Raw genomic sequence first — 112,264 nt, forward strand, 5'->3', positions numbered from 1 at the left:
CCGATGTTTAAAGGCAGGATTGTCGCCTTCGGTGAAGGTCCCCCTCACCCGGATTGCCAGCCGAATTGCGAAGGGCAATTCGGGGCGATCCGACCTCTCCCCTAGGGGAGAGGAGGCTGCCGGCGCCGAAGCTCGTCTCTTCTCCCCAACGGGGAGCAGATGGCCGCGTAGCGGCCGGATGAGGGGGCCTTTTTCATATCCGATTCCCCTGTTGGCTGCATGCGCTGCGATAATTGCCGCTACGCTGTTTCCGGCACAAGCTTTCGCGGCGGAGGAACACGGCCTGCCCGGCGCTTCGATGTCGCTGTGGTGGACGCTGCCCTTTGCCGGGCTGCTGTTGTCGATCGCCACCGGTCCGCTGCTGTTTCCTCATGTCTGGGAGCATCACTACGGCAAGATCGCGGCCCTTTGGGGCGCTCTGGTGGTCCTGCCGCTGGCGGTTGCCGTCGGTGTCCCCACAGCGACCGAAGCGGTGCTGCATGCGTTGCTCACCGAATACATGTCGTTCATCATCCTGCTGTTTGCGCTGTTCACCATTTCGGGCGGCATTCTCATTGCCGGCAACATTCACGGCACGCCGCTGGTGAATGCCGGCCTGCTGCTGGTCGGCGCGCTGCTGGCCTCGGTGATCGGCACGACCGGTGCCTCGATGATCCTGATCCGGCCGATCATCCGCGCCAATGATAACAGGCCGTTCAACGCCCATGTTGTCATCTTCTTCATCTTCCTCGTCTCCAACATCGGCGGCTCGCTGACACCTTTGGGTGACCCGCCTTTGTTCGTCGGTTTCCTCAGAGGCGTCGATTTCTTCTGGACGACCGCCAACCTCTGGCGCGAAACGCTGTTCGTCGGCGGCGTCGTGCTGGCCGTCTTCCTGGGCATCGACATCATCCTGCACCGGCGCGAGGCTGGCGCGCCGAAGATCAAGGATCCGACACCGGATACCAAGGTGCGTCTGCGCGGCCTGGCCAACCTTCCGCTGCTGGCGGGCGTGATCGGCGCCATCCTGCTGTCGGCGGCCTGGAAGCCGGGCGTCAGCTTCTCCGTGTTCGGGGTCAGCCTGGAACTGCAGAATCTGGTGCGCGACGCTCTCATCCTGGCGCTTGCCCTCGTTTCACTTGCCATTTCGCGCAAGGAATACCGCGAAGCCAACGGCTTCAACTGGGGTCCGATATCAGAGGTGGCCAAATTGTTTGCCGGCATCTTCATCTGCATCGTGCCGGTCGTCGCTATCCTGAGGGCCGGCCATGAGGGCGCGCTGGCGCCGTTGGTCGCCCTCGTCACTTCGCCCTCGGGAGGGCCCAATGACCTCGCCTATTTCTGGCTGACAGGGGCGCTGTCATCCTTCCTCGACAATGCGCCGACCTATCTGGTGTTCTTCGAGCTTGCCGGCGGCGACCCCCGGCACCTGATGACGGAATTCGCCTCGACTTTGGCGGCGATCTCCGCAGGCGCGGTGTTCATGGGTGCCAACACCTATATCGGCAATGCGCCGAACTTCATGGTCTACGCCATCGCCAGGCATCGCGGCGTCAAGATGCCGGGCTTTTTCGGCTATATGGCATGGTCGGGCCTGGTGCTGATCCCGACATTTTTGGTAACGGGTTTTCTGTTCTTCGGCTGATCAGCCCACGCCGACATAACGGCGCACCGCCGACGGGTCGGCACGCAATTCCTCGACATCGACCGTCTCGCGATTGCGGCCGTTCTCGATGAAGGCAACGCGGTCGGCGACCGAAAGCACCGCATCGACGCGCTGTTCGACCAGGATCGTCGAGACCCCCATGTCGCGCAGCTTCGACACCGTCTCGCGGATCTTGGCGATCATCGACGGCATCAGGCCCTCCGTCGGCTCGTCGAGCAGCAGCACTTGCGGTTCGAGGCAGAGTGCGCGTGCCATCGCCAGCATCTGCTGTTCGCCGCCGGACAGTGTGCCTGAACGTTGCCGCAGCCGCTGGCGCAGCAGCGGAAAGAGGTCGAGCACATTTTCACGCGTCGCCTTGCCCTTGCCGCGCGCCATCAGGCCGATCTCGATGTTTTCCGCCACCGTCATCTCGGCGAACAGCCGCCTTCCCTGCGGCACATAGGCGACGCCGGCCTTGGGCACTTCATGTGCCGGTAGCCGAGTCAATTCCTGACCGTCGAGCCTGATCGAGCCGGCGCTCGAGGGAACCAGCCCCATGATGGCTTTGAGCGTCGTCGTCTTGCCGGCGCCGTTGCGGCCGAACAGGCACAGCACCTCGCCCTTGTTCAGCACCAGGTCGAGGCCATAGAGCACCTGGACCTCGCCATAGAAGCAGTCGAGCCCCGAGATGGTGAGTGCTTGAGACGTCGCCTCGGCCTTGTTTGTCTCGGTCATGGGGCGGTCCCTAGATAGGCTTCCTGCACCGCCACGTTCCCGCGGATTGCTTCGGGCGTGCCTTCGGCGAGGATCTTGCCGGCGTTGAAGACGGTGATGCGGTCGGCCAGTTGCATGACCACGGGCATGTTGTGCTCGATCAGAAGCACGGTGGCATTTTTGGCGATCTCGCGCACCAACGTGATGAAATTGTCGATCTCAGAGTCGGCCAGGCCTTGCGTCGGTTCGTCGAGGATCAGCAGGCGCGGCTTCAGCGCCAGGCCCATCGCCACTTCCAGCAGGCGCTGATGGCCGTAGGACAATTGGCCGGCCGGCATGTGGGCACGATCGGCCAGGCCGGTGCGTTCGAGCGCGGTCATGACAGCGGCCTGTATCGCGCTCTTGGAATGGCCATGCCGCAGCGTCAGCTGCACGGGCAACGCGACGTTGGCGTAAACGGACAGGTTGGCATAGACGCTGGTGAGCTGGAAGGTGTAGGCGATACCCCTGCGGACCCTGACATAGGCAGGCAGATTGGTGATGTCGGCGCCGTCGAAGACGATCATGCCGGCAGACGGCTGGATGCGGCCGCTGACCAGGCTGACGAAGGTGGTTTTCCCCGCCCCGTTGGGGCCGATCACGGCGCGGATTTCGCCGGGCATCAGCGCGAAATCGACATTGTCGACGGCGCGCAGGCCGCCGAAGTTGCGCGACAGGCCCTTGGTGGTCAAAAGCGGCATCATGGCAGCCACCCGAGCCAGCGCTGGCGGATGCTGCCCAGAATGCCCTTTGGGAAAAAAAGCACCAAAAGGATGAGCGCGATGCCGACTATCAGCAGATAGGCGGAGGTGTAGCCGCTGGTGATATCGATGACATAATACATGAACAGCGTGCCGATCAGCGGCCCGAGCGTTGTGGCAGCACCCCCCAGCAGCACCCACAGCAGCGGCAGGATCGAATACTGCACCGAAGCGAAACTCGATCCGACATAGCCGAACAGCAGCGCGTAGGCGGCGCCCGAGGCAGCGCAGATGGTGCCGGAGATGACGACGGCGGTGAGCTTGTTGGAGAAAGTGTCGTATCCCAGCATCTTCGTCCGCTCCTCGTTCTCGCGGATGGCGACCAGCACGCGGCCATAGCGGGAGCGGACCATGGCCAACTTGACGAGAAGCACGATCGAAAACAGCCCGAGCGCTGTCAAGTAGCGCACCGTTGGATTGGTGAGTTCGAGCGATGTCGTGCCGAAGCTAAGCACCCGCGCCGGCTGCGGGACGACCATGCCCTGGTCGCCGCCAGTCCACGTCGCGAAATAAAGAATGAGGAGATAAAAAACCTGGGCGAACATCATGGTGACGATCATGAAGGCGACGCCCGAGGCGCGGAGCGCCAGCAGGCCGATCACCAGCGCCAGCACAGCGCCGCAGGCAATTCCGCTGAGGAAAGCCGCTGGTACGCCCCAGCCAAGCTGGATGACAGCAAGGCCGGCGCCATAGAGACCGGCGGCAAAGAACATGGCGTGGCCGAGGCTGAGCAGGCCGACATAGCCGAACAGCATGTTGTAGCCCATGGCAAAGACCGCCAGCACCATGATGCGGGCAAGCAGTCCGTGATAGTACTCCGGCAGCAGGAAGCTCAGCACGAAGAGCAGCGCGATGACGCCGAGATGCAGGGCATAGGCTTTTGCCGGCGAAGCTTCGCTCATCGCGATGCCGTCCCGAACAGGCCTTGCGGGCGGAACACCAGCACCATGGCGACCAGCAGCGTTGCGATGATCTTGGCCAAAGTCGGCGAGAAAAACATCGAGATGATGCCGTCGGAGAGGCCGATCAGCACGGCGGCGACGACCGTGCCGCGCAGCGAGCCGAGGCCGCCGATGATGACGACGATAAAGGAGAGCAGCAGCGGATCCTGTCCCATCAGATAATGCGCCTGGCTGATCGGCACGATCAGCACCGCGGCAATGGCCGCCAGCATGGCCCCAAGCGCGAAGACGCCGCCATAGACACGGCCGACAGGGATGCCGAAGGCTTGCGCCGTTTCGCTGTCATACTGCGTGGCGCGCATGACGAGGCCGATCCTGGTGCGCGTCAGCACCAGCCATGTCGCGGTGAGCAGCAGCGCGGAAGCGGCGATAACAGACAGTTTGTAGCCGGAGTAACCGAACCAAGGCAAAAGGATGCGGTAGCTGAACGGCGGCTCCACCGGCCGCGCCTCCGGGCCGTAAAAAGTCAGCGCCAATTGCTGGATGATGTAGAGCATGCCGATGGTGGCGACGATGGTGGCTTCCGGATTGTAATTGAGCCGGCGCAGCACCAGCCGTTCGGCGACCAACGCAATGGCGCCGACGATCAGCGGCGCAATCACCAGCGCCGCCAGGAAGCCGAGCACAGGGTGACCGCCGATGGCCGTGGTGATCGCCCAGGCGAGCACCGCGCCCAGCATGAAGAACTCGCCATGCGCGACATTGACCACCCGCATGACGCCGAACACCAGGGACAGCCCGAGCGCGGTCAGCGCCAGCACCGCGGATGTGACGAGGCCTTCGAGGGCGGCGAGGAGAAGGTGGGGACCGAAGTGCATCGGCTACGCACCGGCGGATGCGCGAGGCACCCCCCTCTGTCCTGCCGGACATCTCCCCCGCAAGGGGGGAGATTGGATGTCCTCACTGGTTTCGCCAACCATCAACGCTCGCAGATGGGCGCCGCCGCACGAACTGCCGATCTCCCCCCATGCGGGGGAGATGTCCGGCAGGACAGAGGGGGGTGCCTTGGCGCTCACGCTGCTGAAGCTAAGCCTCACAGCGCCTGCGTCGTGTAATCCCCCTCGGCCTCGTAAAGCCCGTCTTCGATCTTGGTCTTGTGCACGACCTTGAGCTTGCCGCCTTCGACCTTGGAGATGTTCTGGATGCCGAAGCACTGGTGGATCTTGCCGTTGAAGGTTTTCGGCCCCTGCGGATGCTCGGCACCTTCGGCGAATTCGGTCAGGGCTTCGGTCGCCTCGACCAGCTTGGCGCGGTCTTCCGGTCCCTTGTAGCCGGCATCTTCCATCGCCTTCTTGACGACGTAGAGCGTCTCCCAGCAGCCGAACATGTGGGCTGCGGTGGAGACGTCCTTGGGGTCGCCGACGGCCGCACCATCGTCGTCGATGCCGACGGCGGTGCGATAGGCCTTTTGCGCCTCGGAATCATCGGCCTGCGCATAGCGCGGCGAGCCTTCCCAGAAATGGCTGCCGTCGAGGAATTCGAGGCCGGGGCTGTTGATGTCGGTGGCCTCGAGCGAATCGATGAAGCCGAACAGTTGCGGCCGGTTGGAGCCGTAGAACTCCCCGAGCTCCTTGACGAAGGTGAGCACGGCCGGGCCGACCATGACGTGGTAGATCACCTCGGTCTCGGCCGGGATCTGCGGGAAGTATTTGGTGAAGGACGATTCCGTCGGCGGAATGGCGATCTGCGCGATGACCTCGGCGCCTTGCGCCTTCAGTGCCGGCGGCAGGTAGTCGCGATGGTCGTAGCCGAAGGCGAAATCGGGGAAGATCTGCGTCACCTTCTTGCCGACATTGGCCGCGATCCACGGCGCCATCGACTGGATCTGGCTCTTCACGTCGGTGATGCCGGGCTGGAAGACATAGCGGTTCAGCTTTGTCGAGGCGACGTGATGGCCTTCGCTGACGACGAAATAGGGCATCTTGTTTTCGCCGGCGGCGGGCGCCGAGCCGATGACGACATGCGAGAACAGCGTGCCGAAGACGATGTCGGTCTTGTGCTGGGTGGCGAACTTGCCGACCACCTCGGCGCCACGGCCGGGGTCGGTGCCGTCATCCTCGATGATCACCTCGACCTGGCGGCCATTGATGCCGCCGGCGGCGTTGATCGCCTTCACCGCGGCAGCCGTCGTCTTCTCATACCAGCGGCCGTAGGCGGCGCCGATGCCGGTGCGGTGCGACTGGAAGCCGATCTTGACCGGCGCGGAACTCTGCGCCTGGGAATAGCGGACGAAGCCCGGCGCGACGGCGAGGCCGGCGCCCGCGGCCAGGCCCTTCAGCGCCGTGCGGCGGGTGAGGCCAGTCTTGGAGAGGTCGAAAAATCCGTTCTTGTCAGCCATGTTCGTTCCCCTGTTTTCAGTTTTGACCAACGATAAGGCGGCTTCGGCATCCTCGCTTAGAGGACGCAAAAAATTGCATGTGTACAAACTAAATCATCAAAGCCTCGATGTGGCAAGCGAGCTTCCCCAACGATATCGAGGCCGCTCTTTTCTCATCCAACCGTCGGCGTGGCAAGCAACCAGAGGCCGAACACCGTATAGGCGATCATCAGCAAGGTAAGCGGGAACTGGCTGAGTGCCGCGCGGGAGGGCTGCGGATGCAGGCGCCAGGCGAAGCCGTGGGCGACGAGGACGGCGAGCACATGGCCAAGGATGATGGCGCAGGCCTGGACATTCCACAGCCACCACGCCGAGTCCGCCCCGGCAACGATGCCGGCCTCGATCTGCATGTCGGCGGTGCCGAACAAGTTCCAGCCCATCGCGAACGGGTCGGAAAGTGCCGCAAGCGTATATTGGCCGTCGACAAGCAGCGCCGTCAGATAATGCGCGACATGATAGGCGAGCGCGATCGGCACGATCGACCACACCAGCAGGCCAGCCGCCTTGCCGAGAGTGTGGACGCTGCCGGCGAGACGCTGGCCAAGCCAGACGGCGAGCAGGAACACCGCCGCCAGCAGCACGAATGTCAGGACGAGCCCGAAAGTGCCGCTGCCGATGACCGCGGTGCGGCCGGGAAATTCGAGCGGATTGATAACGAACAGGCCGAGCCAGAAGAAGGTCTTCGACAGGCCGTCGAAGGACACCGACGACAGGGCCAGCAGCAGGAAGGCGATGCCGCTGATCGGCAAGGGCTCCGCGGCCAGCAGCTTGGCGCCGGGCCAGCACAGGCCAAGCCGGCCATCTTGGCTGCGTTCGACCATAGCAAAGCGCGCCACCATCGAGAAGAAGACCGTCAGGAATTCACCGCTGCGGCTCCAGCCGCGATAGCCGAACGCCAGCATGGCGAGGAAAGAGAACAGCCAATATAGGCCGGCGGCAAAAGCCAGCCGTGCCGGATCGTCGGGCGCGGGATCGATGAGTTCGAACCAGGCGAAGGCGAAGAACAGGATGGCAGCCGGCCAGCAGCCGACCCATCGGGGCAGGCGCCATGCTCCGTGATCCCCGGTCCCGACCAGGCGCGAGGCGAGACGCCATGGTCCATACCAGGGGTTCAGCCATGACCAGAGGTCGCCGAAGAGGCCTTGCAACAGCGTGAGGCCGGCCCACAACAGGGTCCAGATCACCAGTGGCAGAGGATTGGAAAGTGGGTCGCGGCTGCCGAAAAGGCCGGCGGCGATGAGAATTGCAAAGCCGGCGAAGGATAGCAGGCTGATGGCGGCGCGGGTGGCGTCTCTGAGGGCAAACAACGGCAGGCGCCGGCGCCAGAAACGGTCAAGTGAATCCGCAGGTAGCAGCGCCAGGACGGGGAAGCTGACGGCCACGGCGAAAGCCCCGCCGACCAGATAGTAGCCGGTCGGCAGGAGCAGGACGTGGCCACGGTCGGAGGCGTGGGCGAAGGCGGGGGTGGGGAGGGATGCAAATAAGCAGATGAAGCTTGTCTTTAAGAGGCGACAACCTTCGCCGCCGCGATCCTTCACACCCCCCTCTGCCCTGCCGGGCATCTCCCCCGCAAGGGGGGAGATCGGATGTCGCCCAGGCTTTCGCCAATTTTCAACATCGGAGAAAAAGGCGGACCGGTTGAAGCGGCCAATCTCCCCCCTTGCGGGGGAGATGTCCGGCAGGACAGAGGGGGGTGGGCGGGAACTCAAGCTATCCGAGATTCCATCTTTGCCGGCGATGCAAGGTCGTCCATCACCGCTCACACCTTGACCAGTTGCTCCACGCGGTCCTTCTCGCCAAAGATCCTGAGATACCGCTCGATCTCTTTCACATCACCCGTCGCCTTGGCCGGATTGTCGGAAAGCTTGACCGCCGGCTTGCCATTGGCCTCTGTGACCTTGCAGACCAACGATATCGCGTCCAGCCTGTTGGTTTCCGTTGGCGCGCAGCCTTCGAAATCATTGGTCAGATTGGTGCCCCAGCCGAAGGACATGCGCACCTTGCCCTTGAAATGGCGGTAGGTCTCCTCGATGGTTTCGACCTCGAGCCCGTCGGAGAAGATCAGCAGTTTCTGGCGGGGATCCTTGCCCTTGTCGCGCCACCAGGACAGGATTTTTTCGCCGCCTTCGATCGGTGGCGCGCTGTCGGGGCGAAAGCCCGTCCAGTCGGCCACCCAGTCCGGCGCGTCGCGCAGGAACGACGCGGTGCCGAAAGCGTCGGGCAGCACGATCAGCAGATTGCCGCCATAGTAACGCTGCCAGTCCTGCAGCACCTTGTAGGGCGACTGCCTCAGCTCTTTTTCCGAGTCGGCAAGCGCGGCGAACACCATCGGCAGCTCATGTGCGTTGGTGCCGAGCGCTTCGAGGTCGTTGTCCATGGCCAGAAGCACGTTGGAGGTGCCGGTGAACGCTTCGCCGATGCCTTCCTTCAGCGCCTCGACGCACCAGCGCTGCCACAGGAAGGAATGGCGCCGGCGCGTGCCGAAGTCCGAGATGCGGATGCCGGGCAGCGCCTTCAGCCGCTCGGTCTTGGCCCACATCTTGGACTTGGCGCGGGCATAGAGCACGTCGAGCGCGAAAGGCCCGAACGCCCGCATCGCCGCGCGCGATCGAAGTTCATTGATGATGGCGAGCGCCGGGATTTCCCACAGCGTGGTGTACATCCACGGCCCGCTGAAGGTCAGCTCATACTGCCCGTCGCGCTTCGACAGCTCATATTCGGGCAGCCGGAAGCCTTCCAGCCAGGCGAGGAATTCCGGCTCGAAGATCTGCTTGCGGCCGTAGAAATTGTTACCGCCGAGCCAGATCATCTCCTTCTTGGAGAAGCGCAAGGTGCGGGCATGGTCGAGCTGTTCGCGCAGTTCGCCCTCGTCGATCTCATCGGCAAGGCGCACCGAGGTCGAGCGGTTGATCAGCGAGAAGGTGGTGTCGACCTTGGGGTACATGCCCCAGATCATCTGCAGCATCAGAAGCTTGTAGAAATCCGTGTCGAGCAGGCTGCGCACGATCGGATCGAGCTTCCAGGTGTGGTTGTAGACCCGCCGCGCAATATCGGTCTTAGCCATGTCTCAACACCGCCTTCGCTGCCTGCCATCCACAATCGCGACAGGCCTCATAGCATCGAATCGGCCAGAACGCTGCCCGCTTTCAGGCTGGCCCGACAAAAAGAGCTGCCTGCACGCGGCGGCGCGCAGCCTGGCATCAGCTTGCGGATTTGCCGCCCATCACCCTGAGCGCCGGACGCTTGCGGCGGCTGACGATGCGGCCGGCCACCGGGGCGTCGGCGCGCCCGTCATCCCCGGCCTTCTCGGCGAACAGCCAGTCGATGAACACCTGCACGATCGGCGTCGTCCGCATCTCGTTGCGGCAGACGACATAGAAATCGTCGACCGCCGGCACCGACAGGCTGAACGGCGCGACCAGCATGCCCCTGGCCAGCAGCGCGCTTGCCGTCACGGAGTCGCCCAACGCCACGCCATGGCCGTGCACCGCCGCCTCGGTCGCCATACGCGCATCGCCGAGGTGATGGCGGCGACCCCGCTCCAGGTCCAGCGCATCGGCCGCCGCCAGCCAGGTGTACCATTCGCGACCGTCGTCGCCATGCAGGAAGACATGGTCGGCAAGGTCCCTGACGCTGCGGATCGGGCGGTTGTTGATCAAGGTCGGGCTGACCACGGGAAACAGTTCGAGGCCCGACCATTTGCGCATCCAGCAATCGGTCCAGCTGCCGTCGCCATAATGCACGCAGACATCGATGGTGGGCGCCCGCAAATCCTTGGGATCGTTGGAAGGAATAAGCGTCAGCCTTATGTCGGGATATTGCGCCATGAAACTGCCGAGCCGCGGTGTCATCCACAACAACAGAAGCGCCGGCACGCAGGAGACCGAAAGTGTGCCGCTGCTCGCCGGCCTTGTCATGCGCTGGGTGGCGGCTGCGATGCCGTCGAAGGCGGTCGACACTGCCGGCAGAAGCTCCGCGCCATGCGGTGTCAGTTTGACCCGCTGGCCGGCCCGCTCGAACAGCTTGACACTGAGCGACTGCTCAAGCGCCTTGATCTGATGGCTGACGGCGCCATGCGTGACATTCAGCTCATTGGCCGCCTTGGTCAGCGAGCCATGCCGGGCCGTTGCCTCGAAGGCGCGCAGCGGATTAAGCGGTGGCAGGCGTTTGGTCATGGGTATCAACTTTATTGTGAGATTTTCTCACAGAAAGCACCCTAACAATATCAATTGATTTTTCAATGCCGCTGCCAGACACTGGCCTGGAACAGCATCAAGACGTGAAATCTGCAGGCAGCCAGCGGGACAGCGGCCCGGCCGGATGACGGTCGGTTCGCAGGCGTCACCCGCGTCGGCACTGTATCAGCCCAGGAGGAGCGGACATGGGATACGATCGCGGCAAGCTCGACGCGTTGCGTCGCAAATATGGTGAAAGCCATGGCGGCGAGATGTTCGACCCGAAATTCCGCAAGGTCGCCGACAAGATCTTTTCCAAGAGCGGCACGCGGCTGGCGCCCTATTCCGGCATCCCGACCTTCCTCGCCGCGCCCTACCGCGAAATATCGGCCGACAATCCGGATTTCGGCGATTTGCAGGTGGCCATGATCGGCGTGCCGATGGATCTCGGCGTCACCAACCGGCCAGGCTCCCGCTTCGGGCCAAGGGCGCTGCGCGCCATCGAGCGCATCGGTCCCTACAATCACGTGCTGGAATGCGCGCCGACGCATGAACTTCGGGTGGCCGATATCGGCGACACGCCGTTCCGCAGCCGCTACCGGCTGGAGATCAGCCATGAGGATATCGAGCGCCGCACCAACCAGATCGTCGATGCCGGCGTCATCCCGCTTTCGATCGGCGGCGACCATTCGATCAGCCATCCGATCCTGAAGGCCGTCGGCAAGAAAGCTCCGGTCGGGTTGATCCATATCGACGCCCACTGCGACACCAGTGGCCTGTTCGACATGACCAAGTTCCACCATGGCGGCCCGTTCCGCAACGCGGTGCTTGACGGCGTGCTCGACCCGACGCGCACGATCCAGATCGGCATCCGCGGCTCGGCCGAATATCTGTGGGAGTTCACCTACGAGTCCGGCATGACCGTGGTGCATGCCGAGGAGGTGACCGGGCTCGGCATTCCGGCCATCATCGAGAAGGCGCGCAGAATAGTCGGCGACGGGCCGACCTATGTCTCCTTCGACATCGACAGCGTCGATCCGGCCTTCGCGCCCGGCACCGGCACGCCGGAAGTCGGCGGCCTGACGACGCGCGAAGTGCTCGAACTGCTGCGCGGCCTGAAGGGGCTCAACATCGTCGGCGGCGACGTTGTCGAAGTGGCGCCGCAATACGACGCCACCACCAACACGGCGCATGCCGCCGCACAGGTGCTGTTCGAGATATTGAGCCTTATGGTGTTCAGCCCGGCAATCACGGGCAAGGGAGCCTGACGTTCAGAAAGCAAAGGCGGCCGCCGCGCTGGAGCCGGCGGTCGACTCCCAACAAACAAAGCTTCCAGACAGGGGAATGACAATGACAATCCGAAAGACATTTGCCTCCATCGCCGCCGTGCTGATGCTCGGCACGGCCGGCTTCGGCCTCGCCACACAAGCCGCAAGCGCCGATGCGCTGGCGGACATCACCAAGGCCGGCACCATCAATGTAGGCGTCTTCGCCGACTTTCCGCCCTTCTCCTCGGCCAGCGCCGATATGAGCCTCAAGGGCTATGACATGGATGTCGCGCAATACATTGCCGATACGCTCAAGGTGAAGCTCAACCCCATCGCCGTCACCGGCCAGAACCGCATCCCGTATCTGAACGACAAGCGCGTAGACATCCTGATGAGCGTCGGCTACTCGAAGGAACGCGAACAGGTCATCGATTTCGCCGCTGCCTATGCGCCCTACTACATCGCCGTGATCGGTCCGGCGGCACTTGCGGTCAAGGGCAAGGAAGACCTCGCCGACAAGTCGATCGCCGTCAATCGTGGCACGCTCGAGGACACCTCGCTCACCGAGGCAGCACCGGCGTCGGCCGACATCAAGCGCTTCGACAACTACAATTCCGTGATCCAGGCCTTCATCTCCGGCCAGACGCAGTTGATGGTCGTCGGCAACGATGTCGGCGCGCAGGTGCTGGCCAAGCAGGACGCGCTGAAGCCCGAGCAGAAGTTCCAGCTTCTGACCTCGCCTTCGCATATCGGCCTCAACAAGAATGAGGACGGCCTGAAGAAGGCCGTCAACGATGCCATCGCCAAGATGCTGGCCGACGGCAAGCTGGACGAAAGCTCGAAAACCTGGCTGAAGACGCCGCTCAATCCCGAAAACCTCAAGGATTGAGTTTCCGTGGCCTTTGCCTGGCTTCCAGGTGCTGTCGGCGACATCGCGCACGGTGCGCTCACGACGATTCTGTTGATCGCCGTGACCACGCTGGTGGGAACGGCCCTCAGCATCCTGGGTGCCGCGGGGCGACGAAACGGCCCGGTTCTGCTCAAGCGGGCAATCGCCTGTTATGTCGAGGTGATGCGCAACACGCCGTTCCTGGTGCAGCTGTTCTTCATCTTCTTCGGCCTGCCCAGCCTGGGCATCCGGCTCGATCCGATCCTGGCCGCCATGCTGGCGATGACGCTCAACATGGCGGCCTACACGATCGAGATCGTCGGCGCCGGGCTTGACGCCGTGCCCGGCGGACAGACGGAAGCAGCGCTCGCACTTGGGCTGCGGCCACGCCAGGTGTTCGTCAAGATCGTGCTGCCGCAGGCACTCAAGATCATCTATCCCGCGCTCACCAGCCAGATCGTCATCATGATGCTGGAGTCGGCCGTGGTGTCGCAGATCGCCGTGCGTGAACTGACCTACGAGGCCGATATGCTGCAGGCGCGCACCTTCCGCTCTTTCGAGACCTATTTCGTCGTGACGCTGGTCTATCTCGCTCTGTCGATGGCCTTGCGCCGGCTGCTGGTGTCAGGCGGACGCCGTGCGCTCGGAGCCGGCGTGTCATGATCGAGTTCACCTTCTGGGACATCGTACGCAACCTGCTGCTCGCCGCCCGCTGGACGGTGCTGCTATCGCTGGCCGCCTTCATCGGCGGCGGCATCGTCGGCCTGGTCGTGCTGTTCTTCAGGATCGCCAAGAACAAGTGGAGCAGGCGTGTTGCTTCCGGCTACATCGCCCTGTTCCAGGGAACGCCGCTCTTGATGCAGCTGTTCCTGATGTTCTTCGGCCTGCCGATGCTCGGCCTGCGCATCGAACCGTGGACGGCGGCGGCGCTCGGCCTCACCTTCTTCGCCAGCGCCTATCTCGCCGAGATCTGGCGCTCGGGCGTCGCGGCGCTACCCCTCGGCCAATGGGACGCCGGCGCCAGCCTTGGCCTGCACTATCTGCAGGAGCTGAGGCTGATCATCCTGCCGCAGGCCTTTTCGATCACCCGCGCACCCACCGTCGGCTTCCTGGTTCAGCTGATCAAATCGACCGCGCTGACCTCGATCATCGGCTTCGAGGAACTGGTGCGGACCTCCAATGCCATCAACAATGCGACCTTCGAACCGTTCAAGGTCTACGGGCTGGTGGCTCTGATCTTCTTCGTCATGTGCTTTCCGCTGACGCAATACGCCCGCAGGCTCGAGAAACAGGCGGCTGCCCGCTGACGCGCCAAGGCAGATGTCCTTGCGGTTAGCGCTCGATTTCAGGCCGGCAGCCCAAGCTGCTTGCGCAGGCTCTTGTCGAATGCGGACGCGGGGACGAAACGGCGCAGGAAACTGACCTGGCGCGCCATTTTTCCCGCCGCATAGCGCTTCTTCGGCGCGGGATCTGTCGCCGCGGCCAAAACGGTGTTGGCGACCACTTCGGGCGCATCGCCTTTCTCCATCGATTTCCGCACGGATACAGTCATCCCGGCGCGCGCGGAGTCGTAGATTTCGAGCGACCGGTCGGGGGCGGCAAGATTGTCCTCGAATGCCGTTCGGGTATAGGCGGGCTCCACCAGCGAAACGCGGATGCCGAACGGGCGCAATTCGTGATCGAGCGACTCGGAATACCCCTCGATGGCATGTTTGGTCGCTGAGTAAAGCGCGAAATAGGGAGCGGGGATGAACCCCTGCACCGAACTCAAATTCACGATTCTGCCCTTCCCTTGGCTTCGCATTGCCGGCAGCACCGCGTTGGTCACGCGCAAGACGCCGAAGACGTTCACGTCGAACAGCGCCTTGGCCTGGGCGGTCGAGGACTCCTCCGCGCCGCCAAACAGGCCCATACCGGCATTGTTGACAAGCAGGTCGATGCGTCCGGCCTTGGCCAGAACGTCATCGACCATTGTCGCAACGGACGCGTCGTCGGTCACGTCGCAGGTCAGCATGGTCACGCCGGCGGATTGCGAGGCCGTGCGACGGCTGGTTCCGAAGACGCGAAAGCCGGCGCCCAGCAAGGCGTCGGCGGTAGCGCGCCCGATGCCGGAAGATGCCCCTGTCACCAGGGCGACGCCAGGATTGGTCTTGTTCATGGAAATCATATCCTTCTTTGCGTTGGATTGGATTGGGAAAAGCATGAGGGGCCGGGGCAAAGGGCGTTGGTCATGACTGCGTCTGGCGCTCGCGTCTGGCCACAGGTTAGTTCCAGCGTCTGAACAGGGCGCTGGCATTCACGCCGCCAAAGCCGAAGCCATTGGAGATCGCGTACTCCATCTCCATCGGCCGGGGCGCGTTTGCGACGAAGTCGATTCCGTCGCCGGCCGGATCGGCCTCGCCCAGGTTGAGGGTTGGCGGAGCGACCTGATCCCTGAGCGCCAGGATTGCGAAGATCGCACCAAGCCCGCCGGCCGCTCCGAGCAAATGTCCGGTCGCCGATTTCGTCGCACTGACAGCTATCGCGAAATCGCGCCCGAACACGCTCTTGATCGCTTCGATCTCACCCAGGTCGCCGACTGACGTGGAGGTCGCATGCGCATTGAGATGACGAACCTCGCGTGGCGAAATCCCTGCCTGGGCAATCGCGATCTGCATGGCCCGGCGCGCGCCGTCGCCGTCCTCCGGCCCGGAGGTGACGTGGTGGGCATCCGCGGTCGTGCCGTAGCCGACGAACTCAGCCAGCGGCTTTGCGCCGCGCGCCAACGCGTGGTCCAACGCCTCGATGACCAGCACGCCGGCCCCTTCGCCCATGACGAAGCCGTCCCGCGATGTGTCGAAAGGGCGCGAGGCTTGAGCCGGCGCCCAATTAAAGCCGGTTGAAAGAGAGCGAGCCGCGGCGAACCCGCCGAGACTGACGGTGTTGATGCACGCTTCCGTTCCGCCGCACACGGCGATGTCGGCTTCGTTGGCGCGGATCAGGCGGGCGGCGTCGCCGATCGCCTGGATGCCCGCCGCGCATGCCGTCACCGGTGCGCCGAGTGGACCTTTGAAACCATGACGGATCGAGATGTGGCCCGCCGCGAGGTTCACCAGGAAGGACGGCACCGTAAAGGGAGACAGGCGGCGGGCGCCACGCAGGTCCACCGTGCGCACCGCCTCGGTGATGGCGGGGAACCCGCCGACTCCTGAAGCGATGATCGTGGCCGTGCGCAGGCGCTCCGTTTCCAGGGCAGGCTTCCATTGCGCCTGCGCAAGCGCCTCTTCCGCCGCCGCCAACGCAAACAGAATGAACCGGTCCACCTTGCGCTGATCCTTCGCGGACAGGACGGCATCGGCATCGAAACCAGCCTCCGGATCTTCGCCCAGGGAGGGAACCACGCCGCCAATCTTAACCGGCAGCTCTCCCACCACATCGTCCGGAAGCCTGCGAACGCCGGACCGGCCGGCAAGCAGGCGTGACCAGGACGCTTCGACATTGGCGGCCAGGGGCGTGACCGCTCCCATGCCCGTGACGACAATCCGTTGCATCTGCTCTCCTGTCCTTGGTGTGCCGGCGGCGCTGCTCGCGCCGTTCAAGTGGCGACTGCTTCGCGAACCTGATCGGCCGCCGCATCCAGAAAAGCCCGCGCAAGGTCGGGATCGTTGACGACCCGCGAGAGCACGACCGCGCCGACCATCGTCGAGAGAACGGCCATTGCCTTTTTTCCGCTCTTTTCGCTGTCGCCCTCGCCAACCCAACCGCCGAGCATCTCAAGGTACGCCTTGATGCCGTCTTCGAATGACGCCTTCACCTCGGCACCCTGCCTGGCTGCATCCGAACCGAGCGCAACGACCGGGCAGCCGTCCATCTTTTCCCTGCGATGGTCCATGCTGAGGTAGAATGAGATCACCCCGTCGAGCGGGTTCCCAGGATGTGCTGCGGTCGCGGCCGACCATTTGTGGGTGGCGCTTTCCATCGCCCGCCTGGACGCCAGCGCCGCCAGATCGTCCTTCGACTCGAATTGCTTGTAAAAGGCACCCTGGGTCAGCCCGGCACCCTTCATCAGATCCTTGAGGCCGATGCCGTCAAAGCCGCGCTCCCGAAAAAGCCGGCTTGCCACATTGATCACGGTCTCGCGGTTTTCCGCGGCCTGAGTGCGACTCACACGCATCGTCATCTCCTTTTTTAGATTGCATTCGTAATCTATACCCTATATAGAGGGTGAACGCAATCTAAAAAAGGACAAATGAGATGATCCGCAAAACCCTGAGCGCCTCGCTCCTGGCGGCGCTGTTTCTTGCAACCCCGGCTCTCGCCGAGGAAGCCACCATCGGACGCCCGATCGAAGGTGGCAGCCTGCACCAGGGACACCTGGACATGGTGGCCTACTACGTTCCGCGCGGCGACCTGCTTGAGGTCACCGCCACTTTCGCACCGAAGACCGGGGGTGATCCGCTGCGGTTCGTCATGGGCCTCGCCAACAGTGACGCCGTGGCGTTTTCCATACCGGGCCACCCGGGCTCGCTCTACGCGTTCTCAAGGTCCGGTAAGGAAGTGACGGTCTCGACCGGGACCGGCACATCCCTGCGAGCCGATGCGACAACGCCCTGACCTGGCGCGCAGGCCGCGGCCGCGCGATGCTGGCCGGGGCTCTCGCGTCCGATCACGCCATCCCAATGAGCCTGGAGAGGTCACATGCTTTACAGCTATTTTGTCGAGAAATCGATCCGGCAGAGCTTCGACGACGTCAACAACCATCGCTGGGACGCGGCGGTGAAGGCCATCGCGCCGCATGTCCATCACCGGGTTGGTGGCGCCCACGCGCTTGGTGGGGAGCGCCACGACAAGCAAGCCCTGCGCCGGTGGTTCGAGCGCCTCGGCCGTGTTCTGCCCACTCTCCATCTCACGGTCAACCACGTCTGGGTGAAGGGCTGGCCGTGGCATACCACCGTGTTTGCCCAGTGGGATGGCACCGCAACCCTGCTCAACGGCGATACGTCCTACGTCAACCATGGTCTCCACGTGTTCACGCTACGGTGGGGCAGGGTTCATGCGCTCGAGGAGTTTTACGATTCACAGGCGGCGGCGCGCGGTCTCGCCGCCCAGGCCGCAGCCGGCCTCGAAGAAGCTGTCGCCGAACAGATAACAAGCTAGCTGAAGCGCGGTCCGAGGACGGCCAAGGTTTAAGGGCCGGTCGCGCTGATCTTTTTCGTCGCGTGCCTTCCGCCTGCGCAGTATGCGCGGAGGGTCGGGAAGCGAGCGCCGGCGCTGGACTGCAAGCCAGGAAACCCAGTGCGGGAGCGCAGCGCTGCATCGATGCCGGTGCTGTCGCGGCAACGGTCGAGCCGAGGCAGGCATATAGCTTTCCTGCTAGGAATAGGCCTTGACATCTTGCCGTTCGAATTGTCCATTTGATGCTTGACCGGGCCGAACGGGGCGGCGAGGGCGGACAGGGGCAAACCGGCGCGTGGATAGACAGTCGAGTCGAGTGCTGTTGAAGACGGTTGGGCTGACAAAAGCCTTTCGAGGGCTGGTTGCCCTGCGGGATCATTCCATCGAGCTGCACGAAGGTGAAATCGTTGGGGTAATCGGGCCGAATGGCTCGGGCAAGAGCACGCTTTTCAACCTGATCACCGGCTTCTCCCAGCCGAATTCCGGTAGCATCGAGATGGAGGGCCGTTCGATCGTCGGCCTGCGCACATCGCAGATCGTCGCGATGGGCATCGCCCGCACCTTCCAGGGTTCTCGCCTATTCGGCAGCCTCAGTGTCGCACAGAACGTGCTGACGGCGGCGCAGCTGCGCCATCCTGTCGGGCCCGCCGATACCGTGCTGCGCGGTCGGCGCTATCGCGAGCGGGTGGCCGCGACGCGGCAGCAGGCCGACGAACTCCTCGACCTCATGGGCCTGACAGATCAGGCCGGCAGGGTCGCCGCGGATCTTCCCTACGGCGATCAGCGGCGGCTGGAGATTGCGCGTGCGTTGGCGACCAGCCCGCAGCTGCTGCTGCTCGATGAGCCCGCAGCCGGGCTTGATTCCAACGAGACCAAGGTGCTGGCGGCGCTGATTCGGACGATCCGTGACCGCTACGGCGTAACGGTGGTCGTTGTCGAGCACGACATGGACCTGATCATGGCGCTGTGCGAACGCATCCAGGTGCTGGCGACCGGCGAGGTGATCTGCGTCGGAACACCGGAGCAGGTACGCGAACACCCGAAAGTGCGGGAGGCGTATCTTGGCCACGCCTAGCCCCGTTCTGCTCAGCGTCGAGAACCTCGAGGTTAATTTCGGCGCGGTGCGTGCGTTGAAGGGCATTTCGCTCGACGTCCATACCGGCGAGGTGGTGGCGTTGGTGGGGGCCAACGGCGCCGGCAAGAGCACGACCTTGCGCACCATTTCCGGCCTGTCGCGGCCGCGCGGCGGCAAGATCATCTTCGATGGCAAGCCGATCGGAGGTATCGCTCCGTCGCGTATCGTAACTCTGGGCATCGCGCAGAGCCCGGAGGGCAGGCGCCTGTTCGGCGGCCTGACGGTGGCCGACAATCTGCGGCTCGGCGCCTGCACCCGCACCGACAAGGAGGCCGTCGTCAGAGATAGCGAGCGCATGTTCATGCTGTTCCCGATTCTCAAGCAGCGGCTGAAGCAACTGGCCGGCACGCTGTCGGGCGGCGAACAGCAGCAGCTTGCTCTGGCGCGCGCGCTGATGGCGGCGCCGCGCCTGCTGCTGCTCGACGAGCCTTCGCTCGGCGTTGCGCCGCTGCTGGTGCGCCACATCTTCAGCGCGCTTGCCGAACTGAAGCGCCAGGGCATGACGATGCTGCTGGTGGAACAGAACATCACGCTCGCGCTGGACCTCGCCGACCGCGCCTATGTGCTGCGCACGGGTCAGGTGGCGCTGTCGGGCCGGTCCGCGGAACTGCGCGACAGCGAACGCGTGGCCCAGGCATATCTCGGGGCGGCAATATGACCCAGCTGGACTATATCCTGCAGCAGATCGTCAACGCGGTGAGCCTCGGCAGCCTCTACGCGCTGGTGGCGGTCGGCCTGTCGATCGTCTTCGGCGTCCTCAAGCTCACCAATTTCGCGCATGGCGACGTCATGATGGTAGGCGCATTCGGGGTAGCTCTGCTGGCGGGGATCGGCGTTCCGTTCCCTGTCGCCGTGATCTGCGGCATCGCCGCGGCGGCCGTCGCGGGCCTCCTCATCGAACGCATCGCCTATCGTCCGATCCGCGACGCGCCCGACGTTGCGCGACTGCTCACCAGCCTCGCCGTCACCTACATCATCGAGAACGTCGGCATCCTGGTGTTCACCTCCTCGCCGCGCAATTTTCCACTCCCCGATATTCTCAACACCTCCTGGGAAATGTCGAACGGCGCCATCACCTTCACCAGCATCAATCTCCTGACCATCGCGCTGACCTTCGTGTCGCTGCTGCTCCTCGGCTGGTTCATCACGCGCACCACGACCGGGCTCGGCATGCGCGCCGCAGCCGAGGACATGTCGGCGGCACACCTTGTCGGTCTGAACGTCAACCGGCTGATCATCGTCGCCTTCATCGTCGCATCCGCCTATGCCGGCCTTGCCGGCATTTTGTGGGCGGCACAGGCCGGCGTGGTGCAGCCGCAGATGGGCTTCACGCCGCTCCTGAAGGCTTTCGTGGCGGCGATCATCGGCGGCTTCGGGTCGATCGCGGGCGCCCTGGTGGGCGGCTACATATTGGGCGCGCTGGAGATATTCATCGTCGCATTCCTGCCGAGCAGCGTCTCGTCCTATCGCGACGCAATCGTCTTCGCCGTGCTGATCGCCTTTCTCCTGGTGCGCCCGGGCGGGCTGCTCCAGCCAAACCGGGAGATAAAGCTGTGAGCCGGGAAGCGCGGATCACACTCCTCGTCCTCGTCGCCCTGGTGGCGGGAGCAGCTGTCGCTTTCGGTGCACCGCACGTGCTGAGCGACTATTTCGTCCGGATTATCCTGCTGATCGCGCTGAATGCAATCCTGGTGCTGGCGCTGTCGCTGAGCAACGGTTTTACGGGCGTGTTTTCGCTCGGTCATGTCGGCTTCATCGGCGCCGGCGCGTATATATCGGGGATACTGTCGATTCCCGTACAGCAGAAGATGGCACTGCTGCCGCATCTGCCGGCGTTTCTGCATGCTTTCAGCCTCCCCTTCCTGCCGGCGACGCTGGTGGCAGGTCTTCTGACGGCGCTGCTTGCCGTGGTCGTCGGTTATCCCTTGATGCGCCTGTCGGGCTATTTCGTTTCGGTGGCGACGATGGGATTCTTGATTATCGTCAACGTGGTGCTGATCAATGCGTCGGATTTCACCCGAGGCGCCCGCACTTTCACCGGTGTGCCGCTGGAGACGACGTTGCCCTGGGTGATGGGTTGGCTCGCCATCACGGTGTTCGTTCTGGCGCGCCTGGTCTATTCGCCTTTCGGGCGCGCCATGAAGGCGGTGCGCGACGACACAATCGCGGCCAGCGCTGTCGGCATCGGCGTGTTGCGGACCAGACTGATCGCCTTCGTCATCGGCGCGTTCTTCTCAGGCGTCGGCGGGTCGCTCTACGCACATTATCTCGGCTCGTTTTCGCCGAACACCTTCTACTTCGCGCTGACCATGAGCCTGATCACAATGCTGGTGCTAGGCGGCATGGGCTCCCTGACCGGCGCGGTGGTTGGCGTCATCTGCGTTTCGCTGTTGTCGGAGGTCCTGCGCTCGGTCGAACGCGGCTTCACGATCGGCGATTTCGCGGTGCCGGCCCTGTTTGGCGCCAGCCAGATCGTGCTTGGCTTCATCTTCATTCTAGTCATGATCTTCCGGCCGAAGGGGATCATGGGGGACCGGGAACTTACGTTCGGATTAACCCAAAGATCGGCAACGGTGAACCAGACAGAGGAACGAAAACGATGATCAAACTCACTCGACGCGACACCATCGGCCTAGGACTGGGCGCATTCTTCGCGCTTGCCTCGGCCAGCACGGCACTTGCTGCCGACACGATCAAGATCGGCTATCCGGCAAACCTGACCGGCATTCAGGCCTCGCTCGACGGTCCGATGCTGAATGGCGCCAAGCTGGCGGCAAGCGAAATCAACGCCGCCGGCGGCGTGCTCGGCCAACAGATAGAACTGGTGATCTACGACTCCAAGAGCGATTCGACGACGATCTCGACCGTCGCCAGCCAGTTGATCGACAGCGACAAGGTCGTCGGCATCATCGGCTTCGCCGATTCCGATTCGGTGCTGGCCATCGGACCGCAGGTCCAGAAGGCGCAGATCCCGTTCATCACGCCCGGCGCGACCTCGCCGAAATTGCCGAGCCAGCTCGGCAACGAGATCTTCCTCGCCGCCTTCGGCGACAACGTTCAGGCTGCGGTTGGCGCGGAATTTGCGCTGAACAAGCTGAACGGCAAGACCGCCTACCTGCTGACCGACATCGGCACCGAATACACAACGCTGCTGTCGGACTACTTCGTCACCGCCTACGAGCATGGCGGGGGCAAGATCTTGGAGCGCGACACCTACAAGATCGGCGACAAGACCTTTACCGCGCAGATCGCCAAACTGAAGGCGCTGTCACCGCAGCCCGACTTCGTCTATGCCTCGTCGAATGCCGAGGAAATCGGCCTGATCTTGAAGCAGATGCGCCAGGCCGGCATCAACCTGCCGGTGGTCGGCGGCGACGGTTACGACACGCCCTTGCTGATCCAGGTCGGCGGCGACGCGGCCAAGGACACCTACTTCACCACCCATGCCTATATCGGTGAGGGCGCCACCCCGAAGGTGCAGGCCTTCATCGACGCCTACACCAAGTCGGCCGGCAATGCCCCGGAGAACGCGTTCGCTGCGCTCGGCTACGATTCGGTCAAGCTGATGACCGACGCGATCAAGCGTGCCGGTGCGCCGGATCCGGCCAAGATCCGTGACGCGCTGGCCGCTACGTCCGGGCTCGACGGCGTGACCGGAACGATCACCTACCGCCCGGGCATTTCGGTGCCGGACAAATCGGTCTCGGTCATCGGTGTCAAGGACGGCAAGCTTGTCCTTGCAAGTGAAGCGGCACCGACCTTCGTCGCGGAGCCGTGATCTTGTCCACTCCGGGTTCCCTTTGGGACATCTACAGGTCGCGGCTCTCCGCCGCGACCTTCACCGACCTGACGCATGCGTTTCATCCGGGCCAGCCGCACTTCCCGGCCTTCCCGGACGAGGAGCGCCGTGCGTTGCTCGATTTTTCGAAGGGCGACGCCTTCCAGGTCCACCACTACGCCTTCGTCGGACAGTGGGGCACCCATGTCGATCCGCCGGTGCACTTCATCGACGGCGGCCGCTCGATCGACCAACTGTCGGTGGCGGAGATGCTTCTGCCGTTGGTCATCCTCGACATCAGCGACAGGGTCGCCGCCGATCCCGACGCGACGCCGACGCTCGACGACATTTCCGCCTGGGAGACACGGAACGGCCGTATCCCGGAAAAGTGTTTTGTCGCGCTTCGCACCGGGTGGTGGCCGCGCTGGCCAGACCCCGTGGCGTTTCAGAACAAGTCGGCCGACGGTATCTCGCATGCGCCGGGCTGGTCGAAGCCGGTGCTGGAGGAACTTTTGGAACGCCGCGGTGTCGCTGCCATCGGGCACGAGGGCATGGACACCGATCCCGGCCGCGCCACTTCCGCGGGTGACGCAAGCCTGGAATACTATGTGCTGTCCCGCGACTGCTGGCAGATCGAGCTCCTGGCCAATCTCGACAAGGTGCCTGACGCCGGCGCGTTGATAATGGCAAGCTGGCCAAAGCCAAAGGCCGGATCCGGCTTCCCGGCTCGCGCTGTCGCCATCCATGAAGCGGCCGGCTGAACGCGTGAAACCGCAGCTGGCGGCGTCTAGGGGCCGCCACACAACGATCACCAGACACACGGAATTCAGACATGGATATAGACACAGTCCGCGATGCTTTTCCGGCGATGGCGAGAGGTGCCGAGCCGAAGAAGCGGATTTTCTTCGACAATCCCGCGGGAACCCAGATGGCGAGCCGTTCGATCGAGCGCATGACGCGTGCCATGATCGAGACCAACGCCAATCTTGGTGGCTATTTCGAAACCTCACTCGCGGCCCAGGCGATGGTCGACGACGCGCATCAGGCGATGGCCGATTTCTTCAATGCCGCGGACCGGCGTGAGGTGGTGTTCGGCCAGAACATGACGACGCTGACTTTCGCCGTCTCGCGCGCCATCGGCCGCGATCTGAACGCCGGCGACGCCATCGTGTTGACGCGCATGGATCATGACGCCAACGTCGCACCCTGGCTGATGCTGGCGGAGGATCGCGGGCTTGAGGTACGCTGGATCGACCTCGATCCAAAAACGTTCGAACTCGACCTGTCGACGCTGGAGGCCACTATCGACGAGGAGGTCAAGCTGGTCGCCGTCGGCTATGCCAGCAACGTTACCGGCACGATCAACGACGTGAAGCGGATCGCGCAGCGCGCACGCGCGGTCGGGGCGCTGAGCTATATCGACGCGGTGCAGTTCGCGCCGCATGGAGTGATCGACGTCCAGGAGATTGGCTGTGATTTCCTGGTTTGCTCGGCCTACAAATTTTTCGGACCGCATCACGGGGTGTTGTGGGGCCGGTTCGATCTGCTGCAGGCGCTGACCGCCTACAAGGTGCGCGCGGCTTCGAACACGCCACCTGGAAAATTCGAGACGGGGACGACAAGCCGCGAGTCGCTTGCCGGGGTGCTTGGCGCCGTCGAGCACTATGCCTGGCTCGGACAGTCCTTCGGCAACGTCCACCCGCAGGCGACGCGGCGCGAGCGCATCGTCGCCGGCATTGAAGTCGCCGACCGTTATGAGCGTGTCCTGACAGCACGGCTGATTGCCGGATTGTCCAGAATTGATGGCGTCTTGGTCCAGGGTATAACCGATGTGGCGGCGCTGGCGCGCCGGGTGCCTACCGTGTCGATCACCGTTGACGGAACCGATCCCGCCGATATCGCCAAGGCGATGGCAAAGGAAGGCATCTATCTCTGGCATGGCCACAATTACGGTTTGGAGCCAATCAAGCGGCTGGGGCTTGCGGACCGCAACGGCGTCGTCCGCATCGGGCTGGCCCATTATAACACCGAGGCGGAAGTCGATTTTCTGTTGGCGAAGCTGGCGGACTGGATGAAGACGCGGACCTGACATGGGCGACAGAAACGGAACCCCGAGGATCGGCGTCAAGCTGCGCCATGCCAGACAGGTGCTTGGCCTCAGCCTGGAAGAGCTCGGCGCCCGCATCGGGCTGACAGAGGGTTATCTCTCGAAGATCGAAAACGACCGCGCGACGCCCTCGATGGCGGCTCTGCACCGGCTGGTGCAGGCGCTGGGCATCAACATGAACGCTATGTTCGGCACGCTGCAGCACAATGCCTCGGAAGTGTTCGTGTTGCGGCAAAACGAGCGTCCGCACATGGAGACGGGACATCGGCGCTCGGGCAACCATGTCGTGCTCGAGCAATTGGTGCCATCCGGTCCGGAATATCTGCTGCAGATCAATGTCCACGTGATCGAGGCCGGCGGCGGCAGCCTCGAGTTGATCAGCCACAAGGGACAGGAATTCGGCTACGTGCTCGAAGGTTCCGTCGAGTTGCTGGTCGAGACGAACGTGGTGGCGCTCGAGGCAGGCGACGCGTTTTATTTCAACTCCGAACTCGGCCACGGCTACCGCAATATCGGTTCGACCACGGTCCGTATCCTCTGGGTCAACACGCCGCCGACATTCTGACCGCCTCTATCGCGGAGTTGTGAAGGCGTTGTTCAATGAGCCAACGCCCACAGGACAACAGCCGCCGGGCCATCGGCCGTTCTGTTTCAATGCCCGAACGCGAGCGGCGGCGCCAACCGGTCGCGCCGCAGCCAGCGCGCCAGCAGCAGCGCGGCCACCACGGCCAGCCCCGTCGACAGGCCGATCCAGATGCCGACGCCATGCAGGCCGAAATGGAAGGCGAGCAGCACGCCGAGCGGCAGGCCGACGCCCCAATAGCCGATCGCGGCATAGATCATCGGCACCTTGGTGTCATGCAGGCCGCGCAGCATGCCGGCGGCCACCGCCTGGGCGCCGTCGAAGACCTGGAACAGCGCCGCGAAGACCAGGAACGACACGGCAAGTTCGATCACCCTGGCATTGGCCGGATTGCCCAGATCGATGAAGGCGCTGATCAGCGGATGCGGCCACAGGATCATCACCAGCCCCATCAGCGCCATGAACGAGACGCCGATGACAAAGGCGGTCCAGCCGGCGCGCGAGACGCCTTCCGGATTGCCGGCGCCGTGCGCAAGGCCGACGCGCACCGTCACCGCCTGGTTGAGGCCGAGCGGCACCATGAAGGAGATCGAGGCGATCTGGATGGCGATCGCGTGCGCGGCCAGGGAATCCGCGTCGATCAGGCCCATCAGCAGGGCCGCCGCATTGAAGATCGTCACCTCGAAGGCGAGGATGCCGGCAATCGGCAGGCCGAGCCGCAACAGGCCCTTGAAGCGCGGCCAGTCGGCGCGCCAGAAACGGCCGAACAGACGGTAGCGGCGGAACTTCTTCTCCAGCATCACCACGGCAGCCATGCCGATGAACATCAGCGCTGAGGACAGCGAGGTGGCAAGGCCCGACCCGGCAATGCCCATTGCCGGCACGCCGAGATTGCCGAACATGAACACCCAGTTGAAGAAGACGTTGCAGGCGACGGCGACGAAGACGATGACCAGCGCCCAGCCCGGCCGTTCCAGCGCCGAGATGAACGAGCGCAGCACGATATAGAAGTAGAAGGGCAGCACCGCCCATTCGAGCCAGCGCAGATAGATGCCGGCCTGATGGGCCAGAACCGGGTCCTGGCCCATGGCCAATAGAATGCCCTCGCCGTGCCAAAGCACGAGCCAGATCGGGATCGAGATCAGGATCGCCAGCCACAGGCCCTGGCGCACGGTGCGGCGCAGGTCGCGCACCGAATAGCGGCGGCGGCCGAGCTCGGTAGCGATCATCGGCGAGGTCGCCAGCATCAGGCCGAGGCCGAAGATCAGCGGCATGAAATAAAGGTTGGCGCCAAGCGCGCCGCTGGCCAGCGTATCCGGGCCCAGACGACCCATCATCATGACGTCGGTGGCCGTCATCGCGGTCTGGCCGAGATTGGTCAGCACCATCGGCCAGGCGAGCGCCAGCGTCGCCCTGATTTCCTGACGCCAAAGATTTTCCGGCGCGCGAGCGCCGGCTTCGATCGCAGACATTGTTCCGCTCTTTCCACCTACGGCACGTCGGCCAGAGCCGGAAGCCGCATGTCAAACGGCAAAACCTTCGGTTTCGCCGCGTTTGCGTCAGCTTCTGGACGAAACGCGACATGAAGGCAAGAGAGGAGGGACGGGAACGGATTGAGCCAGCGACCGGCCCGATGCTCTAGCGGATCGCGTCCAGCATCCGGCGCTGGCGGTGCATCTCGAGGAAAACCTTGTAGTCGCGCTCGAAACGCCCTGATGATTTCGGGTTCGACGGGCGCGTCCTGCCGCCTTGCTGCATGGCAAGACAGGCGGCGTTGAGGTCGGGAAACAGCCCGGCAGCGGTGGCGGCGATCATGCCGGTACCGAGCAGCACCGCCTCGTCGGCCAGCGGCTCGATCACCGTGCAGCCGGTGGCGTCGGCGTAGAGTTCCATCAGCAGCGGGTTCTTGGTGTGGCCGCCGGTGACGTGCAGCGTGTCGATCAGATAGCCGTTCTCGTTCAGTGCCTCCAGCACGTGGCGCACGCCGAGCGCGATGCCGACGGCGGTGCGCCAATAGAGCTTGCACAGGCTGTCGAAGGAGGAATCCAGCGTCAGCCCGCTGACGACGCCGACGGCATGCGGATCGGCGAGCGGTGAGCGGTTGCCATGAAAGTCGGGCAGCACATGCAGCCTTGCGGCGAGGCTGTCGCCCTCGATGGCGCGCAGCTCGGCGACACGCCTGGCGATCTTCGCATGCATGGCGGCATCCGGCTCGCCGCCGGCGCCGTGCCAGCGGATGATGTGGTCGAGCAGGGCGCCGGTCGCCGACTGGCCGCCTTCCGACAGCCACAGCCTGGGCAGCGCCGCGCCGTAATACGGCCCCCAGACGCCGGCGAAAGGCTGCGGATCCGGTGACATCGCCATGACGCAGCTCGACGTGCCGGCGATCAGCGCCAAATGCCGGCCGATGTCCTGTTCGTCGCCGGCAAAGCCGCCGAGCACGCCAAGCGCGCCGGCATAGGCATCGATGACGCCGGAGCCCACCCGGCATTTCTCGCTCAGCCCAAGCTCGGCCGCCGCTTGCGCCGTCAATCGACCGATATCGGCGCCGACGGGACTGGCCTTTTCCGGCAGGCTGCCGTGCTCGAAAAGATCGCCGAGGCCGACGAGCTCGAAGAAGTCGCGCCGCCAGCCTGTCTCCTCATGCGCCAGATAGGTCCATTTGGCGGTCAGCGTGCATTGCGAGCGGGCCAGCGAACCCGTCGCTTGCCAGGTCAGGAAATCGGTCAGGTCGAATAAATAGCCGGCTTCATTCCACGTGTCCGGCAAATTGCGCTTCAGCCACATCAGTTTCGGCGTCGCCATTTCCGGCGACATGACGCCGCCGATGTAATTCAGCACGGCGTGGCCGCTTGCCGTGCATTCGTCGGCCTCGGCGATGGCGCGGTGGTCGAGCCAGACGACGGTGTCCCAGCGCTTGTCGCCCGTGACCGAGACACTGAGCTGGCTGCCTTGCCGGTCGCGCACCACCAGCGAACAGGTGGCATCGAAGGAGATGCCGACAATGTCCTCAGGCTCGACACCGGCTTTTTCGCGGGCAGCGCGCACGGCGGTGCAGACGGCCGACCAGATATCGCGCGAATCATGCTCGGCGTGATCGGGCTTCGGCTGGTTCATGGCGATCGGCCGCTCGGCGCGGCCGAGCAAGGTGCCACTGGTGTCGAGAATGCCCGCGCGAGCGCTCCCGGTGCCGACATCGACCGCGCAAACGAACTGTTTCGTCAAGATGCTCTGTCTCTCGCTCCCAAGCCTGCAATCAGATCGGGCAATTGCAGCATGTCAGCGAATATAAAGTCCGGTTCACTCGACGCAAGCCGCGCTTTCAAGGCGGGATTGCCGGCATGCGATCCGCCGGTGAAGGCGAGCACGCGCATCCCTGCCGCCCGCGCAGCAGCGATGCCGGCCGGGCTGTCCTCGATGACGAGGCATTTGCGCGGATGGGCCCGCATGCTGGCGGCGGCATGCAGGAACAGATCCGGCGCCGGCTTTCCCTTGGCCACCATGGTGGCACTGAACAGATGCGGCTCCATCAGCCCAAGCAATCCGGTGACGTCGAGCGCGTAGCGGATGCGGTCGAGCGTGCCTGAGGACGCGACACAGTACGGCAGCCCAAGCTTGGGCAGCATCTTCCTGACGCCGGCGATCGGCTTCAGCTCCTCGCGGAATTTGCGCATCAATTCGACGCGCATCTCGGTCAGGTGCAGGTCGGTGATATCGAGCCCGAAGTCGCGGCCGAGGATCTCGCGCACGCTTTTCATGCTCTTGCCGAGGAAATGCTCGTAGGCGGCGTCCTCACTGACGCTGCCGCCGGCAAGTTTGACCATGCCAAGCAGCGCCGAGACGGAGAGCGCCTCGCTGTCGACCAGCACGCCATCACAGTCGAAGATGACCAGCTCAGGCGTCATGATGGAGAATGGCTCTCAGAGCTTGCCGGCGAGGTAGCGCGTCAGCGTCGCGCGCGCGCCATTCGCCCACAGCACGTTGAGCGCATGGGCAAAGGCCTCGACAAACGCCGTCGCGCGGCCGACATCGCCATAGATGTCCTCCATGGCGAGCCAGGCGGCGGGAGCATCCTTTGCCGCCTTTGCCGTCGCTTGCAGCCGGTCCCAGCTCGGATCGTTGGGCTCGATGACGGCACCGCTGTCGGTCGTACCGAAGCAATAGCGGCACCAGAGCGCTGATTCCAGCGCCAGGCCGACGACGCTTTTCCCGGCCTTCAGCCGGTCGGCGATGGTCGGGATGATGAATTTCGGCTGGCGGTTGGAGCCGTCGAGGCAGAGCCGGCGCACCGTGTCGCCGATCTTGGGATTGGAGAAGCGGCTCTCGATGAGCTGGTAATAGTCTTCCAGGACCGTGTCCGGCACCGGCGGCACGGTCGGGATGATTTCGTCCCGTTCGAGCTTGGCCAGAAACCCGCTCACCAGCGGCTCCTGCATCGCCTCATGGACGAAATGGATGTCCATCAGCCCGGCCGGATAAGCGATGGTGGCGTGGCCGCCATTGAGGATGCGGATCTTCATCAATTCGTAGGGCGCAACGTCTTTGACGAACTGCACGCCGACCTTTTCCAGTGGCGGCCGGCCGCCGGTGAAATGGTCCTCCAGCACCCACTGCCGGAACGGCTCGCAGAACACCGGCCAGTTGTCCTCAAGGCCAAAATCCTTGGCGAGAATGCCGCGTTCGCGATCGGTGGTCGCCGGCGTGATGCGATCGACCATGCCGTTCGGAAAGGCGACATGCTCGCTGGCCCAGTTCGCCAGATCCTCGTCGATCAAACGGGCCAGGCCGATGACCCCGTCCGAGGTGACATGGCCGTTGTGGGGGATGTTGTCGCACGACATCACCGTGAACGGCACGGTACCCTCGTCGCGGCGGCGCACCAGCCCGGCAAGGATGATGCCGAACACCGTCTTCGGCGTCGCGCCGGGCTGCGCATCGGCGACGATGTCGGGATGGGTCGGGTTGAACACGCCGGAGGCCGGGTCGATGAAATAGCCGCCTTCGGTGATGGTCAGCGAAACGATCTTGATGGCCGGGTCGGCCAGCTGTTCGATGATGCCGGCCGCATCGCCGGGCATCAGGAAGTCGATCATGGCGCCGGTGACGCGTGCGCTCATATGGCCGCTGTCCTGCTCGACCACGGTGGTCAGCCAATCCTGCTCTTCCAGTTTGCCGCGACCGATCTTTTCACCGTCGAACACGCCGGCGCCGATCAGCGCCCAGTCATGGCCGATGCCCGCATTGAACAAATCGTCGAGATAGACGGCCTGATGCGAGCGGTGAAAATTGCCAACGCCGAAATGCACGATGCCGGCCTTCAATGTTGCGCGGTCATACTTCGGACCGGCGACCTCAGTGGGCAGCTTGGAGAGGTTTGAGGACGAGAGTTTCACGGTCATCTGTTTTACCCTTTGGCCGGATTTCGGCCTTCGTTACGCTCCTCTCCCGGTCGGGGAGAGGATAAGGGGTGGCACTTGCTACGCGCCCGCTGATGTCGGCCTCTGCTCCTCGCGGAGGTACGAGGAGCAGAGGCCGTCCCCCGCCCTCAACTCATCCACTGGCCGCCGTCGACATTGTAGGTCTGGGCGACGACGTATTCGGCGTCGGCGCTGGCGAGAAAAACCGCCATGCCGGTAAGGTCCTGCGCCGTGCCCATGCGGCCATAGGGCACCGCCTCGCCGACCAGTTTCTTCTTCTCGCCCCTCGGCCGGTTTTCATATTTGGCGAACAGCGAATCGACGTGATCCCAGTGCTCGCCGTCGACCACGCCAGGGGCAATCGCGTTGACGTTGATGCGGTGCTTGATGAGGTCGAGCCCCGCCGACTGGGTCAGGGAGATGACGGCGGCCTTGGTGGCGCAGTAGACGCCGACCAGCGCCTCGCCGCGGCGTCCGGCCTGGCTCGCCATGTTGATGATCCTGCCGCCCCGGCCAGCGGCGATCATCGAGCGGGCGGCAGCCTGCAGCATGAACAGCGTGCCGGCGACATTGACGGAAAACAATTTGTCGTAGCTTGCCTTGGTGATCTCGACGATCGGCGCCAGGTCGAACAGGGCGGCGTTGTTGATCAGGATATCCAGGCCACCGGTCTTCGTCTCGACGGCTTTCACCGCCGCTTCGATCGAGGCGAGGTCGGTGACGTCGAGCTTGACCGCATAGGCCTTGCCGCCGATCTCGGCGGCTGTCTTCTGCGCCGCCTCGAGATTGATGTCGGCGATGGCGACGGTTGCGCCTTCGCCGGCATAGGCTTCGGCGAAGGCTCTGCCGATGCCGCGGGCCGAACCCGTGATCAGCGCGGATTTGCCGGCCAGTCTCATGCTCACATCGCCTTTCCGTCGGCGCCGAAGCGGTGCAGCTTGGCCTTGTCCGCTGTCAGATAGATGGTGTCGCCGTGACGGACGGCGAGTTCGCCGTCGGCGCGCACTGTCAGCGGACCGACGCCATCGGACTGGACGTGCAGGAAGGTGTCGGAGCCGAGATGTTCGGCGACGCCGACAGTGGCTTTCCATTCGCCCGCCGTGGTCGAGATCTCCAGATGCTCGGGACGGATGCCGATGGTCTTGGCGCCGTTTTTGGCAGCCGGCGCGCCTTCTATCAGGTTCATCTTCGGCGAGCCGATGAAGCCGGCGACGAACAGGTTCTTCGGCGTCTTGTAGAGCTCCATCGGCGAGCCGACCTGCTCGATGTTGCCGGCGTTCAGCACGACGATCTTGTCGGCCATGGTCATGGCTTCGACCTGATCGTGGGTGACGTAGATCATGGTGGTCTTGAGCTGATGGTGCAACTCGCTGATCTCCAGCCGCATGGTGCCGCGCAGTGCCGCATCGAGGTTGGACAGCGGTTCGTCGAACAGGAAGGCGGTCGGCTGACGCACGATGGCGCGGCCGATGGCGACGCGTTGGCGCTGGCCGCCGGAAAGCTGGCCGGGCCGGCGTTCGAGATAGTTGGTCAAGTTGAGCACGCGCGCCGCGTCTCCCACCTTCTTGTCGATGGTCGCCTTGTCCTCACCGGCCATCTTCAGCGGAAAGCCGATGTTCTTGGCCACCGTCATGTGCGGATAGAGCGCGTAGGACTGGAACACCATGGCCAGCTTGCGCTTGGCCGGTGCCTCGCCGGTGACGTCGCGGCCGTCGATGTTGATGGAGCCGCCGCTGGTGTCCTCGAGCCCGGCGATCAGGCGCAGCAGCGTTGACTTGCCGCAACCCGACGGGCCGACGAAGACGACGAACTCGCCATTCTCGATCACCAGGTCGAGACCGGGGATGATGGACGTCGCTCCGAAGGATTTGGAGACGTTCTTGAGCGTGATGTTTCCCATGATTTCCTCCCCGAGGGGTTATTTCTGCCGATTGCTTCGAACAATTCCGTTATTTCACCGCACCACCAATTATTTGACCGCACCAAATGTCAGGCCGCGCACCAACTGCTTCTGGCTGAACCAGCCCATGATCAGGATCGGCGCGATGGCCAGCGTCGAGGCGGCCGAAAGCTTGGCCCAGAACAGGCCTTGCGGGCTGGAGAACGAGCTGATGAAGGCGGTCAGCGGTGCGGCTTCCGTCGTCGTCAGCCGGATTGTCCAGAACGCCTCGTTCCAGGCCAGGATGATGTTGAGCAGCATCGTCGAGGCGATGCCCGGCACCGCCATCGGCGTCAGCACATAGACGATCTCGTTCCACAGCGAGGCGCCGTCCATGCGTGCCGCTTCCAGGATCTCTCCCGGTATTTCGCGGAAATAAGTGTAGAGCATCCACACCACGATCGGCAGGTTGATCAGCATCAGCATGATCATCAGGCCGATGCGGCTGTCGAGCAGTCCTGTGTCGCGGAAGATCAGGTAGATCGGGAACAGCACCGCGACCGCGGGCATCATCTTGGTGGACAGCATCCACATCAGGATGTCCTTGGTCCGCTTGGTCGGCGAGAAGGCCATCGACCATGCCGCCGGTATGGCGACCAGCAGGGCCAAGATGGTCGAGCCGACCGAGAGCAGCACCGAGTTGAAGAAGAACTTGAAGTAGCCGCTTTGCGCCTGAACCTCGGCATAGCTCTCGAACGTTCCCGACGGGATGATGCTGAAACCCTGGATGGCTTCCTGCTCCGACTTGAACGAGGTGATGATCGTGTAGAGGATCGGGAAGAAGATCAGCAGGGCGACAATCCAGGCGGCAACTGTCGCAATCGTCTTGTGCTGGGTGGTGACTGAGCGTGCCATCGTAGCCTCCCTTACTTGTCCAGGTTCTTGCCGACCGCGCGCATGGCGAAGAAGGCAACGATGTTGGCGAGAATGACGGCGATCACACCGCCGGCGGATGCCTGGCCGATTTTGAACTCCAGCAACGCCTTCTGGTAGACGAGGAAGGGCAGGTTGGTGGAGGCGTATCCCGGGCCGCCATTGGTGGTGACGAGGATCTCGGCATAGACGGAGAGGAGGAAGATCGTCTGGATCAGGATGACGACCGTGATGGCGCGCGACATGTGCGGCAGCGTCAGATAGATGAAACGGCTGATGAAGCCGGCGCCGTCCATCTCGGCAGCTTCCTTCTGCTCACCGTCGAGCGACTGCAACGCGGTCAAGAGAATGAGCGTCGCGAAAGGCAGCCATTGCCAGGCGACGATGATGATGATCGCCAGCATCGGATGCTGCCCGAACCAGTCGATCGGCTGGGCCCCGAAGAAGCGGGCTATATCGGCGAACACCCCGTATTGCGGGTGCATGATCATGTTCTTCCAGACCAGTGCGGCCACCGGCGGCATGACGAAGAACGGTGAGATGACGAGAATGCGCACGATGCCCTGGCCCCACATCGGCTGGTCGATCAGCAGCGCCAGAAGGATGCCGCCGATCACCGTGATCAGGAGCACGCTGACCACCAAGGTGAGCGTGTTGAGGATCGATTGCAGGAAGGCCGGGTTGGAATAGAACAGCGCGTAGTTCGAGAAGCCGACGAAGCCGTCGCGGATCGGATTGAGCGGGTTGTACTGCTGGAAGGAGAACCAGATGGTGATGACCAGCGGCACAATCATCCAGACGAACAGCAGCACCACGGATGGCGCCATCATGAAACGGGCAAGCGAACGGGTCTGCTGAGTAGCCATGACGGTCACCCTTCACTGGTCAGACGGAATTTTCAAAAGGCGTTAAAGGCGGCCGCCCGAACTGGGAATTCGGGCGGCCGTTGCCGGTCAGGAGGCGACCGGCATTCGGCGCCGGGAGGAGCCTTACTTGATGTATCCGCCTTCGGTCATTGCCGCGGTGGCAGCGTCCTGGGCCTGCTTCAGGGCATCGTCGACGCTCGACTGGCCGGCAAGAGCCGCCGAGAAGAGCTGGCCGACAGTGGTGCCAAGACCCTGGAACTCAGGGATGGCGACGAACTGCACGCCGACATAGGGCACCGGCTTGACGGTCGGATGCGTCGGATCGGCGGCGTTGATGGAGTCCAGCGTCATCTTGGCGAACGGAGCCGCCTTCTGGTATTCGGCATTGGCGTAGAGCGAGGAGCGCGTGCCCGGAGGAACGTTGGCCCAGCCTTCCTTCGAAGCGACGAGTTCCGCATAATGCTTGCTGGTCGCCCAGGAGACGAATTTCTGGGCGGCATCGGCCTTCTGCGTGCCGGCGGGGATCGCCAGCGACCATGCCCACAGCCAATTGCCGCGCTTGCCCAGGCCATTGTCGGGTGCCAGCGCATATCCAACCTTGTCAGCGACCTGCGATGCCTTGGGATCGGAGACGAAGGACGCAGCGACGGTGGCGTCGATCCACATGCCGCATTTGCCCTGCTGGAACAGCGCCAGGTTTTCGTTGAAGCCGTTGGAGGACGCACCCTCAGGGCCGTCGGCCTTCATCAGGTCGACATAGAACTGCAGCGTGTTCTTCCATTCCGGCTGATCGAACTGCGGCTTCCAGTTCTCGTCGAACCAGCGCGCCCCGAAGGAGTTCGACATGGCGGTCAGGAAAGCCATGTTCTCGCCCCAGCCGGCCTTGCCGCGCAGGCACACGCCGTTCACGCCATTGGCGCGATCGGTCATCTTGTCGGCGGCCTGCCTGATGAAGTCCCAGGTGGGCGCGTCGGGCATCTTCAGTCCGGCCTTCTCGATCAGGTCCTTGCGGTACATGACGAAGGAGCTTTCGCCGTAGAAGGGCGCGGCATAGAGCTTGCCGTCGACCGAAAGGCCGCCGGCGATGGCCGGGATGATATCCTTGGCGTCGTAGTCGTCGCCGAGCTTGTCGAGCGGCAGCAGCCAGCTCTGCTTGGCCCAGATCGGAACCTCATAGGTGCCGATGGTCATCACGTCGTACTGGCCGCCCTTGGTGGCGATGTCGGTGGTGACGCGCTCGCGCAGCACGTTTTCTTCGAGCGTAACCCAGTTGAGCTGGATGTCGGGGTTCGCCTTGGTGAAGTCCTCGGTCAGCTTTTGCATGCGGACCATATCGCCATTGTTGACGGTGGCGATGGTGATGGATTCGGCATGTGCGGCGAACGCAAGCGTGCTGGCCGACAACAAGCCCAGGGTGAGCGTGCGAAGTTTCATCAAATTCCTCCCTTGAACCAAGATGAGCATTTGCCTTGGCTTTGGGCAATTACTCATTTGGCGTGAATTATGTCAAGCCGGATTCGATGCTGCAGCGCAGCACCCGGGCAAACCGCAGGCCGGGACGAGCGGAAATTGCCAGGGCGAGGATCGTCCCGGCCGCAACAGTGAGGCAACAGCGGATAGATCTGCGAGAACCAGGTGCAGCCCGGAAGCTTGCCGGTCAGCAGGCGATCTCGGCCAGCAGCCAGTCGCGGAAGGCACGGATCTTCGGCACGTTGCGGCGCGCCTCGGGATAGACCAGCCAATAGGCATGGCCGTCGTCGCCAACCAGATCGAAAGGTTGGATCAGGCGCCCGTCCGCGAGTTCCGCCTTGAACAGCGCCCTGGTCAGGATCGCGACGCCATGACCGGCGATCGCCGCATTGGCCTCATAGGCCTGCGCGCCCATGCTGCTGCCGGGCCGCTTGGCAAGATCGTGCGAGTGCACGCCAGCAGCCGAGAACCATTCCGTCCACCAGATGTCGCCGGGATCGAGGATAGGCAGCCGCAAGAGGTCGGCCGGTTCCCTGACGCCGCCGATGGTCGCCGCGAGTTTCGGGCTCAGCATCGGCGTGAAGTCGGCATCGAGCAGCTTGTGCGCTTCCAGGCCCGGCCATTTGCCGCCGCCCGAGCGGATGGCGATATCGGTATCCTCGCGGGCAAAGTCGGTCAGGCGGCTCGACGTTTCGAGCCGCACCGCCAGCGACGGATGGGCGATCTGGAACGACCCCAGCCGGTGCGCGAGCCAGTTCGAGGCGAATGTCAGCACCGTCGTGACGCACAGCAAGCCGTCGGCCCCGCCACGCACCGCGGCATAGGCCTGGCCAAGGATGGCGAAGGCCTCGCTGACCGCAGGTGCCAGGCGCTGCCCGGCCTCGGTTAACACGATCTGCCGCGGCCGGCGTAGGAACAGCGGCGCGCCGACACGCTCCTCCAGCACCTTGATCTGATAGCTGACCGCCGCTTGCGTCATGGCGAGTTCGCCGGCGGCCTTGGTGAAGGAAAGATGCCGCGCCACCGCGTCGAACACCGGATCGCCTGCAGCGGCGGGAGTGGCGAAACCTGTCGCGAGCCGAGGTCCGGCATAAGGCCTCCTTATGGATCATGATCGATGTTCGATTGGCAAAGACCGCCGGCAAGACCGACATTCCCAGTCAACCCGTCATTCGGGTCCAGGATAGCGAAGGTTGACGATCATGACCATGGCGCAGCAAAAATGCACTCCCGCACCGGATCACCGCTGGTTTTCGTGGCTGACGGATGGATTCGGCTGGTTCGCGACCAAAAAACGGGCACATCTCGATATCAGGGACCTGTCGCCGCATCTGCAGCGCGATCTCGGGTTTCTCGATGGCAACGACCCTTTCGGGCGGCACGGCTAGTGCGGTTGGCCTTATCGCAAACCGGTTGTGGGTCCGGTCAGATGCCAGCCAGCAGGGCGGCGGCGGTCCGTTCATCGGTGATGAGGCCGTTGATCAGCCGCCGGTTCGCGGCCGCTAGGATGCCTGGCAGCTTTCGTTCGCCCATGGCCAGTGCGATGACCAGCGATTTCTCGCGTGACGGTAGCGAAGCCGACGACACCCGGTCGTTGGTGATGCCCTCGATCATGCGGCCCTCCCTATCGAACACCCAGCCGACGATCTCCGCGATGCCGCCGGCCTTCTGCAGCGCCTTCAATTCGCTCTCCGAAATGAAGCCGTCTTCGTAGAGCGGCGCCTTGGGGCCGAGATCGCCGATGCCGATGAAGGTGACGTCGGCTTCCGCCGCCAGCGCCAGCGTCGGCTGGATCATCGGCTGGTTGAGCAGCATCTCGCGCTCCTCCGGCGACGAGGCGATGACCGGCAGCGGCATCGGGAAGGAGCGCGCCTTGACCCTGTCGGCCATGGTGAAGATGACGTTGTAGAAGGCGGCCGAGCCGTCCGGCGAGATGTTGCCGGTCAACGACACCACCTTGTGCTGCGGGCATTCCATTGGCGGCAGCTGCTCGATCGCCGCCTTTAGCGTGCGACCGGTGCCGATCGCCATGACGATCGGGGTCGGCGACCGCAGCCGCCGCTCGATCTCGGCGGCAGCCGCCTCGGCGATGCCGATCGTGGTCGAGGACGAATTGGGGTCGCTCGGCACCACCTCGACCAGATCGAGCGCAAAGCGCGATCTCAGCCGTGCCGCCAGATCGAGACAGTTGGCGATCGGATGGTCGACGCGAACCTTGATCAAGCCCTCCGACACCGCCAGCGATACCAGCCGCTGCGCCGTCTGCCGCGAAATGCCGAGCGTCGAAGCGATCTGGTCCTGTGTGTTGCCGGCAACATAATAAAGCCAGCCGGCGCGCGCCGCATCGTCCAGCCTGTTGCTGCCACCATCCTGCCGGCTATTCAAAGTCCTGCCTCCCGAGACCGCCGGTTGTGAGAGCGGCCCATGCCCCACTTTCGCAGGGAACGGCCAACTGCGCAATTGTCAATCTCGGGAGCAATTGCTTGCTGTTCATCGACGTAAGCACGGCCCAGTTTTTCTTCTCCCACGAAGTCTCTGTCGCCAAAGAGACTTGGCCGCGGTCTCGGCAGGCGGCAGGTTCTTGCGCTCCGAAGGTTTATCTCCCGGCTCAAACCCTTTAAGGGATGGCAAAAAGGAGCCTCACATGATGCCGAAAGCGGTTTTCTGGGACATGGACGGCACGCTTGTCGACAGCGAACCGCTGCATGAAGCAGCCCTGATGGCGGCGATGCGCAATGTCGGCCTTGTCCCGCCGGACGATCTGCATGAGCGCGTGCTCGGCGTTGCCGCCTGGCCGGTCTACGAGATGATGCGCGACGAGTTCGGCCTGGACCTGCCTTTCGACGACTGGATCGTGCGCAAATACGAACACTACCTGCCGCTGGTGGAGAGCCTGAAGCCGCGCCCCGGCGCGATCGAGATCTTCAACGAGCTGCGTGCAAGAGGCATCCAGCAGGCCGTGGTCTCGAATTCGGACCGGATGATCGTCGACGCCAATCTGAGCATGGTCGGCCTGATCTACCCCGGCATGAAGACGATCAGCCGCAACGATGTGCGCGAAGGCAAGCCGCATGCCGAGCCGTTCCTGCGCGCCGCGTATCTGGCCGGCGTCGACCCCGCGCACGCCGTGGCGATCGACGACAGCTGGCCGGGCGCCATGGCAGGGCTGGCGGCGGGCATGAAGACGATCTTCTGGCCGGAAACGCCGATGGGCGGACCGCCCGGCGCCGTCGTCATCAACAGCGCCGAGGAATTGCGGGCTGAACTGGGCCTGTAAGGCAATCAGTTCCGGTAGGCCGGTTCCTGCTCGTCGAGGATCGCCTTCAATTCGCTGAGATGGCGTTCGGCCTGGCCGGGATAGTCGTCCATCTCGCTCGCGGCCTTTTCGGCGATCGCATCTGACAGCGTGCGCAGCGGGCGGCCGGTCCAAAGCGCCTTGATGTAGGTCTCGGCGGCGCGTTCGAAATAGAACATGCGGTTGAAGGCATCGGCGACCGTATCGCCGATGACCAGCACGCCGTGATTGCCCATCACCATCACCTTGACCTTGGGATCGACGAGAAGCTGCGAGCAGCGCTCGCCCTCCTCCTCGAAGGCCAGCCCGCCATAATGCGCGTCCACGACATGGCGATTGAAGAACATCGCCGAATTCTGGTCGATCGGCGGCAATGTCGAGTCAGCGAGCGATGCCAGCACCGTGGCGTGGATCGAGTGCACATGCATGACACAGCGCGCGTGACGCACATTGCGATGGATGGCGCCATGCAGCCCCCACGCCGTCGGGTCGGGCGCATTGGGGCCGGAGAGCGTTTCTGGATCGTTGGCATCGATCATCAGAAGGTCGCTCGCCTTGATGCGCGAGAAATGCACCTGGTTGGGGTTCATCAGGAATTGTGTGCCGCCATCATTGACGGCCAGCGAGAAATGATTGGCCACAGCCTCGTGCATGTTGAGCCGCGCCGTCCAGCGGAAGGCGCAGGCGAGATCGACGCGCTCCTCATAGTAGGGCAGGTTGGTCAGCGTTTCCTTTTGCAGACGGGCAAGGCTCATCGAAAAATCCTCCGGTTTCGGCAAGAATGCCGTGGCCAGTCGATCCCCGCAACCGGTTTTGGTTGGTGCAGGGATAGCTGTCTCACGCCGCCGTGCTGGCAGCGGCAGCGCCGGCTCGCAGGCCGCCATGCTCGATGATGAAATCGATCACCTCCTGCAGCCCCTTGCCGCGCGACAGGTCGGTGAAGCCGAACGGCCGCTTGCCGCGCATGCGGCCGGCGTCGCTCTCCATGACATCGAGGTTGACGTTCACGTAAGGAGCAAGGTCGCTCTTGTTGATCACCAGGAAATCGGAGCGGGTGATTGCCGGCCCGCCCTTGCGCGGGATCTCCTCGCCCTGGCAAACCGAGATGACATAGAGCGTCAGGTCGGCGAGATCGGGCGAGAAGGTGGCGGCGAGGTTGTCGCCGCCGGATTCGATGAAGACGATGTCGAGATCCGGGAATTTCCTGTTCATCTGCGCGATCGCCTGCAGATTGATCGACGCGTCCTCGCGGATGGCGGTGTGCGGGCAGCCGCCGGTCTCGACACCCATGATGCGGTCCTCGGGCAGCGCCTGCAGCCGCGCCAGCATCATGGCGTCTTCCTTGGTGTAGATGTCGTTGGTGACGACGGCGATGGAAAACTCGTCGCGCAGCGCCTTGCACAGTTTTTCGGTCAGCGTCGTCTTGCCCGAACCGACCGGGCCGCCAATGCCGACGCGCAGCGGACCATTTGTCTGTGTCATGTCGGAAACTCCGTGATGGCGAGGATGGCAAAGCCGAGCCCGATCAACAGGCACAGCGGCGAATAATAGCGGACATCGAGCCGCGCGAAAGGCTGTTCCGGCGTCAGCCGCCGCCACCACGGCGTGAAGCCGGCTATGCCGCGTCCCAGGAACACCAGACCGATGAGCAGCGAGGTGGCGGCGAGCCCCTCCTGGGGGAAGGGCGAGGCAAAGACGCCTATGAGCGCAAGCGGCCACAGCCTCGCCAGGCACAGGCACGCGGCGACGGCGAAACTGGCGAACGGCGTCGGCATCTCATCGACGCCGCGAAAGCCGACGACGGCGTGAGCGCAGGAGGCCGCATCCTGGCCCGGCCAGATGCCGCCAAGGCCCCAATAGGCGTGCAGCGCGGTAATCAGGAGTAGAACGGTCGAAAGCGAGAAGGCGAGAAGGATCATGAACGGAACAATCGCGAATACTGGGTTTCGTGCTTCATCGCCATGACATCGGAAACGAAGGCGCAGCCACCGAGATCGTCGAGTGTCGAGCGCGCGGCGCGGGTCGCGGTCGCCAGGGCCAGTGGCTCGAAGCCGGCCAACAGAGCTGTGGCTTTGCTCTGGCCGACGATGCCAAGCCGGATCGCTGCCTGCACGAGGTTGGAGAAGAAGGTTTGCAGGAAGGCCGACAGCGCGTCCTGAAGCCCGATGCCGTTGCCGCCGGCAATGGCGCCGACGGCGACGCAATAGGCGCATTCAGCCGGCAAGCGCTCCAGCACTGGATTTGGCCAGGCCGCCGCCGCTTTGAGGAAGGCCGCACCCTGCAGCATGGTTTCGGTGTGGCGTTCGCGCGAGCCGGCCAGCGCCTCCGCGAGTGCCGCTACTTCATCGAGATCGCCTGCGTTGCGCGCGCGGCGCCAACTCTCGGCGAACAGCACGGCATCGTTCCAGCCGGAGCCCATCTCGACCAGCGTTTCCAGCCAGCAGGCGAGGCTGTCGGCATCGGCAATCAGCCCGTCATGCACCGCGCGCTCGAGACCATGGCTGTAGGAAAAGCCGCCGACCGGAAAGGCAGGCGACAGCCACGCCATCAGCCGCAGCAGGGCGATGTTCGAAGGCTGGTCAGTCATGATCGTGGCGATGGCCGGCATGACTGTGCGAATGGGAATGCGCTTCGCCATGAGAATGGCTGTGCGCTTCCGCGTGGCTGTGCGCATGCGCATGGCCGTGATCATGGCTTTGCCCATCATGGCCGGAATAGGCACCGCGCACCGGTTTGAACGGTTCGGACACGTCGGTCACGGTGGCGCCCAGCCCCTCCAGCATCGCCTTGATGACATGGTCGCGCAGGATGAGGATGCGCCCGGCCTCGATGCTCGCCGCGAGATGGCGATTGCCGATGTGCCAGGCGAGCTCGGCCAGATGCACGCCGTCGCGGGCGCGGATGTCGTAGACCTCTTCCGGCGCCGCGATGATCTCGATATGGCCGCCATCCTCCAGCACCAGACGGTCGCCATCGTTCAAGGCGACGGGCTCGGGCAGGTCGACCAGCACCTTGCTGCCGTCGGCAAGCTCGATGGCGCGGCGGCGCAGATGGCGTTCGTCATGGGCGAGAATGGCCCGGCCGGACGGTAGGGTGGTTCCGGCATTGCCGGCGGACAGCACGGAGACGGCGCGCGGGAATTTGGTGAAGTCGGTGTTGAGGTTGAGCTTCATTTCATGGATCCTCCATTTGCTTGTGCCCGCACACGCGCAGGCCGCGCCAGCACGCGGTCGAAATAGGCGTTGACGCGTTCGGACTCGATCTCAAACCGGCCGGCACGCGCCCAGCCGCCCATGTCGCCGAGCAGCACGTCGACGGCGGAAAACCGAGCGCCCAGCGCAAACGGTTTGTCGCCCAGCCGCCGCTCCAGCGCCTTCAGCTCCGAGGCAAAATCGTAAGCCGCCGCAGGACCGACATCGACGCGTACGTCCTTCGGCAGCAGGAAGCGATGGCGCAATTTGTTCCACAGCGGCGCTTCAAGCTCGCTCTGCGCAAAATGCATCCAGGAATCCATTTCGGCGCGACCGGCTAGGCCTGGGTTGGCGCTCATGCCCATGTCCGCGTGCTTGTCGGCGAGATAGACGCAAATCGCCGCCGAATCCGTCACCGTCAGTTCGCCATCGATGAGGATCGGCACCTTGCCCGATGGGTTGAGCGCATAGGCTTCCGGTGAGCGCAGCCTGACCTCGACGAATTCATAAGGCTGCCCGAGCTCCTCGAGCATCCAGAGAACGCGGCTGACCCGGGATCCGCGCGATCCAACGGCCTTGTACATGTCGAACCCTGCCTTTCCCCAACAAGCTAGACCATCGCGTTCGTTCAGACGATGGTGTCGAAGAGCCGCAGGATGAACGATATCTGATAGATGAGCGCCGCCGTCACGAAGGCGATATGGAAGCGGCGGTCGCGCACCAGGATCGCAATGATGCAAAGCGCGACGAAGACCGGCGTGCGGAACAGGTACTCGCTGCCGAAGCGGGCGAAATGCTCCGGCCCCTTCAGCAGCGTGTCGACCACGTCGAGCATATAGGTCGCCGCCAGCAGGCCGAAGAACCACGCCCGGCGCGAATAGAAGAAATCCTCGTAGCTGGTGTATTCCAGCATCGAATCGGGAAACAAAAGCGCGCACAGCAGGAACAGCGTGATCGCGTAGAAGATGATGAACAGATACTTGCCGAAGGTCCAGGTTTCGATGGCGTAGAGGCCGAACTCCCACCACCAGAAATGCACCAGCATCAGGAGCACCGAGACGACCCAGGCCAGATGCACGGGATAGAGCTTGTATTGGCCGGGATGCTGGACGATCCGCGCCACCCCCGACAGCAGGCGGGCGACGCCAAGCCCGATCACCATGCCCATGACGATGCGGATATGCGGGAAGATGTCGTGGGCGGAAGCGATTTCGGTGGCCATGCTCGATCACAATGCAACTGGTGGTCGGCCGCATATTGCTGCCTCCCACCAAGGGCTGCAACGGATAAGGCTCGCCCGGTCGAATCGCCGCTTCAAAACAGAAAATACCTCTGCGCCATCGGCAGCACCGTCGCCGGTTCGCAGGTGAGCAATTCACCGTCGGCACGGACCTCGTAGGTTTCCGGGTCGACTTCGACATGCGGCGTGGCGTCGTTGAGCACCATCGAATGCTTGCCGATGCCGCCGCGGGTGTTTTCAACGGCGACGAACTGCTTGTCGACGCCAAGCCTGCCGTGCAGGCCTGATTCGAGCGCGGCTTTCGAAACAAAGGTCACCGACGAGTTGGTCCTTGCCTTGCCATAGGCGCCGAACATGGGCCGGTAGTGCATCGGCTGCGGCGTCGGGATCGAGGCGTTGGGGTCGCCCATCGGGGCGGCGGCGATCATGCCGCCGATCAGCACCATGTCCGGCTTGACGCCGAAGAAGGCCGGGTTCCACAGCACCAGGTCGGCGCGTTTGCCCGCCGCGATCGAGCCGATGTCTTTCGACAGTCCATGCGCGATGGCCGGGTTGATCGTGTATTTGGCGATGTAGCGGCGGACGCGGAAATTGTCGTTGTTGCCGGTCTCCTGCGGCAGCGAGCCGCGCTGGCGCTTCATCTTGTCGGCGGTCTGCCAGGTACGGATCGCCACTTCGCCGACGCGGCCCATGGCTTGGCTGTCCGATGAGATGATCGAGAAGGCACCGATGTCGTGCAAAATGTCTTCCGCCGCGATGGTTTCCTTGCGGATGCGGCTTTCGGCAAAGGCGATGTCTTCGGGGATCGACGGCGACAAATGATGGCAGACCATCAGCATGTCGAGATGCTCGGCCAGCGTGTTGACCGTGTAGGGCCGCGTCGGGTTGGTCGAGGACGGGATGACGTTGGGCAGGCCGCAGACCTTGATGATGTCGGGCGCGTGGCCGCCGCCGGCGCCCTCGGTGTGGAAGGCGTGGATGGTGCGGCCCTTGATAGCCGCGACGGTGTTCTCGACAAAGCCGGATTCGTTCAGCGTGTCGGTGTGGATCATCACCTGCACGTCATAGTCGTCGGCGACCGACAGGCAGCAGTCTATCGCCGCCGGCGTCGTGCCCCAGTCCTCGTGCAGCTTCAGCGAGCAGGCGCCGCCCAGCACCATTTCCTCGAGGGCTGCGGGCAGCGAGGCATTGCCCTTGCCCGACAGGCCGATGTTCATCGGGAAGGCATCGAAGGACTGGATCATGCGGGCCATGTGCCATGGCCCCGGCGTACAGGTGGTGGCCAGCGTGCCGTGCGCCGGACCGGTGCCGCCGCCGAGCATAGTGGTGATGCCTGACATCAGCGCCTCTTCGATCTGCTGCGGGCAGATGAAGTGGATATGCGCATCGAAGCCGCCCGCGGTCAGGATCTTGCCCTCGCCGGCGATGATCTCGGTGCCGGGACCAATGATGATGGTGACGCCATCCTGCGTGTCCGGATTGCCGGCCTTGCCGATGGCCGTGATGCGCCCGTCCCTGAGGCCGACGTCGGCCTTGAAGATGCCTGCGCTAGCATCGATCACCAGCGCGTTGGTGATGACGGTATCGACGGCGCCTTGCGCCCTGGAAACCTGGCTCTGGCCCATGCCGTCGCGGATCACCTTGCCGCCGCCGAATTTCACCTCTTCGCCATGGATGGTGAGATCCTTCTCGACCTCGATGAACAGTTCGGTGTCGGCAAGGCGCACTCTGTCGCCGACCGTCGGGCCATACATCTGCGCATAGGCGGCGCGGGTAATTCTGGCCATCAGCGATTGCTCCTGAAATGCGGTTTGCCGAAATGCGGTGGGATTGAAGCGCCGCTGCACACTGCTGCCATCCTATGGTCACGCAATGACCCGCTGGGCGACACCTTCTGATCCCATTTGGCGGTTGAGGTTAGGGGGTCACCCCAGACCGGCCGTTTGCCAATCGATGGAAAGGAAAATCCATGCGCAAAACAATAATTCTTGCCGCCGCTGCCAGCCTGATGCTGGCGGGCGCCGCCAGTGCCCAGCAGCAACCCGCGCCACAGCCCGCTCCGGCGCCGGCAACGCCTGCTCCAGCCACGCCCCAGGCTCAGCCGGCGGTGCCGACGATCCAGAGCGTCAACATCGTCGACATCACCGAGTTGCCGAAGGACACCCAGACGCAGGTCAACCAGGTGATCGCCCAGCGTGGCGATGACGGCCTGAAGAAACTGCGCAGCTCGATCGACGCCACGCCCAAGGTGAAGTCGGCGCTGGAAGCCAAGGGGCTCAGTTCGGCGCAAGTCGTCGCCGCCAGCATGGAACCCAATGGCGCACTGACCCTGATCACCAAGAAGGCGAGCTGACGAGACGGCACGGCGGGCCGGCATCCGGCCTGCCGGCCGCATCGGGAAAGGAACCTTCGCCGGGCGGGATTCGTTTTGTTCTTTTCGCGCTAACCCGCGCCCCGAAACGACTTCTCTCAGGAGCGAGCGATGGCGATCACTTCTTTCTTGACCAGAATGCAGGCAGTCGCCGCCACGGCGTTCTTGGCGGCGGCAGGGTCTGTTGCCGGATTGAAAGCGCAAGGGCTGGAAAGCACGGAGACCGTCAACCGCATCGTCGGCTCGCAGGTCAAGCAGGAAGAGGCCAAGGCCACCGCCGAAGCCCGCAGCGTCAACACGGCGATCGACCGCACGCGTGAAAACATCGGTACGGTGCGCAAGACGTCCAAGCTCGACAAGGTCGACATCGTGTTCCTCACCGACGCCGCGCGCAGCGAAGGCGGCCCGCCGCCGGAGATCGAAAGCAAGGTCAAGCAGCATCAAGACGACATCACGGAGCTGCGCAAGGAGATCGAGGCCAACGCGCTGCTGTTCAACGCCATCGAATCGCGGCGCGTGCAGGCGCAGGATGTCCTCGCCGTCGAATTCGACAATCCCGGAAAGATCGTCATCTACGCCGCGGCCAAGCCATCGAACTGAGCTGAGCGCGCCGGGAGATCTCACAGCTTGCCCATCACCTTCTGCTGAAATCCGTAGACCTCGCGCTTGCCGCCGAGCGGCACCAGCGTGACGTCGCGCTCCTGGCCCGGCTCGAAACGCATGGCCGTGCCCGCGGCAATGTCGAGACGCATGCCCCTGGCACGCTCGCGGTCGAATTTCAGCCCCTCATTGGTCTCGAAGAAATGGTAGTGGCTGCCGACCTGGATCGGCCGGTCGCCGCTGTTGGCGACTTTCAGGGTGACGGTCGGCAGGCCCTTGTTGAGCTCGATGTCGCCGTCCACCGTGATGATCTCACCGGGGATCATGGTCACCCTCACACGATGCCGAAGGCGAGGCCGATGCCGATCGCCGCGCAGGCGGCACCGGCAGTACGGGCCAAGCCGCGGAACCGGATGCCGAGACCGAGACCGGCGGCGATGCCGGTGGCATGCAGCAACAGCGTGGCGATGGCAAAGCCGGCCATGTATTCAAGCCCGCCGGCATTCTCCGGCACCTCGGTGCCATGCGCGTGGCCGTGGAACAGCGCGAACAGGCCGATGATGGCGACGCCGGCCGAGACCGGCAGATCGACCGCCAGCGCCACCAGCAGCCCGAGCGCCACGATTGAGGCCAGTATGCCGGGTTCGACGAAGGGCAGCGGCATATGCAAAATGCCCAGCGCGCCGCCGACCAGCATGACACCGACAAAGGCCGCCGGCCAGGCAAGAACCGCCTTGCCGCCCTTGATCGCTGCCCACAGTCCGACCGCGATCATCACCGTCATGTGATCGAGCCCGGAAAGCGGGTGCATGAAGCCGGCCGTGAAGGAGGAGGCCGTGCCGATGCCGACATGGGCATAGGCCGGCATGGCAGCGGCCAGCAGCAGGATCGCCGACAGGGAGAGGCGTTTGGCAGGGATCATTCTATTGCCTTTCGTTTTGCTCGGTCTGGTGTTTACGCCGCCTTGCGGGGGCCGCAGCCTTCGGCCTTGAGAACGCGTTTACTCGACGCCGGGTATTTCTTCAGCATCGCTGCCGGGCGGATCGGCCGCGCCGAAAAACCACCGCCGCAATTGGGGCAGATGCCGCCCAACACCTGTTCCACGCATCCGGCGCAAAAGGTGCACTCGAAGGTGCAGATCAGCGCATCCGTCGCCTCGGGCGGCAGGTCCTTGTCGCAGCATTCGCAGTTGGGACGCAGCTCCAGCATCCTGTCCTCCTCAACGGATCGGTTCGTGCACGGTCACCAGCTTGGTGCCGTCGGGAAAAGTCGCCTCGACCTGCACGTCATGGATCATCTCGGCGATGCCTTCCATGACTTGCGCGCGGCTGACGACATGAGCGCCGGCTTCCATCAGTTCGGCGACCGGACGGCCGTCGCGGGCGCCTTCGACGACGAAGTCGGTGATCAGCGCGATCGCTTCCGGCTGGTTGAGCTTGACGCCGCGTTCGAGCCGCTTGCGCGCCACGATCGCCGCCATGGCGATCAGCAGCTTGTCCTTTTCCCTCGGCGTCAGGTTCATGCGTTTCCCTGGATTGGTAGAGACAGGCCTATAGTGACCATAATTTGGGCAGCCCCGCCCTTCCGTTGAGCAATTCGACGAGTGGAACCAGCCGCTGGCGCAGCCGGTAGCCGTCCCCGGCGTAGAGCCTCGCAAGAAGCTTGCCAGATTTCTTCACGCACCAGGCGCTGGCGCTGCCTTGGTCGCCGACGATCTCCAGAACCTGGTCGAGCAGGGCCTCGGCGCGCGGCGACACCAGAAGCAGCGTCGCCACCGCGATCGCGCCGCCGGCAACGGCCGGGCGGTCGAGCCTGGCGGCGATATCGGGTCCGATGCGGAAATCCTCGGCATGAATGAGGGCGCCATCCTGGCGCACGCGCCAGCGGTCATGGAAGTTGCCCTGCGTGGCGCGCTCGCCCATAGCCAGGCGACCGAAGACGGCGGCTTCCAGCACCAGCGCCTCGGCGCCGACGGCAAGCTCGACGTCGAGCGTGCGGGCAAAGGCCGCCCGGTCGAAGACGATGGTTTCCTGCGGCAGCCAGGCGATGCGGCCGTTTTCCCCGACCGACAAATTGACCCGCACTTCGGCACGGTCGGATGCCGCCCGGTAGATCTTCTCGCAGGCCTGCGTGGTGATCGATGCCGAAGCGGCCGCGCCGACATCCACGTCCCAGGCGATACGGTCGCCGCCGGTCATCCCGCCGGCGGTGTTGATCAGCACCGCTTCGAGCGGATCGGCCGAGACGGCCGGCATTCTTATCTTGGCGGCGCCGTCCTGATAGAGGCGCCGCAGGCGCGTGCGGCCCTCACGGAGCGCGCAGGAAAGCCGCGCGACGCCCGCAACGCGCTGCGTCGAAATCCCGCCATGTTCGCCCATATCCATGCCTGCACGTTAAGCACTCCGGCGGCTTTGTCGATATGGAGTTCGATATAGCTTGTTGCTTGACAACGTTTCGGTTTCTATAGAGGGAACCACCTTGGTACGGTCATGCTGCGCTTGGCGGGGGTATTAAACGACGACGGCGGCTTGATACCAGGAGAAAAAGGGGCGCTGCTCAGTTGGCGTCGGGAAACGTCGAGATAGTGGGGAAGGAACCGAATGGCCGACCAGCTGGCAACGGATATCATCGCGAAGATCAAGGCTCATGCCGAGCCGGGCGGCGAAGAAATCACCACCACCACCGAATTGACCTCGCTTGGCATCCATTCGCTCGAGCTGACGGAGATTATCTTCGATCTTGAGGAAGAGTATGGCATCGAGATCGAGATGAACACGGTCGACGCCTGGAGCAATCTGAAGAATGTCGGCGACATGGTCGAAGCTGTGCGCGCGCTGATCGCGAAAAAAGCCTGAACTGAATGCGGCAGCGCGTTGTCATCACCGGCATGGGCGGCATTTGCGGGCTCGGCACCAGCGCGCCCGCGATCTGGAACGAGATGCGCGCCGGCCGCTCGGCCATCGGCCAGATCACAAGTCCCCAACTGCATGATTTGAAGGTCAAGGTCGGCTGCGAAATCAAGGCGCTTCCCGATCACGGCATCGACCGCAAGCAGACCGTGTCGATGGACCGCTTCAGCCTGCTGGCGACGATCGCAGCCAGGGAAGCCATGCAGCAGGCCGGCCTGACTTCGAATGAAGCCACCACCTATCGGATGGGCACCGTCGTCGGCGTCGGCGTCTGCGGCTGGGAGGCGATCGAAGAGAGCTATCGTGCCATCCTGGTCGAGGGCAAGAACCGCGCCGGTATCTTCACCGTGCCAAAGGTTATGCCAAGCGCGGCCTCCGGCCACGTCAGCATGAGTCTGGGCCTGCGCGGCCCGGTCTTCGGTGTCACCTCGGCCTGCTCCTCATCCAACCACGCCATCGCCTCGGCCGTCGACCAGATCAGGCTTGGCCGCGCCGACGTGATGGTCGCCGGCGGCACCGATGCGCCGCTGGTCTGGGGCATCCTGAAGGGCTGGGAAGCATTGCGCGTGCTGGCGCCCGACACCTGCCGGCCATTCTCGGCCGACCGCCAGGGACTGTCGCTCGGCGAGGGCGCCGGCATGGCGGTCCTGGAGACGTATGAGCATGCCATGGCGCGCGGCGCCACCATCCTTGCCGAGGTCGCCGGCGCCGGCCTCTCCGCCGACGCCTCCGACATTGTCGCTCCGACCGTCGAAGGGCCGACGGCGGCCATGCGCGCCTGCCTGGCCGATGCCGGCTTCAATCCCGAGGATGTCGACTACCTCAATGCCCATGGCACCGGCACCAAGGCCAACGACCAGATCGAGACGGCAGCGATCAAGCGCGTCTTCGGCGACCATGCCTACAAGCTTTCGGTGTCGTCGACCAAGTCGATGCACGCCCATTGCCTGGGCGCATCGGGTGCGCTGGAGATGATCGCCTGCGTGATGGCGATCCGCGAAGGCATCGTGCCGCCGACGGCCAATTTTCGTGAGGCCGATCCCGATTGCGACCTCGACGTCACGCCGAATGTGCCGCGCGAGCGCAAGGTGCGCGCCGCGATCAGCAACGGCTTCGCGTTCGGCGGCACCAATGCCGTGCTGGCCTTCAAGGCCGTCTGAACGCAAAGGCCGGGCGCGCGATCTGCCCCAAGCAGGCCGTTCCGTTGACTGTTCGCGCGCAACGAAACCCTTGCACGCCATTGATCGTGCCGTGCGCCGCGTCTAATCCTTGGCCGACCCGCCAAAACCGCGCCGCTCGGCGCGAATCCTCATTCAGGAGTTTCCATGGCCGACCTGTCCGCCTTTCCGATCGCAACGCGTTGGCCGGCCAAGCGTCCGGATCAGCTCCAGCTCTATTCGGCGACAACGCCGAACGGCGTGAAGATTTCGATCGCCCTGGAGGAACTCGGCCTGCCTTACGAGCCGCATTGGGTCAACATCGGCCAGAACGAAAGCTGGACACCGGAATTCCTGTCGCTCAACCCCAACGGCAAGATACCGGCGATCATCGATCCGAACGGTCCGGACGGCAAGCCGATCGGCCTGTTCGAATCCGGCGCCATCCTGCTCTACCTCGCTGAAAAGACCGGCCTGCTCATGCCCATCGATGCTGCGCGCCGCTACGAGACCATCCAGTGGGTGTTCTTCCAGATGGCCTCGGTCGGGCCGATGTTCGGCCAGGTCGGCTTCTTCCACAAATTCGCCGGTCGCGAGATCGCCGACAAACGCCCTCTGGAGCGCTATCGTGACGAGTCAAAGCGACTGCTCGGCGTGCTCGACGGCCGGCTGAAGGGGCGCAAGTGGATCATGGGCAATGACTACACCATCGCCGACATCTCGCTGCTCGGCTGGGTGCGCAACCTGATCGGCTTCTACGAAGCCCGCGAACTCGTCGGCTTTGACGATTTCGTCAATGTCTCGCCATGGCTGGAGCGCGGCCTGGCGCGGCCGGCGGTGCAGAAAGGCCTGACCATCCCCGCCAAGGGATAGCCGAACCAGCCTCCGAAGCGCGGCTATTTTGCCTTCGCTTTGGCTTTCGAACCGCCTTTGCCCATGACGGAAGCAGCGAGCGACGCAGCACCTCGGGCGGCGACCATGACCGCGCCGGCAGCGACGTTGGCCGTCGCCTTGGCCGTGCGCATCGCGCTGCCGCTCACGGAGTCGCTGGAGCTTGCGGGCTTCTTCGGCTTTGCGGCTTTCGGCGCGGCTTTCGCTGCGGTCGGCACCACTTTCTTCGGCGCTGCCTTGCCGAAGGCCGGCTTGGCGTCCTTCGAACGGGCTGTCATCGCCGGGCCGGCGCCGGCCTTGGATTGGGTCGCCTTGCCCTTGGCGGGCGCGGGCTTTCTTGCCTTGATTGCCATTGGACCGAATCCCTCTTTTGGCATAATTGCCGTGTCGGGATAACGGCCTGAAAGTCTTAAGGTTCCCCTTGCGCAATCCGTCGAATCAAGCGGAAAGGCCGATCACCAGATCGGCAGCCCGGCGCCGCGCGAGCACGCGTTCGATGTTGGGCAGGTCGTTGGACGCGATCCAGGCGCGCGCATCTTCGTCGGAGCGGCCATGTCCGTGCCAGCGCTCCATCAGGCGGCGCTCGAGTTCGTTGCGCGGCACGTCGACGAAGATCGAGAAATCGAACAGCGGCGCCAGCCGCGACCACGGCTCTTCGTCGAGCAGCAGGTAATTGCCCTCGACCAGGATGAACTTGGTTTCCGTGGCGACGATCGAGGCGGCGGCGCGCGACAGCTCCATGCTGCGGTCGAAGACCGGGATGGCGATATCGGCTTCGCCGGCCCGGATACGCTTCAGCAAGGTTTCGAAACCGGCAAAGTCAAAGGTTTCCGGCGCACCCTTTAGGGTGCGCAAGCCGCGCCGCTCGAGCACGGCGTCGTCATAGTGGAAGCCATCCATCGGCACGACTTCCGAAGCACCTTCGGGCAGCAGTTCATGCAGCCGCGCCGACAGCGTCGACTTGCCGGAGCCTGGTGGCCCGGCAATGGCCACGATGAAGCGGTTTGCCTTGCCGGCACGCTTGAAGATGGTGGCGGCGAGATGGGCGATTTCGGACATGAGAGCCTCTCTGGCAGGAGCTTCAAATCCACCATGTTCCGCATGATGATTTCGGCCACATCTTGGCGGCAGTTCACGGAAATTTCAAACCCTGCGGCCGCGCAATCCCATCAAGCGGGCGCAGGCTGGCCAATGCGCAGGAAATCGCTGTCGAAGGGAACCTCCCGCGTCGCGCCACCCGTCACCAGTCGTATGCGGCCATCCGCCGTCGTGATCGCCTGTGGCGGCTCGCCGCCGGCCAGCGGAATGGCGCCGATGACATGGCGAAAGGACACGCTTTGGCCTTCGCCCAGTGCAAAGGCGGTCGCGACCCCTTCGCGCTTCAGCCAGTTGTCGCCGATCGAGGCGGCATGGCCGACGGCGGCGCGGCCATCCTCGATGCCGAGCACGCCCAGGTGGCGACCGCTCCAGGGCGCGTAGTCGCGCCCGCCATTACTGAGCCACAGCATGGTGATCGGCAGTTCGGCCGGGTTCTTCAGCACCAGCACCAGATCGTCTTCGGCCTCTCGTGCAAGCGCGGTCCAGCCCGGCCCGCCATGATCCGCCTCGACCAGCGTGAGGAAATCCTCGCGGCGGTCGTCCATGCGGTATTCCGTCAGGTCGAGCGTACCGCCGCCGGCGGCGGGGAATTGGCTGAGATCGGCGGATCGTGCCGGATAGGCCAGCAGGAAGCGGCCGCGCGCGGGATCCGGCTCCAGCGGGTCGTCCAGCGTCGCCGCAAACCGCTTCGGCGAAAAGGCCAGCCTGCCGCCGCCCGTCATCGCCGTCATCGGGTGATGCGCGACCGAGATGGCACCATGGCCGCCGGAAAACGCATGCTCCTGGTAGAGGAAGGGATGGCCGTCGCGCAGCGTCAGGATCTTGTCGACGCTGGCACCCATCACCTTGTGCCGCAGGCGGTAGACCGCGCGCCAGCCATCATCCGTCGCGGCACTTTCGGCGATGTCCCAGGCGCTGTTGGCCGGCCAGCCATGCAGCGGCGCTTCCTCGACATCGCTGCGCGAAAACGGCGCGCAGAGAAAATCGCCGGACAGCCGAACCGTACCTTCCGGCAAATTGTCCGGCAGCGTCTCATTCGCATCGACCCAGGGCGCGCGGTGCAGCGGCTTCAGCTGCCGCCCACCACCCTCGACGACCATGTCGGCGATGTGGCCGACCGTGAGGTCGAGCGAAACCGAAATTCCTCGGGCCTTGATGGTCTGGATGGTCATTGCGCTCTCACCGATTCTGCAGGCGCAAACTGGCCTGTTCGGCGGTGGCTGCGCAAGCACCGCAATCGGCATTTTTGCATCAGAATGAGGGTGGCGACTAATCGCCGAACGTCGGCGCTGCCCCCGCTCCGCCTCGCTACGCGAGGCACCTCTCCCCCGCTTTGCGGGGGCGAGGAACCCAAATTCTGCAAGGCTGGCCGTCGAAGTTGGCGGTTCCTCGCCCCACGAAAGTGGGGAGAGGTGGCTCGGCGAAGCCGAGACGGAGAGGGGAATGGCGCTGCCGCCTCCTACTGCCGCTTGTATTCCCGCACCGGCGACTTGGTGCCGTCGGTGTAGGTGACCTGCACCGACATCGATTTCACGCTGTCGGCGACCTTGAAATAGGGCTGGTAGTCGTAGGGGATGGCGTAAGGGTCCTTCTTGTCGCAACGCGGCATCTTGATCTCCTTGTCGAGCGCCGCGCCGTTCAGGCTGTAGTGCACCTGTTTGATGGCGCAGCGGTAGGACAGCATCTGGGTGAAATAGACCAGCCCGTGATTGCCGCTGGCATCGAAGGCGATCCACGAGGTCCAGAACTGGTCGAGGATCTGCTTGTTGCCCTGCTGGAGTGCCGCCTCCGGGTCGAAGCGGATGTCGAACGGGCCGGTCTCGCGGCCCCTGATGTCGAGATATTTGATCGCGATGATGCCGGCCACGGTGCTGTCGGGCATCTCGAAGCTCGGATTGGCCATCGGCTTGCCGGTGGTCTGGTCGTTCATGGCCAGGAAACCGGTGTCGGTGAACGGACCGCTGTCGCCCATGCGCCACGAGATGGCGGTCGCCGGCTCCGGCAGCGAGATGGTCATCGACCAGCCCTGGTTGGAGCGCATCGGCGTCAGCGAAGGCACGAAGCGGGCGGGATCGAGCACGTCGGCAAGCGCTGCCAGCCGGCTGCGGCTGCGGTCCAGCCAGTCGGCCAGCTGCGTCTGGTCGACGAAATATGTGAGCAGCCCGCCATCCTTCTCGTAGGACGTGAACTTGGTCAGCGCCTTGGCCTCGTTGCGCTTGTCGGCCAGCGTCTGGGCGCCGAGCCGGTCTTCGGAAAACTCCTGCGCCAACAGGAAATAGGCCGGCGCGAAATCTGGATTGGCTGATATGAAGGCGTTGAGCTTGTCGACGCGCTGGGCGTCGTCGAACTGCTGGACATGCACCAGCTTGATCGACAGCGCCTTGCCCTTGTCGGCAAGCGCGCCGAACACTTCGCGGGCGCCGGCCTTGCCGTCCTGCACCCGAAGCAGCGTGGCAAAGCGCGTGTAGGGATCGATGGCGTCGACATCGAAGCCGGCAAAGGCAAGGTAGGAGCGCCGTGCATTGAGCATGTCGCCGGACAGCTCGTAGACACGGGCATTGTGGTAGAACTCGTCCGGCCGCTTCGGCTCGGCGATCGCCCCGCCTTGTACGGCCAAGGCGGCAAAGCCCTTGGCAATGGTGTCGATCGAGGCGGCGATCTGCTGCGTCGTCGCTTGCAGCTTCTCGGTCTGGGCCTGCTGCTGCGCCTGGCCGGCGGCCAGCGTCTCGTTCTGCTTCTTCACCTCGTCGGTGGTCTTTTGCACTTCCGCCGTCTGCTGCGTCTGCTGCTGCTGTGCTGAGGCGATCTCATCGGTCTTCTTCGCCACCGTGTCGGTCGACTGCTTGAGCTGTTCGACCGTCTTCTGCGTCTGCGTGACGGTCTGCTCGATCTTGGCCACTTTTTCGGACACGATTCCTATCGACTGCTGCAGCCCGGCAATGGCCGGCACCAGGCTTGCGATCACCCCGTTCTGGGCGTTGGTCTGCTGCTGCAGGCCGTAGACGCCGCCGGCGACGGCCGCCGCTGTTGTGGCGAAGATCAAGGCCGGCAGCGCTCTGGCCGCCAGCACCAGCCTGAGCACGATGGCAATGGCGATGATGATTGCGGCCACCGCGGCGATCAGCGCGATATAGGCGGCGAACGGCGCCAGCGGATTGAGGATGTCTGATACGGCACCCCCGATAAAGGCGACGCTGCCGGCCCATTTGCCGGTGCGGCTGAGCGATGCTCTGATAAGCGAGGGCGCAGCGCCCCCGGCCCCGATGTTCGTCATGCAAGCCCCCAAGCCCTGAGATACCACGCCCCTTCCCACGGGAAACGCGGCCCTGGCAAGGAAAGACACGGGAAACGGGCGTTTTCGGGGCGGCTTCGCAGGCTTGGGTTCCTCGCCCCCACGAATGTGGGGGAGAGGTGGCTCGGCGGAGCCGAGACGGAGCGGGGGAACGGCGCCGGCCGTGCCAGGTAAGGTTGCGATACATTTCGTTTGGAGATGGCGCCCGACGAAATCCCCTCTCCGTCCGCTGCGCGGCCACCTCTCCCCACTTCGTGGGGCGAGGAACCACATCGATGCCCTCGACAATCCTGGGACTGTCAGCCATTAACCAAATGGACGCAACAGCCGCGTTACGTTAGCTTCGTCTCATCTCAGCAACAGCCGACCCAGAACAGTCCTGCCCTTGTCCAACCTGCGTCCCCTTCCGCTCATCCAGAGAGTTTTTGCGGCACTCGCCCTGCTGGTGCTGCTTGCCGGCTGCGCCACGACGCCGCCCGACAGCGTGCTGGCCGTGCCGGCGCCGGCGCAGAAATATGCCGCTATCGTCGTCGACGCCAGGACCGGCAAGCAGCTGTTCGAGGTCAGCTCGACGGCGCAGCGCTACCCGGCCTCGCTGACCAAGATGATGACGCTGTATCTTTTGTTCGAGGCGCTGGAGTCCGGCCGCGTCAGCAAGCAGACGCAGATCCCGGTGTCGGACAACGCCGCCTCGCAGCCGCCAACCAAGCTGCGCTTCCGGCGCGGCGAAAGCATCGACGTCGATTCGGCGATCCGCGCCATCGTCGTCAAATCGGCCAACGACGTGGCCGTGGCGGTCGGCGAATATCTCGGCGGCTCGGAGGTCCAGTTCGCCGCCACGATGACATCCAAAGCCCGCCAGCTCGGCATGACCAGCACCATTTTCCGCAATGCGTCGGGCCTGCCCGACGATGGCCAGATGACGACCGCGCGCGACATGGCGGTGCTCGGCATGGCGCTGCGTCAGCGCTTTCCCCAGCAGTTCCACTATTTCTCCGAAAGCGACTTCATGTTCCGCGGCCGGCTGGTGCGCGGCCACAACGACATGCTCGGCCGCGTGCGCGGCGTCGACGGCATCAAGACCGGCTACATCAGGGCCTCGGGCTTCAACATCGTTACCTCCTACAACGCCGACGGCCGCAATTTGATCGTCGTGGTGATGGGCGCCGACTCAGCCCGCCAGCGCAACGACCATGTCGAAGCGTTGATCCAGCGGAGCCTGTCGCCGACGGCGGACGGCGCCAAGACCAGGCTGATGTTCGCCGAGCAGTAGTGGCCGCGGCGCGGTTCGCGTCTGGGTGCGCGGTGACGGATAGGAATTTTTTCTTGACTGGTGAGGGCAGCTACGCTACTATTTTGGGTATGGTGCTGAGTCGCGCCAATTGATCCACTGGAAACGTGACCCGCCCGCAAGGCGGGTTTTTTATTGCCCGCCGCCGTGCAGAACCTTGCGCACGTTGGCGGGACAGCACCCCCCCTCTGTCCTGCCGGATGTTCGTCGCTCGGAAAGCCAAGCAATTGGCTTTCCGCCCGCTGCGCGGACCGCTCCTCAACCCCCGCAAGGGGGGAGATCAGCGGCTTCGGCGCTACGCTCACTCATGTGACGGTGGAAATTGGCGAAAGCCGGGATGACAGCCAATCTCCCTCCTTGCGGGGGAGATGTCCGGCAGGACAGAGGGGGGTGATTGGCGCTAACATCGGACAAGTTCTTCACCGCAAGCGACAGCTTATGGCATGGCCCTCCGGTCTTCGCTCCCGCTCCGCCCATGGATGACGAAGTTGGGCAATCTCGAACCTCGCCCTGAGCCTGCGAAGAGTGGACTGCCGGCAGCATCGAAGCCCATCGCCTCCTGCCCTCGATCAAAAACACTTGTAGTCCCACGAAAATCCGTCGCGATGCTGGCGATGTTGCGGCATACGTCGCCCAGCACCCTCAGGAGCCCGCATCATGAGCACCGTCCCCAAAACGCCCGAGCAGGCGGAAGACAACCAGCACGACAGCGGCGGCGAATATTTCGAGGCGCCGATCCTTGGCGAGCTGGAGGCCGATCCGGTGTCGGACGAGCACTTCGAGACGCCCGAAGTGCCGGACTCCGAACCTGCGGGCCCAGGCGCCCACCGCGGCAAGCCGAAGAAAAAACCGTCGGCCATATCGGGCCGCAAATTCCGCAAGCGCGATCTGGTGCGCATCGACACGCTGCGCCCGAGCCTCGCCGACCGCATCCGGTCGGACCATCCCGACCTGCCGGCCGGCGCCCGCATCAGCCGCGCCGAGCTCGGCCGCTACCGCATGCGCTACATGGAGGAGCTTCCCCAGCAGGAGCACGGCGAATTCTCCGAGCTCGACCGCCAGGTGGTCGAATCGATTGCGAGACAAGACACCATTTCCGAAAACTCGGAAGAGGAATTCGAGGAGCACCGGACGTTCGCCGACCGCGTCTCCGACAACATGGCGGCCTTCGGCGGCAGCTGGTGGTTCCTGATCTCGTTTGGCAGCGTGCTGCTGGTGTGGATCGGCATCAACCTGATCGCCGGCATGAGCAGCGCCTTCGATCCCTACCCCTTCATCCTGCTCAACCTGCTGCTCTCCTGCATCGCCGCCATCCAGGCGCCGATCATCATGATGAGCCAGAGGCGGCAGGAGTCCAAGGACCGCCTGCGCTCCTTCAACGACTACCGCGTCAACCTCAAGGCCGAGCTCGAAGTGCGCCATCTGCACGAAAAGCTCGACTACCTCATCTCGCGCCAATGGACACGCCTGGCCGAAATGCAGCAGATGCAGCTGGACGCGATGCACGAGCTGACCGGCGCGAAGAAGCCGAAACGTGCGGTGCGCCGGCGGCGGACGGTGCAGGGGTGAGGCGGGGTGAGTAGTGGTCCGCGCAGCGGACAAATAGCCAATTGCTTGGCTTTTCGAACTACGAACGCCCTGAGCCTGCGAAGAGCTGGATGGGTCGTAGCCCAGACGCACCGAGCCAAGTCGCCGCGCCAATCTCCAATTGCCCGTTGAAGCTCGCCCCGGCTTCCGCTAAGAAGCCGTGACTTGCCGGTTCACCGGCTGGTTCGTTTTCCGGATCGTCGATCCTGAGAGCACCCGTAGCTCAGCTGGATAGAGCGCTGCCCTCCGAAGGCAGAGGTCACAGGTTCGAATCCTGTCGGGTGCGCCAGGTCAGGCTCTTAAAAATGCTGCTGTTTTCTTTCCGAAACCAGCGCTTGGTCTGTAACGAAGCACAGTATCATTGCTTGGGACAATGGGTTTTAAGTATCAGTTTCCACCGAGTTCAAAGCGGGAACTCGTGCCACACAACCAGTGTGCCAGCCCAGCAGCGGCAGTATCGACCCCACGAGCCCGCAACGCGCATTCCCATACCACAGCCACTCTCCATCCGGCGATTATCAACTCTCTCTGATTTCGCCGATCGCGATCGACGTTCGCCAGAAACTTAGACTGCCAGAATTCTCCACGTGTCCTCGGTGTTGTGGCAAACCCGCAGCCTGCATGTCGATGCCAGAAGCAGCCATGCACGAAACAGACGGCGCCGAAGCGGGGAAAGACGATATCAGGCCGGCCGGGGAGTTTGGTCGTGTGAAGGCGAAAGCGTATGCCTCTCGAGTGCAATGCCCTGCGAAGCATGACTTCGGGTCGGGTGTTCTTCCCCTTTATACCCGCCATCATCCTCGATCGAGTTGCGGCGTCAACGACGTCCATTACTGGCCTACCTTTACTTTCAAAACGAAACCTGGGATGACGTGAGCAGAGTTCCTTCAAGATGAATGATCAATGCATGTCCGATCCGATAGCCATCGTGGACCTCTTCTCCGGCCCGGGCGGCCTAGGTGAGGGATTCTCTGCCTGCCGGGGACTGGATGGCAAGAGAAGATATAGGATCAGCCTGTCGATCGAAAAGGAGGAGTCCGCCCATCGAACACTCCGGATGCGAGCATTCCTGCACCAGTTCGAAACATTTCCTCCAGAGTACTACGCTTGGCTCAATGGGAAAGTCGAAGAGCCGGACTGGAAGAAAGTCTTTCCAAAGGAATGGGCGATAGCGGAGGATCAGGCCCGCTGTATGGAACTAGGCAACAATGGGTGCACACGCTTCCTCCAAGACCGCCTCGCGGCGATCCGGGAGCAACACGGCGGACGGACGCTGCTTATCGGCGGGCCTCCCTGCCAAGCCTATTCTCTTGTCGGGAGGGCAAGAAACAGTGGAATCGCCGGATATGACCCTGAACTCGATCATCGAAATTTTCTCTATGACGAGTACGTGAAAGTACTGGAATATCTCGAGCCCGCTGCCTTCGTGATGGAAAACGTGAAGGGCATGCTGTCAGCTACCATTCAAGGCAACGCTATATTCGGGCAGGTCATGAAGGACTTGAGGAATGCCGGTGGGAAGGACAATTACCAGCTCTTTGCCCTTGGCACCGAGTTCCTACGGTCGACCGAGGAGACGCGCCCGCAGGATTTTGTGGTGCGCGCGGAGCAATATGGTGTGCCCCAAGCACGGCATAGAGTAATTGTAGTCGGCCTCAGGCAGGATGTGGTGGATGGTCTGCCGAAGCAACTGCACCCGCATTTGGAGCGCAAACCGGCGGCCGTCTCCGTCTCGATGGCTTTGAGCGGTATGCCGCGCATGCGCAGCGGCCTCAGCAAGTCTGACAGTGACGATGCGTGGGAAGCCGCTATGAAAGAGGCGACCAAGATGGTCAAGCAGGCCGTAGCGGATCTGTCCTCTGTGAAGCGTGCAGCCCTTCGTACCGAACTTGCTCGGTTGGAGAGTGAGTACCAGTCGATTATTTCCAGAGGTGGTGATGTCGAAGGTGGCTTGGTCTTGCCGGCCGCCTGCCCGCCTGATCTGCAGACATGGCTTCTTGACTCGCGCTTAAACAGGCTTCCGCAGAATAAAACCCGTGGGCATATGCCATCCGATCTCGGACGTTATCTGTTCGCAGCATGCTATGGTCGGGCATTCGGCGTCAGCCCGAACGCGTCAGACTTCCCACAGGCCCTGGCCCCAAATCATCGGAACTGGTCCACTGGGAAGTTCAGTGACCGCTTCCGCGTCCAGCTGGCGGGTCGGCCGTCAACGACAGTCACGAGCCACATTTCGAAGGACGGGCACTACTTCATTCACCCTGACCCCGCGCAATGTCGCAGTCTGACTGTTCGAGAAGCGGCTCGGCTCCAGACGTTCCCTGACAATTATGTGTTCTTAGGAACCCGGACGCAGCAATATGTCCAGGTGGGAAATGCAGTTCCCCCCTTTCTTGCGCGGCAGATTGCGGATGCCCTTCTGCCCGTCTTCGCCTTCGCAGACACGAAACGGTTTCTGAGCCGGGACCAAACCTACGATCGTGGATGGCCAAGCTTACGGCAGAGACCGAATAAGCATCGAATTAGTATTGCATAGAGCCCGCGAATAGCGTTCAAAGGCGTGCAAGACAATAATACGTGAAAGTACATGAATAAGTTTGCAGGGGAGCGATTGGCTGACGCAACGCCGCATGCTGCGTCGTTGATCGAGGGACTTCGCGATATCGGGTATTCCCTTGAGACCGCACTGGCCGACATTGTGGATAATTCGATAACTGCTAGAGCTCGGCGAGTGGAAATACTCACCGAGACCGCCGCAGACGAGCCTGCCATCGGCGTCCTCGATGACGGTGACGGTATGACGGAAGCGGAGCTGGTTGCTGCAATGCGGCCCGGCAGTCAAAATCCACTGGCCGTCCGTCACAATCTCGACCTTGGCCGATTTGGTCTCGGCATGAAGAGTGCGAGCTTCTCACAGTGTCGTCAGCTTACCGTGGTCACCAAGAAGAATGGGGTCACATCGTCTGCGGCTTGGGATCTAGACAGGATCGCAGAAACCAATCGTTGGGAGATCCAGCTCGCTGCCGATCCGAGCAACCACATCTGGGCAGAGAAGATCGGGCAGTCAGGGACGCTGGTGCTCTGGCAGAAGCTGGATCGGATTTCCGGCGGCTTCGCGCACGATCACGCGAAACGCGCTGAACAGATCAATCGTCGGATGGCCTCTGCGGAGCGACAACTCCGGCTGGTCTTTCATCGGTTCATGGGGGGGGCGACGTCGTCCCTGAAACTCCTACTGAATGGACGATTACTCAAGCCCATAGACCCTTTCGCTCTCGACCACCCGGCGACGATCAAGGATCCCGAAGATCTGCTCCACCTGCAAAACGGCGATGTCGTAATCCAAAGCGTGACCTTACCGCATCATAAGCAAATGACGCAGACGGCATGGGACGAGATCGGCGGACCGGAAGGCCATCTCAAGTCGCAAGGCTTTTACCTCTATCGCGGTCGTCGACTGATCCTCCACGGCACTTGGTTTGGACTTTGCCGTCAATCGGAATTGATAAAACTGTGTCGCGTGCGTGTCGACATTCCAAACAGCATGGATTCGGAATGGAACATTGACGTCAAGAAGTCCTCCGCCCAACTGCCTCCGATCGTCAGGGAGCGGCTGAAAAAGGTACTTGAAAGGATTTCTGACGGATCTCGACGAACGTACAAGCGCCGAGGACAGAAGCTCGTCGACGAGAGCAGGATGCCATTGTGGCACCGAGTGTTGGTGGGGGACACCATTCGATATCGCCCCAACTCAGAGCACCCTGCTTTCACCGAGTTTGCAGATAGCCTTCCGGTGGAGCTCAGGGCCGGATTTTTCAATTGCGTTGCCTTGGTAGGAGCATCACTGCCGATTGATGCATTGCACGCAGACATGGCTGGTTCCGCTGAGCATATTGCTACTGACGAAGTAGATGAGAGTGCACTGGCTCAGGCCGTTACGGCCACACTGCATCGCTTGCTCCATCGAGGCCTTGACGCCAAAACCATCTCTAGCATGCTCAAGGATATAGAGCCGTTCCGATCTTCATGGGACGCTACAAGGCGTATTATCGACAAGGCGTTGGGGGCGCCGAACGAATATGAATCAAGATCTGCAGAAGCTTGAAGATATTGTCTCTGCCCAGCTGGCAGGCGAGATCCGACCCACAGGTCAGACCATCCGGGAGATCATTGCCGAATTTCGCCAGATGCGGATGTACGCTGGGAAGGTCAGCGACGTCGAGGCTGAGCAGCTCGCCCGGCTCCTGGAAGAGAAACATGGAATTTCCATGGGGCTCGGCGCAATCGTCGATGCCTCCGACTTCAAACCTTGGCTCCGTGATGCGAAGATTGGAGGTCTGATAGACCCATATTACTGGGATCGATATCGCCAGCTGCTAGGCAAGAACGGGCTTCCTCCCGGCGTCATACGGTCGACGGACGAAGTCACAGACAAGATCCTAGATCGGTTGGGCGATCCGAGGGACATGAGCAGTTGGAGCAGAAGGGGCATGGTGGTGGGCCATGTCCAGAGCGGGAAGACCGCCAACTACACCGGCCTGGTATGCAAGGCCGCCGACGCTGGATATCGGCTCATCATCGTCATAGCGGGCATCCATAACAATCTGCGCAATCAAACGCAGGCCAGACTGGATGAGGGTTTCATAGGCCGTGACACGGCTCGATTGGCCTCCGTCGACAAAGGGAAAAAGCAAAAGATCATTGGCGTCGGTAATTTCGACCAGCGCCATTTTCCGGTTTCCCTGACCAACAGCATCAGGGACTTTAACAAGGCGACCGCCACCACCAACACCAGTCAGATCGGCTCCTACAACGTGCCGGTCATCCTGGTTATCAAGAAGAACGCCAGCACGTTGAAAAATCTGGTCGAGTGGCTGAGCGAACACTCGATGGCATCAGCATCGGAGTTGGTCGAACAGCCCATGCTGTTGATCGACGACGAAGCCGACAACGCCTCCATTAACATCAAGCATGGCAAGGATGAGGTTGCGAGGATCAATGGACAGATCCGAGAACTGCTCGGCCTGTTTCGTCGCAGCTGTTACGTGGGATACACGGCAACACCATTCGCTAATATATTCATTGACCCAGATAGGGAGGATGAGGTCTTCAAGCAGGATCTATTTCCTCGCCATTTCATCATCGGGCTCGATGCACCCACCAACTATTTCGGCGCACACAAAGTCTTTGTGGAAAATCGAGATCAGCATGTCCGCCACATAACGGACAATGTCGAGACTCTGCCGATCGGACACAAGATCGATCATCAACTACCCGATCTGCCCCCAAGTCTTGTCATTGCAGTCCGAACCTTCCTTGTCGCGAGAGCGATCCGGAATGCCAGAGGACAGCAGGGTCAGCATGCTTCGATGCTAGTCAACGCGTCCCGCTTTACTGGAATTCAGGGAAAGCTGAGAGGTCAGATCGCGGATCTTGTGGGCAATATCAGAAGCGCGGTGACGGTCGACGCTGGCAAAGGCGCTGCAGCACTCAACAATCCGGAGATCGCCGCGCTTCGCGATGCATGGGAACTCGAATTTGCGGCACTCGACGACGGTCCCGAGTGGTCAGAAATTCAGGAAGGGCTGCATGAGGTTCTCGCCGCAGCACAAGTCATCGAAGTGAACAGCAGCAAGACCTCGAGCCCATTGAGCTATGACATTGGAGGCGAGTTCGGTCTTACGGTCATCGCAGTAGGCGGGTTCTCGCTTTCTCGGGGGCTCACGTTAGAGGGCCTGACAGTGTCGTATTTCCTGCGAAACTCCATGATGTACGACACGCTCATGCAGATGGGGAGATGGTTCGGGTACCGGAACGGCTATGAAGACCTTTGTCGTATCTGGATGCCAACCGAAGGTGTGGGTTGGTATGCTCATATCTCCGAGGCGATGGACGAGCTGCAGCTCGACCTCAAGCGCATGGAGCTAGCCAAGGCGACGCCAGAGGACTTCGGCTTGGCGGTGCGGAGCCACCCAGAAACACTGATAGTGACCGCGAGGAACAAGATGGGCTCCGGTCAGCTCATCCCCATGAAGGTTGGTCTCGCCAACAGGTTCATAGAAACGACACGCTTGTCCTCCGTAGAGGATACGCTTAGGCACAATCGTAGGGTCGCACAGGCGTTCGTCGAAGAACTACGCGCGGCCGGCTTCGTCGCAGATGTTTCAACGAAGGTTCCCCGCGGCTATCTTTTCCGCGAGGTGTCGGTGGCACTGGTCCGGGACTTCCTCATACGCTTCCGGAATGACCGCGTGGATCCCATTACTGATCCACTGCTTGTCGGACGCTACATTGACGAGCGTCTTGACGGCGAACTCAAGGATTGGGACGTCCTCTTGGCGAGCGTGAACGATGATGACGCGCAATTGCGGTCATTCGTTCTCGGGCCGCCGTTGGGTCAGGCAATTCGGAATGTTGGCCCCGGCGACTTGGCGAAGGACATACTGTCCATCAGTGGATCCAGCCGCCGGCTCGGATCTCCTGGAGATGAGAAAGTGGGGGTTAACCCTCTGAAGGCTGCCGCCGCTTTGGAAGCCTTCAAGAAAGAACTCGAGGCTAGTAACCAACCGGCCCCAAAGACCATTCCTGACCGGATCTACCGTGAAGTTAGGGACTTTCCGCTTCTGATACTTCGTCTCATCAAAATTGGCACCGAAAGTGGGGAGACAAAGATTCCTGGGGATCCCGTTGTCGCATGGAGCATCAGTTTTCCGGGTTCCGAGCTCAATGGCGGTCGAGTCGAGTACGTGGTGAATACCATAAAAATGCGGGAGCTGTTCGGCGCCGATGAAGACGAGGAGGAGGCCGCCGGTGATGCAGTCTGACAGCCCTTGGAACGGCCTGGGCAGGAGTGGTGTCGACTCTCGTCGCGTGGACCAATTCGGTAAGTGGAACTTCTTCTGGACCGTGATGCCAAAACAGGATCCTGCTCTTGCGTTGGTCCTCTCATCGGCGCCGGTCGAGCCCGCAAAACTACCTGCATTGCGAAGCCTCGAAACTGGATTTGCCGCGTTGTCCGTAGGTCCAACTTTCTATCTCCGCTTGAAGGACTTGGACCAGTTGGATCTCTTTGAAGCGCTCTGTCGGGACGTTGTGCACTTTGCCGAGGGCGCCAAGACCGAGGATGAGGCGTTAGATCGGCTGATTGGGCGAACCAACCGTTGGCATCATCTGCTCCGCGGAGGGCGAGGCCATCTGCTGACAGAAGAGGAGCAGAAGGGTCTCATCGGAGAGTTGACAGTGCTTATCCGCCTCGTTGCGCTGATTGGCCCGCAGGCAGCGATCGCCGCCTGGAAGGGACCCACAGGTTCGCCGAAGGACTTCGAAATGCATGGTCATTGCATCGAAGTGAAGAGTCGTCGAGCGGCGGCACAGCCCTTTCTGCAAATATCGAACGAGTTTCAACTTTCCGACGTGGAAGGGCATCGACTCTGGCTTTGCGTGCTTGCTGTGGACAAGGTGGTCAGCCCATTCGGCGAGACACTCAATGACATCGTTAAGAAGGCCGGCTCATTTCTACTCCAAGCCTCTGCGTTGATCGCCGAAGATTGGGATCGGTGTCTGAGCGCAGCGGGCTACCGACAAGAAGATGACTATAACGATTTCCGATGGGTGGTCAGCTCGCCAGCTTGGCATGAGGTCGCTGCCGGGTTCCCCCGCGTCGACCTGCCACTGCCGCAGGGCGTTACCGATCTCAAGTACACGATAGCTCTGGCGACCTGCGAACCCTTTGCCATCGATACGAGCAAGCTGGAATTAGTGTTGTCAGAAGGATACGCGAATGTCTGATCTCGCGACCTACTATCAGGAGTTGATGGCCGAAGTGAGGTTCGACGCCGACGTCTCTGGCATTCTCACTGTTGAGGCGTTTTTCGACAAGGTGCAAGGGCGCCTGACCGAGGCTGGCGAGCTCGAAACAACCGACCGCGCCTTCTACGAGAGTGGCGAAAAAGGAAATCGACTGCGGATCGATGGGTACGGTGGCGATCCACGTGATGCCGACGGCGTTCTTGGCCTCGTAGTATGCGACTTCAAGGATTCTGAAGGATTCGAGACCATCGGAAAGTCGGATCTTCCCCCGCTGTTCAATCCCCTTGTTCGCTTTCTCAAGGAGGCCCGGAAGAAAGAGTTTCGGGATAGTCTCAACGAGGTCAGTCCTGGTTTCCAAGTGTCCGACCTACTCATTACCACGTGGTCGCACGTCACAAAGGTCAAGTTGATCCTCCTTTCCAACAGGCATTACGTCGGCAAAGTTGATGCAATGCCGGCAGGGGATCTTGGCGGGATCCCAGTCACCTACAATGTCTGGGATCTCGCGCGTTTCGAAAGGTACGACCGATCTGGTCAAGCACGCGAGGACATGGTCATAGACTTCGCGGGCGAGTTCGGGGGCGCCCTTCCAGCCTTGAAGGCTTCGCGGCGCGGCTCTGATCTCGATAGTTACCTGATGATCATTCCGGCGCCTCAGCTTGCGGCGATCTATGATCGGTGGGGCGCGAGATTGCTGGAAGCGAATGTGAGAAGCTTCCTGCAGGCGAGGGCCTCCACGAACAAGGGTATACAGCGTACCATCCGTGATACGCCCGGGCTATTCTTCTCGTACAACAACGGAATCTCCGCGACAGCCGATGCCTTGGACACCACGCAGGGCGACGCGGGCCTGCAGGTGACCCGAATTACCAATCTCCAGATTGTGAACGGAGGTCAGACAACTGGTTCGGTCCACGCGGCCTTGAGGGCCATGAAGGACAATCTCGAGGACGTGTTCGTTCAGATGAAGCTGACGGTGGTTCCGCCCGAGCGATCGGAGGAAATAGTTCCGAAGATCTCCGAGTACGCCAATACGCAGAATAAGGTAAATGCGGCTGACTTCTTCGCGAACCACCCCTTCCATGTGCGGATGGAGCAGTGCTCCCGCTCCCTACTTGCCCCGCGGGCAGAGGGCAGCCATCTGGAGACCAAGTGGTTCTACGAACGCGCGCGAGGGCAGTATCTCGACGCGCGTTCCAAGCTAACCGATGCCCGCCGGAAAAAGTTCGAGCTTGAGTTTCCAAAGTCACAACTGCTGACGAAAACGGATCTTGCCAAATACGAGTTCTCCACAATCGGTGAACCGCACACCGTGTCGACTGGCGCCCAGAAGAACTTCGGCAAATTCGCCCAACAGATAGGCGACGCCTGGACAAAGAGCGACGCGAAGTTCGATGACGTCTGGTTCAAACGCCTCATCGCCAAGGCCATAATGTTCCGCTCTCTTGAGGCCAGCGTCCCGAAGCAATCTTGGTATGAGGGCGGTTACCGGGCCAACATCGTAACCTACGGTATCGCAAAGGTGTTCCACGATGCGATGCAATCCGGAAAGCACATCATTGATCTGGATGCAGTGTGGCGCAAGCAGGCGGTGCCGGAGCCCTTGATGAGGGCACTGCTGATCGCCGGAGAGGCGTCCGCTAAGGCAATTGTGTCGCCGCCGGCCGGCGTCCGGAACATGAGTGAATGGGCGAAGAAGCAGGCATGCTGGTCAGAGGTGCGTGGCCTAAAGCTGGACTATGACAGTGATTTCGACAGCTGTTTGATCGATCCTGATGATGCGCGTGCCGAAGTGCGCCAAGCCAAGAGTGCTCGGTCTATTACATCTGGCGTGGAGGCGCAGATCAAAGTGGCTAAAGCCGGCGGGGCATTCTGGGCACAGCTCTTGGAATGGGGGCGCGCGAAACGGAAGCTTTCGCCGGGCGAGGCCAAGGCACTCGAGAGCTGTGCGAGCTACCCGCGACGCATTCCGACGGACCTTCAGTGTCAGCAGGCCGTATCTGTTCTGGAGAAGTTAAAGGAGGATGGCTACACGGAGGCCGTCAACTAGTATGCCGCAGGAGCAGTTGGGCGAGGACGGGTTGGATTCCAAAAAATCTATCTTGTGTCAGCCGGCCGCCACCCCCCTCACACTCTCCCGCTCCACCAGCGGACACTCCAGCTTGGTGATCGGATAGCGCCCCCGTCCAGGCGCTGCCGGCGCCTCCAACTGCTCGATCGCCCATTGGCCCATCGCCATGTGCGGCAGGATCGAGGTGGTCAGTGGTGGGAACAGATGCCTGGCGATTTCCTCGTCGTCGTAGCCGACCACGGAAATGTCCTGCGGGATGTGCAGGCCGGCTTCCTTCAGCGCTTCGTAGCAGCCGATCGCTGTGCGGTCGTTCTGGCAGAAGATGGCGGTCGGGCGGTCTTTCAGCGCCAGCAGCTTGACGGTCGCGGCGTAGCCGGCGCTGGCCGACCAGTCGCCCTCGACCACCAATTCGCCGTCGAACGGGATGTCGGCGGTGGCGAGCGCGCGGCGGTAGCCTTTCAGCCGGTCTTGTGCGGCCTGCATCCACGGCTCGCCGGTGATGGTGGCGATGCGGCGGTGGCCGTGGCTGATCAGGTGGCGGGTCGAGCTCTGGCCGCCGGCGATCTCGCTCGGCACCACGGCGGGGAAGGCGTAATCCGCCGTGTAGCAATTGAGCAGGATCACCGGAATGTCGAGGCCGTAGAGATAGTCGGGCGCGGTGATCTCGCGGGTGAAGATGGTCATGTAGATCAGCGCCGAAATGCCCCGCTTGGTGAGTGCGGCGATGGCGCGCGGCTCCATGACGGAATCGCCCAGCGTCTGCGCCACCAGAAGCACGTTGCCGGCATTCCACGAGGCCTGGCGCGCGCCCTCGATGGCGACGACGGCCTCCGGGCTGGTGGCGAGCTGGTCGACGGCAAAGCCGATCACCCCGTCGAGTCCTTCGAAGGCGGGCCCCTCGAAGGCAGGCAAAGCCGGGTGAAGGGCCTCGAAGGCGGGCGCGGCATAGCCAAGCGTCCGCGCGGCTTCGATCACCCGTTCGCGGGTCTGCTGCGACAGCTTGATCCCCGGCGAATTGTTGAGCACGAAGGAAACGGTCGCCTGCGAGCAGCCGGCGGCCCTGGCGATGTCGATCATGGTGACGCGACCCTTGGTGCCCTTGGCCGCCGCCTTGCGCCGCCTCGCCGTGTCGCTGGCCCGATCCGTCGTCTCGCTCATGGCAAATCCCAGTCTGGCAGGCCGGTCAGGCCGGCAAGATGGCGTGGCGCCGTCGATTTATAGAGATATCATCAAGATCGTTTATAACTATTAGTATGCCGGAGGTCCATCCGCCATGGACCTTCATACAAGCCAAAGCTCAAATGACAAAAGGCTTGGGCCACGGCGCAGCCGTGGCGGCGGCTCGCCCACGGATATGCCGCGAAACCGCTGGCATGGCCCCGAAACTAATACTGTTTACTAATACAAAAATGCGCTGTACCGTCGATCGTCGCGTCCGGCCCGGTTGGTCCGGGGCGGCGGGAGAGTACGAAAAATGGTCCGGTGGCGAGCGGATCCTACCTCCGCGAGCCTTGTCTCGGATATGTGATATGTCAGACAAATCGGACTATTTACGAACGAAGGATGAGTCTCTAAGGTCCATGATCGTGGCTGGAACGACGCCATTCTTTCGGTGCCGGGAACCCCTTTGAGGAGGAGGGCGTCCACGCTGCAAACGGCAAATCAGGTCAGTGCAAGATCGGCCGGTCCAACGACTGAGCCAAACGGGAGGTTGAACATGAAATCCTTGATACGCAATGCATCCGTAGCCGCGGCCGCGCTGCTGCTTGGCCTGTCGGCCACGGCAATCGCGCGCGCCCAAGACAAGCCGACGCTGGCCTTCGTCGTCAACGGCGCTTCCGATTTCTGGAAGGCCGCCGAAGCCGGCGTCAAGAAGGCGCAGGGCGAACTGCCCGACTATACGCTCGAGCTCAAATATCCCGAGCAGTCCTCGGTCGCCATCCAGCAGCGGCTGATGGACGATCTGGTCACCGCCGGCGTCAAGGGCATCATGGTCTCGGCTGTCGATCCCAAGACCTCGACCGATGGGTTGAACAAGATCGCTTCGGAAACGGCGCTGTTCACCACCGACTCGGACGCCCCGCAGACCAAGCGCGTCGCCTATATCGGCTCGTCCAATGTCGATGCCGGCAAGCAGGCGGCCGAAATCGCCAAGAAGGCAATGCCCGATGGCGGAAAATGCCTCGGCTTCGTCGGCCTGCTCGGCGCCGACAACGCCAAGGAGCGCATCCAGGGCATGAAGGACGGCCTGGCCGGCACCAAGATCGAACTGATCGACGTGCGCGGCGACGACATCGACCAGGCGCGCGCCAAGAAGAACGTCGAGGACGCGCTGGTCGCCAGCCCCGACGTCACCTGCATGGTCGGCTTCTACTCCTACAATACGCCGCGCATCTATGAAGCGCTGCGCGACGCCGGCAAGCTCGGCTCGATCACCGTCGTCGGCTTCGATGACGATCCGATCACGCTGGGCGGCGTCAAGGAAGGCACCATTGCCGCCACCGTCGTGCAGCAGCCCTTCGAATGGGCCTATCAGGGCATGAAGCTGATGGCTGCCTATCTCAAGGGCGACAAGTCGGGCATCCCGGAAGGCAACCTCATCATCATCCCGACCAAGATCATCGGCAAGGATGACGTCGACGCCTACGCCGCCAATCTGAAGGCGATGGCCGGAAAATAAGACTTAAAGCAGTTCAGCCGGCTCAACGTCGCTTGGGCCGGCTGCTCGCATTGACGAACACCGCGAGGATCGTCAGTCTGCCAAAAGCCAAGAGCATGATCCCGAAAAGTGGAAGCCGGTTTTCTCGGACAAACGGGAAACCGTTTTGTCCAGAGATCATGCTCAGAAATTGGCCCGCCAATCGCTGTCAGGCATGATGAATTATTCCGACACATCCATCGCAGCAACGACGCCGTTCCTCAGCCTCGAGAACGTGCGCAAGACCTATCCGGGCGTCGTCGCGCTCGACGGCTTCTCCATGGAGGTCAGGCCGGGCGAGGTCATCGGCCTTGTCGGCGAAAACGGCGCCGGCAAATCGACCTTGATGAAGATTCTCGGCGGCGTCACCACGCCGGACAGCGGCACGATCACCGTCGACGGCACCGCGCATGACAGGCTCTCCGTCGAAGGCAGCCTGGGTTCGGGCATCGCCTTCGTCCACCAGGAACTCAACCTGTTCGACAATCTCGATGTCGCCGCCAACATCTTCTTCGGCCGCGAGCCGTTGCGCGCCGGGCCGCTCAAGCTCGTCGACCGCGCCAAGCTGCGCACCATGGTGGCGCCGCTGTTGAAGCGCGTCGGCGCCAATTTTTCCGCCGACACGCCGGTTGCGACCCTGTCTCTGGCCCAGCAGCAGATGGTCGAGATCGCCAAGGCGCTGTCGATCGAGGCAAGGCTGGTCATCCTCGACGAGCCGACATCGAGCCTGCCGCTCGCCGAGACCGACAAATTGCTCGACGTCATCAAGGCGCTGAAGGCCGACGGCATCAGCGTCATCTTCATTTCGCACCGCCTGCACGAGGTCGAGCGCGTCGCCGACCGCGTCGTCGTGCTGCGCGACGGCATGCTGGCCGGCACCTTGCCGAAAAGCGACATCGGCCACGACCAGATGGTCAAGCTGATGATCGGCCGCATGCTGAAGGAGCGCGAAAAGGCCTCGGAAGCGGCGCGTGCGCCCGGCGCCACGGCGCTTGCGGCCAAGGCCATCCGCACGCCTGCCTATCCCGGCCGGCCGGTCGACCTCGACGTCAGGCGCGGCGAAATCCTCGGGCTTGCCGGCCTTGTCGGTTCCGGCCGCACCGAACTGGCGCGGGTGTTCTTCGGCATCGACTCGAAGCTCGGCGGCGCGCTCGAACTCGACGGCAAGCCGCTCGCGCTGGCTTCCGCGGCCGACGCCGTCGCGCATGGCATCTTCCTGGTGCCGGAAGACCGCAAGCTCACCGGCATCCTGCTCGACCTGTCGATCGCGCAGAACATTTCCTTGCCCAATCTGCCCGCGCATGCGCGCCGCTCCCTGGTGTCCTCAAGCGCCGAGACCGCCACCGCCGAGAAGCAAAAGAAAGATCTCGGCATCAAGGCGCCTTCGGTGCAGACGCGCACCGGCACGCTGTCGGGCGGCAACCAGCAGAAGGTCGTGCTCGGCAAGTGGCTGGCCATGAATCCGAAGGTGATGATTTTGGACGAGCCTACGCGCGGCATCGACATCGGCGCCAAGGCGGAAATCTATGGCCTGATGCGCGCATTGGCCGACGCCGGCGTCGCCGTGCTGATGATCTCCTCGGACATGGAAGAGGTGATCGGCGTGTCCGACCGCATCGCCGTCATGCATGAGGGCCAGATCTCGGGCATTCTCGACAAGGACCGGTTCAGCCAGGAAAACGTGCTGCTGCTGGCGGTGGGCAAGCAGCCGAAATAGTTGTTGCCACGGGCCGCGCAAACGCGATCCGCTCAGGCAGGCATTGGGGAGAAGACGATGAGCAAGAAAGATCTCGGCCTGCTGATCCTGATCCTGGTGGTCGGGGCGATCGTTGCGATCATCAATCCGCGCTTCCTGCTGCCGATCAACCTTGCCAACACCTCGAACCTGATCGGCCTGTTCGGCATCCTGTCGATCGGCCAGGCCTTCGTCATCATCACCGGCGGCATCGAATTGTCGGTCGGCTCGGTAGTCGCGCTGCTTGGCACGCTGTTCATCGACTTCATCGCCGTGCGTGGCATGGAATGGCCGCTGGCCTTCGTGCTCATCCTGGTGCTTGGCGCCATCATCGGCCTGGCGCATGGCTGGCTGATCACAAGGCTCAAGCTGCAGCCCTTCGTCGTCACCCTGTGCGGCCTGCTGATCTACCGCGGCGTCGCCCGCTTCTACACCGCCGACGGCACCGCGGGTTTTGCCTTCGGCCAGAATTTCCCCGACCTCGAATTCCTCACCGCCGGGCGCTCCTGGGGCGTGCCGAACAGCTTCATCGCGCTGATCGTTATTTCGATCGTCATGTGGGTGGTGCTGCACCGCTCGGTGTTCGGCCGCTATCTCTACGCCATCGGCAAGAACGAGGAGGCGGCGAAATATTCGGGCATCCGCACCGGCCGTGTCGTCATCGCCGCCTATGTCATCTGCGGCGTGCTGACGGCGCTTTCGGCGATCTATTTCGCCATGTACACGCGCTCGATCTCACCGGCCAGCCACGGCCAGTTCTACGAACTCTACGCCATCGCCGCAGCCGTGCTCGGCGGCTTCTCGCTGCGCGGCGGTGAAGGCTCGCTGATCGGCGTCATCCTCGGCACGGTGCTGCTGCAGGAGTTGCAGAACCTCGTCAATCTGCTCGGCATCCCGTCCTCGCTCAACTTCGCGGTGATGGGCGGCGTCATCCTCATCGGTGTGCTGGTCGACCAGCAATGGGGCGTGTTCCGGGAACGGCGGCTGATGGTCGACGCCACGCGCAAGAGCGCTTCCGGCGCGGCCGCGGAATAATCGCCCTGCCAAGACGCGCCGCGCGTTTGTCGGCGCCTGGCGGCATGAATGAAATGGTTGCGGCCTTGCCGCCCTTCTGCGATTGCGGGACGTCTCCACATCATGCCGGATGTCGGTGGCGGACGAGTGGCAAGCCATGAGAGCGAAACCTGAACTGTTGATGTTGAGGGCAGGGGCGCTTGAAGCCGAACTGGCGCCGCAAATCGGCGGCAGCGTGAGCGCGCTGCGCTGGCGCGGCATCGATCTCCTGCGCCGGCTTTCGGACGGGGATCGCGATACCGGCAATGTGCTTGGCGTGGCCATGTTTCCAATGACACCCTACGCCAATCGCATCGCCGGAAATGCCTTCATGTTCGGAGGGAAACGCTGGCAGGTCCAGCCGAACAATCTCCCCGAAACAATCAATGTGCATGGCAGCGGCTGGAAGCATCCCTGGACTGTCATCGACGCGACCGCCGACAGCGCCGGATTGTCACTCGAAATTACCGCCGGTCCCGAGCCTTATTCCTATCGCGCGACGCAGGTTTTCGAAGCTTCCGATGAAAGCCTCGCGGTCCGAATGACGATCACCAACACCGGGCCGGTTTCGATGCCGTTCGGGTTCGGACTGCATCCCTGGTTCGACCGCGACCCGGACGTGACGCTGCGGTTCAACGCCACGCGGTTCTATCTGGAAGAACCGCAAGGCATTGCCGGCGATCCGATCACGCTTGCCCCCGAGCTCGACTTCGCCGATGGCCGGCCTTTGCCGGGCGGCTGGCGCAACAATGATTATGGCGGCTGGAGCGGCGAGGCCGAGATCCGCTTCCCGACACGCGGCGTCGGGCTGCGCATCAAGGCCGATCCGATGTTCAAGCACCTGATGCTTTATGCCGATCCTGCGAAACCGTATTTCTGCGTCGAGCCGCAAACGAATGCCTCCGGTGCTTTCAACCGGGGCCGGTGGGACGATCCGGAGGAAGGCGTGATCGTGCTGGCCCCTGGCGAAAGTGCTGCCGGCACCGTCTTGTTCATGCCTTTTGCGCTTGAAGGCTAGCCTAGATCAGGCCCGATATGTCGGAAAAGGCCATCGCCTTGCGCAGCACCTCGGCAAAACGCTTGCCGGCGGCTTCGCGTGGGCCGCTGTTGTCGATCGAGGTGACGCCGGGCCCGGACAGAGTGACATTGGCGCTGCGCGCCAGTCGCGCCAGCACCTCGCCGCGTGACTCGCGGCCGCGCATCGCCAGACGCTCTGCCAGCACGTCGGGAGAGGCGGTGATCTCGACGATGGCCAGATTGGCATAGCGTTCGCGCAAGGAGGGGATGATCGCGCGCGACACATTGGCGACAGCGACACGGCCATTGGCGACGGACCAGTCGACATCGGCGGGGATGCCGTAGCGCAAGCCGTGCGCTTCCCAGGAGATGGCGAAGGCGCCATCGGCTTCGGCCTCGACGAAGGCGGCGTCGGCCAGCGTGTCGTGGTCCTCGCTGGCGACATCGCTCGGCCTGGTGATGACGCGGCGGACGAACTCCAGCCTTGTCTCATCGGCAAAGCGGGCGCGGGCGTAGCCGATCACTGTGTCCTTGCCGGCGCCGCTTGGGCCGACGACGGCGACGAAAACGCCATCGCGGATCGGAAACGTCTCGGCCGACAATTCCCGCTCGATCGATGCCGACACCATCATGCGACCCGGCTTCCCTGCCGCCACACGGTGCGCACCACCGGGACATGGTCGTCGACGCGCACGCGCACCAGATCGGCGCGGCGGCCCTGTTCGATGACGCCGCGGTCGGTCAGGCCAATCGCATCGGCCGGGTTCTTCGAGACCATGGCGACGGCCTGCGGCAGGGAAATGCCTTCGACGACATCGCCGAGGAAGAACGCCGACTGGATCAGGCTGAAGGGAATATAGTCGGATGACAAGATGTCGAGCAGGCCGTCGCCGGCCAGCGTGCGGGCCGAGACATTGCCCGAATGCGAGGCGCCGCGCATGACGTTGGGCGCGCCCATCAGCACGCCCATCCCGGCCTCTTTCGAGGCCTTGGCGGCCTCTTCCGTGGTCGGGAATTCGGCGACGCGCACGCCCTGTTCGATCGCCTCGTCGACATGGCCTGATGTGGCGTCGTCGTGGCTGGCCAGCACGATGCCGCGCTCCTGGCAGGCGGCTGATATCACCGCCCGGTTCGGCGCTGAATTGCGCGCCGATTCGGCCATCCGCTTTTCGCAGAACAGCTTGAAATCGCGATCGGTCAGCTTCAGCTTGCGCTGGTAATAGTAGGCATAGGTCTCGAGATTGACGAACTGGCGCTGGCCTGGCGCATGGTCCATCAGCGATGCCAGTCTGACCCGCTCGTCGCCATCGAAATTGGCGAAAGCCCTGAGGCAGTCCGGTGCCGAAACCTCGCAGCGCAGGTGGATGAAATGGTCGGCGCGCAGACGGTCCTGCTTCACACTGTCCTCGATCGCGTCGGCCAGCTTGCGGATGTCGGCCGATGTCAGGTCGGCGTCTTCGTCCATGCCGACGCGCAAGGCGTCGAGCACGGTGGTGATGCCGGCGGTCGCCACCTGCGCGTCATGGGCGAGCACGGCGGCGATCGGATTCCAGCGCACCTTGGGCCGCGGCGCGTAGTGGCCTTCGAGATGGTCGGTGTGCAATTCGACCAGCCCGGGAATGACATAGTCGCCGCCCATATCCTCGCCGATGCGGCTGATGCCGGATTCGATGCCGGCGATAAAGCCGTCGCGCAGCACCAGCGAACCCTCGACGATCTCGTCGGCAAGCACGATGCGGGCATTGTGGAGAACAGTCTCGGCGGTCATTTCAGGCAGTCCTTCAGGCGGTTTTTCTGGCCGGGCGGCGCCCGAGCGCGTGATGCGAGAGCACCATGAACGGTGCACCCGGTTCGGTTTCGACAAACAAGGTCAGCGCATCCACCAGCACCTTCTGTTGCAGCACTTCCGCGAACAGGCTGTCGATCGCTGCGCGCAAACGAGGGCTTTCCTGTGACCCCGCCCGGCCGGACAGCGTCATGTGGAAGCGAAAGGTTTCGAAGACATAGGGGTAACCCCATTGGCAGAGATTGCGGAACTCGGCCGGCTTCAGCGAATCCGGGCTGCGCCGCTCGATTTCCGCCTCGCTCAGCGGTGCGCGAAACCGGTCGAAATCGCGCACCACGTCATCGGCGAACCGGTTGAGCGCAGGCACTGGCCCTTCCGGCACCAGTGCGAAGAAGCCGTCGATCTGGCTCACGACGAGACGCGGGATGGTCACCGCCGGCGTCGCCTCGGCGAATTGGTCGAGTGCGGCGCGCAGCGAGGCTTCCGTCTCGGTGGCAGCCAGGCGGAAGGGGGCTTTCAGCGTTGCGTGAAAGCCATAACGGCGCGCCGAAGCGGTGTGGAAAGCGACTTCCGCCGCCGACAGGTCTGCCACCGCTTCGACCGGCCTCGTCGCGGCGCCAAACGGGTCGCGGCCGAGCCAGTCGGCGGCGATCCGCGCCAGTGGCTCGTCCTGCCGGGGGGTGAAATAGAGGGCGTAGCGCATGGAAAGTCCTTGTCAGCTTCGCTGCCATAGGTGATTTCCATGACGAATTGACGAAGCCTTGCTGGCTTTCAGGTAACAAAACGCTGCGGCGGGGTCATTAGCCGACGATTTTTTCGTGCTGGACCAGGGAGCGAGTGCTCACGCAGCGACCGGTCAGGCCTTCATCAGCCATTCATGCTCAGGCGCATTGTGGAATTTCCACGTCCGCTTCGGTCCGGCCATGACGTTGAGATAATAGAGGTCATAGCCGTGGCAGGCGGCGCAGGGGTGATAACCCCCGGGCACCAGCACGACATCGCCATCCTCGATCGCCATGGCTTCGTCGAGCGCGCGATGGCCGTTCTTGTCGGCATCGGTGTAGACGCGCTGGAAGGCAAAGCCCTGCGGCGGGTTGAGACGGTGATAGTAGGTTTCCTCAAGATAGGATTCAGCGGGCAGATTGTCCTGGTCGTGCTTGTGCGGCGGGTAGCTCGACGTGTGGCCGCCAGGCGTGATGACCTCGACCACCAGCAGCGAATCGGCCGGCTTGCCCTCCGGCAATATGTTGGTGACGTAGCGCGTGTTGGTGCCCTTGCCGCGCACCTCCTGGCCGAGATCGTCCGGTGCGATCACCCGCGCCGGCAGGCCGCCGCCAAGGCCCGGCGCCGAGCAGACGGCAAGTTCCAGCTCGGTATCCGCCGTCACCGACCAGTCGGAGCCTTGCGGAATGTAGACCGACCACGGCTTGCCCTCGAAGGGCGACATGCGCCCGCCGAGCAGACCGAGCTCCTTGCCGCCGGCCTTGGCCTTGCCCTTGCCGGTGACGAACACCAGGCAGACTTCGCGATCCTCCGTCTTGCCGGAGACGCTCTCGCCCGGCTTCAGCCGATGCAGGTCGAAACCGACATAGGTCCAGCCGGCGCTTTTCGGCGTCACATGGGCGACGCGGCCAAGGCCTTTGTCGGCTTTGACGAGCAGCTTCGACATTTCTTGTCTCCTATTCCAGTGGCCTGACGGTTGCAGGCCTGTAAAGCCAAGTCGTTTGTTTGAAAGGACCATCGCAAACGTTCGGAAATTGGCCGGCGCCCTTCCAACTTCGTCATCCTAGGGTCTGCGCCGCGTCGCTGCGCTCCTTGCTCCGCCCTAGGATGACGAAGTTAGAAGCACTGCAAGCCAATCGCCAACGCATGCGATCAGTCACTCCTTCGGTTCGGCCTCGGCCTTCGCCTCGTCGGCCGGTTTATAGAGATAAAAAAACTGCCAGACGGCGTAGCCGGCGAAGCCGAGCGCGATCATGCCCCAGAACGGCGTGCCGGTGGCGAACTCGATGATCGACCAGATGACGCAGACCGCGACGATGGCGACGCGCCGCCACAAAGGCCGGAAGAAGGGGTGTTCGGAATCTTTCATCGGGCCAATCTACAGCAATCGGCCTCGCCGGGAACCCGTCGCACCAGCCATTGGAAAACTAGACATTTGGAAAGCCTTGCGTCTCGACCGTATAGCCGGCGGCGGTCATGACGCGCATCAATTCCTTGTAGCCAACCTGCGCCATCCTGAGTGGCGGGTTCTTCTTCGGGTCCTGCTCCGCCTCGACCACGAACCAGCCCTCATAGCCATGGTCGGCGAAGCGCTGCACGATGGCGCCGAAATCCAGCGAACCATCGCCCGGCACGGTGAAGGCGCCCAGCGCCACCGCGTCGAGGAAGGATTGTTTGGTGCGATCGAGCTTTTCGATCACCCCCATGCGAACGTCCTTCACATGCACATGGCTGATCCGGGTATGATGGTTGTCGATAGCGCGCAGCACGTTGCCGCCGGCGAATGCCAGATGTCCAGCATCGAGCAGCAGGGGAATGCCGGCTCCGGAATAGCGCATGAAGGCATCGAGTTCCGGCTCGGTCTCGACCACTGCCGCCATATGGTGGTGGTAGGAGAGCGGCATGCCTTGCTCGGCGCACCATTCGCCAAATTCGGTGAGCCGCCTGGCATAAGCCTTCATCTCGTCATCCGACAGCTTCGGCTTGGTGGCCAGCGGCTTCGAGCGGTCGCCCTGGATCGAGCGGCCGACCTCGCCATAGACGATGCAAGGCGCATTCACCGCCTTGAACAGGTCGATCATCGGCTGGATGCGATCCTTGTTGTCGGCCATCTCCCCATCGACCAGCGTGCCCGAGAACCAGCCGCCGCACAGCGTGACGTCGGCGGCCTTCAGGATCGGCAGCATGATTTCGGGATCATTGGGAAAACGCCGGCCCATCTCCATGCCGGTGAAGCCGGCCGAGCGCGACTGGCGCAGGCATTCTTCCAGCGACACGTCATCGCTGAGTTCCGCAAGATCGTCGTTCCACCACGCAATGGGGGACATGCCCAGTTTGGCTTTCAAGTCGTCACTCCAGTTCAGTTCGTATTCACCCCCTTGTGGGGGTCCGAAGGACGGGCGAGACCGTTGCTCGCCCCGGCAAGTCGCTGCGAAGCAGCGGGGTAGGGGTGGCAGCGCCTATATCAATCGCCGACGGTCTGCATCTTCCGCTTCTCGTCATACGCCTTGCGCGCCGCGTTGACCTGCGGCCGTACAGACACTTCCGGCACCGCCACGTCCCACCAATGGCCCCCGGCATCGGTGGAAACCAGCGGGTCGGTGTCGATGACCAGCACGGTGGTGCGGTTGTTCTTCTTTGCCTTCTCCAGCGCGTTTTCCAGCCCGGCGATCGACGGCACCTTCTCGGCGATCGCCCCCATGCTCGCCGCATGCGCGGCAAAGTCGATGTCGGGCAGCACCTCGTGGCGCGAGTCCTTGAGGAGGTTGTTGAAGTTGGCGCCGCCGGTCGCCATCTGCAGCCGGTTGATGCAGCCATAGCCGCGGTTGTCGAGCAGCACGATGGTGAGCTTGAGGCCGAGCATCACCGAGGTGGCGATTTCGGAGTTCATCATCAGGTAGGAGCCGTCGCCGATCATGACGACGATCTCCTCGCCGGGCTTCGCCATCTTGGCTCCGAGCCCGCCGGCAATCTCGTAGCCCATGGTCGAGAAGCCATATTCGCCATGATACGATCCGGGCGCGCCCGCCTGCCAGAGTTTGTGCAGTTCGCCCGGCAACCCGCCGGAGGCATTCAGCAGTGTCACATTGGTGCCCATGGCGCGCTGCACGGCGCCGATCACCTGCGCGTCGGACGGGTAGGCCGCATTGGTCGACGCCGTCACCTTGGCCGCCTCGGCCTGCCAGGCCTTCTTGCCGGTGGCCGCATTGTCGGTCCAGGTGGAAGGTGCCTTCCAGCCGTTCAGCGCAGCACCGAGTTCAGCCAGGCCCTCGGCCGCATCGGCCACCAATGGTAGGGCGCGGTGCTTGCCGGCGTCGAAGGGCTGCACGTTGAGCCCGATGATGGTCTTGCCCGAATTCTTGAACAGCGCCCACGAACCAGTGGTGAAATCCTGCAGGCGCGTGCCGATGGCCAGCACGACATCGGCGTCCTCAGCCAGCCGGTTGGCGGCAGAAGTGCCGGTGACGCCGACCGCCGCCATGTTGAGCGGATGGTCGTCCGGCAGCGAGGATTTGCCGCCTTGCGTCTCGCAGACCGGGATGCCGGCGCTCTCGGCGAATTTCGCCAGTTCGTCCGACGCCTGCGAATAGAGGACACCGCCGCCGGCGATCACCAGCGGCTTTTTTGCGCCCTCTAGCGCCGCGACCGCGGCGGCAAGCTCATGGCGATCCGGGCGCGGCCGGCGCTGGTGCCAGACCCGCTCGGCAAAGAAACTCTCGGGGTAGTCGTAGGCCTCGGCCTGCACGTCCTGGCACAGAGACAGCGTCACCGGGCCGCATTCGGCCGGATCGGTCAGCACTTGCATGGCGCGGCTGAGCGCAGGAATGATCTGCTCCGGCCGGGTGATGCGGTCGAAATAGCGCGAAACCGGACGGAAGCAGTCATTGACCGTCGCCGTGCCGTCAGAAAAGTCCTCGGCCTGCTGCAGCACCGGGTCGGGAATGCGGTTCGCGAAGACGTCGCCCGGCAAAAACAGGACGGGCAACCTGTTTACATGGGCGAGCGCCGCCGCCGTCACCATGTTGAGCGCGCCGGGGCCGATCGAAGAGGTCGCGGCCATGAAGCGGCGGCGGAAATTGGCCTTGCCATAGGCGATCGCCGCATGCGCCATCGCCTGTTCATTGTGGGCGCGGAAGGTCGGCAATTCGTCGCGCAGCTGATAGAGCGCCTCGCCGATGCCGGCGACATTGCCGTGGCCGAAGATCGCCCATACGCCGCCGAAGATGGGGACTTTGCTACCGTCGATCTCGGTCATCTGGCGCGACAGGAAGCGGGTCAGCGCCTGCGCCATTGTCAGGCGGATTGTCTTGCTCATGGTGTTTTCCTCCGCAGTCCTATTCGCGCCTTCTTATGCCGCCTTGCGGCCGCGCGCGGCAAGCCACGCATCCGTCAACTGTCCGAAGCGAGACGCCATGTCGGCGATTGCCTCGTCATCAGACATTCTGCCGGCCAGCCATTGTTCGGCCGCATGGACGAAGATGGTGCGGCCGACGGCAAAGCCCTTGACGATGGGTGCCTTGGCGGTGGCGGCGAACGCCGCTTCCAGCTCGTCCTGCGGCGCCTCCAGGCCAAGCAGCACGACGCCGCGGCACCACGGGTCGTGCTTCAGGATGACGGCCTCGATCTTCGCCCAGGCGCCGCTCGACGCCTGCGGCTCGAGCTTCCACCAGTCCGGCTTGATGCCGAGCGCATAGAGTTCCTCCAACGCGCGCGGGATCGTCGTCTCGTCGAGCTTGCCATGCTTGCCGGCAATGATCTCGACGAGAAGTTCCCTGCCGACCTTCCGCGCGCCTTCGAACAGGGCGCGCAGTTTCTGCTGCTGTTCGTCTTTCAGCGCCGCCGGATCGTCGGGGTGATAGAAGCACAGGCATTTGATGCAATGGTCGACCGGCCATTCGACAAGCTGCGAGCCGATGTCCTGCGAGAATTCGAAGCGCAGCGGCCGCGAACCCGGCAGCTCCACCGGCCGCCCGAGCCAGGCGAAGGAATGCCTGGCGAATTCGAACATAGCCTTGCGGCCGTGTTTCTCGTCGATCAGCATGCCGTAGCCGTCGCGGCCGGCGGCGACCTTCGCTGCCGCCTTGACTGCCAGCACCTTGAAGTCTTCGATCCGGGCCGGATCGGCGCCGGCCTTCGCCGCCACATCCTCCAGCTGCACGCGGTGGTCGCAGGCAAGCGCCATCAGCGACGGGATGTCACGCCGGCGCGTCGTCGCCCAATGGATGTGGTTGATCGCCTTGTCCTTGCGCAACGCCAGATGCTTGCTGCCGTGTTTGAGGAAGAACCGCAGTTCTTCGAAGGTCGGATATTCCGGCGCGCAGAGCAGCCGCGACACGGCGAAGGCGCCGCAGGCGTTGGCCCAGGTCGCCGCTGTCGCATGATCTTCGCCACCCAGCCAGCCGCGCAGGAAACCGGACATGAAGGCGTCGCCGGCGCCCAGCACATTGTAGATCTCGATCGGGAAGCCCTTGCCGACGACACCGTCCTCGAGATCGTCGCTGATCGGTCCGTCATAGACGATGCAGCCCATGGCGCCGCGCTTAAGGACGATGGTGGCGGCCGACAGCGAGCGGATCGTCTTCAAGGCGCTCAGGCAATCGTCGGCGCCCGACGCGATCATGATCTCTTCCTCGGTACCGACGATGAGGTCGCAGTCGGGCAGCACCGTCTTCAACTGTGCCGAGACCCGGTCCGATTTCACATAGCGCTCGAACCCTTCGGCATGGCCGGCAAGGCCCCACAGGTTCGGCCGGTAGTCGATGTCGAACACCACCTTGCCGCCCTTGGCCTTCATGATGCGGATCGCCTTGCGCTGCGCGGCATCGCTGTTGGGCCTGGAAAAATGCGTGCCGGTGACGACGATCGAGCGCGCCGAGGCGATGAAGGCCTGGTCGATGTCTTCCGGCGCCAGCGCCATGTCGGCGCAATCGGAGCGGTAGAAGATCATCGGCGAAACGCCTTCGTCCTCGACCGACAGCAGCACCAAAGCGGTCAGCCGCTCCTTGTCGGTCTTCAGGCCGTCGACATTGACGCCTTCACGCGTCAGCTGCTCGCGGATGAAGCGGCCCATCTGCTCGTCGCCGACGCGGGTGAGCAGCGCCGAGCGCAGGCCGAGCCTGGCGGTGCCGACAGAGATATTGGCCGGGCAACCGCCGACCGACTTGGCGAAGGAGGTGATGTCCTCCAGCCGCGAGCCGATCTGCTGCCCATAAAGGTCTACGGAAGCGCGACCGATGGTGATGACGTCGAGCGGCGCGTATTCAGCGTCCACGGCTTCGCTCATTGGAACCTCCCGTCGGCCTTGTTGTGTTGGGGTACACGCGCGAGCGGCAGCGTGGCGCCGGGAATATGAAATAATAATTCCAATCCATAGTCAATATGGAATGAGCGTTCCTTCGGGGAAAAGTACCTTTCGGCGGTGGATCAGGCCTTGCGCTTCCGACCCGTGTCGCGTCGCTTCTCGCCGACGCCGACGGTCAGCGCCATGGCCAGCGCCATTGTCGCCGACAGCGAGCGGAAGCCGGCGAAATCGGCCTCGGCAACCTCGAACCAGACCTTGGCGAACTGGGCGAGCGGGGAAAACGAGCTGTCGGTGATGGCGACGATCGGCACGCCCTGTTCCGAAATACTGCGCGCCTCCTCGATGGTGGCAGGCGCATAGGGCGAGAAGGAGATGGCGATGACGGCATCCGCCGGCGTTGCGAAGCCGATCATCTCGGCATTCAGCCCGGCCGCCGATTCGATCAACTGGTTGCGGATCTTCAGCTTGCCCAGCGCATAGGCGATGTAGGACGCCACCGGATAGGAGCGGCGCTTGGCCAGCACGTAGATGGTTTCCGCCTTTGCCAGCAGGGAAATAGCATCTTCCAGATGCGCTTCGTCCAGCGTGCGCGAAACGTCGTTGAGCGAGGTGCTGGCCGCGGCGACGAAGCCGTCGAAGATCGCCCGATGGCCGGCGCCGCCCTCTGCCTTGGCGCGCAACGCCTGCAGCCTTTCGTCATAGGATGAGTTGCGCTCGCGCAGCCGTTCGCGAAACACCTGCTGCAGGCTGGTGAAACCATCGAAGCCAAGCTGCTGGGCAAATCGGATCAGGGTTGAAGGCTGCACACCGGCCGAAGCGGCGATGCTGGCGGCCGTGCCGAAGGCGATATCGTCGGGATTGTCGAGCGCATGGGCAGCGATCTGGGCGATGCGCTTCGGCAGGCTTTCGCGCCGCTCCAGGATGGTGGTGCGCAGCGTCTCGAAATCGCGAGGTACCCGTTCGTCCATCGTCGCTGTGTCCAAGCTCATGCGTGAAGCGTCCCTCTCTGCATCATCATAGCGAGCCTGCGCAAGAACGCCATAAAAAATGGGGCAGACATTCCATTTCGGATGAAAATGGACTAATTCATCCACGTAACGCTTCAAGCAGTGGAGAAACGGAAAATGGTCGGCGTCGGTCTCATCGGTACGGGTTTCATGGGCAAGTGTCACGCCATAGCATGGAGTGCCGTCAGCGCCGTCTTTCCCGACGTTGCCAAGCCACGGCTGGTCCATCTCGGCGAGGTCAATGAAGAGCTCGCCCGGCGCAAGGCGGGCGAGTTCGGTTTCGCCAAGGCGTCCGGCGACTGGCGTGCCGTAGTCAACGATCCCGAAGTCGATATCGTCTCGCTGACCACGCCCAACCAGTTCCATCCGGAAATGGCCATCGCCATCCTCGAAGCAGGCAAGCATCTGTGGTGCGAAAAGCCGATGGCGCCGAGCTTTGCCGAGGCCGAGGCGATGGCTGCGGCGGCGAGCAAGTCCGGCAAGGTCGCGGCGCTCGGCTACAACTACATCCAGAGCCCGGCCATCCGCCACATCGGCGCTTTGCTGGAAGAGAAGATCATCGGCGAGGTCAACCATCTGCGCATCGAGATGGACGAGGACTTCATGGCCGATCCCGAGGCGCTGTTCTTCTGGAAGCACGAGGCGGCCTCCGGTTATGGCGCGCTCGACGATTTCGCCGTGCATCCGCTGTCGCTGGTCTCAGCCCTGTTCGGCCGCGTCGCCAGCGTCATCTGCGACATGGCCAAACCCTATGCCGATCGCAAGCTGGCCAGCGGCGGCCGTCGCGTGGTCGACACCTACGACATCGCCAGCGTGCTGATGCATCTGGAAAATGGCATTGCCGGCACGCTGCTGGTCAACCGCTCGGCCTGGGGCCGCAAGGGCCGCATCGCCATCCAGATCTTCGGCTCGAAGGGGTCGATCTTGTTCGACCAGGAGCGGATGAATGAAATCCAGCTCTATGTCACCGCCGATCGACCGACCGAGCAGGGCTACCGCACCATACTGGTGGCGCCCCACCACAAGCCGTACGACGCTTTCCTGCCGGCGCCCGGCCATGGCCTCGGCTTCAACGACCTCAAGATCATCGAGTGCCACGAATTGCTGACGCGCCTGGCCGGTAAGCCTGCGCGGGTCATCGAATTCGCCGAAGGGCTGGAGATCGAGCGCACCGTGCACGCGATGGCGCGCTCGTTCGAGGAAAAGCGCTGGGTGGATGTGAGGTGATCATTCTTGGGGAGCACGACTGGTGATGGGCGCTTCAGCTGCGGAAATTGCGATCGGCTGGCGGAACTCACCAAGCGACGATGTTGGTGGTTTCGGCATAGCGGATAGGCGCAATTCGGGCAGATGAGGCTCCTTGGCGCAGCCGATTTCGTCGTGATGGGAAAAGTGATATCCCATGCAAGGCAAAATTTAGGAATTTCACCGGGCTAAATAAATGATCAAACTCGGAGCGAGAAACTTCTGGTTCTTACTTGCAGTTGCAAGTTACCTTTCCTTGAGTATGATCGCAACAGGTGCTTCTGCCGAAGGTATAGGTCAAAGCGTTAAAGGCGCCTCATTGAGGTATTTGTCACATTTGGATCAAGGGGCGAAATTTTAGTATGGCCATCTTACACCAGAACGTATGAGATTATCAACGCTGGCCCTGAGATAGATGGTTCCGTAAGTGAATATAGAACTAATCGAGATGGCATTTTCGACCTAGTTCGGACGAGTGGAACAACTCAGATTTCCATTATATCAGTTTCCCCAGGCGTCTTTGCAAATGACATAGAGAAATTATTGGGGAATTCGAAATTACTGCAGGGTTATAAATCATTTGCCTATACGGCGCGCCTCAGTGGTGATGGCTGCACAGCATATAAATTTACCAGCAGAAAGACGTGGATCTCGGTTGGCTTGGTTTTTGTTGATAAGACTAAATTTGGGATAGGCAACAAGGTGGAAACTAACGCGTGCGTCTTTGGAGCTCTTGATTACGTGAACGGCTTTCCGACCAAGGACACGTATTTCGAGTATATGTCACTCCCGCAAGAGCCTGTCAGAAAGCTTATCTTAGAGGCGATTCATCGCTGCGCTGCCGATGGCGACAACAGGTCCCGGCAGGACGAGATAACAAAGGATGGTATCACTCCGCTGCCCTCGTTGGGGTGCGTAGCGGCGAAGATAGGGCAATAGAACTATCTAGCTTGGGTCGGTGGCAGAACCAAAGCGCTGGAACTCAACTCGCGGCGGTCGAGGCGTTCGTCTCCCAGCCGTTGACCCAGACCTGTCGCAAGCGGTCGCCTTCGCCCTTGAACCGCAGCCCCGTCGCCTGGCAATCCTCGATCCGGTCGCTGCGGAAATTGCGGATCGCCTGGCGCAGCTCGCACCAGGCGACGATGTTGGCGGTTTCGGCGTAGTAGATGAGCGCGATCGGGCGGATGAGGCGCTCGGAGGCGCGGCCCATTTCGTCTCGATAGGAGAGGTAGAGCTTCTCCTCGTCACGGATGGCGCGTCGCACCAGCGCCAGGTCGATCGCGCCGGTAGAAGGCGCGGCGAAACCCCAGGCATGCAGCGCATTGGCGTCGAATACCTGGCGCAAGGGTGATGGCACCGCGCCGGCGATCTTGGCGCTGACGCGCTTGGCCGCTTGCTTGAGCTCGCTGTCGCCCGTGCGCTCCAACAGCGCCAGCGACAAGACGATCGCCTCCATCTCCTCGATCGAGAACATCAGCGGCGGCAGGTCGAAGCCGGGGCGCAGGATGTAGCCGATGCCGCGTCCGCCCTCGATCGGCACGCGCATCGCCTGCAGCGCTGCGATGTCGCGATAGATCGAGCGCACCGTCACTTCCAGCCGCTCGGCAATCGTCGCCGCCGTCACCGGCTGCCGCGCCAGCCGCACGATCTGGATGATCTCGAACAGGCGTGACGCCTTGCGCATTTTTTCCCCCGGGTTGCGAGCCCAACTGACACAGCATTGTCAGTTGGGCTGATCTATAGGAGCGCCTATCGAATTGAAAATCAACAGGTTCCGCTGCGGTTTGGCGGAGCGAGGCGGCAGGCAACTGACATGGATTATGCGGAAAATCTCTGGCTTTTCTTTATCCTGCTGTTCGGCATCATCGCCGTTCCAGGCATGGACATGCTCTTCGTGCTCGCCAATGCACTGACCGGCGGACGCGACAGGGGTCTCGCCGCGACTGGCGGCATCATGGTCGGCGGCATGGTGCACACGCTGAACGGCGCCGTCGGCGTCGGCCTGCTGATGCATTTCGTGCCGATCCTGTTCAAGCCGCTTCTGCTTGCCGGCGCCGCCTACATGGCCTTTATCGGCATCACGCTGATGCGCAGTTCCATCACTGTCGGTCAGGAGGGGCCTGCCGGCAGCCGTTCCGCATGGAAGGCCTTTCGCCAGGGTTTTGTGACCTGCCTGATCAACCCGAAGGCATACCTGTTCGTGCTTGCCGTCTACCCGCAGTTCCTGAAACCGGACTACGGTCCGATCTGGATGCAGGCGACGATCATGGGGCTGCTGACCGTGGTGACCCAGGCTGCGATCTATGGCGGACTGGCGATCACGGGCGGCCGCAGCCGCAATCTTCTGATCGCCAATCCGAGGGCGACCATTTTTGCCGGCCGGGCGGCCGGACTGCTGCTCTTTGCCGTGTCGGTGTTCACGGCATGGGAGGGGTTAAGGGCGGCGTAGGGATTTCCTGCGAAGAGGACCTCCACCCCTAACCCCTCCCCACAAGGGGGAGGGGGACTCCAGTCGGCGCTGACAACGGCAAACTGCCGACGTTTTCAGGCGTCAAAGGTTCGAGTAGGAGTGCGCGGCAGCGTTCCCTCCCCCTTGTGGGGAGGGTTAGGGTGGGGGTCCTTCTTCGCAAGTATCCATATGCGATTGCCCTCCCTCTTGTGGGCGGGGTTAGGGGTGGGGGTCCGTGCCGGGCAAAGGCCGGCAATAGTGGCTCAAGCGGCTCCCTGCCGGTTGTCGATCATGGCGCGGCGTGCCGAGCGGCGCCACTCGACGGCGCCGGCAAGGCCGTGCAGCACCGTCTCGGTGGTCGCCCAGTCGATGCAGCCATCGGTGATGCTCTGGCCATAGACCAGCGGCTTGCCCGGCACCACGTCCTGCCGGCCGGCGACGAGATTGCTCTCGATCATCAGGCCGATGATGCGCTCGTCGCCTGCCGCGACCTGGCCGGCGACATCGGCCGCGACCTTGGGCTGGTTCTCGGGCTTCTTGGCCGAATTGGCGTGGCTGACATCGATCATCAGCCTGGGCGCAACGCCGATACGAGCGAGTTCCACAGCGGCGGCTTCGACGCTCGCCGTATCATAGTTGGGCTGAACGCCGCCGCGCAGGATGACGTGGCAGTCCTCATTGCCCGTGGTCGTGGCGATGCCGCTGCGCCCGCCCTTGGTCACCGCCATGAAATGATGCGGCTGGGCGGCGGATTTCACCGCCTCGGCGGCTATGCGAAGATTGCCGTCGGTGCCGTTCTTGAAGCCGACCGGGCAGGAGAGGCCCGAGGCGAGTTCGCGGTGGATCTGGCTCTCGGTCGTGCGCGCGCCGATCGCGCCCCAGGCGACGAGGTCGGCAATGTATTGCGGGGTCGTCATGTCGAGGAACTCGGTCGCTGCCGGCAGGCCGAGATTGTTGACGGCCGACAGCACGTTGCGTGCCATCCGCAGCCCCTTGTCGATGTTGAAGCTGCCGTCGAGGTCGGGATCGTTGATCAGGCCTTTCCAGCCGACCGTCGTGCGCGGTTTCTCGAAATAGACCCGCATCACGATCTCCAGCCGGTCCGACAGGCTCTCGCGCAGCGCTGCCAGGCGGCTGGCATAGTCGACGGCCGCGACCGGATCGTGGATCGAACACGGGCCGACAATGACGAGCAGCCGGTCGTCGGTGCCGTTCAAGATGGCATGGGTTGCGTTGCGCGATGCGCTGACGGTGCGCGTCGCGGTCAAAGTGCGCGGGATCTCCCGCATCACCTCGTCCGGCGTACTCAGTTCTCGGATTTCCTTGACCCGAAGGTCGTCTGTGGTGGTCAACACGGCTTTCTGCTCCTGTCGAGAGCATGATGCCGAAAAGTGTGAAGCGGTTTTCGGACGACATCATGCTCCTCTTTGATTTAGAGGGAACCTGCCGGCTGAAAACAAAAAAGCCGCCAGGTATGGCGGCTGTTCGGATCTTGTTGCTGCAATCTTCAGATCGAGCGCAATCCTCCCGCCGCCAGCGAGCTCCTAAAGTACCAATACGTGGCGGTCAGGTTGATCATGAGGCTCATATAGTCGATGCGGAGGCGCTTGTCACGTGGGTGATGCGGAGACAATTCGGGATGGCCGAAGCACCCAAACTTCGTCATCCCTGGGCGGAGCAGGAGCGAAGCTCCGTCGCGGAGACCCTGGGATCCATGCCGTGACCTCAGCCGTGGAGTGCATCGGAGCAGAATTTCGCACCGCAGCAACGCTCAGAAGTCGCGGCATGGATCCTCGGGTCTGCGCCGCGTCGCTACGCTCCTTGCTCCGCCCGTGGATGACGAAATTATGGGCGTTTCCGCTAGACTCGCCGATCCTATTCCGGCGAAGCCCCCGCAATGCTCTGGTCATAGTCGACCAGCGATCCGGTCATGACGCCCGACTGCGGGCTGACCATGTAGCTGATCAACCGTGCTAGCTGGTCCGGCTTCACCAACTGGCCCATCGGCTGCGCCGCTTCGGCCTTTGCCAGCCAGTCGTCCGGCGCATCGTGCCATTTCTTCTGCACGATGTCCTCGCCCTCTGTGTCCATCCAGCCGGGCAGCACCGCGTTGCAGCGGATGCGGTTGTGGCGATAGGCATTGGCGACGTTCTTGGTCAGCGTCATCAGCGCCCCCTTGCTGGTCGAATAGGGCGTCAGGAACGACTGGCCGGTATGCGCAGACATCGACAGCACATTGACCATCGAGCCGGGTGCCTTTTTCTCCAAGAGATGCGCCACCACGCCCTGCATCAGGAAGAACGGGCCGCGCACATTGGTGTCGAAGATGGTGTCGAACAGCTCTTCGCTGGTTTCGACCAGCGAACCGCGCGCCGATGTCGCGGCGGCGTTGACCAGCGCGTTGATGGTGCCGAAATGCGAGATCGCGTTGGCAACGGCGCGCTTGCAGTCGGCCACTTTAGAGACGTCGGCGCTGATGAAGATCGCGTCGACGCCCGCTTTCTTGAAATGGGCGACGGCCTTGTCGCCCTTCTCCTGCGAGCGGCCGATGAGCGCCAGTGCCCGGCAGCCCTCGTCGGCCAGCGCTTCGGCAACGGCAAAGCCGATTCCCTGGGCGCCACCGGTGACGATGGCGCGTGTCTGTGAATTGCGACCGGCTGTTCCGCTCATCGCTCTGCTCCTGTGGTTCTTTCCAAGGGTTCTTACTTGTCGAGACGGACGGTCTTGCCGGTCGTTGCTGATTTCAGCGCCGCATCGGCCAGTTTCAGCGCCACCAGCCCATCCGCGCCGCTCGGCGACGCTTTCTTGCCCGAGGTCGCGGCTGTGATGAACGCGGCGATCTCAATGGCGTAGGCGTCGAGGTAGCGGGTCATGAAGAAGTCGTGCAGCGGCGGGCGCGTATAGCCCTTCTCGTTGGCCAGTTCGATCGACACCGGGCGCTGGTTCTCGGCCGCGATCATACCCTTCGAACCATGCACCTCGATGCGCTGGTCGTAGCCATAGGTTGCGCGGCGCGAGTTGGAGATGACGGCCTGCTTGCCGGAAGCGGTTTCCAGGATGACGCTGACGCTATCGAAATCGCCGGCAGCACCGATCTTCTTGTCGACCAGCACCGAGGCATGGGCGCTGACCGCCACGACCTCTTCGCCGAGCAGGAAGCGCGCCATGTCGAAATCATGGATGGTCATGTCGCGAAAAATGCCGCCCGAGCGCTTGATGTAGTCGATCGGCGGCGCGCCGGGATCGCGCGAGGTGATGGTGACCATCTCGACGGTGCCGATGGCGCCGTCGTCGATCGCCTTGCGCACGGCGGCGAAGTGCGGATCGAAGCGGCGGTTGAAGCCGACCATCAGCGTCGCCTTGGTCTTCTCGACCACGGCCAGGCACTTCTCGACGCGCTTGACATTGAGGTCGATCGGCTTCTCGCAGAAGATCGCTTTGCCGGCCTTGGCGAAGCGCTCGATCAGATCGGCATGGGTGTCGGTCGGCGTGCAGATGACGACGGCGTCGATATCCCCGGCTTTTTCGATGGCGTCGATGCTGCGCACCTCGGCGCCATAGGCGCTCGCCAGCTCTTTGGCGGCCTTCTCGAACGCGTCGGCAACGGCAACCAGTTTGGCCTGCGGGTTGGAGCCGACGGCGCGGGCGTGGACCTTGCCGATGCGGCCGGCACCGAGGAGAGCGAAGCGAACGGTCATGATATTTCCTCTGGGGGGATGGGTTAGAGAGAGTTGTGTCCACACCTTCCTTTTGGGGGAAGGTGGCAAGGCTATTTTTCGAGCGCGCCAGAAAACAGGATGACCATCCTGTTTAGGCCGCGAGTTCCGCCTCACCGGTCTTGGCGCCGGTGATGTAGGAGACGATGTCGTTTCCGTCGGTGTTCTCCTTGCGCAGATTGGCGACGATGCGGCCGCGCCGGAACACGACGATGCGGTCGCAGAGATCGAACACCTGGCGCATATTGTGGCTGATCAGGATCAGCGGCTCGCCATTGTCCTTGAGCGTGCGGACGATGTTTTCGACCTGCGCGGTCTCCTGTACGCCAAGGGCAGCCGTTGGCTCGTCCATGATGATCAGCTTGGAGGCGAAGGTCGCGGTCCGGGCGATCGCCACGCACTGGCGCTGGCCGCCCGACATGTGGCGGATGGTGTTGGACAGATTGGGGATCTTCACCGCCGTGCGGACGAGCGCCGCCTCGGTCGCCTTGCGCATGTATTTGCGGTCGAGGATCGAGAACGGGCCGAGGTTGAACAGCACCTTCTCGCGGCCGAGGAACAGGTTCGACGGCACGTCGAGATCGTCGGCCAGCGCCAGGTTCTGGAACACGGTCTCGATGCCCGCCGTGCGAGCCTCGATCGGTCCGGCAAAATTCACTTCCTTGCCGTCGAACCAGATCTGGCCGCTGGTGCGCTGCTCGACGCCGGTGATCTGGCGCACGAAGGTCGACTTGCCGGCGCCGTTGTCGCCCATGATGGCGACATGCTCGCCCTTGCGCAGCTCGAAATTCGCGCCTTCCAGCGCGTGCACGCCGCCATAGCGCTTGGTCAGGTTTTCGGTCTTCAGGACGATGTCTGACATGGTCATGCCCTCATTGCCCGCAGGCGTTGGCGCCACTGGTCGAGAACCACCGCACCGACGATGATCACACCCTTGACCATCTCTTGGTAGTAGGCGTCGAGGCGCAGGAAGGTGAAGCCCGAGATGATGACGCCGAAGATCAGCGAGCCGATCACCGTGCCGATGATCGAGCCGCGGCCGCCCGACAGGGAGACGCCGCCGATGACCGCCATGGCGATGGCGTCGAGTTCGTACATTACGCCCATGCCGGACTGCGCGGTCAGGTTCTTGGAGCTCAGCACCACAGCGGCGAGCGCTGCGAGAATGCCGGCGATGACGTAGACCAGGATCTTGTGGTTGGCGATCTTGATGCCGGACATGCGCGCGGCATCTTCGTTGGAGCCGATCGCGTAACAGTGCTTGCCGTACCTGGTGTAGGTCATGATCAGCTGGAACAGGATGGCCAGCGACAGGAAGATGACGACGGGCATCAGGCCTTTGCCGATGCCGGCGAAACTCTCGGTGGGAAACGAGATCGGCTGGCCCTTGGACCACCATTTCGCGATGCCGCGCGCGGTCACCATCATGCCGAGCGTGGCGATGAACGGCGGAATGCGCGTGTAGGCGATCAGCGCGCCATTGACCAGGCCGGCAAACAGGCCGCAGGCGATCGCCACCAGCAGCGGCACGATGACAGGCAGGTCCGTCCAGCCTTGCGCCAAAAACATCGCCTTGGGATTGGGGTTGCCGTTGACCGTCGCCACCTGGGCGAAGCTCATGGCGATCATGGCGGTCGCGCCGACGATCGAGCCCGAGGACAGGTCGATGCCGCCGGTGATGATCACTTGCGTCACGCCGATGGCGATGATGCCGACGATCGACACCTGCAGGATGATGATCTGCAGGCGCGCTTCGTTGAAGATGCCGCCGACGTCGCTGCGGGTGTTGAACAGGAAGCTGTCGCCGAGAAAGACGCGGCCGATCAGTTCGAAGATGACGACGAGAATGACCAATGCCAGGAAAACATTGAACTCGGCCGGCCATGTGCGCTTCCTCGCATCATAGCCGACGCCGCCGACGCCATGAGATGTCTGTGCCACGTATCCTGTCCTCCATCAGCCGCGGTCGCCCTCGCGCCGTGCCGGCGCCGAGGGAGAGAGGGGAGCGGCGCTGTCGCGATCGAGAGCGCCGCTCCGTATCGAACCGTTGGCGGCTCAGTTCTTCTTCAGGAACTTGTCGATGTTGGCCGGCGTCACCAGCTGGAAGGGCACGTAGACCTTGTGCTCGACCTTCTCGCCCTTCGAGAGCTTGAGCGCCGCATCGAGAGCGCCGGCGCCCTGACCGGCCGCGTCCTGGAACACGGTTACGTCGAGGTCGCCCGCCTGCATGGCCGCCAGCGCGTCCTGGGTGGCATCGACGCCGCCGACGACAACCGCCTTCATGTCGATGTTGCCGGCCTTCATCGCCTGGATGGCGCCGATGGCGCTTTCGTCATTGTTGGCGATGACGCCGTCGAACGGCTTGCCGGTCGACAGCCAGTTGGTCATCAGGTTCTGCGCCTCGTCGCGGTTCCAGTTCGACGTCTGCTTGTCGATGATCTTGATGAAGCTGCAATCCGGCGTCGCGATCACATCGTCGATGTCCTTGGTGCGCTGCACGGCGGCCTGGTTGGAAAGCTCGCCCATGATCACATAGACATTGGCTTCCTTCTTGCCGGCTTCCTTGAACAGGCGGCAGACTTCCTTGGTCTCGAGCGTGCCGGAATCGGCTTCGTTCGAGGCGACGAAGGCCTGGTTGTCGGGCAGCGTGTCGACATTGACCGGCTCGCGGTTGACATAGACCAGCGGGATCTTGGCGGCCGCCGCGGCATCCGACATCGCCTGCGTGGCCGAAGTGTCGACCGGGTTGACGATGATGGCATCGACGCCCGAGGCGGCGAAGTTCTTGATCTGGTCGAGCTGCTTGGCAACGTCGTTCTGCGCGTCCTCGACCTGCAGCTCCACGCCGCTCATGCCCTTGGCCTGCTCGATCATGCCGTTGCGCAGCACGGTCAGGAAGTTGTCGTCGAACTTGGCCATCGACACGCCAACCTTGGCGGCCAAGGCGGATGAGCTCATCAGCGCCGCGAAGGCGACGCCCAAAATCAATTTCTTCATTGTGTTTCTCCTCCACATATTGGTGTCCGGTTTCACCGATTTATCCGGAATCCCCGATCTCCCCGGGGAATCTCTCCCTGATATCTTTTCTATTCCGGATGACGCTTGCCTCCTGGCTGGAACGTCAAGCCCTCTGTTTGAAACAGATGTTCCGGAACGAAAGAACCAAAATACACAGATGATGAAATATTTATTCCATTTCACATCGGGGCGTCAAGGGCGATTCCGCGGCCTGCGGGCCGATTTACGCATCGCTCTGATGGATTCTATCATTTGCCTCGGCGGGCTTGCGCGGCGGCGGGCTAGATGTTTTCCGGCAGGTAGATGTCAAAGGGCAGGAAGGTCTGGCCCGGAGCGTTGGCGGCGCCGGTTTCGATGGCATGCGCCATCAGGTCGACAAGCTCACGGCACAAAGCGGCGAGCGGGGTCGAGATCACCATGGTGAGGATGTTGTCGGCGAGTGCCGCGCGCGACTCGGCGTTGATCTCGTTGCAGACGACCACCGGCATGGTCGCGGGCTTCGCTGCCCGCAGCGCCGAAACCGCGCCTTCCATGCCGCCGCCCGCGACGTAGCAGCCGGCAAGATCCGGATAGCGCGCCAGAAGATCGATCATCGCGTCATGGGTCACCTGGTTGGCTTCCAGATTGACCAGCGTTTCAAGCACGCTGAACTCCGGCGCGTGCTCGCGGAAGAAGGAGCGAAAGCCGATCTCACGCAGCTCATGGCCGTGGAAGCGGTGGCTGCCGACGAAGAGGGCGACCTTGCCAGGCCGCTTGGCTGCTTTGGAGATCATCCATGCGGCGGTGCGCCCGACCTTGCGGTTGTCGAGGCCGATATAGCCCTCCCGGATGCCGGCGGCAAAGTCGGACAGCACCGAAAAGACCGGCTGCCCTCTCGCCTTCAAGGTTTCCACGACCGCTGTCAGGGTCGGATGGTCCGGGCCGACAACGGCGATGGCCCTCGATTTCGCCGCCAGCCTGCGCATCTGGGAGGCGATCTCGTCGGGAGCCAGGGAACTGGCGAAATCGATGGTCGCAACGCCGCGGAAGCGTTGCGATTGCGAGATGGCCAGTTCAAGTTCCCGCGCGAAGTCGCCGTAGAAGGCATCATTGCCCCGCAGCAGCAGGAAGCCCAGCCGGTACTCCGGCAATTCCTGGCGCATGCGCTGCTTGATCAGGCCGGCGGCGTGGTAGCCGATATCGGTAGCGGTCTCGTAGACGCGGCGCGCTGTCTCTTCGCGCACCGGCAGCCGGTTGTTCAGCACGCGGTCGACGGTGGCGACACTGACGCCCGAGATGCGCGCCAAATCTGATATTGTCGGCCGCTTCACCATGCTTGCCTCGTCGGGTTTGCTTGAGCCTTCGTACATCATCCTGATGGGAAATGATAGAAACTATCTTTGTGATGTTGAGTCTATCATCAGTCGGCGTTACTTTGACGCTCGAAGCCAAAGGATTTCATGGCATTCGCTCTGGCGGATGCCTTTGCCGAGGGAGGCAAATCATGTCCACTGCGCCGTCCCGGCGTGACTACAGCCTGATCGGCCGCGACGCCAAGCTCGCCGTCGAGACCGGCCTGTCGGCCGCCGAGTGGTATCACACCGACGTGTCCCGCAAGCAGATGAAGGAGCTGATGCAGCGCTCCGACGGGCCGGCGATCCGCGATACGGCGATCTGGTTCGCCGCGCTGATCGTCAGCGGCGCCGGCGGCGCCTGGTTCTGGGGCAGTTGGTGGTGCGTGCCGTTCTTCTTCGTCTATGGCGTCCTCTACGGCTCCTCGACGGATTCACGCTGGCACGAATGTGGGCACGGCACCGCCTTCCGGACGCAGTGGATGAATGATGTGGTCTATCAGATCGCCTGCTTCATGATCATGCGCAATCCGGTGACCTGGCGCTGGAGCCACACGCGCCACCACACCGACACCGTCATCGTCGGCCGCGACCCGGAAATCTCGGTCATGCGGCCGCCGGACCTGGTTCGCGCCGTCCTGGGCTTCGTCGGCGTGCTCGACGCCTGGCATGCGATGAGCGATATGCTGCGCAACGCCGCCGGCAACATCAGCGCGGCGGAAAAGACCTTCATTCCCGAGCAGGAACAGCCCAAGGCGATCCGGATCGCCCGCATCTGGACGGCGATCTATGCCGCCACCATCGCGCTGGCGTTCTACACCGGTTCGTTTCTGCCGCTGATGCTGGTTGGCCTGCCCAGGCTCTATGGCGCCTGGCATCACGTCATGGTCGGGCTGCTGCAGCATGGCGGCCTGGCCGATAACGTCACCGACCACAGGCTGAACAGCCGCACCGTCTACATGAACCCGATCAGCCGCTTCATCTACTGGAACATGAACTACCATGTCGAGCATCACATGTTCCCGATGGTCCCCTATCATGCGCTGCCGAAGCTGCACGAACTGATCAAGCACGACCTGCCGGCGCCGACGCCGTCGATCCTGGCCGGGTATCGCGAGATGATCCCGGCCTTCCTGCGCCAGTTGCGCAACGAGGACTATTTCCTCAAGCGCGAGCTGCCGCCGACCGCCAGGCCTTATCGAGAGGAATTCCACGACAACGCCGTCGCCGCTGCGGCGGAATGATTGCTCGGTCGTCCGGATTTCCAGGGAGGCCCGATTTTTGAAGGATGAATCAATGAGTGACTGGGTCGAGGCCTGCGCCACCGGCGACATAGACGAGGAGGATGTGATGCGCTTCGATCATGGCGGCCGCTCCTTCGCCATCTATCGCAGCCCCGACGACGAGTTCTTCGCCACCGACGGCCTCTGCACGCATGAAAAGGTGCACCTGGCCGATGGGCTGGTGATGGACGACATCATCGAATGCCCCAAGCACAATGGCCGCTTCAACTACAAGACGGGTGACGCCCGCGGCGCCCCGGTCTGCGTCAATCTCAAGATCTATCCGGTCAAGGTCGATGCCGGCAAAGTCCTGATCCAGATCGGATGACTGACATGGCGGGGGGGATGCTCATCATCGGCGCCGGCGAATGCGGCGGGCGGGCGGCATTGGCGCTGCGCGACCTCGATTATCGGGGGCCGGTGACGCTGGTCGGCGACGAGCCGCATCTGCCCTACGAGCGCCCGCCTCTGTCCAAGGAGGCGATGGCCAGCGATGCGCCCGAGATCAAGGCGATCGCCAGCGACGCCATTCTGGCCGAGAAATCGATCCGGCATATACATTCCGTCCAGGCCGTGGCGATCGATCGCGCGGCGCATGCGGTGCGCCTGTCGGACGGATCGGTCCTGCCTTACGACAAGCTCCTGCTGGCAACCGGTTCGACGCCGCGCAAGCTGCCGATGCCGGGACTGGGTCCGCGCTGCGTCTATCTCCGCACCTTTGCCGATGCGCTCGCCATTCGTGCGCATCTCACCGCCGGCAACCGCATCGCCATCATCGGCGGCGGTTTCATCGGTCTCGAACTCGCGGCCGCGGCCCGCAAGCTAGGCGCTGCGGTCACCGTTATCGAGGCGCAGCCGCGCATCCTGATGCGCGGCGTGCCGGCCGAGATCGCCGAAATTATCCACGATGCACACATCGCCGAGGGCGTTGATATTCTGTGCGGGGACGGCATCGCGTCCATCGCCGACGACGGCAACAAGGTGCGCATAGCGCTTGCCGGCGGCCGGGAAATCGTCGCCGACCTCGCGATCATCGGCATCGGCGCCGTGCCGGTGACCGGGCTTGCGGCCGAAGCTGGGCTGGCGATCGACAACGGCATTGCCGTCGATGCCGAGCTGCGCAGCAGCGATCCCGACATCTTTGCCGCCGGCGATTGCTGCTCGTTTCCGCTCGCCGTCTATGGCGGCCGCCGCGTACGGCTGGAAGCCTGGCGCAACGCCCAGGAGCAGGGCGCGCTGGCGGCCAGGAACATGCTCGGCGCCGGCGAGGCACATACGGCGGTGCCGTGGTTCTGGTCGGATCAATACGGCCTGAGCCTGCAGATCGCCGGGCTGTCCGACGAAGGCCGCAGCACCGTGCGCCGCGACCTCGGCGATGGCGCCTTCATCCTCTTCCATCTGGCTGAAGACGGCAGGCTGGTGGCGGCCAGCGGCGTCGGCCCCGGCAATGCGGTCGCCCGCGACATCAGGCTGGCCGAAATGCTGATCGGCAAACGGGCGAAGCCGGCGCCGGAAGCGCTGGGATCGCAGGATGTGAAGCTGAAGTCGTTGCTGGCGGCCTGAGCTCAAACCCGCTAAAACAACGCCTTCAGCTCAGCCAGCTTGTCGTTGACCAACCAGCCGTAATAATTCTCCTCGGGCAGCTTCTCCGGCTCGCCGGCGGCGCGGCGCCTGTCGTTCTCCGCCTTCAGCGCGTCGGCGCGCTGCTCCGGATTGCCGACATTGTAGAGCGTGGCGGTCAGTCCGGGATTGCCCGAAATGTCGAAGCCGGCAATGCTTTTGTAGGCATCGATCGATTTCCGGATCGTCGCCGCGACGTAGGGCAGCGTCAGGTCGGGATCCATGATGGTCTTGTAGACCGAATTGGGATCGCCGACGTCGAGCTTCGGCAGGCCGGAAACCTTGTGCACCAGATCGCTCATCTGAAGGGCGGTCAGCGGATTGAGCTGGCCCAGGCCGAAGGTCTGGCCGGCATAATAGGGCTGGAAGAAGGTGGCGCCGAAACGGTCGTCGGGAAAGCTCGTCCCGCCGACCGACTTGCCGCGAAACGAACGGTTCCACACCTGTTCGCGGCATTCCCACAGATCGTAGCTGTCGGACATTGCGGCGCATTTCTTGAATTCCGGCCGCTGCACGAAATCGGTGATGTCCTCGCCGTCATAGGCGAAGGACAGCTTGCTGGAGAGATAGGAGATCGCCTTGACATAGTAGGTCTGCAGCCGGTCATAGGCGTCGACATTGTAGGTGTGCTCGCCGACGATCGCACCGACGATGTGCAGGGGATCGATGCCGTAGGTGGCTGCTGCCTTCTTGATCTTGCCGCGCAATTCGGCGTCGTTCTGCAGCAGGGCGTAGACCTTGCGGTACTTCGCCTGGAAGCTGGTGTTGGTCGCTTGCGTGCGCCGGCTGGACGCGCCCGGAATATCGGGCTGCACGGCATTGCGATTTCCCGGCGGCACCAATGTCGCTGCCTCGGCGGCGAACAGCGTCGCCGCCAGCGTCAAGCCGAGAATAACCAGGATCAGTTTTTTCATGCACCCGCCGCCCAAGCAATTCCAGGAAAAGTGTGAAACGGTTTTCCGGAATTGCGTCAAACCAAGAGATCGAGAATTGCCGCGCAAACTAGGTAAAGCTCTTGGTCGAGTCGAGAGCGCCCCTTCACCCGGCACTACGAAAGCTGGCCAGATGATACCATCTGGCCACACATGATTTTGCTGGCCGGAAAATGTTGCCTGGACCGGCGCCGGAACGTTCCGGCGCCGTCGTTCAAAGGATGAACCGCGACAGGTCGGTATTCCTGGACAGGTCGCCGACATGCTTTTCCACATAGGCGGCGTCGATGGTGACGCTGGTTCCGTTGCGGTCGGGCGCGTCGTAGGAGATTTCGTCCAGCACCCGTTCCATCACTGTCTGCAGTCGTCTTGCGCCGATGTTCTCGACGCTGGCGTTGAGGTCGACGGCAATGCCGGCCAGCGAATCGATCGCGTCGTCGGTGAAGGTCAGGTCGACGCCCTCGGTCTTCATCAGAGCGATATACTGCTTGATCAGGCTGGCCTCTGTCTCGGTCAGGATACGGACGAAATCGTCCTTCTCCAGCGCCCGCAGCTCGACCCGGATCGGCAGGCGGCCCTGCAATTCCGGCAACAGGTCTGACGGCTTGGACACGTGGAACGCACCCGAGGCGATGAACAGGATGTGGTCGGTCTTCAGAGGTCCGTATTTGGTCGCCACCGTGGTGCCTTCGATCAGCGGCAGCAGGTCGCGCTGCACGCCTTCGCGGGAAACGCCGGCGCCCATGCCGCCTTCACGCGACGCGATCTTGTCGATCTCGTCGAGGAAGACGATGCCGTCATTCTCCGTCGCATCGAGCGCCCGGCGCACCACCTCGTCCTGGTCGAGCAGCTTGTCGGACTCGTCGTTGACCAGCAGGTCGTAGGATTCCTTCACCGTCGTCTTGCGCATCTTGGTCTTCTTGCCGCCCATCGCCTTCGACAGCATGTCGTTGATGTTCAGCACGCCGATATTGGCGCCCGGCATACCGGGGATTTCGAAGCCGGGCATGCCGCCAGCGCCGGTGTCGGCGACCTCGACCTCGATCTCCTTGTCGTCGAGTTCGCCGTCGCGCAGCTTCTTGCGGAAACTATCGCGGGTGGCCGGGCTCGCCGTCTTGCCGACCAATGCTTCCAGTACGCGTTCCTCGGCGTTGACGTGGGCGCGCGCCTTGACGTCCTCGCGCATCTTCTCGCGCACCAGGCCGATGGCGATCTCGACCAGGTCGCGGATGATCTGTTCGACGTCGCGGCCGACATAGCCGACCTCGGTGAACTTGGTCGCCTCGACCTTGACGAAAGGCGCACCGGCGAGCCGCGCCAGGCGGCGCGAAATCTCGGTCTTGCCAACGCCGGTCGGCCCGATCATCAGGATGTTCTTCGGCATCACCTCTTCGCGCATCTGGCCTTCCAGCTGCTGGCGGCGCCAGCGGTTGCGCAAGGCGATAGCCACGGCGCGCTTGGCGTCCTTCTGGCCGATGATGAAACGGTCGAGTTCCGAAACGATTTCGCGGGGAGAAAATGTGCTCATATCACTAGATTCCACTTTGCCACTGCTTGATGGCCTCGAACGGATGCAGCAGCATGATCACGTTGAGTGTCAGATTGTCCCGGATGAGATAGCCGGTACCGAGTTCGAAGATGATGGCAAGGCTGACGATCACCCATATAGGTAGCCTTCGCGCCATCACAAATCCCAGCACCATGGCCAGTGTGTCGGACACCGAATTGATGATGCTGTCGCCGTAATAGTCGAGCGAGATGGTGCCGGCGCGGTAGCGCTCGATGATGAACGGGCTGTTTTCGAGCAGCTCCCAGCCGCCTTCGATGAAGACGGCGAACGCCAGCCTCAAGCCGATCGGCGAACGCGGGAACAGGAATCTTGCCAGCGCATAGAACAGGAAGCCGTGGATGATGTGCGAGAACGTATACCAGTCCGAAATGTGCTGGGAATTCTCCGAACTCTGCACGACGCCATGCCAGAGCTTGACGTAGCCGCAGGTGCAGATCGGCGTTCGCCCCATGCCGTAGAGCGCCCCGGCCTGGAAGATGATCAGGGCGAGGACGAGCAGAAGCCCCATCCGCCAGCTGTCTTCATAGGCCGAATAGCTGCTCTCCGTGGCCGGTGTCGTCATCGGTTCATTCCCCCTCGTTTCGCGTCGCCGTCTCGATCATCATAAAGCCTTGTCACGCCTTCAGCGGCGGTAGCCGGCGGATCACGGCAGCCGGCAAGGTGGGTTTGACCACAATCCGCCGGATACGCTGCCAGCCAGCCCCGAACAGAATAATCAGCGCGCCAACAACGACCAGGATCAAGGCAAAAGGCGGGATACCCGTCGAATCGGAGGCGGAATTCACCAGATAATAGATGCCCAGCGAGCCGAAGTAAGCCAATGTAGGAACCAGAAGCGAACGGCGGTCTATGGCCAGCGCGACATAGAGGAAGCCAAGGATCAGGACCGTCAGCATGATGGTTGCATTGGCGTCCGGCGCGATATGTCCGAATACGACGTTCTGGCCGGTCGCCATGATAAAGAGCGGATGCACCAGCATGGGCGCCGAGACGACATGCAGCCAGAAAGCGCAATCGGACCAGATCTTGCGTCGATCCCTGTCGTAAATGTCAAAAGCTACACCCGTTGCGAACACGATCAGGCCGCAGATCAGCGGCATGTAAAGTGCCGCTCGGAGCAATTCGGGAACATCCTCAATACGCGGCGGCGCAATCGCACCCGCTGTCACGCTGTCATACAGGATTATCGCCGTTTGCAGGAAGGCAAGCAGTGTAAAGGCGATGGCGATAGCCCCGGCAATGATGGGGACGCGAAAGCGCCAGAAATAGATCGCCGCCGCAATTATTCCTCCGCCCAGGAACAGATATCCGGCCTGGGACGCCGTCTGGCGCAACGCCAATAGCTGCCAGATGGTCTCCGGCTTGCGTATGCCGAAGCTGGCCTCCACTTGTAGCGCCAGAGCGGCCAGAATGGCGGCCATGAAAATCAGGGCAAGCACGGACGACGATAATTTCATCCGGTGCTGACGCGTGACAATTTCGGCGAGCCCCCAGGCGAAAACCGCGAGGATGCCGGCGATCCAGAATGTCTGGCCTGGAAGCAAGGTGGTGAGGACAAAGAAGAAGCCGGCGCTGAGCAGAACGGTTCCAACGGTGACGAACAGATCGTTGCCGCCGCCGACCAGCCGCAGGTTTTCCTCGTCACCCTCGTCATCGGCGCGCCTGACCTCGGGGGCGAGAGCGACCGCGCGTTCCATGGCCTCCAACTGATCGCGCAGGGTCTGCGAGATCAAACCTTTCGCGACTGCCTTGTCGAGTGTTTCGGCGCTGATCAATTGGGCTCCTGCGTCGCGTCGCGCGCCATCATCAAGGCAGGCCCGTACTCCGATGTTCTGGTGTCAAAGGCAACAAAGCCAGCCTTTTCATAGGCGCGGATGGCCCCGACATTGGCGGGATCAGGATCGATGATGACGCGCGGCACGCCTTCGTCGAAAAGCTGTTCGACGAACTGGCGCACGATTGCCGAGCCATGGCCGAGCCCGACCAGCTCCGGCCGGCCGATCGACAGGTCGATGCCGAGCGTGCCGAACGGCTGGTCGGCATAGGGATGGCCGTCCTCCAGATGCGGATCATAGGTCTGCAGATAACCGATCGGCTTGCCGTCGAGTTCGATAATCAGCGGCTCGACGGAAATCGAGTCGATGTGCTCGCGGATCTGCGCGATCTCGATCTCGGGATCGTCCCACCACTCGGCGACATGCGGTTCGGCGAGCCAGCCGGCGATCATCGGCAGGTCTTTCTCGGTCACCGGCCGAAAATCATAGCTATCTTCTTGTTGGACCATGATCTCTGGACGAACGGAACCGTTCGTCCGAGAAAACCGGTTTCCACGTTCGGGATCATGGTCGGCCCGCTCAGCCGACATCGAGCGTTTCGACGACGAAGCTGTTGTTGGTGTAGACGCAGATGTCGGATGCGATCTGCATCGCCTTGCGGGCGATCTCCTCGGCATCCTTGTCGCTGTCCATCAGCGCGCGTGCCGCCGCCAGCGCGTAATTGCCGCCCGAACCGATGGCCATGACACCAAATTCGGGTTCGAGCACGTCGCCGGTGCCGGTCAGCGCCAGCGACACCGACTTGTCGGCCACCAACATCATCGCTTCCAGCCGGCGCAGATAGCGGTCGGTTCGCCAGTCCTTGGCGAGCTCGACGCAGGCGCGCGTCAGCTGGTCTGGATATTGTTCGAGCTTGGCCTCGAGCCGTTCCAGCAGCGTGAAGGCGTCGGCGGTGGCGCCGGCGAAGCCGGCGATCACATTGCCGCCCTTGCCGATGCGGCGCACCTTTTTGGCGTTGCCCTTCATGATGGTCTGGCCAAGGCTGACCTGGCCGTCGCCGGCGATCACCACCTTGTTGCCCTTGCGCACCGTCACGATGGTCGTGGCGTGCATGGTCAGTTCATTGGACATTTACTGGCTCCGAGCAGCGCCATCCCGATAAGGCGATTGGCGCGGTACGAGTAACTTTGATTGGCCATATGTATGCATGGGGCCGGTGATTGCAAATCGCTCTCTGGCAAGGCCGATACCGCTGTCAGAGGCAACTGGCAATCGCCGGATCATGCTGCTAGAAGGCTTTCGTTTTCAAGCCTGCGAGCGCTTGAAGCCTCTGAGCCGGTCACGATGTGAACCTCTGGGACAAGGATAGAGTGATGCCGCCCCGTTCCGCCGAAGCAAGCCGCAAGACCAAGGAAACCGACATCTCCGTGGCGGTCCATGTCGACGGCTCCGGCAAGTCGGATATCGCCACGGGCGTCGGCTTCTTCGACCATATGCTGGACCAGCTGTCGCGCCACTCCCTGATCGACATGACGGTCAGGGCGAAGGGCGATCTGCACATCGACGACCACCACACGGTCGAGGACACCGGCATCGCGCTCGGCCAGGCGCTGGCCAAGGCACTGGGCGAGCGGCGCGGCATCATGCGTTATGCCTCGATCGACCTTGCCATGGACGAGACGCTGACGCGCGCCGCGATCGACGTGTCCGGCCGTCCCTTCCTGGTCTGGAACGTTTCCTTCTCATCGCCGAAGATCGGCACCTTCGACACCGAGCTGGTGCCCGAATTCTTCCAGGCGCTGGCGCAGAATGCCGGCATCACGCTGCATGTCACCAATCACTACGGCGCCAACAACCATCACATCGCCGAGACCTGCTTCAAGGCGGTGGCGCGCGCGCTGCGCGCGGCTCTCGAACGCGATCCGCGCCAGCCGGATGCGGTTCCCTCCACCAAGGGATCGTTGAAGGGATAAGGCAATGGCCACCTATGTCGTGATGGAACCGCCAGGCCGCAGCGAAAAGGCCGATGCCACGGCCTTTGTCCGCGATGGCTTCACCTGGCTGGGCCTTCTGGTGCCGCCGCTATGGTTCGCCTGGCATCGGCTGTGGATCGAGGCGGCGCTTGCCTTCGTCGTCATGGGCCTGCTTTCGATGCTGGGCCAGAAGCTCGGCCTTGGTCTGGCCGGGTCGTTGCTGTCGTTGCTGGTTTCGCTCTATGTCGGACTGGAAGGGCAAGGCCTGCGCATCGCGGCACTTCGCCGGCGCGGTTGGCACGAATGGGGCGCGGTCGAAGCCGGTTGGCTCGACGATGCTGACACGCGCTATGCGCTCGAGGCGGAAGCGCTTCCCGATCAGGCCGCACCGGCACCGCGCATGGTCCCGGACGCTGCCCTGGCGCGGCCGTCGCAGCCGGGCATGGCGCTGGGGCTGACCCACATCCCGGGAAGAAGCTGATGCGGGTTGCGATCATCGATTACGGTTCGGGCAATCTGCGCTCGGCCACCAAGGCTTTCGAGCGCGCGGCGCGGGAAGCCGGCATATCGGCTGCTATCGACCTGACATCGGATGCCGAACGGGTGCGCACGGCCGACCGCATCGTCCTGCCCGGCGTCGGCGCCTATGCCGACTGCGCGGCCGGCTTGCATGCCCTCGAAGGCATGTGGGAAGCGGTCGAGGAGGTGGCTATCGACAAGGGCCGGCCGTTCCTCGGCATCTGCGTCGGCATGCAGCTGATGTCCGAGCGCGGCCTGGAAAAGACAATCACCAACGGCTTCGGCTGGGTATCAGGTGACGTCAAGGAGATCACGCCGGCCGATCCGACGCTGAAGATCCCGCAGATCGGCTGGAACACGATCGAGCTCAAGCGCCAGCATCCGCTGTTTGCCGGCATACCGACTGGCGCAAGCGGGCTGCATGCCTATTTCGTGCATTCCTACCATCTCGATGCGGGCAAGGCGGAAGAGGTTCTGGCGGTCGCCGACTATGGCGGCCCGGTGACGGCGGCCGTCGCCCGCGACAATCTCGTCGGCACGCAGTTTCACCCGGAAAAGAGCCAGGCGCTGGGCTTGGCGCTGATCACCAATTTCCTGCGCTGGAGCCCTGAAAACCGATGAGCAAGAAGGGCTACTGGATGGCGATGGTCGAGGTGACCGATCCGGAAAATTATCCGCTATACATTGCCGCCAACAAAGCGGCTTTCGACAAATATGGCGCAAAATTCCTGACCCGCGGCGGTCGGTCGTCGAGCCCGGAAGGGCCATCGGGCAATCGCCATGTCATCATCGAGTTCGAGAGCTACGCGGTCGCACTCGCCTGCTTCCATTCGCCCGAATACCAGGCGGCGCTGAAATTCCGACGCCTCTATTCGACGTCGCATTTCGCCATTGTGGAAGGCGCCTGAACGGATGATCCTTTTCCCGGCGATAGATCTCAAGGACGGCCAGTGCGTGCGCCTCAGGCATGGCGACATGGCGACCGCGACCATCTACAACGATGATCCTGCCGCCCAGGCGCGAGCCTTCGAGCAACAGGGCTTCGAATGGCTGCATGTCGTCGACCTCAACGGCGCCTTCCAGGGCCAGAGCGTCAACAGTGCGGCGGTCGGCGCCATCCTCAAGGCAACGAAGAACCCGGTGCAGCTCGGCGGCGGCATCCGCACGCTGGCGCAGATCGAGGATTGGCTCGATCGCGGGCTGGCCCGCGTCATCCTCGGCACGGTGGCGGTGCGCGATCCCGACCTGGTCAAGCAGGCCTGCAAGGCGTTTCCGGGCAAGGTCGCCGTCGGCATCGACGCCAAGGGCGGCAAGGTCGCCGTCGAGGGCTGGGCCGAGGCGTCGAGCCTTGGCGTCATCGAACTGGCGAGGAAATTCGAGGGCGCCGGCGTCGCCGCCATCATCTACACCGACATCGACCGCGACGGCGTTTTGACCGGCATCAATTGGGACGCCACCATCGACCTCGCCGATGCCGTGTCGATCCCGGTGATCGCTTCCGGCGGCCTCGCCTCGATCGCCGACATCGTGCGCATGACCATGCCCGATGCGCAAAAGCTCGAAGGCGCGATCTCCGGGCGCGCGCTCTATGACGGCCGCATCGATCCGGCCGAGGCCCTGGCGATCCTCCAGGGCAGGGCGGAGCCGCGGACGTGAAAATTTCCATCATCCTGGCCTCCTATGACAGCGGCCATTACCATGGCGGCATGGGCCAAGGTCCGGACGCGCTGGTCTCGGGCGGGCTCGTCGAAGCCTTGACGATGGCCGGTCACGACGTCGCGGTCGGGGACATCGGCAAGGTCGGAGACGATCAGGAGCGCGAGATCGCCACCGGCTTTGCCGTCTGCAACGCGGTTGCGAGCGAGGTTCGTCTTGCCCGTGACGCCGGTCGGTTCCCGATCGTCCTTGCCGGAAACTGCCTGACCAGCGCCGGCGCGGTCGCCGGCGAAGACGCCGATGCGATCATCTGGGCCGACCAGCATGGCGACCTGAACACGCCCGAGACATCCACATATGGCTTTCTCGACGGCATGGCGCTGGCGACGGTGCTTGGCCTGTGCTGGCGGCCGATGGCGTCGGCCATTCCCGGCTTCAGGCCGATCGATCCGTCGCGTTGCGTGCTCGTCAACGCGCGCGATCTCGATCCGGCGGAAAGACAGCTTCTCGAGACCTTGCCGATCGTGCGGACGGAATGCTCCGGGGTGGCCCAGGCGGCCGAAAGACTGAAGATCGCCGGCGCCAGACGCGTGCACATGCATCTCGATATGGACGTGCATGATCCCCGGGAGCTGCAGGCCAACCGCTATATCACTTCGGGCGGCCCGAGCCCGGAACAGCTGCGCGACGCCACTTGCGCCATGGCGCTGGCGGTGCCGGTCGTCGGCATCACCGTCTCCGCCTACGACCCGGCCTTCGATGCCCAGGCCGATGTTCCGCCGCTGGTTGGCCAGTTGCTGAACGATCTCATCGCCACGATAGAGGGCCGCTGATGCTGAAAGCCCGTGTCATCCCCTGTCTCGACGTCAAGAACGGCCGTGTCGTCAAGGGCGTCAACTTCGTCGATCTCGTCGACGCCGGCGATCCGGTCGAGGCGGCCAAGGCCTATGACGCGGCCGGCGCCGACGAACTCTGCTTCCTCGACATCACCGCTTCGTCGGACAATCGCGAAACCATCTTCGACGTCATCGCACGCACCGCCGAACAATGTTTCATGCCGCTGACCGTCGGGGGCGGCGTGCGCCAGGTCGCCGATATCAGGAAGCTGCTCTTGGCCGGCGCCGACAAGGTGTCGATCAACACGGCCGCGGTGAAGAACCCGGATTTTGTTGCCGAGGCCGCCGACAAGTTCGGCAACCAGTGCATCGTCGTCGCCATCGACGCCAAGAAGGTGTCGAGCACCAGTGAGACCGACCGCTGGGAGATCTTCACCCATGGCGGCCGCGAAAAGACCGGCATCGATGCGGTCGAGTTCGCCCGGAAAATGGTCGATCGCGGCGCCGGCGAGATCCTGCTGACCTCGATGGATCGGGACGGCACCAAGGCCGGCTACGACATCGCGCTGACCCGCGCGATATCAGACGCCGTGCGCGCGCCGGTGATCGCTTCCGGCGGTGTCGGCACGCTCGACCACATGGTCGAAGGCATTCGCGACGGCCATGCCGGCGCGGTTCTGGCGGCGTCGATCTTCCATTTCGGCACCTACACGATAGCGCAGGCCAAGGCACATATGGCCGCCGCGGGGCTGCCGATGCGGCTGGACTCTGTGAATAATCGGCCCTAAAGCATGATCCCGAAAAGTGGGAACCGGTTTTCGGAAAAGATCACGCTTAAACAAGCAGATAGATGACGCCATGGCTGAGTTTTCGCTTTCCGATCTGGAAAAAATCGTTGGGGAACGCGCCCATTCCGGCGACCCGGACTCGTGGACGGCAAAACTGTTCGCGCGCGGCATCGACAAGGCGGCGCAGAAGCTCGGCGAGGAGGCGGTCGAGACGGTGATTGCCGCCGTCAAGGGCGACAAACCGGCCATCGTTTCGGAAAGTGCCGATCTTATATATCATTGGCTCGTCGTTCTCGGCCTCTCCGGGGTTCCGCTGAGCGACGTGCTTAGGGAACTCGAAGGCCGCACCCGGCGTTCGGGCATCGCCGAGAAGGCGTCACGGCCCAAGGGCTGACCGCGAGGAGGGCAGGTATCTCGATGGATCAGCTCGCGCCAACCGAGAAATATTCCCCCTTTCGTTTCTTCTCCGCCGATCAATGGTCGCAATTCCGTGCCGACACGCCGCTGACGCTGAGCGCGGACGAATTCCGCCGCCTGCGCTCGCTCAACGATCCGGTCGATCTCGAAGAGGTCACGCGCATCTATCTGTCGCTGTCGCGGCTTTTGTCCGCGCATGTCGAAGCGAGCCAGCTGCTGTTTCGGCAACGCCAGGCCTTCTTCAACGCGGTCGACGTGGTCAAGACGCCCTTCATCATCGGCATCGCCGGTTCGGTCGCCGTCGGCAAATCGACCACCGCACGCGTGCTGAAGGAACTGCTGACGCGCTGGCCGTCGAGCCCCAAGGTCGATCTCATCACCACCGACGGCTTCCTGCTGCCCAACGAGGTCCTGCGCCGCGAGAACCTGATGGAGCGCAAGGGGTTCCCCGACAGCTACGATGTGGGCGCGCTGCTGCGCTTCCTGTCGGGCATCAAGTCGGCGCTGCCCGATGTCCGCGCGCCTGTCTATTCGCACCTGACCTATGACGTCATTCCTGGCGAGTTCGTCACCATCGACCGGCCCGACATATTGATCTTCGAAGGCATCAATGTCCTGCAGCCCGGCAAGCTGCCGCAGGACGGCAAGATCGTCCCTTTCCTGTCGGACTTCTTCGACTTCGCCATCTACATCGATGCCGACGAAAAGCTGATCCACAACTGGTACATTTCCCGCTTCATGCGGCTGCGTGAGACCGCCTTCCGCAACCCGGACTCCTTCTTCCACCGCTATTCGCAGCTGTCGGAGGGTTCGGCGCGCGCCATCGCCGAAGGCCTGTGGACCAACATCAATTTGAAGAATCTGCGCGAGAACATTCTGCCGACGCGAGCGCGCGCCGACCTCATCCTGCGCAAGGGCGCCGACCACCTGATCGAGGAAGTGGCGCTCAGGAAGCTGTGACGGCCGGCTTCGTCACCCGTCGCAATGTCAGATTGATCCGCCCGCCGTTTTTCAGCAGCGCCGAGGTCGAGGGATAGATCCGATCGACGCCGTGAAAGCACAGCCGCCCCTCGCCGCCGAGCACCACGACGTCACCGCTTTGCAGCCTGAACGACTTGGTGGCGCCATCACGCGTAGTCTGGCCGACTCGGAACAGGCAGTCGTCGCCGAGCGAGACGGAGACGACCGGCGCCGAAAAATCGGCCTCGTCGCGGTCCTGATGCAGCCCCATTTTTGCATCCGGCGTGTAGAAATTGATCAGGCATGCTTCCGGCGGGTGCGGATAGCCCGAGACCTCGCGCCACAGCTCGAGCAGCGCATCCGGAATTGGCGGCCAAGGCGCCCCGGTTACCGGATGCGCCGGCTGGTAACGATAGCCGTGCTCCTTGTCGGTGACCCAGCCGAGCGGCCCGCAATTGGTCATGCGCACGCTCATCTCCTTGCCGGTGCGCGGCATGGCCGGCACGAACAGCGGCGCCTGCTGCACGATCCGTCTCACCTCATCGACCAGCGCTTCCTGCACGGTGCGTGACAGATAGGCCGGCATGTGGCGGACACCTTTGGGCAGAACGAGCACGGATTCGGTCACCTCCCGGATGGTTCGGAACCGTAAAATGTCACGATCAAAAGAAAACGGCGACCCGAAAGCCGCCGTTCTAACTCTTTGTTTGGCACAATTCCGGACGGAAAACCGTTTCACACTTTTCCTGGAATTGCTTTTCGCAAATTGGCATCGCCTTGATCAGGCGAGATCTGGGATGCGCAGCACCTGGCCCGGATAGATCTTGTCGGGATGGGTCAGCATCGGCTTGTTGGCCTCGAATATGACCGTGTTCTTGACGCCTTGGCCCTTGCCGTAGCTTTTCTCGGCGATCTTCCAGAGA

At 63.0% G+C, this 112,264-nt stretch carries 112 protein-coding genes, 1 tRNA gene and 1 pseudogene (1 of these 114 cut by a window edge); 48 read left to right on the top strand and 66 right to left on the bottom strand.

Annotated elements, in window-relative coordinates; all coding sequences use genetic code 11:
* Positions 1-178: 178 nt before the first annotated feature.
* The gene (locus NKI99_RS12425; RefSeq protein WP_502905543.1) at positions 179-1,624 is read left to right on the top strand and encodes a sodium:proton antiporter; all 1,446 of its coding nucleotides are present in this window, start codon (positions 179-181) and stop codon (positions 1,622-1,624) included.
* Here NKI99_RS12425 and NKI99_RS12430 read toward each other — a convergent pair whose 3' ends face one another.
* The 8 genes from NKI99_RS12430 to gcvA (NKI99_RS12465) form a co-directional block, all read right to left on the bottom strand.
* The gene (locus NKI99_RS12430; RefSeq protein WP_128304203.1) at positions 1,625-2,359 is read right to left on the bottom strand and encodes an ABC transporter ATP-binding protein; all 735 of its coding nucleotides are present in this window, start codon (positions 2,357-2,359) and stop codon (positions 1,625-1,627) included.
* Positions 2,356-3,081 carry an ABC transporter ATP-binding protein gene (locus NKI99_RS12435; protein WP_128304204.1) on the bottom strand — a complete coding sequence of 242 codons (726 nt, stop codon included), beginning with the start codon at positions 3,079-3,081 and terminating at the stop codon, positions 2,356-2,358. The genes NKI99_RS12430 and NKI99_RS12435 overlap by 4 nt, the downstream gene beginning before the upstream one ends.
* The gene (locus NKI99_RS12440) at positions 3,078-4,040 is read right to left on the bottom strand and encodes a branched-chain amino acid ABC transporter permease (protein WP_128304205.1); all 963 of its coding nucleotides are present in this window, start codon (positions 4,038-4,040) and stop codon (positions 3,078-3,080) included. Before NKI99_RS12440 ends, NKI99_RS12435 begins: the two co-directional genes overlap by 4 nt.
* A complete protein-coding gene (locus NKI99_RS12445; RefSeq protein WP_128304206.1) occupies positions 4,037-4,918 on the bottom strand; it encodes a branched-chain amino acid ABC transporter permease in 882 nt (293 codons plus the stop codon). The genes NKI99_RS12440 and NKI99_RS12445 overlap by 4 nt, the downstream gene beginning before the upstream one ends.
* Before the next feature lie 215 nt (positions 4,919-5,133).
* On the bottom strand, positions 5,134-6,438 hold the full coding sequence (locus NKI99_RS12450; RefSeq protein ID WP_352610972.1) for an ABC transporter substrate-binding protein: 1,305 nt from the start codon (positions 6,436-6,438) through the stop codon (positions 5,134-5,136).
* 152 nt (positions 6,439-6,590) lie between these two features.
* Positions 6,591-8,039 carry a hypothetical protein gene (locus NKI99_RS12455; protein WP_352610973.1) on the bottom strand — a complete coding sequence of 483 codons (1,449 nt, stop codon included), beginning with the start codon at positions 8,037-8,039 and terminating at the stop codon, positions 6,591-6,593.
* Between the two features lie 197 nt (positions 8,040-8,236).
* Complete coding sequence (pncB, locus tag NKI99_RS12460) at positions 8,237-9,541, bottom strand: nicotinate phosphoribosyltransferase (protein ID WP_352610974.1); 1,305 nt, start codon at positions 9,539-9,541, stop codon at positions 8,237-8,239.
* A gap of 136 nt (positions 9,542-9,677) precedes the next feature.
* Complete coding sequence (gcvA, locus tag NKI99_RS12465; protein ID WP_352610975.1) at positions 9,678-10,652, bottom strand: transcriptional regulator GcvA; 975 nt, start codon at positions 10,650-10,652, stop codon at positions 9,678-9,680.
* A gap of 206 nt (positions 10,653-10,858) precedes the next feature.
* Between gcvA (NKI99_RS12465) and speB the strand changes: the two genes are divergently transcribed.
* The 4 genes from speB (at position 10,859) to NKI99_RS12485 (ending at position 14,116) form a co-directional block, all read left to right on the top strand.
* The gene (speB, locus tag NKI99_RS12470) at positions 10,859-11,920 is read left to right on the top strand and encodes an agmatinase (protein ID WP_127260884.1); all 1,062 of its coding nucleotides are present in this window, start codon (positions 10,859-10,861) and stop codon (positions 11,918-11,920) included.
* An 82-nt stretch (positions 11,921-12,002) separates the two neighbouring features.
* A complete protein-coding gene (locus NKI99_RS12475; RefSeq protein WP_128304211.1) occupies positions 12,003-12,809 on the top strand; it encodes a transporter substrate-binding domain-containing protein in 807 nt (268 codons plus the stop codon).
* Between the two features lie 6 nt (positions 12,810-12,815).
* Entirely contained in the window at positions 12,816-13,472 is a 657-nt protein-coding gene (locus NKI99_RS12480; protein WP_128304212.1) for an amino acid ABC transporter permease, read from the top strand.
* Positions 13,469-14,116, top strand: a complete 648-nt coding sequence (locus NKI99_RS12485; protein WP_128304213.1) for an amino acid ABC transporter permease — start codon at positions 13,469-13,471, stop codon at positions 14,114-14,116. Before NKI99_RS12480 ends, NKI99_RS12485 begins: the two co-directional genes overlap by 4 nt.
* A 38-nt stretch (positions 14,117-14,154) precedes the next feature.
* Here the strand turns inward: NKI99_RS12485 and NKI99_RS12490 are convergent, their stop codons facing one another.
* The 3 genes from NKI99_RS12490 to NKI99_RS12500 all read right to left on the bottom strand — a co-directional run bounded on the left by NKI99_RS12490 (position 14,155) and on the right by NKI99_RS12500 (position 16,962).
* Positions 14,155-14,967, bottom strand: a complete 813-nt coding sequence (locus NKI99_RS12490; protein ID WP_352610976.1) for an oxidoreductase — start codon at positions 14,965-14,967, stop codon at positions 14,155-14,157.
* A gap of 106 nt (positions 14,968-15,073) precedes the next feature.
* The gene (gene fabF / locus NKI99_RS12495; RefSeq protein WP_128304214.1) at positions 15,074-16,339 is read right to left on the bottom strand and encodes a beta-ketoacyl-ACP synthase II; all 1,266 of its coding nucleotides are present in this window, start codon (positions 16,337-16,339) and stop codon (positions 15,074-15,076) included.
* Between the two features lie 44 nt (positions 16,340-16,383).
* Positions 16,384-16,962, bottom strand: a complete 579-nt coding sequence (locus NKI99_RS12500; RefSeq protein WP_127297537.1) for a TetR/AcrR family transcriptional regulator — start codon at positions 16,960-16,962, stop codon at positions 16,384-16,386.
* Between the two features lie 80 nt (positions 16,963-17,042).
* Between NKI99_RS12500 and NKI99_RS12505 the strand changes: the two genes are divergently transcribed.
* The 10 genes from NKI99_RS12505 (at position 17,043) to NKI99_RS12550 (ending at position 25,548) form a co-directional block, all read left to right on the top strand.
* The gene (locus NKI99_RS12505; protein ID WP_023810720.1) at positions 17,043-17,402 is read left to right on the top strand and encodes a hypothetical protein; all 360 of its coding nucleotides are present in this window, start codon (positions 17,043-17,045) and stop codon (positions 17,400-17,402) included.
* An 84-nt stretch (positions 17,403-17,486) separates the two neighbouring features.
* Positions 17,487-17,945: a nuclear transport factor 2 family protein gene (locus tag NKI99_RS12510; RefSeq protein WP_128304215.1), complete on the top strand. Its 459-nt coding sequence runs from the start codon at positions 17,487-17,489 to the stop codon at positions 17,943-17,945.
* Between the two features lie 334 nt (positions 17,946-18,279).
* Positions 18,280-19,038 (top strand): ABC transporter ATP-binding protein, encoded by a 759-nt coding sequence (locus NKI99_RS12515; RefSeq protein WP_245486190.1) that lies wholly within the window; start codon positions 18,280-18,282, stop codon positions 19,036-19,038.
* Positions 19,025-19,756 carry an ABC transporter ATP-binding protein gene (locus NKI99_RS12520; RefSeq protein ID WP_352610978.1) on the top strand — a complete coding sequence of 244 codons (732 nt, stop codon included), beginning with the start codon at positions 19,025-19,027 and terminating at the stop codon, positions 19,754-19,756. The genes NKI99_RS12515 and NKI99_RS12520 overlap by 14 nt, the downstream gene beginning before the upstream one ends.
* Positions 19,753-20,655 (top strand): branched-chain amino acid ABC transporter permease, encoded by a 903-nt coding sequence (locus NKI99_RS12525; protein WP_352610979.1) that lies wholly within the window; start codon positions 19,753-19,755, stop codon positions 20,653-20,655. The genes NKI99_RS12520 and NKI99_RS12525 overlap by 4 nt, the downstream gene beginning before the upstream one ends.
* Complete coding sequence (locus NKI99_RS12530) at positions 20,652-21,701, top strand: branched-chain amino acid ABC transporter permease (protein ID WP_023810716.1); 1,050 nt, start codon at positions 20,652-20,654, stop codon at positions 21,699-21,701. Before NKI99_RS12525 ends, NKI99_RS12530 begins: the two co-directional genes overlap by 4 nt.
* Positions 21,698-22,876 (top strand): ABC transporter substrate-binding protein, encoded by a 1,179-nt coding sequence (locus NKI99_RS12535; RefSeq protein ID WP_023810715.1) that lies wholly within the window; start codon positions 21,698-21,700, stop codon positions 22,874-22,876. The genes NKI99_RS12530 and NKI99_RS12535 overlap by 4 nt, the downstream gene beginning before the upstream one ends.
* Positions 22,873-23,637: a cyclase family protein gene (locus tag NKI99_RS12540; RefSeq protein ID WP_352610980.1), complete on the top strand. Its 765-nt coding sequence runs from the start codon at positions 22,873-22,875 to the stop codon at positions 23,635-23,637. The genes NKI99_RS12535 and NKI99_RS12540 overlap by 4 nt, the downstream gene beginning before the upstream one ends.
* A gap of 71 nt (positions 23,638-23,708) precedes the next feature.
* On the top strand, positions 23,709-24,965 hold the full coding sequence (locus tag NKI99_RS12545) for a cysteine desulfurase-like protein (protein WP_128304220.1): 1,257 nt from the start codon (positions 23,709-23,711) through the stop codon (positions 24,963-24,965).
* Between the two features lies 1 nt (position 24,966).
* The gene (locus tag NKI99_RS12550) at positions 24,967-25,548 is read left to right on the top strand and encodes a cupin domain-containing protein (protein ID WP_352610981.1); all 582 of its coding nucleotides are present in this window, start codon (positions 24,967-24,969) and stop codon (positions 25,546-25,548) included.
* An 86-nt stretch (positions 25,549-25,634) separates the two neighbouring features.
* Here the strand turns inward: NKI99_RS12550 and NKI99_RS12555 are convergent, their stop codons facing one another.
* The 10 genes and pseudogenes from NKI99_RS12555 to gcvA (NKI99_RS12600) form a co-directional block, all read right to left on the bottom strand.
* A complete protein-coding gene (locus tag NKI99_RS12555; protein ID WP_023810711.1) occupies positions 25,635-27,038 on the bottom strand; it encodes an MATE family efflux transporter in 1,404 nt (467 codons plus the stop codon).
* 166 nt (positions 27,039-27,204) lie between these two features.
* Positions 27,205-28,791: an FGGY-family carbohydrate kinase gene (locus NKI99_RS12560; protein WP_023810709.1), complete on the bottom strand. Its 1,587-nt coding sequence runs from the start codon at positions 28,789-28,791 to the stop codon at positions 27,205-27,207.
* A complete protein-coding gene (locus NKI99_RS12565; RefSeq protein WP_023810708.1) occupies positions 28,788-29,471 on the bottom strand; it encodes an HAD family hydrolase in 684 nt (227 codons plus the stop codon). Before NKI99_RS12565 ends, NKI99_RS12560 begins: the two co-directional genes overlap by 4 nt.
* 15 nt (positions 29,472-29,486) lie before the next feature.
* Positions 29,487-30,965 (bottom strand): mannitol dehydrogenase family protein, encoded by a 1,479-nt coding sequence (locus tag NKI99_RS12570; RefSeq protein ID WP_023810707.1) that lies wholly within the window; start codon positions 30,963-30,965, stop codon positions 29,487-29,489.
* Positions 30,966-31,111: 146 nt separating this feature from the next.
* Positions 31,112-31,882 carry an L-iditol 2-dehydrogenase gene (locus tag NKI99_RS12575; RefSeq protein ID WP_128304237.1) on the bottom strand — a complete coding sequence of 257 codons (771 nt, stop codon included), beginning with the start codon at positions 31,880-31,882 and terminating at the stop codon, positions 31,112-31,114.
* Positions 31,883-31,884: 2 nt separating this feature from the next.
* The gene (locus tag NKI99_RS12580) at positions 31,885-32,883 is read right to left on the bottom strand and encodes an ABC transporter ATP-binding protein (protein WP_023810706.1); all 999 of its coding nucleotides are present in this window, start codon (positions 32,881-32,883) and stop codon (positions 31,885-31,887) included.
* A 69-nt stretch (positions 32,884-32,952) separates the two neighbouring features.
* Positions 32,953-33,777, bottom strand: a complete 825-nt coding sequence (locus tag NKI99_RS12585; protein WP_023810705.1) for a carbohydrate ABC transporter permease — start codon at positions 33,775-33,777, stop codon at positions 32,953-32,955.
* Between the two features lie 11 nt (positions 33,778-33,788).
* Positions 33,789-34,661, bottom strand: coding sequence for a carbohydrate ABC transporter permease (locus tag NKI99_RS12590; protein WP_013528414.1), 873 nt, complete (start codon positions 34,659-34,661; stop codon positions 33,789-33,791).
* A 123-nt stretch (positions 34,662-34,784) separates the two neighbouring features.
* On the bottom strand, positions 34,785-36,095 hold the full coding sequence (locus tag NKI99_RS12595) for an ABC transporter substrate-binding protein (protein WP_127297546.1): 1,311 nt from the start codon (positions 36,093-36,095) through the stop codon (positions 34,785-34,787).
* A 223-nt stretch (positions 36,096-36,318) separates the two neighbouring features.
* Positions 36,319-37,223, bottom strand: a pseudogene (gene gcvA / locus NKI99_RS12600) (transcriptional regulator GcvA).
* Between the two features lie 110 nt (positions 37,224-37,333).
* Here gcvA (NKI99_RS12600) and NKI99_RS12605 point away from each other — a divergent pair.
* Positions 37,334-37,519 carry a hypothetical protein gene (locus tag NKI99_RS12605; RefSeq protein ID WP_023810702.1) on the top strand — a complete coding sequence of 62 codons (186 nt, stop codon included), beginning with the start codon at positions 37,334-37,336 and terminating at the stop codon, positions 37,517-37,519.
* A 37-nt stretch (positions 37,520-37,556) separates the two neighbouring features.
* Here the strand turns inward: NKI99_RS12605 and NKI99_RS12610 are convergent, their stop codons facing one another.
* Positions 37,557-38,516, bottom strand: coding sequence for a sugar-binding transcriptional regulator (locus NKI99_RS12610; RefSeq protein ID WP_023810701.1), 960 nt, complete (start codon positions 38,514-38,516; stop codon positions 37,557-37,559).
* Between the two features lie 259 nt (positions 38,517-38,775).
* Here NKI99_RS12610 and NKI99_RS12615 point away from each other — a divergent pair, with 259 nt between their 5' ends.
* Positions 38,776-39,408, top strand: coding sequence for an HAD family hydrolase (locus NKI99_RS12615; protein ID WP_352440557.1), 633 nt, complete (start codon positions 38,776-38,778; stop codon positions 39,406-39,408).
* A gap of 5 nt (positions 39,409-39,413) precedes the next feature.
* On the opposite strand, the gene NKI99_RS12620 is transcribed toward NKI99_RS12615, so the two are convergent.
* From NKI99_RS12620 to ureC, 8 genes are all read right to left on the bottom strand, one after another.
* Complete coding sequence (locus tag NKI99_RS12620; protein WP_292338211.1) at positions 39,414-40,181, bottom strand: class II aldolase and adducin N-terminal domain-containing protein; 768 nt, start codon at positions 40,179-40,181, stop codon at positions 39,414-39,416.
* An 82-nt stretch (positions 40,182-40,263) separates the two neighbouring features.
* Positions 40,264-40,908 carry an urease accessory protein UreG gene (gene ureG, locus NKI99_RS12625; protein ID WP_013528407.1) on the bottom strand — a complete coding sequence of 215 codons (645 nt, stop codon included), beginning with the start codon at positions 40,906-40,908 and terminating at the stop codon, positions 40,264-40,266.
* Positions 40,905-41,345, bottom strand: coding sequence for a DUF3995 domain-containing protein (locus NKI99_RS12630; RefSeq protein ID WP_352610982.1), 441 nt, complete (start codon positions 41,343-41,345; stop codon positions 40,905-40,907). The genes ureG and NKI99_RS12630 overlap by 4 nt, the downstream gene beginning before the upstream one ends.
* Positions 41,342-42,013, bottom strand: a complete 672-nt coding sequence (locus NKI99_RS12635; RefSeq protein WP_023810697.1) for an urease accessory protein UreF — start codon at positions 42,011-42,013, stop codon at positions 41,342-41,344. Before NKI99_RS12635 ends, NKI99_RS12630 begins: the two co-directional genes overlap by 4 nt.
* Positions 42,006-42,599 carry an urease accessory protein UreE gene (gene ureE / locus NKI99_RS12640; protein ID WP_023810696.1) on the bottom strand — a complete coding sequence of 198 codons (594 nt, stop codon included), beginning with the start codon at positions 42,597-42,599 and terminating at the stop codon, positions 42,006-42,008. The genes NKI99_RS12635 and ureE overlap by 8 nt, the downstream gene beginning before the upstream one ends.
* Positions 42,596-43,201, bottom strand: coding sequence for a glutathione S-transferase family protein (locus tag NKI99_RS12645; protein WP_023810695.1), 606 nt, complete (start codon positions 43,199-43,201; stop codon positions 42,596-42,598). The genes ureE and NKI99_RS12645 overlap by 4 nt, the downstream gene beginning before the upstream one ends.
* 44 nt (positions 43,202-43,245) lie before the next feature.
* Positions 43,246-43,839, bottom strand: a complete 594-nt coding sequence (locus NKI99_RS12650; protein ID WP_352610983.1) for a hypothetical protein — start codon at positions 43,837-43,839, stop codon at positions 43,246-43,248.
* 92 nt (positions 43,840-43,931) lie between these two features.
* Positions 43,932-45,644 carry an urease subunit alpha gene (ureC, locus tag NKI99_RS12655; RefSeq protein ID WP_502896737.1) on the bottom strand — a complete coding sequence of 571 codons (1,713 nt, stop codon included), beginning with the start codon at positions 45,642-45,644 and terminating at the stop codon, positions 43,932-43,934.
* Positions 45,645-45,826: 182 nt separating this feature from the next.
* Between ureC and NKI99_RS12660 the strand changes: the two genes are divergently transcribed.
* Together NKI99_RS12660 and NKI99_RS12665 are read left to right on the top strand one after the other, a co-directional pair.
* Positions 45,827-46,210, top strand: coding sequence for a hypothetical protein (locus NKI99_RS12660; RefSeq protein ID WP_127289442.1), 384 nt, complete (start codon positions 45,827-45,829; stop codon positions 46,208-46,210).
* Positions 46,211-46,339: 129 nt separating this feature from the next.
* On the top strand, positions 46,340-46,828 hold the full coding sequence (locus NKI99_RS12665; protein ID WP_352610984.1) for a hypothetical protein: 489 nt from the start codon (positions 46,340-46,342) through the stop codon (positions 46,826-46,828).
* 20 nt (positions 46,829-46,848) lie between these two features.
* Here NKI99_RS12665 and NKI99_RS12670 read toward each other — a convergent pair whose 3' ends face one another.
* From NKI99_RS12670 to NKI99_RS12690, 5 genes are read right to left on the bottom strand one after another with little or no spacing between them, the layout of a single operon-like run.
* Positions 46,849-47,154 (bottom strand): urease subunit beta, encoded by a 306-nt coding sequence (locus tag NKI99_RS12670; protein ID WP_352440554.1) that lies wholly within the window; start codon positions 47,152-47,154, stop codon positions 46,849-46,851.
* Between the two features lie 8 nt (positions 47,155-47,162).
* Positions 47,163-47,750, bottom strand: coding sequence for a HupE/UreJ family protein (locus NKI99_RS12675; RefSeq protein WP_128304229.1), 588 nt, complete (start codon positions 47,748-47,750; stop codon positions 47,163-47,165).
* A 32-nt stretch (positions 47,751-47,782) separates the two neighbouring features.
* Complete coding sequence (locus NKI99_RS12680; protein ID WP_027161066.1) at positions 47,783-48,037, bottom strand: DUF1272 domain-containing protein; 255 nt, start codon at positions 48,035-48,037, stop codon at positions 47,783-47,785.
* Positions 48,038-48,047: 10 nt separating this feature from the next.
* On the bottom strand, positions 48,048-48,350 hold the full coding sequence (locus NKI99_RS12685) for an urease subunit gamma (RefSeq protein WP_352610985.1): 303 nt from the start codon (positions 48,348-48,350) through the stop codon (positions 48,048-48,050).
* A gap of 28 nt (positions 48,351-48,378) precedes the next feature.
* Complete coding sequence (locus NKI99_RS12690) at positions 48,379-49,212, bottom strand: urease accessory protein UreD (RefSeq protein ID WP_502897880.1); 834 nt, start codon at positions 49,210-49,212, stop codon at positions 48,379-48,381.
* 216 nt (positions 49,213-49,428) lie between these two features.
* On the opposite strand from NKI99_RS12690, the gene NKI99_RS12695 reads away from it, so the two are divergent.
* The 3 genes from NKI99_RS12695 to NKI99_RS12705 all read left to right on the top strand — a co-directional run bounded on the left by NKI99_RS12695 (position 49,429) and on the right by NKI99_RS12705 (position 51,767).
* Positions 49,429-49,683, top strand: coding sequence for an acyl carrier protein (locus tag NKI99_RS12695; protein ID WP_013528393.1), 255 nt, complete (start codon positions 49,429-49,431; stop codon positions 49,681-49,683).
* 5 nt (positions 49,684-49,688) lie between these two features.
* Positions 49,689-50,897, top strand: a complete 1,209-nt coding sequence (locus NKI99_RS12700) for a beta-ketoacyl-[acyl-carrier-protein] synthase family protein (protein WP_128304230.1) — start codon at positions 49,689-49,691, stop codon at positions 50,895-50,897.
* A 165-nt stretch (positions 50,898-51,062) separates the two neighbouring features.
* The gene (locus NKI99_RS12705) at positions 51,063-51,767 is read left to right on the top strand and encodes a glutathione S-transferase family protein (protein WP_352553086.1); all 705 of its coding nucleotides are present in this window, start codon (positions 51,063-51,065) and stop codon (positions 51,765-51,767) included.
* Between the two features lie 23 nt (positions 51,768-51,790).
* Here the strand turns inward: NKI99_RS12705 and NKI99_RS12710 are convergent, their stop codons facing one another.
* The 4 genes from NKI99_RS12710 to NKI99_RS12725 form a co-directional block, all read right to left on the bottom strand.
* Positions 51,791-52,138: a hypothetical protein gene (locus NKI99_RS12710; protein ID WP_352553299.1), complete on the bottom strand. Its 348-nt coding sequence runs from the start codon at positions 52,136-52,138 to the stop codon at positions 51,791-51,793.
* 85 nt (positions 52,139-52,223) lie between these two features.
* Positions 52,224-52,844 (bottom strand): nucleoside triphosphate hydrolase, encoded by a 621-nt coding sequence (locus tag NKI99_RS12715; protein WP_352610986.1) that lies wholly within the window; start codon positions 52,842-52,844, stop codon positions 52,224-52,226.
* Positions 52,845-52,954: 110 nt separating this feature from the next.
* Complete coding sequence (locus NKI99_RS12720; RefSeq protein WP_352610987.1) at positions 52,955-54,055, bottom strand: hypothetical protein; 1,101 nt, start codon at positions 54,053-54,055, stop codon at positions 52,955-52,957.
* Positions 54,056-54,342: 287 nt separating this feature from the next.
* Positions 54,343-56,157: a methyl-accepting chemotaxis protein gene (locus NKI99_RS12725; RefSeq protein WP_352610988.1), complete on the bottom strand. Its 1,815-nt coding sequence runs from the start codon at positions 56,155-56,157 to the stop codon at positions 54,343-54,345.
* Between the two features lie 403 nt (positions 56,158-56,560).
* Here NKI99_RS12725 and NKI99_RS12730 point away from each other — a divergent pair, with 403 nt between their 5' ends.
* The 3 genes from NKI99_RS12730 to NKI99_RS12740 all read left to right on the top strand — a co-directional run bounded on the left by NKI99_RS12730 (position 56,561) and on the right by NKI99_RS12740 (position 59,342).
* On the top strand, positions 56,561-57,448 hold the full coding sequence (locus NKI99_RS12730; RefSeq protein ID WP_352610990.1) for a D-alanyl-D-alanine carboxypeptidase family protein: 888 nt from the start codon (positions 56,561-56,563) through the stop codon (positions 57,446-57,448).
* A 675-nt stretch (positions 57,449-58,123) separates the two neighbouring features.
* Positions 58,124-59,035 carry a DUF1003 domain-containing protein gene (locus NKI99_RS12735; RefSeq protein ID WP_352610992.1) on the top strand — a complete coding sequence of 304 codons (912 nt, stop codon included), beginning with the start codon at positions 58,124-58,126 and terminating at the stop codon, positions 59,033-59,035.
* A gap of 230 nt (positions 59,036-59,265) precedes the next feature.
* Positions 59,266-59,342, top strand: a tRNA-Arg gene (locus NKI99_RS12740).
* A 98-nt stretch (positions 59,343-59,440) separates the two neighbouring features.
* Here NKI99_RS12740 and NKI99_RS12745 read toward each other — a convergent pair.
* Entirely contained in the window at positions 59,441-59,884 is a 444-nt protein-coding gene (locus tag NKI99_RS12745; RefSeq protein WP_352610994.1) for a very short patch repair endonuclease, read from the bottom strand.
* 76 nt (positions 59,885-59,960) lie between these two features.
* Here NKI99_RS12745 and NKI99_RS12750 point away from each other — a divergent pair, with 76 nt between their 5' ends.
* Genes NKI99_RS12750 through NKI99_RS12770 form a run of 5 tightly spaced genes read left to right on the top strand, consistent with a single transcriptional unit; the run spans position 59,961 to position 68,912 of the window.
* Complete coding sequence (locus tag NKI99_RS12750; RefSeq protein ID WP_352610996.1) at positions 59,961-61,589, top strand: DNA cytosine methyltransferase; 1,629 nt, start codon at positions 59,961-59,963, stop codon at positions 61,587-61,589.
* Between the two features lie 51 nt (positions 61,590-61,640).
* Positions 61,641-63,158, top strand: a complete 1,518-nt coding sequence (locus tag NKI99_RS12755; protein ID WP_352610998.1) for an ATP-binding protein — start codon at positions 61,641-61,643, stop codon at positions 63,156-63,158.
* A complete protein-coding gene (locus NKI99_RS12760; RefSeq protein ID WP_352611000.1) occupies positions 63,133-65,877 on the top strand; it encodes a Z1 domain-containing protein in 2,745 nt (914 codons plus the stop codon). The genes NKI99_RS12755 and NKI99_RS12760 overlap by 26 nt, the downstream gene beginning before the upstream one ends.
* On the top strand, positions 65,867-66,841 hold the full coding sequence (locus tag NKI99_RS12765) for a PD-(D/E)XK motif protein (RefSeq protein WP_352611002.1): 975 nt from the start codon (positions 65,867-65,869) through the stop codon (positions 66,839-66,841). Before NKI99_RS12760 ends, NKI99_RS12765 begins: the two co-directional genes overlap by 11 nt.
* On the top strand, positions 66,834-68,912 hold the full coding sequence (locus NKI99_RS12770) for an AIPR family protein (protein WP_352611004.1): 2,079 nt from the start codon (positions 66,834-66,836) through the stop codon (positions 68,910-68,912). Before NKI99_RS12765 ends, NKI99_RS12770 begins: the two co-directional genes overlap by 8 nt.
* Positions 68,913-68,969: 57 nt before the next feature.
* On the opposite strand, the gene NKI99_RS12775 is transcribed toward NKI99_RS12770, so the two are convergent.
* Positions 68,970-70,091: a LacI family DNA-binding transcriptional regulator gene (locus NKI99_RS12775; protein WP_352611006.1), complete on the bottom strand. Its 1,122-nt coding sequence runs from the start codon at positions 70,089-70,091 to the stop codon at positions 68,970-68,972.
* Positions 70,092-70,650: 559 nt separating this feature from the next.
* Between NKI99_RS12775 and NKI99_RS12780 the strand changes: the two genes are divergently transcribed.
* The 4 genes from NKI99_RS12780 (at position 70,651) to NKI99_RS12795 (ending at position 75,437) form a co-directional block, all read left to right on the top strand.
* On the top strand, positions 70,651-71,613 hold the full coding sequence (locus NKI99_RS12780; protein ID WP_023810675.1) for a sugar-binding protein: 963 nt from the start codon (positions 70,651-70,653) through the stop codon (positions 71,611-71,613).
* A 196-nt stretch (positions 71,614-71,809) separates the two neighbouring features.
* A complete protein-coding gene (locus tag NKI99_RS12785) occupies positions 71,810-73,348 on the top strand; it encodes a sugar ABC transporter ATP-binding protein (RefSeq protein WP_352611049.1) in 1,539 nt (512 codons plus the stop codon).
* Positions 73,349-73,405: 57 nt separating this feature from the next.
* Positions 73,406-74,401 carry an ABC transporter permease gene (locus NKI99_RS12790; RefSeq protein ID WP_352611008.1) on the top strand — a complete coding sequence of 332 codons (996 nt, stop codon included), beginning with the start codon at positions 73,406-73,408 and terminating at the stop codon, positions 74,399-74,401.
* Positions 74,402-74,537: 136 nt separating this feature from the next.
* Positions 74,538-75,437, top strand: a complete 900-nt coding sequence (locus NKI99_RS12795; protein WP_352440540.1) for an aldose 1-epimerase — start codon at positions 74,538-74,540, stop codon at positions 75,435-75,437.
* A 1-nt stretch (position 75,438) separates the two neighbouring features.
* Here NKI99_RS12795 and phnN read toward each other — a convergent pair whose 3' ends face one another.
* The 9 genes from phnN to NKI99_RS12840 form a co-directional block, all read right to left on the bottom strand.
* Positions 75,439-76,068 (bottom strand): phosphonate metabolism protein/1,5-bisphosphokinase (PRPP-forming) PhnN, encoded by a 630-nt coding sequence (phnN, locus tag NKI99_RS12800; protein WP_352440539.1) that lies wholly within the window; start codon positions 76,066-76,068, stop codon positions 75,439-75,441.
* Positions 76,065-77,204, bottom strand: coding sequence for an alpha-D-ribose 1-methylphosphonate 5-triphosphate diphosphatase (locus tag NKI99_RS12805; protein WP_352440538.1), 1,140 nt, complete (start codon positions 77,202-77,204; stop codon positions 76,065-76,067). Before NKI99_RS12805 ends, phnN begins: the two co-directional genes overlap by 4 nt.
* Positions 77,205-77,217: 13 nt before the next feature.
* On the bottom strand, positions 77,218-77,925 hold the full coding sequence (locus NKI99_RS12810; RefSeq protein WP_352440537.1) for a DUF1045 domain-containing protein: 708 nt from the start codon (positions 77,923-77,925) through the stop codon (positions 77,218-77,220).
* Between the two features lie 153 nt (positions 77,926-78,078).
* Positions 78,079-78,891 carry a 5-deoxy-glucuronate isomerase gene (gene iolB / locus NKI99_RS12815; RefSeq protein ID WP_352440536.1) on the bottom strand — a complete coding sequence of 271 codons (813 nt, stop codon included), beginning with the start codon at positions 78,889-78,891 and terminating at the stop codon, positions 78,079-78,081.
* A gap of 210 nt (positions 78,892-79,101) precedes the next feature.
* On the bottom strand, positions 79,102-79,314 hold the full coding sequence (locus tag NKI99_RS12820; RefSeq protein ID WP_023810667.1) for a DUF3329 domain-containing protein: 213 nt from the start codon (positions 79,312-79,314) through the stop codon (positions 79,102-79,104).
* 58 nt (positions 79,315-79,372) lie between these two features.
* A complete protein-coding gene (gene iolE / locus NKI99_RS12825; RefSeq protein ID WP_352611011.1) occupies positions 79,373-80,290 on the bottom strand; it encodes a myo-inosose-2 dehydratase in 918 nt (305 codons plus the stop codon).
* Positions 80,291-80,409: 119 nt separating this feature from the next.
* Complete coding sequence (iolD, locus tag NKI99_RS12830; protein ID WP_352611013.1) at positions 80,410-82,260, bottom strand: 3D-(3,5/4)-trihydroxycyclohexane-1,2-dione acylhydrolase (decyclizing); 1,851 nt, start codon at positions 82,258-82,260, stop codon at positions 80,410-80,412.
* Positions 82,261-82,293: 33 nt separating this feature from the next.
* A complete protein-coding gene (locus NKI99_RS12835) occupies positions 82,294-84,228 on the bottom strand; it encodes a bifunctional 5-dehydro-2-deoxygluconokinase/5-dehydro-2-deoxyphosphogluconate aldolase (RefSeq protein WP_352611015.1) in 1,935 nt (644 codons plus the stop codon).
* 140 nt (positions 84,229-84,368) lie between these two features.
* Positions 84,369-85,214: a MurR/RpiR family transcriptional regulator gene (locus tag NKI99_RS12840; RefSeq protein ID WP_352611050.1), complete on the bottom strand. Its 846-nt coding sequence runs from the start codon at positions 85,212-85,214 to the stop codon at positions 84,369-84,371.
* 156 nt (positions 85,215-85,370) lie between these two features.
* Here NKI99_RS12840 and NKI99_RS12845 point away from each other — a divergent pair, with 156 nt between their 5' ends.
* Positions 85,371-86,480, top strand: a complete 1,110-nt coding sequence (locus NKI99_RS12845; protein ID WP_352611017.1) for a Gfo/Idh/MocA family protein — start codon at positions 85,371-85,373, stop codon at positions 86,478-86,480.
* A gap of 1,000 nt (positions 86,481-87,480) precedes the next feature.
* Here NKI99_RS12845 and NKI99_RS12850 read toward each other — a convergent pair.
* Positions 87,481-88,182, bottom strand: coding sequence for a helix-turn-helix transcriptional regulator (locus NKI99_RS12850; RefSeq protein ID WP_352611019.1), 702 nt, complete (start codon positions 88,180-88,182; stop codon positions 87,481-87,483).
* Positions 88,183-88,311: 129 nt separating this feature from the next.
* Between NKI99_RS12850 and NKI99_RS12855 the strand changes: the two genes are divergently transcribed.
* Positions 88,312-88,947 (top strand): LysE family translocator, encoded by a 636-nt coding sequence (locus NKI99_RS12855; protein WP_352611021.1) that lies wholly within the window; start codon positions 88,312-88,314, stop codon positions 88,945-88,947.
* A gap of 263 nt (positions 88,948-89,210) precedes the next feature.
* Here NKI99_RS12855 and NKI99_RS12860 read toward each other — a convergent pair whose 3' ends face one another.
* The 7 genes from NKI99_RS12860 to NKI99_RS12890 form a co-directional block, all read right to left on the bottom strand.
* On the bottom strand, positions 89,211-90,302 hold the full coding sequence (locus tag NKI99_RS12860; RefSeq protein WP_013528366.1) for a 3-deoxy-7-phosphoheptulonate synthase: 1,092 nt from the start codon (positions 90,300-90,302) through the stop codon (positions 89,211-89,213).
* Positions 90,303-90,822: 520 nt separating this feature from the next.
* The gene (locus tag NKI99_RS12865) at positions 90,823-91,617 is read right to left on the bottom strand and encodes an SDR family oxidoreductase (protein ID WP_352611022.1); all 795 of its coding nucleotides are present in this window, start codon (positions 91,615-91,617) and stop codon (positions 90,823-90,825) included.
* Between the two features lie 32 nt (positions 91,618-91,649).
* Positions 91,650-92,645: an inositol 2-dehydrogenase gene (gene iolG / locus NKI99_RS12870; RefSeq protein ID WP_352554658.1), complete on the bottom strand. Its 996-nt coding sequence runs from the start codon at positions 92,643-92,645 to the stop codon at positions 91,650-91,652.
* A gap of 112 nt (positions 92,646-92,757) precedes the next feature.
* A complete protein-coding gene (locus NKI99_RS12875; RefSeq protein WP_023810655.1) occupies positions 92,758-93,525 on the bottom strand; it encodes an ATP-binding cassette domain-containing protein in 768 nt (255 codons plus the stop codon).
* A 2-nt stretch (positions 93,526-93,527) separates the two neighbouring features.
* Positions 93,528-94,604: an ABC transporter permease gene (locus tag NKI99_RS12880; protein ID WP_023810654.1), complete on the bottom strand. Its 1,077-nt coding sequence runs from the start codon at positions 94,602-94,604 to the stop codon at positions 93,528-93,530.
* A 114-nt stretch (positions 94,605-94,718) separates the two neighbouring features.
* Positions 94,719-95,660, bottom strand: coding sequence for a sugar ABC transporter substrate-binding protein (locus tag NKI99_RS12885; protein WP_024502009.1), 942 nt, complete (start codon positions 95,658-95,660; stop codon positions 94,719-94,721).
* Positions 95,661-95,962: 302 nt separating this feature from the next.
* Entirely contained in the window at positions 95,963-96,994 is a 1,032-nt protein-coding gene (locus NKI99_RS12890) for a LacI family DNA-binding transcriptional regulator (RefSeq protein ID WP_023810652.1), read from the bottom strand.
* 170 nt (positions 96,995-97,164) lie between these two features.
* Here NKI99_RS12890 and NKI99_RS12895 point away from each other — a divergent pair, with 170 nt between their 5' ends.
* The 3 genes from NKI99_RS12895 to NKI99_RS12905 are packed head-to-tail and all read left to right on the top strand — an operon-like array spanning position 97,165 to position 99,858.
* Positions 97,165-98,256, top strand: coding sequence for a fatty acid desaturase family protein (locus NKI99_RS12895; protein WP_352611023.1), 1,092 nt, complete (start codon positions 97,165-97,167; stop codon positions 98,254-98,256).
* Positions 98,257-98,308: 52 nt separating this feature from the next.
* Positions 98,309-98,623 carry a MocE family 2Fe-2S type ferredoxin gene (locus tag NKI99_RS12900; RefSeq protein ID WP_352611024.1) on the top strand — a complete coding sequence of 105 codons (315 nt, stop codon included), beginning with the start codon at positions 98,309-98,311 and terminating at the stop codon, positions 98,621-98,623.
* Positions 98,620-99,858 carry an NAD(P)/FAD-dependent oxidoreductase gene (locus NKI99_RS12905; RefSeq protein WP_352611025.1) on the top strand — a complete coding sequence of 413 codons (1,239 nt, stop codon included), beginning with the start codon at positions 98,620-98,622 and terminating at the stop codon, positions 99,856-99,858. Before NKI99_RS12900 ends, NKI99_RS12905 begins: the two co-directional genes overlap by 4 nt.
* Positions 99,859-99,869: 11 nt before the next feature.
* Here the strand turns inward: NKI99_RS12905 and NKI99_RS12910 are convergent, their stop codons facing one another.
* The 6 genes from NKI99_RS12910 to hslV form a co-directional block, all read right to left on the bottom strand.
* Positions 99,870-100,829, bottom strand: a complete 960-nt coding sequence (locus NKI99_RS12910; protein ID WP_352611026.1) for a DUF1402 family protein — start codon at positions 100,827-100,829, stop codon at positions 99,870-99,872.
* Between the two features lie 232 nt (positions 100,830-101,061).
* Positions 101,062-102,375 (bottom strand): ATP-dependent protease ATPase subunit HslU, encoded by a 1,314-nt coding sequence (gene hslU / locus NKI99_RS12915; protein WP_023810648.1) that lies wholly within the window; start codon positions 102,373-102,375, stop codon positions 101,062-101,064.
* A gap of 4 nt (positions 102,376-102,379) precedes the next feature.
* Positions 102,380-102,979 carry a DUF2585 domain-containing protein gene (locus tag NKI99_RS12920; protein WP_352440524.1) on the bottom strand — a complete coding sequence of 200 codons (600 nt, stop codon included), beginning with the start codon at positions 102,977-102,979 and terminating at the stop codon, positions 102,380-102,382.
* Between the two features lie 52 nt (positions 102,980-103,031).
* Positions 103,032-104,192, bottom strand: a complete 1,161-nt coding sequence (locus NKI99_RS12925) for a hypothetical protein (RefSeq protein WP_352440523.1) — start codon at positions 104,190-104,192, stop codon at positions 103,032-103,034.
* Positions 104,189-104,701, bottom strand: a complete 513-nt coding sequence (locus NKI99_RS12930; RefSeq protein WP_352611027.1) for a GNAT family N-acetyltransferase — start codon at positions 104,699-104,701, stop codon at positions 104,189-104,191. Before NKI99_RS12930 ends, NKI99_RS12925 begins: the two co-directional genes overlap by 4 nt.
* Before the next feature lie 70 nt (positions 104,702-104,771).
* Positions 104,772-105,323, bottom strand: coding sequence for an ATP-dependent protease subunit HslV (hslV, locus tag NKI99_RS12935; RefSeq protein WP_023810644.1), 552 nt, complete (start codon positions 105,321-105,323; stop codon positions 104,772-104,774).
* Positions 105,324-105,565: 242 nt separating this feature from the next.
* On the opposite strand from hslV, the gene hisB reads away from it, so the two are divergent.
* The 9 genes from hisB to coaA all read left to right on the top strand — a co-directional run bounded on the left by hisB (position 105,566) and on the right by coaA (position 111,341).
* Positions 105,566-106,165 (top strand): imidazoleglycerol-phosphate dehydratase HisB, encoded by a 600-nt coding sequence (gene hisB / locus NKI99_RS12940; protein ID WP_352611028.1) that lies wholly within the window; start codon positions 105,566-105,568, stop codon positions 106,163-106,165.
* Between the two features lie 4 nt (positions 106,166-106,169).
* Complete coding sequence (locus tag NKI99_RS12945) at positions 106,170-106,646, top strand: DUF2628 domain-containing protein (RefSeq protein ID WP_352611029.1); 477 nt, start codon at positions 106,170-106,172, stop codon at positions 106,644-106,646.
* On the top strand, positions 106,646-107,305 hold the full coding sequence (gene hisH, locus NKI99_RS12950; RefSeq protein ID WP_023810642.1) for an imidazole glycerol phosphate synthase subunit HisH: 660 nt from the start codon (positions 106,646-106,648) through the stop codon (positions 107,303-107,305). The genes NKI99_RS12945 and hisH overlap by 1 nt, the downstream gene beginning before the upstream one ends.
* Complete coding sequence (locus NKI99_RS12955) at positions 107,302-107,592, top strand: DUF1330 domain-containing protein (protein WP_023810641.1); 291 nt, start codon at positions 107,302-107,304, stop codon at positions 107,590-107,592. The genes hisH and NKI99_RS12955 overlap by 4 nt, the downstream gene beginning before the upstream one ends.
* A 4-nt stretch (positions 107,593-107,596) precedes the next feature.
* Positions 107,597-108,340, top strand: coding sequence for a 1-(5-phosphoribosyl)-5-[(5-phosphoribosylamino)methylideneamino]imidazole-4-carboxamide isomerase (gene hisA, locus NKI99_RS12960; RefSeq protein ID WP_023810640.1), 744 nt, complete (start codon positions 107,597-107,599; stop codon positions 108,338-108,340).
* Positions 108,337-109,173: an arginase family protein gene (locus tag NKI99_RS12965; protein WP_023810639.1), complete on the top strand. Its 837-nt coding sequence runs from the start codon at positions 108,337-108,339 to the stop codon at positions 109,171-109,173. The genes hisA and NKI99_RS12965 overlap by 4 nt, the downstream gene beginning before the upstream one ends.
* Entirely contained in the window at positions 109,170-109,964 is a 795-nt protein-coding gene (hisF, locus tag NKI99_RS12970; RefSeq protein WP_023810638.1) for an imidazole glycerol phosphate synthase subunit HisF, read from the top strand. Before NKI99_RS12965 ends, hisF begins: the two co-directional genes overlap by 4 nt.
* Positions 109,965-110,034: 70 nt before the next feature.
* Positions 110,035-110,358 carry a phosphoribosyl-ATP diphosphatase gene (locus tag NKI99_RS12975; protein WP_128302728.1) on the top strand — a complete coding sequence of 108 codons (324 nt, stop codon included), beginning with the start codon at positions 110,035-110,037 and terminating at the stop codon, positions 110,356-110,358.
* A 23-nt stretch (positions 110,359-110,381) separates the two neighbouring features.
* The gene (gene coaA / locus NKI99_RS12980) at positions 110,382-111,341 is read left to right on the top strand and encodes a type I pantothenate kinase (protein ID WP_352611030.1); all 960 of its coding nucleotides are present in this window, start codon (positions 110,382-110,384) and stop codon (positions 111,339-111,341) included.
* On the opposite strand, the gene NKI99_RS12985 is transcribed toward coaA, so the two are convergent.
* Both NKI99_RS12985 and lysM read right to left on the bottom strand, forming a co-directional pair.
* A complete protein-coding gene (locus tag NKI99_RS12985; RefSeq protein WP_023810636.1) occupies positions 111,328-111,957 on the bottom strand; it encodes an alpha-ketoglutarate-dependent dioxygenase AlkB family protein in 630 nt (209 codons plus the stop codon). The two genes, coaA and NKI99_RS12985, sit on opposite strands and share 14 nt — an antisense overlap.
* Before the next feature lie 165 nt (positions 111,958-112,122).
* Positions 112,123-112,264 carry the final stretch of a peptidoglycan-binding protein LysM gene (gene lysM / locus NKI99_RS12990; RefSeq protein ID WP_352611031.1) on the bottom strand. Its footprint extends 332 nt past the window's final position, so 142 of the gene's 474 nt are visible here — the last part of the coding sequence; the start codon falls outside the window, past its right edge; the stop codon is at positions 112,123-112,125.

Source organism: Mesorhizobium sp. M0239, assembly GCF_040321815.1.
Taxonomy (GTDB): Bacteria; Pseudomonadota; Alphaproteobacteria; order Rhizobiales; family Rhizobiaceae; genus Mesorhizobium.

Bases quoted from the DNA above. Each gene is read 5' to 3' on its own strand.
- NKI99_RS12425 (WP_502905543.1), top strand. From the start codon at position 179: ATGAGGGGGCCTTTTTCATATCCGATTCCCCTGTTGGCTGCATGCGCT.
- NKI99_RS12430 (WP_128304203.1), bottom strand. From the start codon at position 2,359: ATGACCGAGACAAACAAGGCCGAGGCGACGTCTCAAGCACTCACCATC.
- NKI99_RS12435 (WP_128304204.1), bottom strand. From the start codon at position 3,081: ATGATGCCGCTTTTGACCACCAAGGGCCTGTCGCGCAACTTCGGCGGC.
- NKI99_RS12440 (WP_128304205.1), bottom strand. From the start codon at position 4,040: ATGAGCGAAGCTTCGCCGGCAAAAGCCTATGCCCTGCATCTCGGCGTC.
- NKI99_RS12445 (WP_128304206.1), bottom strand. From the start codon at position 4,918: ATGCACTTCGGTCCCCACCTTCTCCTCGCCGCCCTCGAAGGCCTCGTC.
- NKI99_RS12450 (WP_352610972.1), bottom strand. From the start codon at position 6,438: ATGGCTGACAAGAACGGATTTTTCGACCTCTCCAAGACTGGCCTCACC.
- NKI99_RS12455 (WP_352610973.1), bottom strand. From the start codon at position 8,039: ATGCCCGGCAGGGCAGAGGGGGGTGTGAAGGATCGCGGCGGCGAAGGT.
- pncB (WP_352610974.1), bottom strand. From the start codon at position 9,541: ATGGCTAAGACCGATATTGCGCGGCGGGTCTACAACCACACCTGGAAG.
- gcvA (WP_352610975.1), bottom strand. From the start codon at position 10,652: ATGACCAAACGCCTGCCACCGCTTAATCCGCTGCGCGCCTTCGAGGCA.
- speB (WP_127260884.1), top strand. From the start codon at position 10,859: ATGGGATACGATCGCGGCAAGCTCGACGCGTTGCGTCGCAAATATGGT.
- NKI99_RS12475 (WP_128304211.1), top strand. From the start codon at position 12,003: ATGACAATCCGAAAGACATTTGCCTCCATCGCCGCCGTGCTGATGCTC.
- NKI99_RS12485 (WP_128304213.1), top strand. From the start codon at position 13,469: ATGATCGAGTTCACCTTCTGGGACATCGTACGCAACCTGCTGCTCGCC.
- NKI99_RS12490 (WP_352610976.1), bottom strand. From the start codon at position 14,967: ATGAACAAGACCAATCCTGGCGTCGCCCTGGTGACAGGGGCATCTTCC.
- fabF (WP_128304214.1), bottom strand. From the start codon at position 16,339: ATGCAACGGATTGTCGTCACGGGCATGGGAGCGGTCACGCCCCTGGCC.
- NKI99_RS12500 (WP_127297537.1), bottom strand. From the start codon at position 16,962: ATGCGTGTGAGTCGCACTCAGGCCGCGGAAAACCGCGAGACCGTGATC.
- NKI99_RS12505 (WP_023810720.1), top strand. From the start codon at position 17,043: ATGATCCGCAAAACCCTGAGCGCCTCGCTCCTGGCGGCGCTGTTTCTT.
- NKI99_RS12510 (WP_128304215.1), top strand. From the start codon at position 17,487: ATGCTTTACAGCTATTTTGTCGAGAAATCGATCCGGCAGAGCTTCGAC.
- NKI99_RS12525 (WP_352610979.1), top strand. From the start codon at position 19,753: ATGACCCAGCTGGACTATATCCTGCAGCAGATCGTCAACGCGGTGAGC.
- NKI99_RS12535 (WP_023810715.1), top strand. From the start codon at position 21,698: ATGATCAAACTCACTCGACGCGACACCATCGGCCTAGGACTGGGCGCA.
- NKI99_RS12545 (WP_128304220.1), top strand. From the start codon at position 23,709: ATGGATATAGACACAGTCCGCGATGCTTTTCCGGCGATGGCGAGAGGT.
- NKI99_RS12550 (WP_352610981.1), top strand. From the start codon at position 24,967: ATGGGCGACAGAAACGGAACCCCGAGGATCGGCGTCAAGCTGCGCCAT.
- NKI99_RS12555 (WP_023810711.1), bottom strand. From the start codon at position 27,038: ATGTCTGCGATCGAAGCCGGCGCTCGCGCGCCGGAAAATCTTTGGCGT.
- NKI99_RS12565 (WP_023810708.1), bottom strand. From the start codon at position 29,471: ATGACGCCTGAGCTGGTCATCTTCGACTGTGATGGCGTGCTGGTCGAC.
- NKI99_RS12570 (WP_023810707.1), bottom strand. From the start codon at position 30,965: ATGACCGTGAAACTCTCGTCCTCAAACCTCTCCAAGCTGCCCACTGAG.
- NKI99_RS12575 (WP_128304237.1), bottom strand. From the start codon at position 31,882: ATGAGACTGGCCGGCAAATCCGCGCTGATCACGGGTTCGGCCCGCGGC.
- NKI99_RS12580 (WP_023810706.1), bottom strand. From the start codon at position 32,883: ATGGGAAACATCACGCTCAAGAACGTCTCCAAATCCTTCGGAGCGACG.
- NKI99_RS12585 (WP_023810705.1), bottom strand. From the start codon at position 33,777: ATGGCACGCTCAGTCACCACCCAGCACAAGACGATTGCGACAGTTGCC.
- NKI99_RS12590 (WP_013528414.1), bottom strand. From the start codon at position 34,661: ATGGCTACTCAGCAGACCCGTTCGCTTGCCCGTTTCATGATGGCGCCA.
- NKI99_RS12595 (WP_127297546.1), bottom strand. From the start codon at position 36,095: ATGAAACTTCGCACGCTCACCCTGGGCTTGTTGTCGGCCAGCACGCTT.
- NKI99_RS12605 (WP_023810702.1), top strand. From the start codon at position 37,334: ATGACCATGGCGCAGCAAAAATGCACTCCCGCACCGGATCACCGCTGG.
- NKI99_RS12615 (WP_352440557.1), top strand. From the start codon at position 38,776: ATGATGCCGAAAGCGGTTTTCTGGGACATGGACGGCACGCTTGTCGAC.
- NKI99_RS12620 (WP_292338211.1), bottom strand. From the start codon at position 40,181: ATGAGCCTTGCCCGTCTGCAAAAGGAAACGCTGACCAACCTGCCCTAC.
- ureG (WP_013528407.1), bottom strand. From the start codon at position 40,908: ATGACACAGACAAATGGTCCGCTGCGCGTCGGCATTGGCGGCCCGGTC.
- NKI99_RS12630 (WP_352610982.1), bottom strand. From the start codon at position 41,345: ATGATCCTTCTCGCCTTCTCGCTTTCGACCGTTCTACTCCTGATTACC.
- NKI99_RS12635 (WP_023810697.1), bottom strand. From the start codon at position 42,013: ATGACTGACCAGCCTTCGAACATCGCCCTGCTGCGGCTGATGGCGTGG.
- ureE (WP_023810696.1), bottom strand. From the start codon at position 42,599: ATGAAGCTCAACCTCAACACCGACTTCACCAAATTCCCGCGCGCCGTC.
- NKI99_RS12645 (WP_023810695.1), bottom strand. From the start codon at position 43,201: ATGTACAAGGCCGTTGGATCGCGCGGATCCCGGGTCAGCCGCGTTCTC.
- NKI99_RS12650 (WP_352610983.1), bottom strand. From the start codon at position 43,839: ATGGCCACCGAAATCGCTTCCGCCCACGACATCTTCCCGCATATCCGC.
- ureC (WP_502896737.1), bottom strand. From the start codon at position 45,644: ATGGCCAGAATTACCCGCGCCGCCTATGCGCAGATGTATGGCCCGACG.
- NKI99_RS12660 (WP_127289442.1), top strand. From the start codon at position 45,827: ATGCGCAAAACAATAATTCTTGCCGCCGCTGCCAGCCTGATGCTGGCG.
- NKI99_RS12665 (WP_352610984.1), top strand. From the start codon at position 46,340: ATGGCGATCACTTCTTTCTTGACCAGAATGCAGGCAGTCGCCGCCACG.
- NKI99_RS12670 (WP_352440554.1), bottom strand. From the start codon at position 47,154: ATGATCCCCGGTGAGATCATCACGGTGGACGGCGACATCGAGCTCAAC.
- NKI99_RS12675 (WP_128304229.1), bottom strand. From the start codon at position 47,750: ATGATCCCTGCCAAACGCCTCTCCCTGTCGGCGATCCTGCTGCTGGCC.
- NKI99_RS12680 (WP_027161066.1), bottom strand. From the start codon at position 48,037: ATGCTGGAGCTGCGTCCCAACTGCGAATGCTGCGACAAGGACCTGCCG.
- NKI99_RS12685 (WP_352610985.1), bottom strand. From the start codon at position 48,350: ATGAACCTGACGCCGAGGGAAAAGGACAAGCTGCTGATCGCCATGGCG.
- NKI99_RS12690 (WP_502897880.1), bottom strand. From the start codon at position 49,212: ATGGATATGGGCGAACATGGCGGGATTTCGACGCAGCGCGTTGCGGGC.
- NKI99_RS12695 (WP_013528393.1), top strand. From the start codon at position 49,429: ATGGCCGACCAGCTGGCAACGGATATCATCGCGAAGATCAAGGCTCAT.
- NKI99_RS12700 (WP_128304230.1), top strand. From the start codon at position 49,689: ATGCGGCAGCGCGTTGTCATCACCGGCATGGGCGGCATTTGCGGGCTC.
- NKI99_RS12705 (WP_352553086.1), top strand. From the start codon at position 51,063: ATGGCCGACCTGTCCGCCTTTCCGATCGCAACGCGTTGGCCGGCCAAG.
- NKI99_RS12710 (WP_352553299.1), bottom strand. From the start codon at position 52,138: ATGGCAATCAAGGCAAGAAAGCCCGCGCCCGCCAAGGGCAAGGCGACC.
- NKI99_RS12715 (WP_352610986.1), bottom strand. From the start codon at position 52,844: ATGTCCGAAATCGCCCATCTCGCCGCCACCATCTTCAAGCGTGCCGGC.
- NKI99_RS12720 (WP_352610987.1), bottom strand. From the start codon at position 54,055: ATGACCATCCAGACCATCAAGGCCCGAGGAATTTCGGTTTCGCTCGAC.
- NKI99_RS12725 (WP_352610988.1), bottom strand. From the start codon at position 56,157: ATGACGAACATCGGGGCCGGGGGCGCTGCGCCCTCGCTTATCAGAGCA.
- NKI99_RS12735 (WP_352610992.1), top strand. From the start codon at position 58,124: ATGAGCACCGTCCCCAAAACGCCCGAGCAGGCGGAAGACAACCAGCAC.
- NKI99_RS12745 (WP_352610994.1), bottom strand. From the start codon at position 59,884: ATGGACGTCGTTGACGCCGCAACTCGATCGAGGATGATGGCGGGTATA.
- NKI99_RS12750 (WP_352610996.1), top strand. From the start codon at position 59,961: ATGTCCGATCCGATAGCCATCGTGGACCTCTTCTCCGGCCCGGGCGGC.
- NKI99_RS12755 (WP_352610998.1), top strand. From the start codon at position 61,641: ATGAATAAGTTTGCAGGGGAGCGATTGGCTGACGCAACGCCGCATGCT.
- NKI99_RS12760 (WP_352611000.1), top strand. From the start codon at position 63,133: ATGAATCAAGATCTGCAGAAGCTTGAAGATATTGTCTCTGCCCAGCTG.
- NKI99_RS12765 (WP_352611002.1), top strand. From the start codon at position 65,867: ATGCAGTCTGACAGCCCTTGGAACGGCCTGGGCAGGAGTGGTGTCGAC.
- NKI99_RS12770 (WP_352611004.1), top strand. From the start codon at position 66,834: ATGTCTGATCTCGCGACCTACTATCAGGAGTTGATGGCCGAAGTGAGG.
- NKI99_RS12775 (WP_352611006.1), bottom strand. From the start codon at position 70,091: ATGAGCGAGACGACGGATCGGGCCAGCGACACGGCGAGGCGGCGCAAG.
- NKI99_RS12780 (WP_023810675.1), top strand. From the start codon at position 70,651: ATGAAATCCTTGATACGCAATGCATCCGTAGCCGCGGCCGCGCTGCTG.
- NKI99_RS12785 (WP_352611049.1), top strand. From the start codon at position 71,810: ATGAATTATTCCGACACATCCATCGCAGCAACGACGCCGTTCCTCAGC.
- NKI99_RS12790 (WP_352611008.1), top strand. From the start codon at position 73,406: ATGAGCAAGAAAGATCTCGGCCTGCTGATCCTGATCCTGGTGGTCGGG.
- NKI99_RS12795 (WP_352440540.1), top strand. From the start codon at position 74,538: ATGAGAGCGAAACCTGAACTGTTGATGTTGAGGGCAGGGGCGCTTGAA.
- phnN (WP_352440539.1), bottom strand. From the start codon at position 76,068: ATGATGGTGTCGGCATCGATCGAGCGGGAATTGTCGGCCGAGACGTTT.
- NKI99_RS12805 (WP_352440538.1), bottom strand. From the start codon at position 77,204: ATGACCGCCGAGACTGTTCTCCACAATGCCCGCATCGTGCTTGCCGAC.
- NKI99_RS12810 (WP_352440537.1), bottom strand. From the start codon at position 77,925: ATGCGCTACGCCCTCTATTTCACCCCCCGGCAGGACGAGCCACTGGCG.
- iolB (WP_352440536.1), bottom strand. From the start codon at position 78,891: ATGTCGAAGCTGCTCGTCAAAGCCGACAAAGGCCTTGGCCGCGTCGCC.
- NKI99_RS12820 (WP_023810667.1), bottom strand. From the start codon at position 79,314: ATGAAAGATTCCGAACACCCCTTCTTCCGGCCTTTGTGGCGGCGCGTC.
- iolD (WP_352611013.1), bottom strand. From the start codon at position 82,260: ATGAGCAAGACAATCCGCCTGACAATGGCGCAGGCGCTGACCCGCTTC.
- NKI99_RS12835 (WP_352611015.1), bottom strand. From the start codon at position 84,228: ATGAGCGAAGCCGTGGACGCTGAATACGCGCCGCTCGACGTCATCACC.
- NKI99_RS12840 (WP_352611050.1), bottom strand. From the start codon at position 85,214: ATGGACGAACGGGTACCTCGCGATTTCGAGACGCTGCGCACCACCATC.
- NKI99_RS12845 (WP_352611017.1), top strand. From the start codon at position 85,371: ATGGTCGGCGTCGGTCTCATCGGTACGGGTTTCATGGGCAAGTGTCAC.
- NKI99_RS12850 (WP_352611019.1), bottom strand. From the start codon at position 88,182: ATGCGCAAGGCGTCACGCCTGTTCGAGATCATCCAGATCGTGCGGCTG.
- NKI99_RS12855 (WP_352611021.1), top strand. From the start codon at position 88,312: ATGGATTATGCGGAAAATCTCTGGCTTTTCTTTATCCTGCTGTTCGGC.
- NKI99_RS12865 (WP_352611022.1), bottom strand. From the start codon at position 91,617: ATGAGCGGAACAGCCGGTCGCAATTCACAGACACGCGCCATCGTCACC.
- iolG (WP_352554658.1), bottom strand. From the start codon at position 92,645: ATGACCGTTCGCTTCGCTCTCCTCGGTGCCGGCCGCATCGGCAAGGTC.
- NKI99_RS12875 (WP_023810655.1), bottom strand. From the start codon at position 93,525: ATGTCAGACATCGTCCTGAAGACCGAAAACCTGACCAAGCGCTATGGC.
- NKI99_RS12885 (WP_024502009.1), bottom strand. From the start codon at position 95,660: ATGAAGAAATTGATTTTGGGCGTCGCCTTCGCGGCGCTGATGAGCTCA.
- NKI99_RS12890 (WP_023810652.1), bottom strand. From the start codon at position 96,994: ATGGTGAAGCGGCCGACAATATCAGATTTGGCGCGCATCTCGGGCGTC.
- NKI99_RS12895 (WP_352611023.1), top strand. From the start codon at position 97,165: ATGTCCACTGCGCCGTCCCGGCGTGACTACAGCCTGATCGGCCGCGAC.
- NKI99_RS12900 (WP_352611024.1), top strand. From the start codon at position 98,309: ATGAGTGACTGGGTCGAGGCCTGCGCCACCGGCGACATAGACGAGGAG.
- NKI99_RS12905 (WP_352611025.1), top strand. From the start codon at position 98,620: ATGACTGACATGGCGGGGGGGATGCTCATCATCGGCGCCGGCGAATGC.
- NKI99_RS12910 (WP_352611026.1), bottom strand. From the start codon at position 100,829: ATGAAAAAACTGATCCTGGTTATTCTCGGCTTGACGCTGGCGGCGACG.
- hslU (WP_023810648.1), bottom strand. From the start codon at position 102,375: ATGAGCACATTTTCTCCCCGCGAAATCGTTTCGGAACTCGACCGTTTC.
- NKI99_RS12920 (WP_352440524.1), bottom strand. From the start codon at position 102,979: ATGACGACACCGGCCACGGAGAGCAGCTATTCGGCCTATGAAGACAGC.
- NKI99_RS12930 (WP_352611027.1), bottom strand. From the start codon at position 104,701: ATGGTCCAACAAGAAGATAGCTATGATTTTCGGCCGGTGACCGAGAAA.
- hslV (WP_023810644.1), bottom strand. From the start codon at position 105,323: ATGTCCAATGAACTGACCATGCACGCCACGACCATCGTGACGGTGCGC.
- hisB (WP_352611028.1), top strand. From the start codon at position 105,566: ATGCCGCCCCGTTCCGCCGAAGCAAGCCGCAAGACCAAGGAAACCGAC.
- NKI99_RS12945 (WP_352611029.1), top strand. From the start codon at position 106,170: ATGGCCACCTATGTCGTGATGGAACCGCCAGGCCGCAGCGAAAAGGCC.
- hisH (WP_023810642.1), top strand. From the start codon at position 106,646: ATGCGGGTTGCGATCATCGATTACGGTTCGGGCAATCTGCGCTCGGCC.
- NKI99_RS12955 (WP_023810641.1), top strand. From the start codon at position 107,302: ATGAGCAAGAAGGGCTACTGGATGGCGATGGTCGAGGTGACCGATCCG.
- hisA (WP_023810640.1), top strand. From the start codon at position 107,597: ATGATCCTTTTCCCGGCGATAGATCTCAAGGACGGCCAGTGCGTGCGC.
- NKI99_RS12975 (WP_128302728.1), top strand. From the start codon at position 110,035: ATGGCTGAGTTTTCGCTTTCCGATCTGGAAAAAATCGTTGGGGAACGC.
- coaA (WP_352611030.1), top strand. From the start codon at position 110,382: ATGGATCAGCTCGCGCCAACCGAGAAATATTCCCCCTTTCGTTTCTTC.